The sequence below is a fragment of the Pseudomonas sp. genome (assembly GCF_035277045.1).
Lineage (GTDB): Bacteria > Pseudomonadota > Gammaproteobacteria > Pseudomonadales > Pseudomonadaceae > Aquipseudomonas.
Map to the genome: position 1 here is coordinate 1 of NZ_DATELE010000222.1, position 88,020 is coordinate 88,020.

Annotated in this window: 78 protein-coding genes, 2 tRNA genes, 1 rRNA gene, 1 pseudogene and 1 riboswitch; of the genes and pseudogenes, 44 read left to right on the forward strand and 38 right to left on the reverse strand. The window is 63.5% G+C overall.

From position 1 onward, the window contains the following. The 3 genes from VJS90_RS12765 to VJS90_RS12775 form a co-directional block, all read right to left on the reverse strand. A partial coding sequence (locus tag VJS90_RS12765) for a DUF1329 domain-containing protein (RefSeq protein ID WP_324122015.1) occupies positions 1-1,296 on the reverse strand: 1,296 nt, incomplete at its 3' end. Between the two features lie 26 nt (positions 1,297-1,322). Then, on the reverse strand, positions 1,323-3,209 hold the full coding sequence (locus tag VJS90_RS12770; RefSeq protein ID WP_324122016.1) for a DUF1302 domain-containing protein: 1,887 nt from the start codon (positions 3,207-3,209) through the stop codon (positions 1,323-1,325). 315 nt (positions 3,210-3,524) lie between these two features. After that, positions 3,525-5,207: a fatty acid--CoA ligase gene (locus tag VJS90_RS12775; RefSeq protein ID WP_324122017.1), complete on the reverse strand. Its 1,683-nt coding sequence runs from the start codon at positions 5,205-5,207 to the stop codon at positions 3,525-3,527. 254 nt (positions 5,208-5,461) lie between these two features. Here VJS90_RS12775 and VJS90_RS12780 point away from each other — a divergent pair, with 254 nt between their 5' ends. From VJS90_RS12780 to VJS90_RS12790, 3 genes are all read left to right on the forward strand, one after another. Beyond that, a complete protein-coding gene (locus tag VJS90_RS12780; RefSeq protein ID WP_324122018.1) occupies positions 5,462-6,427 on the forward strand; it encodes a 2-hydroxyacid dehydrogenase in 966 nt (321 codons plus the stop codon). 48 nt (positions 6,428-6,475) lie between these two features. Then, positions 6,476-7,474 carry a class I SAM-dependent methyltransferase gene (locus VJS90_RS12785; RefSeq protein ID WP_324122019.1) on the forward strand — a complete coding sequence of 333 codons (999 nt, stop codon included), beginning with the start codon at positions 6,476-6,478 and terminating at the stop codon, positions 7,472-7,474. 38 nt (positions 7,475-7,512) lie between these two features. Then, positions 7,513-7,634: riboswitch (yybP-ykoY riboswitch) on the forward strand. An 87-nt stretch (positions 7,635-7,721) separates the two neighbouring features. Next, entirely contained in the window at positions 7,722-8,309 is a 588-nt protein-coding gene (locus VJS90_RS12790) for a TMEM165/GDT1 family protein (protein ID WP_324122020.1), read from the forward strand. A 50-nt stretch (positions 8,310-8,359) separates the two neighbouring features. Here the strand turns inward: VJS90_RS12790 and VJS90_RS12795 are convergent, their stop codons facing one another. The 4 genes from VJS90_RS12795 to VJS90_RS12810 all read right to left on the reverse strand — a co-directional run bounded on the left by VJS90_RS12795 (position 8,360) and on the right by VJS90_RS12810 (position 10,360). Next, positions 8,360-9,175, reverse strand: coding sequence for a M48 family metallopeptidase (locus tag VJS90_RS12795; protein ID WP_324122021.1), 816 nt, complete (start codon positions 9,173-9,175; stop codon positions 8,360-8,362). Positions 9,176-9,268: 93 nt separating this feature from the next. Next, entirely contained in the window at positions 9,269-9,889 is a 621-nt protein-coding gene (locus VJS90_RS12800) for an SOS response-associated peptidase (protein ID WP_324122022.1), read from the reverse strand. A 28-nt stretch (positions 9,890-9,917) separates the two neighbouring features. Continuing rightward, complete coding sequence (locus VJS90_RS12805; RefSeq protein WP_324122023.1) at positions 9,918-10,178, reverse strand: putative signal transducing protein; 261 nt, start codon at positions 10,176-10,178, stop codon at positions 9,918-9,920. Next, the gene (locus VJS90_RS12810; RefSeq protein ID WP_324122024.1) at positions 10,178-10,360 is read right to left on the reverse strand and encodes a CPXCG motif-containing cysteine-rich protein; all 183 of its coding nucleotides are present in this window, start codon (positions 10,358-10,360) and stop codon (positions 10,178-10,180) included. The genes VJS90_RS12805 and VJS90_RS12810 overlap by 1 nt, the downstream gene beginning before the upstream one ends. Before the next feature lie 125 nt (positions 10,361-10,485). Here VJS90_RS12810 and VJS90_RS12815 point away from each other — a divergent pair, with 125 nt between their 5' ends. Next, positions 10,486-11,640 carry a 1-acyl-sn-glycerol-3-phosphate acyltransferase gene (locus VJS90_RS12815; protein WP_324122025.1) on the forward strand — a complete coding sequence of 385 codons (1,155 nt, stop codon included), beginning with the start codon at positions 10,486-10,488 and terminating at the stop codon, positions 11,638-11,640. A 4-nt stretch (positions 11,641-11,644) separates the two neighbouring features. On the opposite strand, the gene VJS90_RS12820 is transcribed toward VJS90_RS12815, so the two are convergent. Together VJS90_RS12820 and VJS90_RS12825 are read right to left on the reverse strand one after the other, a co-directional pair. Next, positions 11,645-11,896, reverse strand: a complete 252-nt coding sequence (locus tag VJS90_RS12820) for a hypothetical protein (protein WP_324122026.1) — start codon at positions 11,894-11,896, stop codon at positions 11,645-11,647. A 149-nt stretch (positions 11,897-12,045) separates the two neighbouring features. Beyond that, positions 12,046-12,630: a YajG family lipoprotein gene (locus VJS90_RS12825; protein ID WP_324122027.1), complete on the reverse strand. Its 585-nt coding sequence runs from the start codon at positions 12,628-12,630 to the stop codon at positions 12,046-12,048. A 979-nt stretch (positions 12,631-13,609) separates the two neighbouring features. Here VJS90_RS12825 and mqo point away from each other — a divergent pair. Continuing rightward, positions 13,610-15,115 (forward strand): malate dehydrogenase (quinone), encoded by a 1,506-nt coding sequence (mqo, locus tag VJS90_RS12835; RefSeq protein ID WP_324122029.1) that lies wholly within the window; start codon positions 13,610-13,612, stop codon positions 15,113-15,115. A 56-nt stretch (positions 15,116-15,171) separates the two neighbouring features. On the opposite strand, the gene VJS90_RS12840 is transcribed toward mqo, so the two are convergent. From VJS90_RS12840 to VJS90_RS12855, 4 genes are all read right to left on the reverse strand, one after another. Further along, positions 15,172-15,462 carry a PA4642 family protein gene (locus VJS90_RS12840; protein ID WP_324122030.1) on the reverse strand — a complete coding sequence of 97 codons (291 nt, stop codon included), beginning with the start codon at positions 15,460-15,462 and terminating at the stop codon, positions 15,172-15,174. A gap of 70 nt (positions 15,463-15,532) precedes the next feature. After that, the gene (locus VJS90_RS12845; protein WP_324122031.1) at positions 15,533-16,003 is read right to left on the reverse strand and encodes a hypothetical protein; all 471 of its coding nucleotides are present in this window, start codon (positions 16,001-16,003) and stop codon (positions 15,533-15,535) included. A 41-nt stretch (positions 16,004-16,044) separates the two neighbouring features. Next, complete coding sequence (locus VJS90_RS12850; protein ID WP_324122032.1) at positions 16,045-16,518, reverse strand: WbuC family cupin fold metalloprotein; 474 nt, start codon at positions 16,516-16,518, stop codon at positions 16,045-16,047. Between the two features lie 3 nt (positions 16,519-16,521). After that, positions 16,522-17,079, reverse strand: a complete 558-nt coding sequence (locus VJS90_RS12855) for a hypoxanthine-guanine phosphoribosyltransferase (RefSeq protein WP_324122033.1) — start codon at positions 17,077-17,079, stop codon at positions 16,522-16,524. A gap of 166 nt (positions 17,080-17,245) precedes the next feature. Between VJS90_RS12855 and upp the strand changes: the two genes are divergently transcribed. Next, positions 17,246-17,884 (forward strand): uracil phosphoribosyltransferase, encoded by a 639-nt coding sequence (upp, locus tag VJS90_RS12860; protein WP_324122034.1) that lies wholly within the window; start codon positions 17,246-17,248, stop codon positions 17,882-17,884. Between the two features lie 2 nt (positions 17,885-17,886). Beyond that, positions 17,887-19,161, forward strand: a complete 1,275-nt coding sequence (locus tag VJS90_RS12865; protein WP_324122035.1) for a uracil-xanthine permease family protein — start codon at positions 17,887-17,889, stop codon at positions 19,159-19,161. Positions 19,162-19,232: 71 nt separating this feature from the next. Here the strand turns inward: VJS90_RS12865 and hemH are convergent, their stop codons facing one another. Both hemH and VJS90_RS12875 read right to left on the reverse strand, forming a co-directional pair. Further along, the gene (gene hemH, locus VJS90_RS12870; protein WP_324122036.1) at positions 19,233-20,246 is read right to left on the reverse strand and encodes a ferrochelatase; all 1,014 of its coding nucleotides are present in this window, start codon (positions 20,244-20,246) and stop codon (positions 19,233-19,235) included. Positions 20,247-20,259: 13 nt separating this feature from the next. Continuing rightward, positions 20,260-21,165, reverse strand: coding sequence for a TIGR01777 family oxidoreductase (locus tag VJS90_RS12875; RefSeq protein WP_324122037.1), 906 nt, complete (start codon positions 21,163-21,165; stop codon positions 20,260-20,262). 188 nt (positions 21,166-21,353) lie between these two features. Between VJS90_RS12875 and VJS90_RS12880 the strand changes: the two genes are divergently transcribed. The 4 genes from VJS90_RS12880 (at position 21,354) to phrB (ending at position 25,717) form a co-directional block, all read left to right on the forward strand. Continuing rightward, entirely contained in the window at positions 21,354-22,340 is a 987-nt protein-coding gene (locus VJS90_RS12880) for an NAD(P)/FAD-dependent oxidoreductase (protein WP_324122038.1), read from the forward strand. Between the two features lie 98 nt (positions 22,341-22,438). Then, positions 22,439-23,407, forward strand: coding sequence for a YbgA family protein (locus VJS90_RS12885; protein WP_324122039.1), 969 nt, complete (start codon positions 22,439-22,441; stop codon positions 23,405-23,407). Next, a complete protein-coding gene (locus tag VJS90_RS12890) occupies positions 23,397-24,308 on the forward strand; it encodes a MerR family transcriptional regulator (protein WP_324122040.1) in 912 nt (303 codons plus the stop codon). Before VJS90_RS12885 ends, VJS90_RS12890 begins: the two co-directional genes overlap by 11 nt. Next, the gene (gene phrB / locus VJS90_RS12895) at positions 24,299-25,717 is read left to right on the forward strand and encodes a deoxyribodipyrimidine photo-lyase (protein WP_324122041.1); all 1,419 of its coding nucleotides are present in this window, start codon (positions 24,299-24,301) and stop codon (positions 25,715-25,717) included. Before VJS90_RS12890 ends, phrB begins: the two co-directional genes overlap by 10 nt. Before the next feature lie 121 nt (positions 25,718-25,838). Here phrB and VJS90_RS12900 read toward each other — a convergent pair whose 3' ends face one another. From VJS90_RS12900 to hemA, 6 genes are all read right to left on the reverse strand, one after another. Further along, on the reverse strand, positions 25,839-26,357 hold the full coding sequence (locus VJS90_RS12900) for an acyloxyacyl hydrolase (protein WP_324122042.1): 519 nt from the start codon (positions 26,355-26,357) through the stop codon (positions 25,839-25,841). 116 nt (positions 26,358-26,473) lie between these two features. Then, entirely contained in the window at positions 26,474-27,271 is a 798-nt protein-coding gene (gene murI / locus VJS90_RS12905) for a glutamate racemase (protein ID WP_324122043.1), read from the reverse strand. Continuing rightward, positions 27,264-28,019 (reverse strand): molybdopterin-synthase adenylyltransferase MoeB, encoded by a 756-nt coding sequence (locus VJS90_RS12910; protein WP_324122044.1) that lies wholly within the window; start codon positions 28,017-28,019, stop codon positions 27,264-27,266. Before VJS90_RS12910 ends, murI begins: the two co-directional genes overlap by 8 nt. After that, complete coding sequence (gene prmC, locus VJS90_RS12915) at positions 28,013-28,843, reverse strand: peptide chain release factor N(5)-glutamine methyltransferase (RefSeq protein ID WP_324122045.1); 831 nt, start codon at positions 28,841-28,843, stop codon at positions 28,013-28,015. The genes VJS90_RS12910 and prmC overlap by 7 nt, the downstream gene beginning before the upstream one ends. After that, positions 28,843-29,925 carry a peptide chain release factor 1 gene (prfA, locus tag VJS90_RS12920; RefSeq protein WP_324122046.1) on the reverse strand — a complete coding sequence of 361 codons (1,083 nt, stop codon included), beginning with the start codon at positions 29,923-29,925 and terminating at the stop codon, positions 28,843-28,845. Before prfA ends, prmC begins: the two co-directional genes overlap by 1 nt. Beyond that, positions 29,922-31,199 carry a glutamyl-tRNA reductase gene (gene hemA, locus VJS90_RS12925; RefSeq protein WP_324122047.1) on the reverse strand — a complete coding sequence of 426 codons (1,278 nt, stop codon included), beginning with the start codon at positions 31,197-31,199 and terminating at the stop codon, positions 29,922-29,924. Before hemA ends, prfA begins: the two co-directional genes overlap by 4 nt. A gap of 170 nt (positions 31,200-31,369) precedes the next feature. On the opposite strand from hemA, the gene VJS90_RS12930 reads away from it, so the two are divergent. The 10 genes from VJS90_RS12930 (at position 31,370) to VJS90_RS12975 (ending at position 43,220) form a co-directional block, all read left to right on the forward strand. Next, positions 31,370-33,097, forward strand: coding sequence for a tetratricopeptide repeat protein (locus VJS90_RS12930; RefSeq protein ID WP_324122048.1), 1,728 nt, complete (start codon positions 31,370-31,372; stop codon positions 33,095-33,097). Positions 33,098-33,100: 3 nt separating this feature from the next. Then, positions 33,101-33,718, forward strand: a complete 618-nt coding sequence (gene lolB, locus VJS90_RS12935; protein WP_324122049.1) for a lipoprotein insertase outer membrane protein LolB — start codon at positions 33,101-33,103, stop codon at positions 33,716-33,718. A 2-nt stretch (positions 33,719-33,720) separates the two neighbouring features. Continuing rightward, positions 33,721-34,572: a 4-(cytidine 5'-diphospho)-2-C-methyl-D-erythritol kinase gene (gene ispE / locus VJS90_RS12940; RefSeq protein WP_324122050.1), complete on the forward strand. Its 852-nt coding sequence runs from the start codon at positions 33,721-33,723 to the stop codon at positions 34,570-34,572. A 35-nt stretch (positions 34,573-34,607) separates the two neighbouring features. Next, a tRNA-Gln gene (locus tag VJS90_RS12945) sits at positions 34,608-34,682 on the forward strand. A 48-nt stretch (positions 34,683-34,730) separates the two neighbouring features. Continuing rightward, positions 34,731-35,672, forward strand: coding sequence for a ribose-phosphate pyrophosphokinase (locus VJS90_RS12950; protein WP_099773531.1), 942 nt, complete (start codon positions 34,731-34,733; stop codon positions 35,670-35,672). A gap of 139 nt (positions 35,673-35,811) precedes the next feature. Continuing rightward, on the forward strand, positions 35,812-36,408 hold the full coding sequence (locus VJS90_RS12955) for a 50S ribosomal protein L25/general stress protein Ctc (RefSeq protein ID WP_324122051.1): 597 nt from the start codon (positions 35,812-35,814) through the stop codon (positions 36,406-36,408). 76 nt (positions 36,409-36,484) lie between these two features. Then, positions 36,485-37,069, forward strand: a complete 585-nt coding sequence (pth, locus tag VJS90_RS12960; protein WP_324122052.1) for an aminoacyl-tRNA hydrolase — start codon at positions 36,485-36,487, stop codon at positions 37,067-37,069. Positions 37,070-37,090: 21 nt separating this feature from the next. After that, the gene (gene ychF, locus VJS90_RS12965) at positions 37,091-38,191 is read left to right on the forward strand and encodes a redox-regulated ATPase YchF (RefSeq protein WP_324122053.1); all 1,101 of its coding nucleotides are present in this window, start codon (positions 37,091-37,093) and stop codon (positions 38,189-38,191) included. 193 nt (positions 38,192-38,384) lie between these two features. After that, the gene (locus VJS90_RS12970) at positions 38,385-39,659 is read left to right on the forward strand and encodes a tyrosine-type recombinase/integrase (protein WP_324122089.1); all 1,275 of its coding nucleotides are present in this window, start codon (positions 38,385-38,387) and stop codon (positions 39,657-39,659) included. 1,188 nt (positions 39,660-40,847) lie between these two features. Then, the gene (locus tag VJS90_RS12975) at positions 40,848-43,220 is read left to right on the forward strand and encodes a TOTE conflict system archaeo-eukaryotic primase domain-containing protein (protein WP_324122054.1); all 2,373 of its coding nucleotides are present in this window, start codon (positions 40,848-40,850) and stop codon (positions 43,218-43,220) included. A gap of 266 nt (positions 43,221-43,486) precedes the next feature. On the opposite strand, the gene VJS90_RS12980 is transcribed toward VJS90_RS12975, so the two are convergent. Further along, on the reverse strand, positions 43,487-44,404 hold the full coding sequence (locus tag VJS90_RS12980; RefSeq protein WP_324122055.1) for a LysR substrate-binding domain-containing protein: 918 nt from the start codon (positions 44,402-44,404) through the stop codon (positions 43,487-43,489). A gap of 194 nt (positions 44,405-44,598) precedes the next feature. Here VJS90_RS12980 and VJS90_RS12985 point away from each other — a divergent pair, with 194 nt between their 5' ends. The 5 genes from VJS90_RS12985 to VJS90_RS13005 all read left to right on the forward strand — a co-directional run bounded on the left by VJS90_RS12985 (position 44,599) and on the right by VJS90_RS13005 (position 49,610). Continuing rightward, the gene (locus VJS90_RS12985; RefSeq protein ID WP_324122056.1) at positions 44,599-45,345 is read left to right on the forward strand and encodes an SDR family NAD(P)-dependent oxidoreductase; all 747 of its coding nucleotides are present in this window, start codon (positions 44,599-44,601) and stop codon (positions 45,343-45,345) included. Between the two features lie 89 nt (positions 45,346-45,434). Then, positions 45,435-46,733: an MFS transporter gene (locus VJS90_RS12990; RefSeq protein ID WP_324122057.1), complete on the forward strand. Its 1,299-nt coding sequence runs from the start codon at positions 45,435-45,437 to the stop codon at positions 46,731-46,733. Positions 46,734-46,744: 11 nt separating this feature from the next. After that, positions 46,745-47,590, forward strand: coding sequence for a transketolase (locus VJS90_RS12995; protein WP_324122058.1), 846 nt, complete (start codon positions 46,745-46,747; stop codon positions 47,588-47,590). Further along, entirely contained in the window at positions 47,587-48,600 is a 1,014-nt protein-coding gene (locus tag VJS90_RS13000; protein WP_324122059.1) for a transketolase family protein, read from the forward strand. Before VJS90_RS12995 ends, VJS90_RS13000 begins: the two co-directional genes overlap by 4 nt. 62 nt (positions 48,601-48,662) lie before the next feature. Continuing rightward, positions 48,663-49,610 (forward strand): alpha/beta hydrolase, encoded by a 948-nt coding sequence (locus VJS90_RS13005; RefSeq protein ID WP_324122060.1) that lies wholly within the window; start codon positions 48,663-48,665, stop codon positions 49,608-49,610. 473 nt (positions 49,611-50,083) lie between these two features. On the opposite strand, the pseudogene VJS90_RS13010 reads toward VJS90_RS13005, so the two are convergent. Next, positions 50,084-50,921: pseudogene (locus VJS90_RS13010) on the reverse strand (MFS transporter); the annotation flags it as partial. Between the two features lie 122 nt (positions 50,922-51,043). Between VJS90_RS13010 and VJS90_RS13015 the strand changes: the two are divergent. The 3 genes from VJS90_RS13015 (at position 51,044) to VJS90_RS13025 (ending at position 53,179) form a co-directional block, all read left to right on the forward strand. Then, positions 51,044-52,384, forward strand: a complete 1,341-nt coding sequence (locus VJS90_RS13015; RefSeq protein ID WP_324122062.1) for a PLP-dependent aminotransferase family protein — start codon at positions 51,044-51,046, stop codon at positions 52,382-52,384. Between the two features lie 128 nt (positions 52,385-52,512). Next, positions 52,513-52,866 carry a type II toxin-antitoxin system RelE/ParE family toxin gene (locus VJS90_RS13020; protein WP_324122063.1) on the forward strand — a complete coding sequence of 118 codons (354 nt, stop codon included), beginning with the start codon at positions 52,513-52,515 and terminating at the stop codon, positions 52,864-52,866. Beyond that, positions 52,859-53,179, forward strand: a complete 321-nt coding sequence (locus VJS90_RS13025) for a DNA-binding transcriptional regulator (RefSeq protein WP_324122064.1) — start codon at positions 52,859-52,861, stop codon at positions 53,177-53,179. Before VJS90_RS13020 ends, VJS90_RS13025 begins: the two co-directional genes overlap by 8 nt. Positions 53,180-53,315: 136 nt before the next feature. On the opposite strand, the gene VJS90_RS13030 is transcribed toward VJS90_RS13025, so the two are convergent. Both VJS90_RS13030 and VJS90_RS13035 read right to left on the reverse strand, forming a co-directional pair. Continuing rightward, on the reverse strand, positions 53,316-54,623 hold the full coding sequence (locus VJS90_RS13030) for an NtaA/DmoA family FMN-dependent monooxygenase (protein WP_324122065.1): 1,308 nt from the start codon (positions 54,621-54,623) through the stop codon (positions 53,316-53,318). Positions 54,624-54,649: 26 nt separating this feature from the next. Beyond that, positions 54,650-56,734 (reverse strand): TonB-dependent receptor, encoded by a 2,085-nt coding sequence (locus VJS90_RS13035; protein WP_324122066.1) that lies wholly within the window; start codon positions 56,732-56,734, stop codon positions 54,650-54,652. 183 nt (positions 56,735-56,917) lie between these two features. Here VJS90_RS13035 and VJS90_RS13040 point away from each other — a divergent pair, with 183 nt between their 5' ends. Continuing rightward, positions 56,918-57,742: an IclR family transcriptional regulator gene (locus VJS90_RS13040; protein ID WP_324122067.1), complete on the forward strand. Its 825-nt coding sequence runs from the start codon at positions 56,918-56,920 to the stop codon at positions 57,740-57,742. Here the strand turns inward: VJS90_RS13040 and VJS90_RS13045 are convergent. Further along, on the reverse strand, positions 57,717-58,541 hold the full coding sequence (locus VJS90_RS13045) for an ABC transporter ATP-binding protein (RefSeq protein ID WP_324122068.1): 825 nt from the start codon (positions 58,539-58,541) through the stop codon (positions 57,717-57,719). The genes VJS90_RS13040 and VJS90_RS13045 overlap by 26 nt on opposite strands. Before the next feature lie 135 nt (positions 58,542-58,676). Here VJS90_RS13045 and fepB point away from each other — a divergent pair, with 135 nt between their 5' ends. The 6 genes from fepB to VJS90_RS13075 all read left to right on the forward strand — a co-directional run bounded on the left by fepB (position 58,677) and on the right by VJS90_RS13075 (position 65,296). Next, on the forward strand, positions 58,677-59,555 hold the full coding sequence (fepB, locus tag VJS90_RS13050; RefSeq protein WP_414704939.1) for a Fe2+-enterobactin ABC transporter substrate-binding protein: 879 nt from the start codon (positions 58,677-58,679) through the stop codon (positions 59,553-59,555). 12 nt (positions 59,556-59,567) lie between these two features. After that, a complete protein-coding gene (locus VJS90_RS13055) occupies positions 59,568-60,608 on the forward strand; it encodes an iron ABC transporter permease (RefSeq protein WP_324122070.1) in 1,041 nt (346 codons plus the stop codon). Positions 60,609-60,613: 5 nt separating this feature from the next. After that, on the forward strand, positions 60,614-61,645 hold the full coding sequence (locus VJS90_RS13060) for a FecCD family ABC transporter permease (protein ID WP_324122071.1): 1,032 nt from the start codon (positions 60,614-60,616) through the stop codon (positions 61,643-61,645). A 207-nt stretch (positions 61,646-61,852) separates the two neighbouring features. Then, complete coding sequence (locus VJS90_RS13065; RefSeq protein ID WP_324122072.1) at positions 61,853-62,248, forward strand: YybH family protein; 396 nt, start codon at positions 61,853-61,855, stop codon at positions 62,246-62,248. Positions 62,249-62,338: 90 nt separating this feature from the next. Further along, positions 62,339-63,838: a purine-cytosine permease family protein gene (locus tag VJS90_RS13070; protein WP_324122073.1), complete on the forward strand. Its 1,500-nt coding sequence runs from the start codon at positions 62,339-62,341 to the stop codon at positions 63,836-63,838. Between the two features lie 30 nt (positions 63,839-63,868). After that, a complete protein-coding gene (locus VJS90_RS13075; RefSeq protein ID WP_324122074.1) occupies positions 63,869-65,296 on the forward strand; it encodes an aldehyde dehydrogenase family protein in 1,428 nt (475 codons plus the stop codon). Positions 65,297-65,498: 202 nt separating this feature from the next. Here the strand turns inward: VJS90_RS13075 and VJS90_RS13080 are convergent, their stop codons facing one another. The 3 genes from VJS90_RS13080 to VJS90_RS13090 are packed head-to-tail and all read right to left on the reverse strand — an operon-like array spanning position 65,499 to position 69,643. Then, positions 65,499-67,904 carry a DUF3772 domain-containing protein gene (locus tag VJS90_RS13080; protein ID WP_324122075.1) on the reverse strand — a complete coding sequence of 802 codons (2,406 nt, stop codon included), beginning with the start codon at positions 67,902-67,904 and terminating at the stop codon, positions 65,499-65,501. Positions 67,905-67,956: 52 nt separating this feature from the next. Continuing rightward, a complete protein-coding gene (gene ada, locus VJS90_RS13085) occupies positions 67,957-69,000 on the reverse strand; it encodes a bifunctional DNA-binding transcriptional regulator/O6-methylguanine-DNA methyltransferase Ada (protein ID WP_324122076.1) in 1,044 nt (347 codons plus the stop codon). 28 nt (positions 69,001-69,028) lie between these two features. Beyond that, entirely contained in the window at positions 69,029-69,643 is a 615-nt protein-coding gene (locus VJS90_RS13090; RefSeq protein ID WP_324122077.1) for a DNA-3-methyladenine glycosylase, read from the reverse strand. 199 nt (positions 69,644-69,842) lie between these two features. On the opposite strand from VJS90_RS13090, the gene VJS90_RS13095 reads away from it, so the two are divergent. The 3 genes from VJS90_RS13095 (at position 69,843) to VJS90_RS13105 (ending at position 73,870) form a co-directional block, all read left to right on the forward strand. Then, complete coding sequence (locus VJS90_RS13095) at positions 69,843-70,358, forward strand: sigma-70 family RNA polymerase sigma factor (RefSeq protein WP_324122078.1); 516 nt, start codon at positions 69,843-69,845, stop codon at positions 70,356-70,358. Beyond that, positions 70,345-71,301, forward strand: a complete 957-nt coding sequence (locus VJS90_RS13100; RefSeq protein ID WP_324122079.1) for a FecR domain-containing protein — start codon at positions 70,345-70,347, stop codon at positions 71,299-71,301. The genes VJS90_RS13095 and VJS90_RS13100 overlap by 14 nt, the downstream gene beginning before the upstream one ends. Before the next feature lie 94 nt (positions 71,302-71,395). After that, the gene (locus VJS90_RS13105; RefSeq protein WP_324122080.1) at positions 71,396-73,870 is read left to right on the forward strand and encodes a TonB-dependent siderophore receptor; all 2,475 of its coding nucleotides are present in this window, start codon (positions 71,396-71,398) and stop codon (positions 73,868-73,870) included. Positions 73,871-73,955: 85 nt separating this feature from the next. Here the strand turns inward: VJS90_RS13105 and VJS90_RS13110 are convergent, their stop codons facing one another. Beyond that, on the reverse strand, positions 73,956-75,173 hold the full coding sequence (locus VJS90_RS13110; protein ID WP_324122081.1) for an MFS transporter: 1,218 nt from the start codon (positions 75,171-75,173) through the stop codon (positions 73,956-73,958). Positions 75,174-75,358: 185 nt separating this feature from the next. Here VJS90_RS13110 and VJS90_RS13115 point away from each other — a divergent pair, with 185 nt between their 5' ends. Next, positions 75,359-76,297 (forward strand): FecR family protein, encoded by a 939-nt coding sequence (locus VJS90_RS13115; RefSeq protein ID WP_324122082.1) that lies wholly within the window; start codon positions 75,359-75,361, stop codon positions 76,295-76,297. 95 nt (positions 76,298-76,392) lie between these two features. Then, positions 76,393-76,469, forward strand: a tRNA-Met gene (locus VJS90_RS13120). A 37-nt stretch (positions 76,470-76,506) separates the two neighbouring features. Here the strand turns inward: VJS90_RS13120 and VJS90_RS13125 are convergent. From VJS90_RS13125 to VJS90_RS13140, 4 genes are all read right to left on the reverse strand, one after another. Continuing rightward, entirely contained in the window at positions 76,507-77,103 is a 597-nt protein-coding gene (locus VJS90_RS13125) for a YcbK family protein (RefSeq protein WP_324122090.1), read from the reverse strand. A gap of 84 nt (positions 77,104-77,187) precedes the next feature. Further along, the gene (gene can, locus VJS90_RS13130) at positions 77,188-77,823 is read right to left on the reverse strand and encodes a carbonate dehydratase (RefSeq protein WP_324122083.1); all 636 of its coding nucleotides are present in this window, start codon (positions 77,821-77,823) and stop codon (positions 77,188-77,190) included. Between the two features lie 51 nt (positions 77,824-77,874). Continuing rightward, positions 77,875-78,327 carry a ribosomal protein S18-alanine N-acetyltransferase gene (gene rimI, locus VJS90_RS13135; protein ID WP_324122084.1) on the reverse strand — a complete coding sequence of 151 codons (453 nt, stop codon included), beginning with the start codon at positions 78,325-78,327 and terminating at the stop codon, positions 77,875-77,877. Then, positions 78,324-79,106, reverse strand: a complete 783-nt coding sequence (locus VJS90_RS13140) for an energy transducer TonB (RefSeq protein ID WP_324122085.1) — start codon at positions 79,104-79,106, stop codon at positions 78,324-78,326. The genes rimI and VJS90_RS13140 overlap by 4 nt, the downstream gene beginning before the upstream one ends. 166 nt (positions 79,107-79,272) lie before the next feature. Here VJS90_RS13140 and mksB point away from each other — a divergent pair, with 166 nt between their 5' ends. From mksB to mksF, 3 genes are read left to right on the forward strand one after another with little or no spacing between them, the layout of a single operon-like run. Further along, positions 79,273-80,550 (forward strand): Mks condensin complex protein MksB, encoded by a 1,278-nt coding sequence (mksB, locus tag VJS90_RS13145; RefSeq protein ID WP_324122086.1) that lies wholly within the window; start codon positions 79,273-79,275, stop codon positions 80,548-80,550. After that, the gene (mksE, locus tag VJS90_RS13150; RefSeq protein WP_324122087.1) at positions 80,540-81,217 is read left to right on the forward strand and encodes an Mks condensin complex protein MksE; all 678 of its coding nucleotides are present in this window, start codon (positions 80,540-80,542) and stop codon (positions 81,215-81,217) included. The genes mksB and mksE overlap by 11 nt, the downstream gene beginning before the upstream one ends. Continuing rightward, a complete protein-coding gene (gene mksF / locus VJS90_RS13155; protein ID WP_324122088.1) occupies positions 81,214-84,054 on the forward strand; it encodes an Mks condensin complex protein MksF in 2,841 nt (946 codons plus the stop codon). The genes mksE and mksF overlap by 4 nt, the downstream gene beginning before the upstream one ends. A 163-nt stretch (positions 84,055-84,217) precedes the next feature. Here the strand turns inward: mksF and VJS90_RS13160 are convergent, their stop codons facing one another. The 4 genes from VJS90_RS13160 to rrf all read right to left on the reverse strand — a co-directional run. After that, positions 84,218-86,521 carry an intermembrane transport protein PqiB gene (locus VJS90_RS13160; protein WP_085715996.1) on the reverse strand — a complete coding sequence of 768 codons (2,304 nt, stop codon included), beginning with the start codon at positions 86,519-86,521 and terminating at the stop codon, positions 84,218-84,220. Further along, the gene (locus tag VJS90_RS13165; RefSeq protein ID WP_085715997.1) at positions 86,514-87,137 is read right to left on the reverse strand and encodes a paraquat-inducible protein A; all 624 of its coding nucleotides are present in this window, start codon (positions 87,135-87,137) and stop codon (positions 86,514-86,516) included. The genes VJS90_RS13160 and VJS90_RS13165 overlap by 8 nt, the downstream gene beginning before the upstream one ends. Beyond that, positions 87,124-87,783 carry a paraquat-inducible protein A gene (locus VJS90_RS13170; protein WP_085715998.1) on the reverse strand — a complete coding sequence of 220 codons (660 nt, stop codon included), beginning with the start codon at positions 87,781-87,783 and terminating at the stop codon, positions 87,124-87,126. Before VJS90_RS13170 ends, VJS90_RS13165 begins: the two co-directional genes overlap by 14 nt. 147 nt (positions 87,784-87,930) lie before the next feature. Further along, positions 87,931-88,020: ribosomal RNA gene (gene rrf, locus VJS90_RS13175) — 5S ribosomal RNA — on the reverse strand; the annotation flags it as partial.

Genomic DNA, 88,020 nt, shown 5'->3' on the forward strand with positions numbered 1-88,020 from the left:
GAATGCACGCTTCTCTTCGTTCTTCATGCCCAACGCCAGGTAGCGGCCCGATTGCAGGTCGTAGATGGCCTCGAGCGTGTACCAGGGAACCTGGGAGTTGTAATAGTCCTGGGCATGGGCCTCGGACACCCGCCACAGCTGACCGCGACCGTCGTACTGGTCGATCACGGCGGCTTGCCAGGTGTCCTCGTCGATGTAGAAGTCCCGCTTGGCATAGATATGCCGCTGGCCGGGCTTGAGCGTTGCAACCACGTGCCACACGCGGCGCAGCTCATAGCGCGCGAGGTCCTGGTTGATGTGCCCTGGCTTGAGGATTTCCGCGTACTTCAGGCTCGGCGAGTCCAGCTTGTAGCTGTTGGTGGCGATGAACAGCTCCTTCTTGCCCTCGAGCTTCCAGTCGTAGCGGTCTGGCGCGCCGTTGAACATGTCCAGGTTATCGGAGGTACGCAGGCCGTCGGCCGCGGTCCCCGGACCGTCGTAGGACACCTGTGGCGCCTGGCGCACACGGCGCTGGCCGGCGTTGTAGATCCACGCCTTGCGCGGCTCCTTGACCTGGTCGAGGGTTTCATGGACCAGCAGCACGGTGCCCGCCAGACGTGCCGGCGCGGTGACCTTCTGCTTGAAGTAGAAGAGCACGTTGCCGGGGTTGTTGGGATCGTAGTCCTTGACCTTGTCACGGAACACGAACTGGTCCTGGAAATACACCAGGCTGTAGGAGCCGTTGGGCTGCGGCGTGGCCTGGGTCACCAGGCGGGTCACGCTGCCTCCGCGATAGCGGGTGATGTGGTTCCAGATCACCTCGAGGCCAGACTTGGGAATCGGGAACGGCACCGCGGTCTTGAAGTTGTTCAGGCCGTTGCCGCCTTCGACCAGGGTGGTTTTGGTGGCGTTTTCCTTGATGGCGGCAAACACGTCGTCCGGCGCGGTCGAGCCGCGGTGAGTCGGATAGACCGGGATCTTGAAGCTGTCGGGGTAGCGCTTGAACATCGCCAGCTGACCCGGCGAGAGCTTGTCCTTGTACTGCTCGACATTCTGCGCGGTGATGGTGAATTTGGGCTTCTCGTTGCCGTACGGGTCGGACAGGAAGCCCTTGGCGTCGACGCTGCCGGCGGTTTTGGCCAGCGGCTGCCACGCGGTGATCGAACCATCGGCGTTGCCGGCCTTCTCGGCGCCCATTGGCGTCAGGGTGGACCCGAGCTTGGCCGCCTCGTCGGCGGAAACCGCCGCCATGACGCTGCTCGCCAGCAGGGACAGGCCCAGTACACCGGCCTTCAGCAGACTCTTGGTTGTATTCATTCTGGTGTCGTCCTGGATCAATGTTCTTAGAAGTTCACGCCAAAGCTGAGGGCGAGAAAATCGCGGTCATCCACGGTGGTGTACTTGCCGTCGAAGAAGTTGGTGTACGACAGGCTCGCGGTGTAGGTGTTCTGGTACTCGGCATCGACCCCCAGGCTCACCGCCTTGCGGCCTTCCTCGAAGTTGCCGCCAGGGCCCGGCGAGTAGCCGGAAACGTCGTGGGACCAGGCCACGTTGGGCCTCAGGTTGACCCCGGCGAAGACGTCGTTGTAGTCCCAGATCACCCGTGCGCGATAGCCCCAGGACGTGCTGGTGGTGTAGCCATCGTTTTCGCACTTGCGGCGCAGGTTGGCCGTCGAGGTACCGGCACCGGCACCGGCGATGGTGCTGGTGTTGAGCGCCTGGCAGGTGTTGGCGCCGCCGGTGGCCGGCAACGGGCCGGGGCCGTAGACCGGATCACGGCCGTAGCGCGTCTCGCGGGCGTCTTCCAGGCCGCCGACATGGGTAATGCCCAGCTCGCCCACCACAGTCATGCGGCTGGCGCCCATCACCTGGTCGAAGAAGTGCGTGAGTGTGGTCTGGAACTGGGTGATCTCCTTGCGGCGGTAACCGTGCAGGTCTTCGCCGGGCACACCGGTCAGCAGCGAGGCGTTGCTCAATGCGCCACCGATCGGGCGCACACCGGCGAACAGGATATCGGTGGTGTTCAACTGCACAGGCGCGTTGGGCCGGTAGCTGAGCTCACCGCTCCATGCCGTGCCGGTGGGCAAGGTGGTGGAGAAGCTCAGGCCGTAGAGGCGGATGTCCTCGGGGTACTCGACGAAGTACTGCGAGTTGCCCGCCACGATCAACGGCGCCAGGGCACGCAGTGCCGGGGGCAGCGTGGCAAGGCTGCCGAACACCGCAGGCGCGGCGCCGGTGGCGCTGAAGATCGGCGCACGGCTGTGGTAGTTCATGAAGTAGGCGCCGAACTCGGTGTCCAGCGGCTCGAACATGTAGCGCAGCGCCACGCCGAACTGCCCGCTGTCGCGCGCGTCACGGTCGGCGCCGCGGCCCACCTTCACGCCCTCGGCGTTGACATCGACGCCGCGGGTGGCCAGGAAGCCCTGGGCCGCCGCCGGCAGGGTGCGGCTGCTGTTGAGCACGCGCAGGTTGTCGGTGCAGCCGTCGGCGATGATGTCAGGCTGGGAGAAGAAGGTGCCGCAGTTGTCGACGACCGTCTGGTCCCATTCGAGCTGGTAGAAGGCCTCGGCCGACAGGTTGTCGGTCAGGCTCTGGGAGATATAGAACATGTTGACCGGGATCAGGCCTTCCTTCACCTCGGCGCCGGGGCGGCGGAACGCGGACACGTCGATCGGGTTGATCGAGTTGATGCCACCGCCGATGAAGGTGCTCTCGCCCCAGCTCACCACCTGCTTGCCGAGGCGCACGGAGCCTGGCTGATCGGCGATGGAATAGTTGTGGTACACGAAAGCATCGAGCAGCTCGGCGCCGGAGGACTGCGCGCCTTCCTTGCGGTTGGAGTCGCTGATGTCCTTGAAGTCGCGGTGTTCGTCCTTCAGCTCGAAGTCGTACCAGTACTTGCCGCGAACAAATACGCCCGTATCGCCGTACTTGAGCTCCAGGTCATGAATGCCCTTGAAGATCTTCGAGAAGGTTTCACCGCGCTTGAAATTCAGGTGGCCGTCGTCAGAGGTCTGCGACAGGCCCTTGCCGCCGTTGTTGACCCCGATCAGGTTCTCGTTGCGCTTGGCCGTCGACCAGCTGGCACCCACGGAGAGCGACGAGTCGAACTGGCCTTCGATTTCACCGATGTTGAAACTGACGCCGAACGCGGGACCGGCGAGCGTGGAAGCGAGGCTGACGGCCAGGGGCAGCTTGGCCCGGCGCCAGAACAGGTTTGCTGATGTCATCGACGCTACTCCATGTACTTTTTTGTTATGGCAGTGAGTCCTTTCAGAGACGGCCTGATGCCCGGTGTGCTCGCACCTGGAGGCCGCGCCTGCGTCGACGCCTACCCCCGTTCCTGAAAATCCCCTGGCCCGACTATAGCCAGCACGCACAGGTGCCAGATCCCTCTAAAGTGTGATTTGCGCCCTGCTACCGGCCGCCCCAGCGGCCAGCCTGTGTGATGGCAGTGGCAAGCATGGCTCATATTCCTGCTTTCACAAGCCACCGGGCTCTCTGGAACGGGGGTCGCCACTGGGACGCGCGACCCACACGCCAAGTTACAAAGTAGATAGGAATGCGCTGTTGCTGGCCTGCCACTGGCTGATATCCACGCGGATGCGTTTCTTGTCGAGCTTGCCGACGCTGGTCTTGGGAATTTCAGTAACAACGGCGATCTGGCTGGGGATGGCCCACTTGTTGATGTGCCCCAGCTCGACGAACGGCTTGAGGTGATCCTTGAGCGCGCGGGCGTCGATGCTCTGCTGCTCGTGCAACACCAGCAAGGCAAACGGACGCTCGCCCCACTGCGGATCGGCGATACCGACCACCGCCACTTCGCGGACCGCCGGATGGCGGCTGATCAGGTCTTCGAGGTCGAGCGAGGAGATCCACTCCCCGCCGGTCTTGATCACATCCTTGATGCGGTCGCGGATGTCGATGAAGCCCATGCTGTCGAGGGTGGCCACATCGCCGGTGTGCAGCCAGCCCCCTTCCCAGAGCTCCTTGCTCTTCTCAGGCTCCTGGAAATAGCCCATGGTCAGCCAAGGGGCCCGCAGCACCAGTTCGCCCAGGCTTTCGCCATCGGCCGGGAGGAACTTGCCGTCGCAGTCGACGATCGCCGCCTCCACCAGCGGCACGGGCACGCCCGCCTTGATGCGGTAGCTGACACGCTCGTCCTCGCTGCCGGCCAGCAGCTCTTCGTTGAGGTGCGCGCAGGAGATCAGCGGGCAGGTCTCCGACATGCCGTAGGCCGCGGTCAGCTGGATGCCACGGGCCTTGGCCGCCTCGTACAAGGCGCGGTTGAGCGCGCTGCCGCCGATGATGATCTTCCAGCCACCGAAGTCTTCCTGCTGGGCGCCCTTGGCGTTGAGCAGCATCTGCAGGATGGTCGGCACGCAGTGCGAGAAGGTGACCTTCTCCTTGCGCCACAGCTCGCAGAGCATCTCGGGCTCGTAGCGTCCCGGGTACACCTGCTTGAGACCGAGCATGGTCGCGGCATAGGGGATGCCCCAGGCGTGCACATGGAACATCGGCGTGATGGGCATGTAGACGTCGTTGGTGCCCAGCAGGCGCACGCTGTCCAGGCTGCCGGTGACCGAGGTCTCGGCCAGCGTGTGCAGGACCAGCTGGCGATGGGTGAAGTACACGCCCTTGGGGTTGCCGGTGGTGCCGGTGGTGTAGAAGGTGGTGGCCACGGAGTTCTCGTCGAAGTCCGGGAAATCGTACCGCGCGCTGGCCGCCTCGAGCAGCTGCTCGTATTCACCGACCAGGTTGGGCAGTTCGGCGGTGCGTGACTCACCGTCGGTGAGCAGCACGGTTCTCTCGACCGTGGTCAGTTGCCCGGCGATGGCCTGGTAGAGGCCGACGAAGTCACTGTTGACCAGCACGAAGCGATCTTCGGCATGGTTCATGGTGTAGAGGATCTGCTCGGGCGACAGGCGCACGTTGATGGTGTGCACCACCGCGCCGATCATCGGGATGGCGAACATGCATTCAAGGTAGCGGTGACTGTCCCAGTCCATGACCGCCACGGTATCGCCAGCCTTGACGCCCGCCTCGGTCAGCACGTTGGCCAGGCGCGCGATGCGTTCGTTGAGCTGCAGGTAGGTGAAACGCTGCAGGTCACGGTAGACGATTTCGCGGGTTTTTTCGTAGCGGCTGCCTGACATCAGCAGGCGCTTGATCAGCAGCGGATAGGCGTAGGCCCCTTCGGCCGGAGGAATGACACGTGTCTGCAACATGGGAATCCCTTATCTGGAGTACACAGGCTGGGCAAGTCAGGCCTTTACTCTAGTAACGACGACCGGTCGGTCAAATCAGCCAAAGGAATGATTTGACCGGTGCGAGTATGACTGGCGAGGTGCCGCCAGCTTCAGTTCACCTTGTTCAGAGCGCTTTTGGCTGACCTGTGGCCAATGGCATCTCCCGGCAAAAGACGCTAACGTCTGGAGCTACCCGTCCTGAGGCCCCACGCCTCGTTGCCACCGGAGTGCCCATGCCAAGCCCGCGTCGCGCCGTGTTTCTCGATCACCAGTCACTGGACCTGGGTGACCTCGACCTGAGTCCCCTGGAGCAGCAGTTCGACAGTTTGCAGCTGTACCCGGGGACCACGCCCGCGCAGGTCGCCGAGCGCTTGCAAGGTGCGACCGCGGTCGTCAGCAACAAGGTCATGCTCGATGCCGCAAGCCTTGCCGCCAACCCGCAGCTCAAGCTGATCCTGGTGGCTGCCACCGGCACCAACAACGTCGACCTGGCGGCCGCTCGCGCCCAAGGCATCACGGTCTGCAATTGCCAGGGCTACGGCACGCCCTCGGTGGCCCAGCACACCCTTGCCCTGCTGCTGGCGCTGGCCACCCGGTTATGCGACTACCGCCAGGCAGTGGCCGACGGCCAATGGGCCAAGGCCAGCCAGTTCTGCCTGCTGGACTTTCCCATTGTCGAGCTCGAAGGCAAGACCCTGGGCCTGCTCGGCCACGGCGAGCTGGGCGGTGCCGTGGCGCGGCTGGCAGAAGCCTTCGGCATGCGCGTGCTGCTCGGCCAGATTCCCGGCCGCCCCGCCCGCGAAGGCCGCCTGGCGCTGGATGAGCTGCTGCCACAAGTCGATGCACTGACCTTGCACTGCCCGCTCAACGAGCAGACCCGCCACATGATTGCCGCCCGTGAACTGGCCCTGCTCAAGCCAGGCGCGCTGGTGGTGAATACCGCCCGTGGCGGTCTGATCGACGAGCAGGCGCTGGCCGATGCCTTGCGCGCGGGCCACCTGGGCGGCGCGGCGACCGATGTGCTGAGCGTGGAGCCTCCCGTCAATGGCAACCCGCTGCTGGCGCCCGACATCCCCCGTCTGATCGTGACGCCGCACAGCGCTTGGGGCGCGGTCGAGGCACGCCAACGCATCGTCGGTCAGCTTGCCGACAACGCCGAGGGCTTTTTCGCCGGCCAGCCGCGGCGCGTCGTCAGCTAAGCCCGGCAAGGCTCTGGTAGACTGCGCCCCTTTTTTCAGGAGGCGTCCATGGACCCGCGCAGTGAAGTGTTGCTCCGTCAGGCCGAACTTTTCCAAGGGCCGGTGATGCTGGCCGGCCTGCCAGCGGACGACCTGTTTGGCCAGTTGCCGCAGGCCAGCGGCTGGACCTGGCACGCCGGTGACCAGGCGCTGCTCGACAGCCGTTTTGGCGGACGTAGCCACTACGGCGTCAGCGCCCCCGAGGTGGACTTCGACGCGGCCGTGCTGTTCATGCCCAAGTCACGCGACCTCGCCGCCTACCTGCTCGACACACTGGCCGCGCGGTTGGCCGGGCGCGAGCTGTACCTGGTGGGCGAGAAGCGTGGCGGCATCGAAGGTGGTGCCAAGCTGCTGCAGGCATACGGCAAGCCGCGCAAGCTGGACAGCGCGCGGCACTGCCAGCTGTGGCAGGTGACGGTCGAGAACGTGCCGCAGGCCCGCCCGCTGGAGAGCCTGGCGGAGCGCTTCGAACTGCCACTGGCCGATGGGCCGCTGCAGGTGGTGACCCTGCCTGGCGTGTTCAGCCATGGCCGCCTGGACAAGGGAACCGCCCTGCTGCTGGAGCACCTGGACAACCTCCCGGTGGGCGACGTGCTGGACTTCGGCTGCGGCGCCGGGGTACTGGGAGCGACGGTGAAGCGCCGGTACCCCGAGAGCCGGGTGACGCTACTGGACGTGGATGCTTTCGCGGTGGCCAGCAGCCGGCTGACCCTGGCGGCTAACGGGCTTGAAGGCGAAGTCATCAGTGGCGACGGGATCGATGCGGCGCCGATGGACCTGGCATTGATCCTGAGCAATCCGCCATTCCATACCGGCGTTCACACGCACTATGCGACATCGGAAACACTGCTGAGCAAATCGCGCGATCATCTGCGAAAAGGTGGCGAAATGCGGCTGGTTGCCAACAGTTTCCTGCGCTACAAACCGTTGATCGAAGCGGCACTGGGGAATTGCCAGACGCGCATCGAGGCGCAGGGGTTCAAGATCTACCAGGCAACACGCGGTTAAAATCAACACTTGCCGAAACCGTCCGTCCTAGGCAGAATCCGCTCCGTCCTAGGGGAGTAGTCTCCCGCGAGCACCCAGCTCGCCCGGCACGCGTCAACATACTTGGCCCTCAGGCCATGGCGCGTGCGACCCACGGTTCGCGCAGACGAACCCAGGGTTTGACAAGACCTATGACACGCACACCTTACCCGGGGCGGGGAGGTCGTACGTGTCATAGCCGTGTCGACCCGCCCCCGTAGGAAACCTGATGCTGGAATCACTGCTCATCCCCACCGCGGTCGTCGCGCTCGCCGAAATCGGCGACAAGACGCAACTGCTTGCGCTCATCCTTGCCGCCCGCTTTCGCAAGCCTTGGCCAATCATCGCCGGCATCGTCGCCGCCACCCTGGCCAACCATGCAGCTGCGGGTGCGGTCGGCGCCTGGGTAGGCGGCTTCTTCAGCGCGACTGTCCTGCACTGGATTCTCGCTGCCAGCTTCGCCGCCACTGCCCTCTGGACATTGATACCGGACAAGATGGACGACGACGAAGCCAGCGCCGCGCGGCGCTTCGGCCCGTTCGTCACGACACTGATCGCCTTCTTCCTCGCCGAGATCGGCGACAAGACCCAGGTGGCCACGGTGATGCTCGCCGCGCAGTATCCACACCTGATCATGGTCATCATCGGAACCACCCTTGGCATGCTGATCGCCAACGTGCCGGTGGTGCTGGCGGGCAACTTCGCCGCCGACAAACTGCCGCTTACGCTGATCCGCCGCCTGGCGTCAGCCGCCTTCTTCGTGCTCGCCGCGGTCGCGGTCTATACGGCCATGAAGGCCAGCGGCTGGGTAGGCTGACCTTGCCGGACATGCAAGGGGCCGCGCCGCGGCCCCACGCGCCGGCCTCTTTACTTCCTGGCGGCCTGATACAGCGGCATCACCTTGGGAATGGCCGCCTGAAGGGATGCAATGCGGCTGCTCGACGCCGGGTGCGTGCTCATGAACTCCGGTTGCGAGCCGCCCGAGGCCTGGGTCATCTTGTTCCACAGGGTGATCGCGGCGTTCGGATCGAAGCCCGCGCGTGCCGCCAGCTCCAGGCCGATCAGGTCGGCTTCGTTCTCGTTGGAGCGGCTATTGGGCAGGGTCATGGCGTACTGCACCACGGTGTCGGCGACCGCCAGGCTGTCCTGGCCCAGGCCGAGCAAGGCACCCGCGCCCTGGCGCGCCATCTGCACGCCATAGGCCTTGGACATGGCTTCACGGCCATGCTCACGCAGGGCGTGGGCGATCTCGTGGCCCATGACCGCGGCGATCTCGTCGTCGGTGAGCTTGAGCTTGTCGATCAGACCGCTGTAGAAAATGATCTTGCCGCCTGGGCCACAGTTGGCGTTGAGCTCATCGCTCTGGATCAGGTTGACCTCCCACTGCCACTGGGCGGAATCGGGCCTGAACTGGGGCGCCTGGGCGATCAGGCGGTCAGCGATCGCCTTGACGCGCCTGGCGTTGGCGCTGGTCTTGTCCAGCACGCCTTGAGTCGAGGCCTCGCCCAGCGTCTCCTGGTATGACTGGGCATACATCTGGTTGACCTCATCGGTCGAGAGCATGCTGAACATGTACTGCTTGCGCTCGACGCCCACCGCGCCCCCGCTGGTGGTGTTCACCGCCTGACAACCCGCCAGCAGGATGCTGGCGCCCAGGACGCCGACTACAAATGATTTACGCATGAAGACACTCCCTTTTCACATGCCGGCTATCCTAGGCCGAGTCGCATGCCCCCGCCATAGCCAGCAGGCAGTTTTTCCAGGACGCGGGCGCCTTCAGCCCGGCGTCAGGCACTCGGGCGCATCAAGCTTGGGATCATTGATGAAATGGGCCAGCACCCGCTCGCGCAGGCTGATCGGCTGGCTGACAAGCAGCTCGTGCAGGCGGGGCAACGGGGTGTCCAGGTCCAGCCAGGCCGCCTGGCCCTCGGCATCGAGGATCAGCGGCCGCCGCTGGTTCATCGCCGCCTGGGTGACCACCGCGCAGCTCAGCCAGACCTGGTCCTGCACCGGGTAGGCCTCCCAGATCGCCGCGAAATAAAGGGATGACCCCTCCCCTGGCGTCAGCCAATAGGGACGCTTGCGCGCCGTGCCGCGCCACTCATAGAAACCGTTGGCAGGCATCAGGCAGCGCCGCTGGCGAAACGCCTCGCGAAACATCGGCTGCTCCACCAGGGTTTCGGCACGGGCATGGGCCGGGGTGCGTGACAGATCGGTGAGCCAGGCCGGGGTCAGGCCCCAGCGGGCTCGCGCCAGCTGGGGCTGGCCGTCGAGCTGGCGCTGGATCAGCACCGAGCCACCAGGCGAGATGTTCCACTGCGGCTGCTGGCCGGCGGGAAAACCGGGCAAGGCAGCAAAGGCGGGGGTCCAGCGAAACAGGGCGTAGCGTCCACACATTGGCGATAAAAACCTGGGGTCTTGAACCCTAGCAGATCAGGGTTCCGGGAAAAGTCTGCGGTTCGTCGCCGACAAGGGGCTGGGCGCCATTGTACGCGGCGATGAGCGCGCGTGCGTGATCGGCCTGCTCATCGGCGACCGCCAGGCCCAGCAGCCCCTGGGGCGGCAGCTCGCCCACCGCCCCCACCAGGTCTCGTCCGACCAGGTGCACCCGGACCCCCTCGCTGGCGAGCACGCCAATCAGCAACTCGGCCTCGAGCAGGCTTTCCGGATCATAGATTCGCCGCATCATTCATCCTCGCGCCGGATATCGAGCATCCATTCTTCACCATGCACCTGCAGGACGAAGACAATCGGACGGCAGCAGACCTGGCAATCCTCGGTGTACGTCTGATCACCGCCAGAAAGGTCGACGGTGGTCTCGACCCGCTCGCCACAGTAGGGACAATCGTAGAGTGCAGTTTCCAGCATCGCGGCCTCCGCGGTGACTTGTGCGTATAATCGCGGGTCTGTCTACAGGCCCTGCGCGCGTTCGAGCCGTTTTCCCGGACCCCGGCCCTATCTATTACCCTAGCCGTTTCCAACAAGAGAGCATGATGGGCGAATTCGATGCCATCCGACCATACGACGACGCTGAGGTCCCTGCTGTTCTGGCACGCCTGCTCAGCGACCCGGCATTCCTCGATATCCTCACCCACTTCCGCTTCCCGCGGGCGGCCGGTGCCTTCGGCTGGCTGCTCAAGCCGCTGATCGCCAAGCGCCTGCGCAAGGAATTCGCGGGCGTCAGCTGTGTCTCGACCTTGCAGGACAAGGTCGAGTACTACGTCGACCAGACCATCGAACGGGCCACCGACGGTGTCACCTACACCGGCGTCGAGCAGCTCAAGTCCGGCAGCGCCTACCTGTTCCTGGCCAACCACCGCGACATCGTCATGGACCCCGCCTTCGTCAACTACGCGGTCTACCACGCCGGCCTGCCGACGCCGCGCATCGCCATCGGCGACAACCTGCTGCAAAAGCCCTTTGTCAGCGACATGATGCGCCTGAACAAAAGCTTCATCGTGCACCGCTCGATCAGTGGGCGCCGCGAGAAGCTCGCCGCCTACCAGCTGCTGTCGGCGTACATCAATCACTCCATCCGCAACGATGGCGCCTCGATCTGGATCGCCCAGGCCGAGGGCCGGGCCAAGGACGGCGACGACCGTACCGACTCGGCGATCCTCAAGATGTTCCACATGAGCCGCAAGGACGAGCCGTTCGGCGCGGTGATCCAGGGCCTGAACCTGATCCCGGTGTCGATCAGCTACGAATACGACCCGTGCGACCAGGCCAAGGCTCGCGAGCTGTACATCCGCGCCACCACCGGCACCTACAAGAAGGCGCCCGGCGAGGATGACATCAGCATCGCCCAGGGCATTACCGGCTACAAAGGCCGGGTGCACATCAACTTCGCCCCGCCGGTGACCGAGTACTTCGAAGACACCAAGCAGCTGGCGGTGGAGATCGACCGGTTGATCCTCAGTGGCTATCGGTTGTTCCCGGCGCATTACCTGGCGTACGCCATGTGGGACCAGGCCGACCCGGCGCTGCAGGTGCCGAGCGCGAAGTCGCTGTTCCCGGCCGCGGAGCTCGCCACCGCCCAGGCCGAGTGGCAACGCCGCCTGGACGCCTGCCCGGCGGAGCAGCGGCCGTACCTGATCCAGCAATACGCGACACCCGTGCGCAACCAGTATCAGGTAAAGGCAGGCTGATCCATCAGATCCAGGTGCTGAACCAGGACAGCACCAGCGCCATCGCCAGGCTGGCAAAGCCCAGGATGTAGTAGAAGCGGTGCACCGGCAGTTCGCGGGCGAGCGTGTCATCGCCAGCGAGCTGGCGGGCCTTGGCCTCCCAACGGCGGGCGCTCTGCAGCAGCAGGCCGCCCGGGCAGGTGATGAGCAGGGCCAGCAGGTTGATCAACTTGGCCGGATGGGCGGCCAGCAGCCCCCAGAGCATGTGCAGCGACATTGCGGAACCTCGATTGAGCACAGCGAAGGCCGGCATTCTATACAAGCCACCAGCCCTCGCCTGCGCTTTGCGACAGAATGAAGACACGAAAAAGCCCGATGCCTGCTGACAGGCACCGGGCTTTTTTCATGCAGTTCGCGTAGGCAACCTTACTCGGCCAGCACCTGGCCGATGGTCGGGTCCTTGAACAGGCGGGTCAGCGCGTCGCTGAGCACGTCGCCTACCAGCTTGGTGTTGGTTTCCTGGTTGGGCGCCATGCCGAAGCGCTGGTCCAGCGACGCACCGTAGCGGCCGCTGTAGCGGCGGCCGGCGTTGGATACATCGGCCCGGAAGGTCGCGCCAATGGTCGCCTCGGTGACGTACATGCCTTCCTTGGGCGACTGGTACTTGAGCTCGGCCAGGGTCACGGTCAGCTGCGGCGCGTTGTAGGCATTGGCCGTCGGAGTGAAGCCGAGCAGGCGCACGGCCGCCTCGGCCTGGGCCTGCAGCTTGGGCACGACATCGTTACCGGACACGCTGATGGTGCTGGTTTCGGGGTACAGGCCGCCACGGGTGCCGAGCGCCTGCGAAGACCGGCCATCAACCACTTTCACCACCACCGGCTGGCCACGGCCAACCGCTGCCAGCTGCGCGTTGAGCTTGGGTTGGGGGCTGAGTTGTTGCGGACTGTGGGCACAACCGACCAGGCTCAGGCTGGCCACCGCGATCAAACCGAACAACAGACGTTGCAACATGCGCATTTCTCCAGAAATAAGCGGCAAAGGCGTCAGTATACCCAGCCAGCATCAGGCCAGCCATCGGGCGGGCACGCTGTCACAAGGCTTTCACAGACGAACCCGTATCCTTGCGCCAGCCCCATACGATAAGGACACATCCATGGCCTCGCTCCGAGCTTTCCTCTTCCGGCGCCCTCGCAATACGTGCTATGCCCGCCTCGACAGTGCTGGAAACTGCCTGGCCTTCAAGCAATGCGATCAGCCGCCCGGCGGCAGCGGCTGGGTGCAGGTATCGGAAGTCCACCTGGGCTGGCTAGGCTGCCCGCTACCTGCGAGCGCTCGGGTTTGCGCGAGCGCAAACAGCCGGTGGCGGCCACGCACCCTGCTTACCTGACAAAAACCGTAATAAATCTTCCTGAAAACGACCTTTTCCGGCCGCTACCCCGTTATAATTTCTCCCCGATTATAAGGACGTCTCCTGATCGGGCCCCGCAATCGCCGGCTCCACCACCGGCACCTCCCCGCTTCGCCCACAGAGAGCCTTCCACTTCAGGTCCTGCATCCGCTGATGTGCCTGCATTTCCCGGCCGTCTGCCTGCTTGAACCTGCGGGTTGCCATCGCGCAGTCCTTTTGAGGTTCACGACTCCAAAAGAGCGTGAAAAAAAACGGGTTTTCACAACTTCACAAGAGTGTGGCGAGCAAATGAACAGTCTGGCATGTGCAAAAGCGACAGATGCGTCCCGAACAGCCCCGAGCAGCCGGCAACCGTGCTCATCCATCATGGGTGACTAAACCGGTCCATAACGCAAATCGGACACCTTGACCATAAGTCGAATTGCCGCACCCGCGTTACAATGCGTTCAATAGAGCGACGCAAAGACCGGTTGGCGGTGTCCGCGAAGCTGCAAGAACTGCGAAGAATCGGACATGGCGATCCTGGGCAACCGGGGGTCCTATGCTGTCAATTTGGTGCTGTAGATTTTGGAGACGCGGTAAATGGCGCAGAACGAATCAGTTGATGTGGTACTGGTAGGCGCGGGCATCATGAGTGCCACCCTGGCCGTACTGCTCAAGGAACTCGACCCGACGCTCAAGCTGGAAGTCGTCGAGGCGATGGACTCGGGTGCCGCGGAGAGTTCCAACCCGTGGAACAACGCCGGTACCGGCCACGCCGGATTGTGCGAGCTGAACTACACGCCCCAGGCTGCCGACGGCAGCATCGACATCAAGAAAGCGGTCCACATCAATACCCAGTTCGAGGTATCCCGCCAGTTCTGGGCCTACCTGAGCAGGAAGAGCGGCTTCGGTTCGCCGCGCGCGTTCATCAACCCGGTCCCGCACCTGAGCTATGTCGAGGGTGACAAGGGTGTCGACTTCCTCAGGAAGCGCTTCGAGATGCTCAAGCAGCATCATGCCTTCGCCGAGATGGAGTACACCGAAGACAAGGCCGTGATGAAGGAGTGGATGCCGCTGATGATGCCCGGCCGCCCCGCCGACCAGCATATTGCCGCTACCCGCGTGATGAAGGGCACCGACGTCAACTTCGGCGCGCTGACCAACAAGCTGCTCAAGCACCTGGGCACCAGCGACAACGCTCAGGTCAAGTACAGCAAGAAGGTCACCGGCCTGCGCCGCACGGCCAATGGCTGGAGCGTCACCATCAAGGACGTCAACAGCGGCAGCAGCCGTGAGGTCGATGCCCGCTTCGTGTTCCTGGGCGCTGGCGGCGCGGCGCTGCCGCTGCTGCAATTGTCCGGTATCGAGGAAAGCAAAGGGTTCGGCGGTTTCCCGGTGAGCGGCCAGTGGCTCCGGTGCGACAACCCCGAGATCGTCCGCCAGCACCAGGCCAAGGTCTACAGCCAGGCCGCCGTCGGCGCGCCACCGATGTCGGTGCCGCACCTGGACACCCGCGTTGTCGATGGCAACAAGTCGCTGCTGTTCGGGCCTTACGCCGGTTTCACCACCAAGTTCCTCAAGCATGGCTCGCTTCTCGACCTGCCGTTGTCGGTGCGCCTGGGCAACATCGGCCCGATGCTCGCCGTCGCCCGCGACAACATGGACCTCACCAAGTACCTGGTCAGCGAAGTGATGCAGTCGATGGAACAACGCCTCGAGGCGCTGCGCCGCTTCTACCCCGAGGCCAAGGCCGAGGACTGGCGCCTGGAAGTGGCCGGCCAGCGCGTGCAGATCATCAAGAAGGACCCGAAGAAAGGCGGTGTGCTGCAGTTCGGTACCGAACTGGTCGCGGCCAAGGACGGCAGCCTCGCCGCCCTGCTCGGCGCCTCGCCAGGCGCCTCGGTGACCGTGTCGATCATGCTCGAACTGATCGAGCGCTGCTTCCCCGAGCAGGCCAAGGGTGCCTGGGCTGCCAAGCTCAAGGAAATCTTCCCGGCCCGCGAGAAGACCCTGGCCACCGACGCTGCCCTGTACCACAAGATCAGCGCCAGTAACGACCAGGCGCTGGAACTGGTGGAAGCCAGCCCGGCCCAGCACTACGCCTGATCAGTGCATCGCCCATAAAAAAACGCCCCTCGGGGCGTTTTTTTATGGGCGATGCTTCAGCCCCCGGCGTTCTGGATGATCTCGATGTACTCCGGCGCGTTGCGCTGGTCGGCGATCACCTCGACGAAGGTCTTGCCATGCTCGTCCTTGCCGTCCAGGTCCAGGCCGGCCTCGACGAAGAAACCGACAAAGCGCTCGAAGTCATCGACGCGCAGGCCACGGTAGGCCTTGATCAGCTTGTGGTGGGCCGGCGAGGTCACGCCATCGGCCGGCTCGAACTGAAGGTACGACTTGATGTAGTCGTCGCTGATCTCGTCACCAATTACCTGTTTCTTGTCTTTACGCATTGCCGGCTCCAACTGGACCATCACGGGATATTTCAAAGGACGGCAGTGTACCCCCCGCCAGCGCCAGGCCTCAACGCGTACGTACGGTGCCGGTGTGCAGGTCGGCCCAGACGTGGCCGTTGGCGTAGGTGAGGAACTGCACGTAAAGCGTCTCGTTGCGCAGCAGGTCCATGACCACCCGGTAGCTGGCCAATGGGTAGTTGAGCGTCAAGGTGCGAGTGTTGTCGTCGAATACGGGCTTTTTGAGGCTCTTGCCGCCCTCGCCATCGAAGTTGACCAGCACCTGGGCGATTGTCGCCCCCTTGCTCAACGGCTTGCCCTTGAGCCGTAGCACCAGCGAGGACGTGATGGGAATGGGTTGCTGGTCGGACTGGCGCTGGGCGGCCACCACCACCGAGTAGTCGGTGACTTGCAGCAACTGCTGGGCGGTGGGGGCTTCCTGACGCAGCGAGAGATCGTCAGGCGGCAGGAACTGGCTGTGCAGGGGCGCCGCCGCGACGGGCAGGCTCAGGGCCAGCAGCAGGGGTAGGATGGCACGCATGTAGGGCTCCTTGGCAACGAAGGAGCACTCTAGCATGGGGGTCATGCAAACTGCGCGAGCATCCAGGCCTGGTACTCGGCGACGCCGTCTTCACCCTCGCGCGGCGCCCAGTGGGCATGCTCGCCTTCGCCGACCGGCCGATACGGGCCGGCCTTGCACTCGAACAGAATGCTGTCGGCCTCCAGCACCACCAACCCATGGTAGGTGCCGGGCGCAAGGTCCACGCCCAGGCAGTCGCCGCCGGCCTGCAGCACGCGCTTGTCGGTCACCTGCCCCTGGTCATCGAAGATTAGCAGGCCCAGCCGGCCCTTGAGCACGATCAGGCATTCGGCCTTGTCATCGCTCAGGTGGCGATGTGGCGGAATATAGGTGCTTGGCTGCAGCCCCACCGCCATGCGATGGCACGGGTCGGCCATCTCATGGAAGTTGTGGTGCTGGCGCCCACGGGGATTGCCGGCGGCCTTTTCAGCCAGCCCGGCAAACAACGATTGATCGATGAACGCAGGCTGGCGCATGGCTTACATCCCTTTGACGGCGAAAATGCCATTGGCGTTGCGCCAGTAGCCTTTGTAGTCCATGCCGTAGCCGAAGATGTAACGGTCGACGCACGGCAGGCCGACGAAGTTGGCCTTGAGGTCCGGGCTGGCCTTGCGGTCATGGTCCTTGTCGATCAGCACCGCGGTGTACACGTTGCGGGCGCCGGCATGCTTGCAGAAGTCGATGATCGCGCTGAGGGTGTGGCCTTCATCCAGGATGTCGTCGACGATCAGCACGTCGCGGTCGATGAACGAGACTTCCGGCTTGGCTTTCCAGAACAGCTCGCCACCGCTGGTCTGGTTACGGTAGCGAGTGGCGTGCAGGTACGAGGCTTCCAGTGGAAACTGCAGGTGCGTCAACAGCTTGCCGGCGAAAATCAGGCCGCCGTTCATCACGCAGAACACCACGGGATTGGTGTCGGCCAGTTGTTGGCAGATCTGCTCGCCGACCTGGGCGATGGCGGCTTCCACCTGGGCTTCGTTGTACAGGCAGTCAGCCTCGCGCATGACTTGACGGATGTGCTCGAGATCGGCGGACATGACGCTCTCCGGGGGGTGGCGGTTGAGAAAAGCGGGCAAAGGTACGCACCCGCACGCATCAGATCAAGTAGTAATGGACTACCGTGCTAAAGGACTACAGGACACCCGTGGCTGAATAGATTAATCTAGCGCGGTTTTTTTGCCCGCATTCCGGAGCCTTCCCCCTATGCCTACCCGTGAGATCCGCCATCCGCTGATCCGTCACAAGCTCGGCCTCATGCGCCGTGCCGATATCAGCACCAAGAACTTCCGCGAACTTGCCCAGGAAGTCGGCGCCCTCCTGACCTACGAAGCCACCCAGGACCTGCCCCTGGAAACCTACGAAATCGAAGGCTGGTGTGGCACGGTACAAGTCGAGAAGATCGCTGGCAAGAAGATCACTGTCGTGCCGATCCTGCGTGCCGGCATCGGCATGCTCGACGGCGTGCTCAGCCTGATCCCGGGCGCCAAGGTCAGCGCCGTGGGCGTTGCGCGCAACGAGGAAACCCTCGAGGCGCACACCTACCTGGAAAAGCTCGCCCCCGAAATCAACCAGCGCCTGGCGCTGATCATCGACCCGATGCTGGCCACCGGCGCGTCGATGGTCGCCACCATCGACCTGCTGAAAAAGGCCGGTTGCCGCGACATCCGCGCGATGGTCCTGGTCGCTGCCCCCGAGGGCATCGCCACGGTCGAGACGGCTCACCCGGACGTGAAGATCTACACCGCCTCGATTGACGAGCGCCTGAACGCAGACGGCTACATCATCCCAGGCCTTGGCGATGCCGGAGACAAGATCTTCGGCACCAAGCAGAAGGACGCTTGAGCATGCAGGACGGCTTCAACGACCCGCTCTGGCGCCAGGTCGTCTCGGGCGCGCAGATGCTCTTCGTGGCATTTGGCGCGCTGGTGCTAATGCCGCTGATCACCGGCCTGGACCCTAACGTCGCGCTGTTCACGGCGGGCCTTGGGACCTTGCTGTTCCAGCTGGTCACGGGTCGCCAGGTACCGGTGTTCCTGGCATCGAGCTTTGCCTTCATCACCCCGATCATTCTCGCCAAGGGCCAGTTCGGCCTGGCCGAGACCATGGGCGGGATCATGGCGGCCGGCTTCGTCTACACCTTCATGGGCCTTGCCGTGAAGATCAAGGGCACCGGCTTCATCGACCGCACGCTGCCGCCGGTGGTAATCGGCCCGGTGATCATTTCCATCGGCCTGGCAATGGCGCCGATCGCCGCCAACATGGCCATGGGCAAGGGCGGTGACGGCAGCGTGCTGGTGCCTTACGGCACGGCCATGCTGATCTCCATGCCGGCCTTGCTGACCACGCTGATCGTCGCGGTCTTCGGCAAGGGCATTTTCCGCCTGGTGCCGATCATCGCGGGCGTGCTGGTGGGCTTTGGCCTGTCGTTCGCCTTTGGCGTGGTCGATACCGCCAAGATCGCCGCGGCGCCTTGGCTTGAGCTGCCCAACTTCACCGCACCCGCGTTCAACTGGCAGGCGATCCTGTTCATCGTGCCAGTTGCACTGGCGCCGGCCATCGAGCATATCGGTGGGGTGATCGCGGTGGGCAGCGTGACCGGGCGGGACTACCTGAGAACCCCCGGCCTGCACCGCACCCTGCTCGGCGATGGCCTGGCCACCACCGCGGCTGGCCTGCTGGGCGGTCCGCCCAACACTACCTACGCCGAAGTGACGGGCGCGGTGATGCTGACCAAGAACTACAACCCGAAGATCATGACCTGGGCGGCGGTGTTCGCCATCGTGCTGGCGTTCATCGGCAAGTTCGGCGCATTGCTGCAGAGCATTCCGGTTCCGGTGATGGGCGGCATTCTCTGCCTGCTGTTCGGCTCGATCGCGGCGGTGGGCCTGAACACCATGATCCGCCACAAGATCGACCTGTCCGAGGCGCGCAACCTGGTGATCGTCTCGGTGACCCTGGTGTTCGGTATTGGCGGTGTGCTGGTGGGCAGTGGCGATGGTCCGGATGACTGGGGCCTGAAGGGTATTGCCCTGTGCGCCGTGGTGGCGATCGCGCTGAACCTGTTGCTGCCGGGCAATGACAGCTGGAAGAAAAAGCCGCTGGATGAACAGATGCCCTGATTCGGGTTCATCCAGTTGATTTCAGGTTGCCAGCGCGGGCCGCGTAGAGGCCCGCACTGGCAACCTGAACATCACGCCCGCTCGCACATCCCTGCCAACGTCCGCGCCCACTGCGGATCGTCATTCAGGCACGGCACCAGCACCAGCTCCTCTCCCCCCGCCTCGATGAACTGCTCGCGCCCGCGATCACCGATCTCTTCGAGGGTCTCGATGCAATCGGCGACAAACGCTGGGCACATCACCAGCAGCTTTTTCACACCCGCCTTGCCAAGCTCATCAAGCCGCGTCTCGGTATAGGGTTCGATCCACTTCGCCCGGCCCAGCCGCGACTGGAACGACACCGACCACTTGCCGTCAGGAATGCCCATCTGCCGGGCGAACGCCTTGGCAGTGGCCAGGCATTGCCCGCGATAGCACACGGCGCGCATCTCTGGACTGGCGTCCTTGCAGCAGTCCGGGTCCTGGAAACGGTGCGTGCCGGTAGGGTCGAGCTTCTTCAGGTGACGCTCGGGCAGGCCGTGGAAACTCAGCAGCAAGTGGTCGTAATCCTGCTGCAGGTGCTCCCTGGCACTGGCCACCAGGGCCTCGATGTACTCGGGCCTGTCATAGAACGGCTTCAGCACGCTCATCTGCAGGGGCAGCCGCTGCTGCTCGAGGGTCTGCCGGGCCTGCTCGATCACCGTGGTCACGGTGCTGTCAGCGAATTGTGGATAAAGCGGCGCCAGGGTCACCTTGCGCACGCCCTGGGCGGCCAGGCGCTCGAGTACCTCGGGTATCGACGGCTGGCCATAGCGCATGGCGATTTCGACCGGGCCGTGGGGCCAGTGTTCTAGCATCGCCGCGCGCAGGCGCCGGGTAAGCACCACCAACGGCGAGCCTTCATCCCACCAGATCGAGGCATAGGCATGGGCCGACTGCGCCGGGCGCTTGACCAGGATCAGCGACACCAGCAACCGCCGCATCGGCCACGGCAGGTCAATCACGTAGGGGTCCATCAGGAACTGGTTGAGGTAGCGGCGCACATCGGTCACCGAGGTTGAGGCCGGCGAGCCCAGGTTGACCAGCAGCAGAGCGTGATCGGTCATGCAGCGTCCTATTTCAGAGGCGACTGGAAAGATTGTCCAGCGCCGATTGCAGATCGTTGAAGCGGAAAGTGAACCCGGCCGCCTGCAGGCGCACCGGTCGCGCGCGCTGCCCACCGAGCAGCAGTACAGACAACTCACCCAGGCCGGCGCGCAGCAGCAGTGCGGGCAGCGGCAGCACCGCCGGGCGATGCAAGGCCTTGCCCAGGCGCCTGGCAAACTCGCGGTTGCGCACCGGTTCAGGCGCGCAGGCATTATAGGGACCGCTGGCATCGGCGTGCTGCACCAGAAAATCTATCAGGGCGATCTGATCGTCGATGTGCACCCAGGGCATCCACTGCCGCCCATCACCCAGCGGCCCGCCCAGGCCCAGCTTGAACGGCAGGCGCAAGCGTGACAGGAAGCCGCCATCGCTGGCCAGCACCAGCCCGGTACGCACCAGCACCACGCGAATACCCAGCGCCTGGGCGCGCTGCGCGGTCTCTTCCCAGGCGATGCACAACTGGCTGGCGAAGTCCTCCTTCACCGGTGGCGAGGCCTCGTTGAGTTCCCGCTCGCCGCCATCCCCATACCACCCCACGGCCGAGCCGGACACCAGCACCGCGGGCTTCTGCTCGCGGCTTCGCAACCAGGCCAGCAATTGCTCGGTGAGCGTGATGCGGCTGGCCCACAACAGTGTGCGCCGCGAGGCCGTCCAGGGCCGATCGGCAATCGGCGCACCGGCCAGGTTGATCACGGCGTCGACCGGATCATCGGCGGCCAGCTCTTCGAGCCGCGCGATGCCGCGCACCCCAGGGCCACACCGCCTGGGCACCTCGCTCGGGCTGCGACTCCAGACCGTCAGGCGATGCCCCTGTCCGCGCCAGAAGTGGCAGAGGTGTCGGCCGATCAGGCCCGTACCGCCGGTCAGCAATATATGCATGGCTGTGTCCTCTTGAGGCGTGGCCTTGGTCTATTTTTAAAAGCAAGGCACTTTTTTAACCCAAGGCTCTCGGATAAAACATAGGCCAACCTGTCCTATCGAGCGGAATAACCTTATACAAGTTTTGGGCATTGTACAGGTTTGCCAAGCAGCGTAGCCTGCCCTCAGCAAGGTTCGAAGAGGCCAACATGACAGTACCTATCGCAATCATCGGGGCCGGCATCGCCGGCCTGTCCGCCGCCCAAGCCCTGCAGAAGGGCGGGCAGACCGTTCACCTGTTCGACAAGGGCCACGGCAGCGGTGGCCGCATGGCCAGCAAACGCAGCGAGGCCGGCGCGCTCGATCTCGGCGCCCAGTACTTCACCGCCCGCGACCGCCGCTTCACCGACCAGATCCAGCAATGGGTGAGCGCCGGCTGGGCCGAGCAGTGGAAGCCGCAGCTGTACAACTACCGTAACGGCGAACTCACCCCCTCGCCCGATGAACAGGTACGCTGGGTGGGTGTGCCGCGCATGAGCGCGATCACCCGAGGGATGCTCAAGGACGTCACGGTCAATTTTGGCTGCCGCATCGCCGAGGTCTTCCGCGGCAAGCAGTACTGGCACCTGCAGGATACCGAGGGCTGCAGCCATGGCCCGTTCAGCAGCGTGGTGATCGCCGTGCCGGCGCCACAGGCCACGCCATTGCTGGCCGCCACCCCGAAGCTGGCCGCCGTCGCCGCGGGCGTGCAGATGGAGCCCACCTGGGCCATCGCCCTAGGCTTCCAGACGCCCCTGGATACCCCCATGCAAGGCTGCTTCGTGCAGGACAACCCACTCGACTGGCTGGCCCGCAACCGCAGCAAGCCGGGGCGCGACGAGCAGCTCGATACCTGGGTGCTGCATGCCTCGTCGAACTGGAGCAAGCAGCACATCGACCTGTCCCGCGAAGCGGTCATCGAACACCTCTGGGGCGAATTCGCCGAACTGGTCGGCTGCGTGGTCCCGGAGCCCACCTTCGCCCTCGCCCACCGCTGGCTCTACGCCCGGCCGGCAGCAGCCCACGAATGGGGCGCGCTGGCCGATGCCGATCACGGGCTGTATGTGTGTGGTGACTGGTGCCTGTCCGGCCGGGTCGAAGGCGCATGGCTCAGCGGCCAGGAGGCAGCCCGCAGGCTCCTCGAGCACAACGAATAATCGCCAGACAGCAGAAACCTGTTTTCATGCGCTGCCCACTGTGATGGAATTTACTTGTACAGGAAAAGTCATCTGTACAAGTATTCCTGGAGGCAGTGATGAACAACCCAGCGCCCCACGACAAACCCCGTATCGGTATCAGCGCCTGCCTCACCGGCGACAACGTGCGTTTCAACGGCGGACACAAATCCTCGGCCCTGTGCCGCGACCTGTTCGACGAGCACTTCGACTGGGTAGCACTGTGCCCCGAGGTTGCCATCGGCCTGGGCATCCCGCGTGAAGCCATTCGCCTGGTCGGCGACCCGGACCACCCTGCGGTCACCGGCAGCCGCAATCCCTCCCTCGACCTGGCTGGCCCGCTGCGCGCCTACGGTGAGCAGATGGCGGCCGAACTCACCGATATCTGTGGCTACGTATTCATGCAGAAATCGCCGTCGTGCGGCCTCGAACGCGTCAAGGTCTATCAGGAAAATGGCCATCCGGCGGTCAAGCGGGGACGCGGTGCCTATGCCGAAGCGTTCTGCGCCCGCCGCCCTGACCTGCCGGTCGAAGAGGAAGGGCGCTTGCATGATCCGGTGCTGCGTGAAAACTTCATAACCCGCGTGTACGCCTATGCCGACTGGCAGCAGCTGCTGGCCGAAGGACTCAGCCGCGGCGCGCTGATCCGCTACCACTCGCGCTACAAGTACCTGCTGATGGCCCACAACCCCCAGGCCTATCGCGCGCTGGGCCGGCTGCTGGGCACCATGAGCCGCGAGGACGATCCACAGGCGATCGGCGCGCGCTATTTTGGCCAGCTGATGCAGGCCCTGCGCCGCTGCGCCAGCCGTGGCACACATTGCAATGTGCTGCAGCACCTGGTCGGTTATCTGCGCGATGACCTGAGCACCGACGACAGATCGGAACTGCAGCGCCTGATCAGCGAGTACCAGAAGGGCATCGTGCCGTTGGTGGTGCCCATGACCCTGCTCAAGCATCATCTGCATAACCACCCGGACCCGTACCTGCTGCAGCAGGCTTACCTCAACCCGCATCCCGCGAGCATGGGCCTGCGCAATGTCATCTGAAACGCCGGTGCCCATCCGTGAAGTCGCGCGCCTGACCGGGGTCAATCCGGTGACCCTGCGCGCCTGGGAGCGCCGCTATGGTCTGCTCGCGCCCGAGCGCACCAGCAAGGGCCACCGGCTCTACTCGCCCGAGCAGGTGCAGCGGGTGCAGGCCATTCTGCGCTGGCTAGAACGCGGCGCCTCGGTGGGCCAGGTACGCGCGCTGCTCGACAGCGAGCAACAGGCCGTGGCGCCCTCTCCCCAAGGCGACTGGCCGGTGCGCTGCCAGCAACTGGTCGAAGCCATCGGCAAGCTCGCCCAACGTCCGCTTGACCAGCAGCTCAATCAGGCCATGGCGCTCTACCCGGCCGTGACCCTCTGCGAACGCCTGCTGCTGCCGGTACTCGATACCTTGGCCCGGCGCTGGCTGAGCCCTTTCAATGCTCAGCTCGAGCAGGTGTTTTTCCACTCCTGGCTGCGCAGCAAGCTGGGCACGCGGGTCTATCACAACAACCATTCGCTCGAGGGCCCGCCGGTGCTGATCGTCAGCACCAGCGACCAGGCGTTCGACGCGCACCTGTGGCTGTGCGCCTGGCTGCTCAGCAGCAGCGGTTACCCGGTCGAGGTGCTTGAGTGGCCGGTGACCGGCAGCCAGTTGCGCGAGGCCGTCCGGCAATTGCAACCGCGCGCCCTGGTCATGAGCCTGGGTCGGCGCATCGACTTGCCAGATTTGCAGCGCAGCCTGCCCTTGATCGCGCTGCCCAAGCTGCTGAGCGGCCCTGCCCTGCCCATCCATCAGGCCGACCTGCATGCACTGCAAGCGCCCGGCCTTTATTTGCTCGACACCCCTCAGGCCACGCTGCACAGGCTGCAACAACTGAGCGACGCCCCATCCACCGGAGACACCCCTCAATGCAACTGATCTGGCTGCGCAGCGACTTGCGTATCGACGACAACACCGCCCTGAGCGCTGCCTGCGAACGCGGGCCCACCGTGGCGGTGTGGATCGTCAGCCCCGGGCAATGGCGCGCGCACGACGATGCGCCGTGCAAGGTCGATTTCTGGCTGCGCAACCTGCGCGAGTTGCAGCAGTCACTCGGAAAACTGAATATTCCCTTGCTCATCCGCAAGGTCGATACCTGGGACAAGGTGCCCAAGGCCCTGCTCAAGCTCTGCCGCGAGCTCAAGATCGAGGCGGTGCACTGGAACGACGAGTACGGCGTCAACGAAACCGTCCGCGATGAAACCACCCGCGACCTGCTCAAGGCGTCCGGTATCGGTGCCCACAGCTACCTCGACCAGCTGCTGTTCGCGCCAGGCACCCTCCTGACCCGCAACGGCCATTACTACCAGGTGTTCGGCCAGTTCCGCAGAGCCTGTCACGAACACCTGCACCGTAGCCTGCCCGCCATGGCGCCACAGGTGCATCGCCAGGCACCCGTGCCGGTCGACAGCGACGCGGTGCCCGAGCACATCCAGGGGTTCGCGTCACCGGCGCAAAGCCTGCGCGACCTCTGGCCCGCCGGGGAGCAAGAAGCCCAGCGCCGGTTGCAGACCTTCATCGATGAAGATGTCGATGATTACCTGCACCAGCGCGATTTCCCGGCCGAGCCTGGCACCAGCCAGCTCTCCGCGTACCTGGCCGCTGGCGTGATCTCCCCACGCCAGTGCCTGCATGCGGCGATGTCGAACAACCGCGGCGAGTTCGACGGTGGCAGCAGCGGCGTGCAGACCTGGGTCAACGAACTGTTATGGCGCGAGTTCTACAAACACATTCTGGTCGGTTATCCACAGGTGTCGCGTCATCGCGCCTTCCGCTCGCACACCGAAGCCTTGCCCTGGCGCGATGCCCCCGAAGAACTCAAGGCCTGGGAAGAGGGCCGCACCGGCTTTCCGCTGATCGACGCGGCCATGCGCCAGCTGCTCGCCACCGGCTGGATGCACAACCGCCTGCGCATGGTGGTGGCCATGTTCCTGACCAAGAACCTGCTGATCGACTGGCGCCTGGGAGAGCGGCACTTCATGCGTCACCTGATCGATGGCGACCTGGCGGCCAACAATGGGGGCTGGCAATGGAGCGCTTCGACAGGCACGGATTCGGTCCCGTACTTCCGGATATTCAACCCGGTCACCCAATCCCAGCGTTTCGACGCCAAAGGTGTGTTCATCCGGCAGTGGATACCGGAACTGGCGGCGGTGGACAAGAAAGTCATCCATTCACCCGCCTCAAAGGCAGCGGGCTCGTCAGGTTGTCCCTATCATCAGCAGATCGTGGACCTGGGCGAAAGCCGTCAACGGGCACTTGAGGCATTCAAGTCCCTGTCCGCTTGATACCCGAGAGCTGAGCCATCCAGCGCCCTGCCTCTGTTGACGGGGAGCGTCGAGCCGCGGGTGGTGCGCCATCGTCCCGGTGATCAACCGGCTGCCCTGCAGGCCAGGGCAGCCGCGCAGGTCAGAGCGGCATGCGGTAATGCAGGCTGTAGCTCTCGACACCATCATTGTCCGATGTGATGCCGGCGTTGGAGTAGTGGATAGCCCGCACACCGACCTCATGGCCGCCGGCGAAGCGCAGGCCGAAGCCGATGCGGTCTTCGAACTGGAAGGAAGAACCCAGCTGATTGCTTTCAAGCTCGGTGCTGGAAAATGCCGCGACGCCGATGCCCGCCTCGATGTAAGGTTTGACCGAGTCGCCGGCGAACTCATAGACGAACACCGGTGCGAACGACAGGCTGTGGTTGCTGGCCGTCTCGTCGCCATCCCAGAAGGTGTAGGCCCCATCCCAGTAACCGGTCAGGCGCCCGACACTGGTCTGCCACCAGCTCTTGTCCCAGTTGGATTGCAGGCCCAGCCGGTAGACCATGGTTGAATCGCCGGTCTGCCCTACCGACAGTGATACGTCTGCCGCCTGCGCGGTGAATGCTTGCCCCAGGGTCACAGCGGCAATCGCCGCCACACAAAACAGTTTCTTCATGAGAAACATCCTTTTTCCTAGTGCTGTTGTTAATTATTCTGCCTCTTCAGACAGATCTGTAGAAATCGCCGGTAGTACGATAGTTCAGCTTTTGCATCGCTTTTTTCACGTTTTTTTTACAACGTGAAGCGTTGCACACCGGCGGATTTCTTCCACAGCATTGGCAGGATGGTTGTCAGGTCTTCGGCGCGGGCACTGGTCCAGAATTGCGGCTCGCGCGCTGGCCCGGCCGCCAGCAATTCGCGCTCGCGCAGCAGGCGCTGCAGCTGCCGCGCCACCGCGGCGCCAGTGTCGATGATCGCCACGTCGGCCGGGACCAGGTCGGCCAGCAGCGGACGCAGGAACGGGTAATGGGTGCAGCCCAGGATAAGGGTGTCGCAACCGGCGGCCAGCAAGGGCTGCACGTAGCCCTGCAGCAACTGCCGCAGCACCGGGCTGTTCAAGTCACCCTTCTCGATGCATTCCACCAGCCCTGGGCAGGGCTGGGTCACCACCTGCACATCGTTGGCGAAGCGGTCGAGCAAGGCGGCGAATTTCGCGCTCTGCAAGGTCCCGGTGGTCGCCAGCACCCCGACGACACCCGAGCGGGTGGCCGCCGCGGCGGGCTTGACCGCAGGCTCCATGCCTACCAGCGGCCAGCCGGGATAGCGCTCACGCAGGTCGGCGACCGCGGCGACCGTGGCGGTGTTGCACGCCAGCACCATGGCCTTGGCGCCCTGGGCGTGGAAAAAGTCGGCGATCAGCCTGCAGCGCTGGCGAATGTAGTCCGGGGACTTTTCGCCATAGGGCACATGGCCGCAGTCGGCCACATAGAGCAACGACTCATCCGGCAACAGGTTCTGGATCTCGCGCAGCACCGACAGGCCACCGACGCCGGAGTCCATCACGCCGACCGGCGCCAGGTGCTCAGCCATGCCGCGCGCCGCACACCGTGCAGGCCGGGTCGCGCTTGACCCGCAGTTCACGCATGCGCGTGCCCAGGGCATCGATCAACAGCAGCCGCCCTACCAGGGACTCGCCGAACCCGGCCAGCAGCTTCAGCGCTTCGAGTGCTTGCAGGCTGCCGACCAGGCCGACCAGAGGCCCGATCACCCCCGCTTCGCTGCAGGTCAGCTCGGCCTCGCTGCCATGCCCGTAGAGGCAGTGGTAGCACGGGCTGGTGGCCTGGCGCGGGTCGAATACCGAGAGCTGGCCCTCGAGACGGATCGCGGCGCCACTGACCAATGGGCGGCCAGCCGCGACGCAGGCTGCGTTGACCGCTTCACGGGTACCGAAGTTATCGGAGCAGTCGAGCACCAGGTCGACCGCCGAAACGGCAGCCGCCAGCGAGTCCTCGTCCAGCGCCTGGCGGTGCGCGACGAGGGTGATCTCGGGGTTGATCGCGCCCAGGCGCTGCAAGGCCGAGTCGACCTTGCTCAGGCCGACGGTAGCACTGTCATGGAGGATCTGGCGCTGCAGGTTGGTCACATCGACCGTGTCGAAGTCCGCCAGGTGCAGCTCGCCAACACCCGCCGCGGCCAGGTAAAGCGCCGCCGGCGAACCCAGGCCACCGAGACCGACGATCAGTACCCGGCTTTGCTTGAGTTTCAACTGGCCATCGATGTCTACCTGCGCCAGCAGGATCTGCCGGCTGTAGCGCAGCAGTTCCTGGTCGCTCAGCATGGCAGGCGTCCCAGGCTGATGCGTTCGTGCCCGCCCAGGTCGCGGCGGCTGTCCACGTCGGCAAAGCCGCGCTCGGCAAGCAGCGCGCGAACCGCGGCGGCCTGGTCGAAACCGTGTTCGAGCAACAGCCAGCCACCTGGCAGCAGGTAATCCGGAGCCTGGGCGATGATCGTGCGCAGGTCGTCCAGGCCATCGGCGCCCGCGACCAGCGCGCTGCTCGGCTCGAAACGCACGTCGCCGGCCACCAGGTGCGGGTCTTCGGCGGCAATGTACGGCGGGTTGCTGAGAATCAGGTCGAAATGCTCGCCGGCGAGGCTGTCGAACCAGTGGCTGGTCCGCACCTGCACATTCTCGAGGCGCAACCGCTGGCGATTGCGTTCGGCCAGCGCCACGGCTTCGTCGATGCGATCGACCGCGGTCACCTGCCAGGCCGGGCATTCGCTCGCCAGGGCCAGGGCGATGGCGCCGGTGCCGGTGCCCAGGTCAAGCACCCGCGCGGGGCTTGCCGGCACCCGTTCAAGCGCGGTTTCGACCAGCAATTCGGTGTCAGGGCGCGGGATCAGGGTATGCGGCGCGACCTCGAGGTCGAGCTTCCAGAACCCCTGCTGCCCGAGAATGTAGGCCACCGGTTCGCCGCCGCGGCGGCGCGCAAGGTAGCTGGCGAAGGTCTGCGCCGCCTCGCTGCTGACGATCCGCTCCGGCCAGGTGTGCAGGTAGCTGCGCGACTTGCCGATGGCGGCGGCGAGCAGCAGTTCGGCGTCCAGGCGCTCGGTGGGCGAATCCGGCAGCTGCGCGGCGCGCAGCAGGCTGGCGATGATGGTCATCAATCCCCCAGGGCGGCGAGTTGGTCGGCCTGGTATTCGGCCAGCAGCGGCTCGATCACGGCGTCGACACCGCCGGCCAGGACTTCGTCGAGCGAGTACAGGGTCAGGTTGATGCGGTGATCGGTCACCCGCCCCTGTGGATAGTTGTACGTGCGAATGCGCTCGGAGCGGTCTCCGGAACCCACCAACAGCTTGCGCTCGGTGGCGATGGCGTTCTGCGCCGCGCTGGTCTGGATGTCGTTGAGCTTGGCCGACAGCCACTGCATGGCACGGGCGCGGTTCTTGTGCTGCGACCGCTCCTCCTGGCACTCGGCGACAATCCCGGTCGGCAAGTGGGTGATGCGCACGGCCGAGTCGGTCTTGTTGATGTGCTGACCGCCCGCGCCCGAGGCGCGGTAGGTGTCCACGCGCAGGTCGGCCGGATTGATCTCGATCGCTACCTGCTCGTCCGGCTCTGGCAGCACCGCCACGGTGCATGCCGAGGTATGGATACGCCCTTGGGATTCGGTCTCGGGCACCCGCTGCACGCGGTGCGCGCCCGACTCGAACTTGAGCTTGCCGTACACGCTGTCGCCTTCGACCCGGGCGATGATCTCCTTGTAGCCGCCGTGCTCGCCTTCGTTTTCCGAGAGGATCTCGAGGCGCCAGCCACGCCGCTCGGCATAGCGCGAATACATGCGGAACAGGTCACCCGAGAAGATCGCCGCCTCGTCGCCACCGGTGCCGGCACGGATCTCCAGGAACACGTTGCGCCCGTCATTCGGGTCCTTGGGCAGCAGCATGCGCTGCAGCTGCGACTCGAGCACGACCAGCTGGTCCTTGGCGTCGCGGACTTCCTCGACGGCCATCTCGCGCAGGTCGGGGTCGGCGTCCTTGAGCAGCGCCTGGGCGCCCTCGAGGTCATCCTGGACCTTGCGCCATGCCTGGTAGGCGATGTGCACCGGCTCGACTTCGGCGTACTCGCGCGAATAGGCGCGAAAACGCGTCTGGTCGCTGATGACCTCGGCATCGCCCAGCAGGGCGGTCAGTTCCTCGAAGCGGTCCTGGAGCGTGTCCAGTTTATTGAGCAGCGACGCTTTCATTGCGGGGTTTTATCCGTCGAACCCTCATTGAGGGCAAAGAGTTCCTGAGCCATGGCCAGCGCATCGAGGCGGCCTTCGGCTGAGAGCTTTTTCAGCTGCACGCTGGGGGCGTGCAGCAGCTTGTTGGTCAGGCCGCGCGCCAGTTGCGCCAACACCTCGTCGGGGTTGGCGCCGTTGGCCAGCAGGCGCTGGGCCTTGTTCAGTTCTTCGTCGCGCAGGCGTTCGCTCTGCTGGCGGTAGGCCTTGAGCACATCCACCGCCGCCAGCTCGCGCAGGCGCACCATGAAATCCTCGGCGCCGGCCGTTACCAGTTCTTCCGCGGCCTGGGCCGCGCCCTGGCGGCTCTTGAGGTTTTCGGCGACCACGTCATGCAGATCATCGACGGTATAAAGGTAGACATCGTCCAGCTCGCCGACCTGTGCCTCGATATCCCGCGGCACGGCAATGTCGACCATGAAGATCGGCTTGTGCCTGCGCTGCTTGAGCGCGCTTTCGACGGCGCCCTTGCCCAGGATCGGCAACTGGCTGGCGGTGGAGCTGATGACGATGTCGCTGTTGGCCAGCTCCTGGGGAATATCGGCCAGCAGCACCGCGTGCGCGCCGAACTGCTCGGCCAGGATACTCGCACGCTCCAGCGTGCGGTTGGCGACGACGATGCGGCGCACCCCCTGCTCGTGCAAGTGGCGGGCGACCAAGGTGATGGTTTCGCCCGCACCGATCAGCAGCGCCTGGCTGCGACCCAGGTCGCTGAAGATCTGCTTGGCCAGGCTGACGGCGGCAAACGCCACCGATACCGGGTTCTCGCCGATGGCGGTGTCGGTGCGCACCTGCTTGGCGGCGCTGAACGTGGCCTGGAACAGGCGCCCGAGCAACGGCCCGACGGTGCCGGCCTCGCGCGCCACGGCGTAGGCCGACTTCATCTGGCCCAGAATCTGCGGCTCGCCCAGCACCAGCGAGTCGAGCCCGGAGGCGACCCGCATCATGTGCCGGACGGCGTCGTGCTCTTCGTGGACGTAGGCGCAGGCGCGCAGTTCGTCGAGGCTCAGCTGGTGATACTCGGCCAGCCAGCGCAGCACGCTGTCGGCTGCCAGGTGGTCCTGCTCTATATAAAGCTCGCTACGGTTGCAGGTCGACAGGATCGCCGCCTCGCGGCTGGCGGTCAGCCGACACAGCTGCTGCAAGGCATCGACCAGCTGCTCTGGAGTAAACGCCACGCGCTCGCGTACGTCTACCGAGGCAGTCTTATGGTTGATACCGAGGGCAAGAAAGGCCATGCAAGGTCGCTGGTTGTGACGGGAAGCCGATAATTGTCCTACTTCGCAGGATTCAGAACAACCACCGTTCGCTATTGTCCTAATAAACCGAGTCCATCGCAGGTGGGTTTTGCCCCTGTGCTTGTGTCATGATGTTCTGACCGCCGGTTAGCCGTACAAAGCCCTCATTTATGAATAGATCCTACGCATTGCTGCTTGCCCTCGCCCTGCTCCAGGGCTGCCAGAGCCTGGCCCCGCAAAGCCGGGAGGCCGCAGCCCCGGCCGCCGACGTCACCCCGGCAGAACCGGCGGCGCCCGTGGTGTACGGCTCGTTCAGCCAGGAAACGCTGTACAGCCTGCTGACCGCGGAGCTGGCAGGCCAGCGCAATCGCTTCGACATCGCTCTGCAGAACTATGTCGACCAGGCCATCAAGACCCAGGATCCGGCCGTGTCCGAACGGGCCTACCGCATCGCCGAGTACCTGGGCGCCGACGAGCCCGCCCTCGACACGGCCCTCATCTGGGCGCGCAACGACGCGAAGAACCTCGATGCCCAGCGCGCGGCCGCCATCCAGCTGGCCCGCGCGGGTCGCTACGACGACTCCATGACCTACATGGAAAAGGTGCTCCAGGGCCAGGGCGATACCCACTTCGACTTCCTCGCCCTGTCGGCCGCCGAGACCGACCAGTCGACCCGCGATGGCCTGCAACAGAGCTTCGACCGCCTGCTGGTCAAGTACCCCGACAACGGCCAGCTGGTGTTTGGCAAGGCCTTGCTGCTGCAGCAGGACGGCAACGCCCAGGCCGCGCTCGACCTGCTTGAAGAGCACCCGCCGCAGGAAGGCGAGATCGCCCCGATCCTGCTGCGGGCACGCCTGCTGCAAGCCGTTGACCGTGGTCCTGACGCACTGCCGCTGCTGCGCAAGGCCATCAGCGAGAACCCTGATGACAAGCGCCTGCGCCTGACCTATGCGCGCATGCTGGTCGAGCAGGACCGCCTGGCCGACGCCAAGGCCGAGTTCGTCAGCCTGGTCCAGCAGTACCCCGAGGATGACGAGCTGCGTTACTCCCTGGCGCTGGTGAGCCTTGAAAACAAGGAATGGGACGAGGCCGAGGGCTATCTGCAGGAGCTGGTCGAACGCGACAGCAATGTCGACGCCGCGCACCTCAACCTTGGCCGTATCCGCGAAGAACGCAACGACCCTGAAGGCGCGCTGCGCGAATACGCGCTCGTAGGCCCAGGCACCGACTACCTGCCAGCGCTGCTGCGCCAGTCCGATATCCTCATCGCCAACGGCCGCAGCGCCGAGGCCTCCCGGCTGCTGGCCGAGGCACGCGAGGCCCAGCCCGACTACGCCATCCAGCTCTACCTGATCGAAGCCGAAAGCCTGGGCAACAACGGCAAGCAGGCTCAGGCCGACCAGGTGCTGCAGCAGGCCATCCAGCGCTACCCCGACGACCTCAACCTGCTCTACACGCGCGCCATGCTGGCCGAAAAGCGTGACGACCTGCCGCAGATGGAGAAAGACCTGCGCGCGATCATCTCCCGCGAGCCCGAAAACGCCATGGCGCTGAACGCCCTTGGCTACACCCTGGCCGATCGCACCAGCCGCCTGGCCGAAGCCAAGGCGCTGATCGACAAGGCGCACCAGATCAACCCGGATGATCCGGCCGTGCTCGACAGCCTGGGCTGGATCAACTACCGCCTGGGCAACCTCGACGAGGCCGAACGCCTGTTGCGCCTGGCCCTGGAGCGTTACCCCGACCATGAAGTCGCCGCTCACCTGGGTGAAGTGCTCTGGGCCAATGGCAAGCGCCGCGAGGCGCGCCAGGTCTGGGCCGATGCCTTCGAAACCCAGCCCGACAGCCCTATCCTGCGCAAGACTGTCCTGCGCCTGACCGGATCCGAGACTCTCTAGACCATGTTCATGCGCCATTGCATCACCCTCACCCTGATCGCCCTGCTGGCGGGCTGCGCCGGCTTTGGTTCGCGCGAGGCCTTGCAGGGCCAGGGCAACCCTCAGCAGTGGCGCGAGCACAAGCAGCAGCTGACCGCCCTCGACGGCTGGCAGATCAACGGCAAGGTCGGCATCCGTGCCCCGCGCGACTCGGGCAGTGGCACGTTGTTCTGGCTGCAGCGCCAGGACTACTACGACATCCGCCTGGCCGGCCCGCTCGGCCGCGGCGCCGCGCGCCTGACCGGGCGCCCCGGCGGCGTGGTGCTGGAGGTGGCCAACCAGGGCCGCTATGAAGCTGAAAGCCCGGAGACCCTGCTCGAAGAACAACTCGGCTGGCGCCTGCCGGTTTCGCACCTGGTCTGGTGGGTGCGCGGCCTGCCCGCGCCCGACAGCAAGAGCCAGCTTACCCTTGATGGCGACAGCCGCCTGGCGAGCCTCGCCCAGGATGGCTGGAAGGTCGAATACCTGAGCTACGCCGAGCAGAACGGCTACTGGCTGCCAGAACGCCTGAAGTTGCACGGCGAGAACCTCGACGTGACCCTGGTGGTCAAGGACTGGCAGCCGCGCCAGCTGGGCCTTTGAGCATGCGGCACGCAACACTGGTACTGCCCGCTCCCGCCAAGCTCAACCTGTGGTTGCACATCCTGGGCCGCCGTCCGGACGGCTATCACCTGCTCGAAACCGTCTTCCAGTTCATCGACCATGCCGACGAGCTGGGTTTCGCGGTGCGCCAGGACGGTGACATCCGCTTGCACGACGCCATCGACTCGGTGCCCCATGACAGCAACCTGATCGTGCGCGCCGCGCGCCAGCTGCAACAATTGTCCGGCTGTCCGCTGGGCGCCGATATCTGGTTGCGCAAGGTCCTGCCCATGGGCGGCGGCATTGGCGGCGGCAGTTCGGATGCGGCCACCACCTTGCTGGGCCTGGCTCATCTGTGGAAGCTGGACTGCACCCTCGACCAGCTCGCCGAGCTGGGCCTGACCCTTGGCGCGGACGTGCCGGTGTTCGTGCGCGGGCATGCCGCCTTCGCCGAAGGTGTCGGCGAACAGCTTACCCCGGTCGATCCCGAAGAGCCTTGGTACGTCGTGCTCGTCCCGCAAGTCGCTGTTAGTACAGCAGAAATTTTTTCACATCCGCTGTTGACACGTGATTCCTTGCCCCTTAAGATGCGCCCCGTTCCCAAGGGAAACAGTCGTAATGACTGCCAACCGGTCGTTGAGCAGAGTTACCCAGAAGTACGTAACTCGTTGAATTTGCTTGGCAAGTTCACTGATGCAAGACTGACCGGAACTGGAAGTTGTGTGTTTGGGGCCTTCCCAAGCAAAGCTGAAGCTGATAAAGTTCTGGCCCTTCTTTCAGAGACCCAAACAGGGTTTGTGGCAAAAGGAAGCAACATTTCGATGTTGCATCGCACGCTGCAAAGTCTGCTCTAGGAATCGAGTATCAGGTACTCGAAAGCAACAGATACAGGGGCGTCGCCAAGCGGTAAGGCAGCAGGTTTTGATCCTGCCATGCGTTGGTTCGAATCCAGCCGCCCCTGCCATTTTCCTTATACTCATCCAGGTATACCCTCAGCCTTCAGGTACTGCGCGTGTCCAAGATGATGGTCTTTACGGGGAACGCTAACCCCGATCTGGCTCGGCGTGTCGTACGTCAGCTGCATATCCCACTGGGTGATGTTTCTGTCGGCAAATTCTCCGACGGCGAAATCAGCACTGAGATTAATGAAAACGTCCGCGGTAAAGACGTCTTCATCATTCAGCCGACTTGCGCGCCAACCAACGATAACCTGATGGAACTGGTAGTGATGGCCGATGCCTTCCGCCGCTCCTCAGCCTCCCGAATCACCGCCGTGATTCCGTACTTCGGATACGCCCGCCAGGACCGCCGTCCGCGTTCGGCACGTGTAGCCATCAGCGCCAAAGTTGTCGCTGACATGCTCACTGTCGTGGGTATCGACCGTGTTCTCACCGTCGACCTGCACGCTGACCAGATCCAGGGTTTCTTCGATATTCCCGTCGACAACATCTACGGCTCGCCCGTTCTGGTCGACGATATCGAAGACCAGCGTTTCGAGAACCTGATGATTGTCTCCCCGGACATCGGTGGCGTCGTGCGTGCACGTGCCGTTGCCAAGTCCCTGGGCGTCGACCTGGGTATCATCGATAAACGCCGTGAAAAGGCCAATCACTCCGAAGTGATGCATATCATCGGCGACGTCGAAGGGCGCACCTGCATCCTGGTAGACGACATGGTCGACACCGCCGGCACCCTGTGCCACGCGGCCAAGGCCCTGAAAGAACACGGCGCTGCGAAGGTCTATGCCTACTGCACGCACCCTGTCCTCTCGGGTCGGGCGATCGAGAACATCGAGAAATCCGTGCTGGACGAGCTGGTGGTGACCAACACCATCCCGCTGTCCGCTGCAGCACAAGCCTGTGACCGTATCCGCCAGCTGGATATCGCACCGGTCGTCGCCGAGGCGGTCCGCCGCATCAGCAACGAAGAATCGATCAGCGCGATGTTCCGCTAAGGGCCCTGCCCCACGCGAAACACCCGTTGATGAAAAGCGCCCCGCCCCAACACTTCCGTTGGGGCGGGGCTTTTTTGCCCACCCCGCGTTGGCGCTGGTCGCAAGCGCCACTCGGGGCTGGCTATTTTGGAGAAGCAAAATGACCGATTTCATCCTGAACGCACAAGCGCGTACTGACCTGGGGAAAGGTGCGAGCCGCCGCCTGCGTCACGCTCTGAGCATCCCTGCCGTTGTATACGGTGGCGATAAAGAAGCCCAGTCCCTGACCATCGTGGCCAAGGAAATCGCCAAGCTGTTCGAAAACGAGGCTGCCTTCAGCCACGTGATCGAGCTGAACGTTGACGGCGTAAAGCAGAACGTCATCGTCAAGGCCATGCAGCGTCACCCAGCCAAGCAGTTCATCATGCACGCCGACTTCGTTCGCGTCGTTGCTGGCCAGAAGCTGACCGCTGTTGTTCCTGTGCACTTCATCAACGAAGAAGCGCCGGTCAAGAAAGGCGGCGAGATCTCGCACGTTGAATCGCAGATCGAAGTGTCCTGCGAAGCCAAGGACCTGCCTGAGTTCATCGAAGTCGACCTGGGCAATGCCGAAATCGGCACCATCATCCACCTGTCGGACCTCAAAGCTCCGAAAGGCGTCGAGTTCGTAGCCCTGGCCCACGGTGATGACAAGGCTGTTGCCAACGTCCACGCACCGCGCGTTGCTCCAGAAGCTGAAGAAGGCGCTGCCGAGTAATCCACTCGCGCGCCGGTGTTGATCGGGTTACAGTGCCGCGCACCGTAACCCACCAACTCCAAGGAAGAGCCCCTACGTGACCGCCATCCAGTTGATCGTCGGCCTGGGAAATCCCGGCCCCGAATACGAACAGACCCGGCATAACGCAGGGGCTCTTTTCGTTGAACGTATTGCCAGCGCCCAGCGTGTGTCATTGAACGCTGACCGTAAGTATTTCGGCCTGACGGCTAAATTCAGCCATCAAGGCAACGATGTTCGTTTGCTGATTCCCACCACCTACATGAACCGCAGCGGCCAGTCCGTGGCGGCATTGGCCAATTTCTTCCGGATCAGACCGGAGGCCATCCTGGTGGCGCACGACGAACTCGACCTGCCCCCCGGCGTTGCCAAGCTCAAGCGCGGCGGCGGCCATGGTGGGCACAACGGCCTGCGCGACATCATCGCGCAGCTCGGCAACCAGAACGACTTTCATCGCCTGCGGCTCGGCATCGGCCACCCGGGGGATGCCAAGCTGGTCTCCAACTTCGTCCTGGGTCGCGCGCCGCGCACCGAGCAGGACAAGCTCGACGCCAGCATCGACTTTGCCCTCGGCGTGCTGCCCGATGTGCTCGCTGGCGACTTCGCCAAGGCGATGCGCGAACTGCACAGCCAGAAGGCCTGATCTCTCAAGAGGGGAATTCCCATGGGTTTCAATTGCGGCATCGTCGGCCTGCCCAACGTCGGCAAGTCCACCCTGTTCAACGCGCTGACCAAGTCCGGTATCGCAGCTGAGAACTTCCCCTTCTGCACCATCGAGCCGAACAGCGGTATCGTGCCGATGCCCGACGCGCGCCTCGATGCCCTCGCGGCCATCGTCAAGCCGAACCGCGTGCTGCCGACCACCATGGAGTTCGTCGACATTGCCGGCCTGGTTGCCGGTGCCTCCAAGGGTGAAGGCCTGGGCAACAAGTTCCTCGCCAACATCCGCGAGACCGACGCCATCGCCCACGTGGTGCGCTGCTTCGAAGACGAAAACGTGATCCACGTTTCCAACAGCGTCGACCCCAAGCGCGACATCGAGATCATCGACCTCGAGCTGATCTTCGCCGACCTCGACAGCTGCGAGAAGCAGCTGCAGAAGGTTGCCCGCAACGCCAAGGGCGGTGACAAGGACGCCCTGGCGCAAAAGGCCATCCTCGAGAAGCTCATCCCTCACTTCACCGAAGGCAAGCCTGCGCGCAGCCTGATGAAAGACATGGGCGCCGATGAGAAGGCCGTGATCCGCGGCTTCCATCTGCTGACCAGCAAGCCGGTCATGTACATCGCCAACGTCGCCGAAGACGGCTTCGAGAACAACCCGCACCTGGATGTGGTCAAGGCCATCGCCGAGGAAGAAGGCGCGGTCGTGGTGCCGGTGTGCAACAAGATCGAAGCCGAGATCGCCGAGCTCGATGAAGGCGAAGAGAAAGACATGTTCCTCGAGGCCCTCGGCCTCGAAGAGCCCGGCCTGAACCGTGTCATCCGCGCCGGTTACGGCCTGCTCAACCTGCAGACCTACTTCACCGCAGGCGTCCAGGAAGTCCGTGCCTGGACCGTGCGCATCGGCGCCACCGCGCCACAGGCCGCCGGCGTGATCCACACCGACTTCGAAAAAGGCTTCATCCGTGCCGAAGTGGTCGCCTACGACGACTTCATCCAGTACAACGGTGAAGGCGGCGCGAAGGAAGCGGGCAAGTGGCGGTTGGAAGGCAAGGAGTACATCGTCAAGGATGGTGACGTGATGCACTTCCGTTTTAACGTCTGATGGATGCCGTGGAATTCCACGGTACTTGAAAGCCTTCAAAACCCCCGTGATCGTCAGGCGATACGGGGGTTTTGTGTTTTTGGGCCACCATTTTCATCCATTGAGATCCGAGCGTTCGTTGACTACTCTTCCGGGTACGACGCCCATAACCCGATTTCAAAAACCGGGTATGGCGAAAACCGGAGATCAGACGATGCTTACTGATACCCAATGCCGCACCGCGAAGTCCAAGGACAAACCTTACAAACTCACGGATGGAAAAGGCCTGTATCTCGAGGTCAAACCCAACGGCACCAAAGCGTGGCGCTACCGATTCAGTATCCGTATCACAGACACCACCAAGGAAAGCACCTTCGCGGTGGGTGACTATGCCATTGCGCCCCGTGGCGAGAGTGATGAAGACGCCCTGGCACGTCGTAAAGGTCGACGCTTTACCCTGGCAGAAGCACGCGAAGAACGTATCAAGGCCCGAGACCTGGTGAAACAAGGCATCAATCCCGCCAGACATCGACAACTGCTACGCATCAAGCAGCAGCAAGACAACGCCACTACATTCGAGGCGGTCGCGCGGGAGTGGCTGGCACTCAAAGACTGGGAAGACATCACCAAGGTCAAGCGTCTGGAAATGCTCGAACGCGTAGTGTTCCCGAAGATTGGTCCGTGGCCGATCAAGAGCATTACCCCCGCCCACATCCTTGATGTGCTCACTACTTCCGCCAAGAAAAACGGCCTGACGGTCGCTGCGGCGGCTAAACGGAGCATGTCCGGTATTTTCGAACTCGCCGTCTCGACGCTGCGAGCAGATACAGACCCGGTCTATCCAGTCCGCCGCGCCCTACCCGCTAACAAAACTCAGCACAAACGTCCGCTAACAACCGATGAAATTGGCCAGCTTTTACGCGACGTGGAAGGCCACTGCGGGCGTCATGAAACAGAAATCGCCTTTCGCCTGATGTGGCTGACGCTATGCAGACCCAATGAAGCAGTCGAAGCCCGCTGGGCAGAGTTCGACCTGGATGCAGCTCGCTGGCGTATCCCGGCCGAGCGAATGAAGAAGCGTAAAGAGCACAACGTGCCCCTGCCAACTCAGGCTGTCGCAATGTTACGAGGCTTGCAAACCGTCACTGGCAAATACGAGCACCTCTTCCCCCATCGAGATGAACGCTCGAAACCCATGGTCGCGGCGTCGTTTCGCCAGATGCTGAAATCCTTGGGCTGGAGTGGGAAGTACAGCCCTCATGCCACCAGGACCACGGGGAGCACCCGCCTCAATGAATTGGGCTATCCGGGAGACTGGATTGAGCGTCAACTTGCCCATGCTGAACCGAACGCGGTGCGACGCACCTACAATCAGGCGGAATACTTGGCAGATCGCACAGTCATGATGCAGCAGTGGGCAGATATGCTCGACGCATGGATGCGCGGGGAAACGAATATTACGCCGATCACCAAGAGCATGGCCCGATAAAGACGCGTCCACGGTGTGGCGACAGCGGCGACACTGGCGACATCCCACGTGCGACTTGGCCGGCAGCAGGCGACATCGGTGGCGACTGTCGCCGTGGTACGACGTGAACGACGGCTTTTCAGTCAAAGTCCCTGCGCATAGGAAGGCTCCGCATTCCCATGCACAGGGGGCTCGCATCAAGAAGGCGACAAACGGCCCATCGTCCACTCACCACCACTCACGGCTACCTCTTTCCGCTATCGAATTTTGGCGCAATGAGCAGTGCCTAACTTGATTGACCCAGCCATCCCACCGGCGCTAGAAAGAAGCCTCGAAGCGCTGCCGCTGGCAGCACCCAGGTGACCCGAACCTTCAAGGTCACGCCGCTTTATGCGGTGGTTCTCCCAAGGGCGATTAGCATCCGGCAGCTCGCCCGGTCACCTTCCCGGTGATGGGTGCTCTTTAACCTCATGGCCCTCGTGCGCCAGCTACACCGTACTGCGCTGTCCTGCAGCAACCTAATCGCTTGGCCGATTCTTGCGCCAACTTGCGCCCGTCTCTTTTTCCAGAAAAGAGACGGGCGCTCCTGACACTGCTGCAGCCCTGATCGCACATGGCTTTGCGGCAATCCCCCTCGTGACAATCGGCGTGACAAACGCCGATGTCACCAGCAACAGCGCTGTAGATGATGGTGCCGCAGCCCAGGGAATGGACTGCACCTGACTGACAGTCAGGCATGCCCCGGTCATCGCATTGCTGCTTGCTTGTGGCTCAGGATCTCGCGGCGCTGGTCTCGTCAGCCAGTGCAGCCTCCACCCGCCCACCGCTATCGGTGCTCAGGAGGCCAGATCATGAGATGCCCTTGCTCTTGGTCGTAAGGAGCCGCCAGTCCCGCGTCAGTGGACACCCTCACAGGTCGCAGGGGCCTTGATCCCTGATAACACTCAGCATTCTTGGCGGGATGACGTGAGGATGGACTTCAGGCTAGCTAAGAGAGGACACAGATCATGGCTGTAGTTGAAACGCGAGGTGGGTGGAAGGTCAGTCCCAAGACTAGCGAAGCCGGCCCCATTCAAGCTTCACGAAAACCTGAAGTTGGACACCTCGTCATCGCAAGGGCTATTGTTTGGTAACCTCTACGCTTACTGGTTCACTGAGGATTGTAGCGAGAGGCTACAAGCTTCACCTGGGACGTAGAGGCTGAAGACGGTGATAGATACTAGCCTGGTGGCGAAGCTAAAGGCTGAAAATGCAAGATTGGTCGCCTTGCTGGATGCTCATGGCATCGATTGGCGTCTGCCGGCCGAGCCAGTCAAGATCGAGGTTGTTCAAGCAGAACACACACAACAATTCGGCACAGAAGCAAAGCTTGCCCTATTCCGGAGCTTGTTTCGTGGTAGGACAGACGTTTATCCAATTCGCTGGGAAAGCAAGTCAGGCAAATCAGGATACACACCCGCCTGCGCAAATGAATGGAAACCTGGCGTTTGTGAAAAGCCCCGAATTAAATGCGGGGACTGCGGTAATCGTCAGCTACTTCCTCTCACCGATGAGGTCGTTTATCGCCATCTAGCTGGTGAAGTGGTTATTGGCATCTACCCCCTGCTCCCGGATGACACCTGCTATCTTCTGGCGGTCGACTTTGATGAAGCCGAATGGCGTGATGATGCACGAGCCTTCGCTCAGTCGTGTCATGAACTGAACGTACCAATGGCACTGGAAATATCCCGTTCAGGTAAAGGCGCTCATTGCTGGATTTTCTTCAAGCAAAGTGTTCCCGCTCATGATGCCCGACGTCTTGGTGCGGCAATCATCAGCCATGCATGTGAACGTACACGCCAATTGGCACTCACTTCTTATGATCGGTTGTTCCCAAATCAGGACTACATGCCTAAAGGCGGCTTCGGAAATCTCATCGCGCTTCCATTGCAAAAGCGAGCCAGAGCTCACAACAACAGCGTTTTTGTCGACAGCGAGCTTGAACCTTATCTCGATCAGTGGGCCTTCTTAGCATCGGTTCAGAAAATGCCTCCGGAGGATATTCCGTTCGTTGTCACCCAAGCGATGGGGAAGCAGGACCCTACAGGAGTCATGTATGTTGACGACGACGGCGATGCAGAACCTTGGAAGGCCCGTGAGTCAAAGTCACCAAAATTGACGTGCCCATTGCCAGCCTCTATCAACGTCACGCTGGCTAACATGATTTACTTTGAAAAGTCGGCGTTGCCGCAACCATTAGCAAACCAGCTTGTCCGGCTAGCCGCGTTTCAAAATCCCGAATTCTACAAAGCTCAAGCCATGCGCATGTCGGTGTGGAACAAGCCGAGAATAATCGGTTGCGCCCAGAACTTCCCCAAACATATTGCGCTGCCACGTGGCTGCCTGGATGCTGCACTGGAGCTGCTAGGGGTAAATGGCATCTCTCCTGAGTTTCAAGATGAACGCTTCGCCGGTGACCCGATTGACGTGAGTTTCCTCGGGACCTTGCGTCCAGACCAGGAAGATGCCATCGGCAAAATGCTGAATCATGATACCGGAATTCTTTGCGCACCTACGGCGTTCGGCAAAACGGTCAGCGCAGCTGCATTGATTGCTAGACGTGGCGTTAACACATTAATACTTGTGCATCGGACCGAATTATTAAGACAGTGGCAAGAACGCGTGCAAGCGTTCTTGGGTGTTGGCAAGGGTGTGGTTGGAACGATTGGGGGCGGAAAAGCAAAACCTACAGGCATCATCGATATTGCCGTAATGCAATCGTTATCGCGAAAAGGTGAGATCAGCGATCACGTAAAAAACTACGGGCAAATTATCGTCGATGAGTGTCATCACCTGTCAGCAGTGTCATTCGAGGCACTACTGAGAACCGCGACTGCACGATACGTGTTGGGCCTTACGGCAACCCCAGTGCGACGAGATGGGCAACAGCCAATCATTTTCATGCAATGCGGACCGATCCGACACTCTGCCGCTCGACCGGCGAGCGCACCTCATGATCTATCTGTCGTACCTCGACTGCTGCCAAAGCCTGTGGTGGTCCCCGACGGTTCTGGAATCCAAGACGTTTTTCGGAAGTTAGCAGACGACTCTGAGCGCACAGCCAAAATCGTCTCGGAGATCGAGCTGGCGTACAGCCAAGGTAGAAAAATTCTGGTGCTAACAGAGCGGACGGAGCATGTGGATACCTTGGAGTTGGAGTTGAAGCACCGCGTGAACAACCTTTTCACACTTCATGGGCGAGTGCCTAAAAAACAACGAATTGCCCGTATGCATGAGCTTGAGTGCCTCCCCCCTGATGCACCACGAGTACTCTTGGCAACGGGAAAACTAGTGGGTGAAGGCTTCGATCATCCGCCATTGGACACGCTGGTGCTGGCAATGCCTATCTCATGGAAGGGAATCCTCCAGCAGTATGCAGGACGGTTGCATCGATCACATGCCGACAAAGCTGACGTGCGAGTGATCGACTTCGTTGACGAGGGGAATGCCGCGCTGGTGAGAATGTGGGATAAGCGCCAAGCAGGTTACAAAGCGATGGGCTACCGTATGGCCGACGCCCTGGTTACCATGGATCTACTTTAAACGTGATTCGACGGCTCATAGGGCACCACTCCGGTGAGATAACGAAACCATAAGCATCTTCAAAAGCGGGTTTAAAAGCGGGTACACATCCCGCTTGATAGCACCCAAATCCAGGCTTCATAAGGCCTGAACCCAATGACTTCCGGTTCAACGTCTATGCTGATGTAAAAACAGCTTCAACAAAAAGACCGCGGCTTGCCGCGGTCTTTTGCTTTGCGCTGCCGGACAGGTTCCTGCTGACTCCGCCGTAGCGGTGCCCTGCCGCGTCAGTACGTAAATTCATGCCCCAGCTCACCCTCCATCCATGCCAGGAACCGGCGCACCCGGGGAAAGCTGGAGTGAGTTCTGGGGAATACCAGGTGATGCGCCGCCACCGGCGCGCTGAGGATGCTGGGAGCCACCTCCACGAGGTCGCCAGCGGCGAGGTATTTTCGCGCCAGTATCGAGCTTTCCAATGCGAAGCCCAGCCCATGGCTGGCGGCTTCGAGCGACATGTACGAGCGGTCGAAGCTCAAGGCATATGGCTGTTCAGGCCTGGCCAGGCCATGCTGGGCGAACCACTGCGGCCATTTCAGCAAGGTCGCCTCGGACAGGATCAGCTCGCGCCCAAGCAGGTCGACGGCCGCATTCACCGGACACCTTGCCAGCAACTTGGGAGACGCCAGAACGGTGAATCGCTCGTTGCGCACGGTGCGCACTTCGTAGCTGGGCCAGTTGGGCACGCCGTGGCGGATGTCCACGTCGATCTTGTCACGGCTGAAATGCAGCGACTCGTAAGAACACGACAGGTTGATCTGGATATCGGGATGCGCCGAGCGAAAGGCTTCCAGCCGCGGCATCAGCCACAGCAGCCCGAAGCTTGGGGATGAGTGCAGCCTCAGGCAATCGAGGCTGACATCGCTGGTCGCCCGCTCGGTCGCCACGGCCAGGCTGTGCAGCACGCCACTGACCTCTGCCAGGTACTGCTCTCCGACCGGCGTCAGCGAGACCCCTCGCGCGGCGCGCACGAACAATGGCCTGCCGATCATGCTCTCAAGCTTGGCCAATTGATGGCTGACGGCTGAAGGCACCAGTCCCAATACCTCGGCCGCCCTGGCAATGTTGCCGAACCGGGCAGTCTGTTCGAAGGCCTGAATCGCTTTGAGCGGCGGGATGACAGGCGCCCCCGTATCAGCAGTGTCCATGAACGTATCAGCTCCAGAATTATCAGGGTCAGCGGATCGAATCATTGAAGCACCAGGCGCCGGCTGTGACGAGTGCTGAATTTTTTTCAGCATCGGATTATTTTTGCGTTATTGCTGGCCGATGCCATGCGGAACAAGCTGAGCCATCGATCACAGCTGGTCGACCTCCATAAAAATAATCAGAGGACATTCGCATGCTTCTTCAAGGCAAAGTCGCCATCATCACCGGCGCCGCTTCTGCTCGCGGGATCGGCCGCGCCACCGCAGTGACCTTCGCCCAGCAAGGCGCGCAGGTGGTGGTACTCGACCTGGACCCTGCCGCTGCCCGCGACGCCGCCTCCCTGGGCGACGGGCACCTGGGCCTGGGCGCCAACGTCGCCGACGAGGCGCAGGTCAATGCCGCCGTCGCGCAGGTGCTCGCACACTTTGGCCGCATCGATGTGCTGGTGAACAATGCCGGTATCACCCAGCCTCTCAAAACCCTGGACATTCGCGGCAGCGATTACGACAAGGTGCTGGACGTCAGCCTGCGCGGCACCTTGCTGATGTCGCAGGCGGTGATCCCGCAGATGCGCGAGCAACGCAGCGGCAGCATCGTCTGCATGTCGTCGGTCTCGGCGCAGCGCGGCGGTGGTATTTTCGGCGGTCCCCACTACAGCGCCGCGAAGGCAGGCGTGCTGGGCCTGGGCAAGGCAATGGCACGTGAACTGGGGCCCGACAACGTGCGGGTCAACTCCATCGCCCCTGGCCTCATTCATACGGACATCACTGGCGGCCTGATGCAGGACGAGCGGCGTCACGCGATCATCGAGGGCATTCCGCTGGGCCGCCTGGGTGCCGCGCAGGATGTCGCCAACGCCGCGCTGTTCCTGGCCAGCGACCTCTCCTCCTATCTGACCGGTATCACGCTGGATGTGAATGGGGGCATGCTCATTCACTGATGGACCTTGCGCTGGCCAACCTGGCCAGCGCCGTTCTGAATCGACGTCGCAGCCGTTAGCTGTCGATAACAACAAGAGATCAGACCATCATGACTACCCTGTCCCTGGACGCCGACGTCTCTGTCCGCTCCAATGCCTACCGTAAAACCGCCTGGCGGCTGATGCCATTCCTGATGCTGTGCTACCTGTGCGCATACCTGGACCGCGTCAACGTGGGCTTTGCCAAGCTGCAGATGATGAACGACCTGGCGCTGAGCGAGGCCGTCTACGGTCTCGGCGCCGGCATGTTCTTCATCGGCTACTTTCTCTGCGAAGTGCCCAGCAACATCATTCTTCACCGGGTCGGTGCGCGCCGCTGGATCGCTCGCATCATGATTTCCTGGGGCATCATCTCGGCCCTGTTCGCCTTCGTCGAGACCGCATGGCAGTTCTATGCGCTGCGCTTTCTGCTCGGCATCGCCGAGGCAGGCCTGGCACCGGGGCTGCTGCTCTATCTCACCTACTGGTTTCCATCCTACCGCCGTGCGCGCATGACCGTGCTGTGGTTCATCGCCATTCCATTGTCGGGCATGATCGGCGGGCCGCTGTCTGGCTGGATCATGAATGCATTCGCCGGCGTGCAGGGCTGGCACGGGTGGCAATGGATGTTCGTGATCGAAGCCATTCCTACCGTCGTGGTCGGCCTGATGGTACTTGGCTACCTGAAGGATGGCGTTGACCAGGCCACCTGGCTCACGGATGACGAAAAGGCCTTGGTCAAGAAGGAGCTGGCCGAGGACGACAGCCGCAAGGTCACGCATGCCTCGGTCGGTGCGTTCATTCGTGACCGCCGCCTGTGGCTGTTGGCGGGCATCTACTTCTGCGTGGTCATGGGCCAGTACGCCATTACGTTCTGGCTGCCGACCCTGGTGCGCAATGCCGGGGTGTCCGACCCGCTGCACATTGGCCTGTTCACCAGCGTGCCCTACCTGTGCGCCATCGTCGCGATGCTGCTGATGGGCCGAAGCGGTGACAAGCATCAGGAGCGCCGCTGGCACCTGATCATCCCGATGGCCGCTGGCGCGACCGGGCTCTCACTCGCTGCCCTGATGGGTGGGAACCTCACGCTTTCCATGCTCAGCCTGTGCCTTGCGGCCGCGGGTGTGCTGTCGGCTTCCTCGCTGTTCTGGATGCTGCCCACCACCCTGCTGGGCGGGGTCTCGGCCGCCGCGGGTATCGCCGGCATCAACAGCTTCGCCAACCTGGCGGGATTCTGCTCGCCCTACCTGATCGGCTGGATCACCACCACCACCGGCTCAAGCGCCATTGGCATGTACCTGATCACCGCCGTGCTGTTTGCCGGTGCCCTGCTGGTTCTGCGGATTCCCGCCGCCCTGGTCAATCGTTAATGGAGTCCACCATGACTGCTGCAACACACACCGAATCGCCATCGCTGGCTGAACGTGCCTACAACATCCGTCGCCATGCGCTGCGCATGGGCCAAGTGCAGGGCCAGGGTTACATCGGCCAGGCCCTGGGCGCTGCCGACCTGCTGGCGGTGTCCTATTTCCATGCGCTGCGTTACCGCCCGCATGACCCCGAGTGGGAGCAACGCGACCGTTTCTACCTGTCGATCGGGCACTACGCGATCGCCTTGTACGCAGCGTTGATCGAGGCCGGTGTCATCCCGCTGGACGAGCTTGAGACCTATGGAGCCGATGACAGCCGCCTGCCCATGTCTGGCATGGCCGCCTACACGCCAGGCATGGAAATCACCGGAGGCTCGTTGGGCCATGGCCTGGGCATCGCCGTCGGCGCCTGCCTGGGACTGAAGCGCAAACAGTCCGCCTCGTTCGTCTACAACCTGTTGTCCGACGGGGAGCTTAACGAAGGCTCGACCTGGGAGGCGGCCATGTCGGCCTCGCACTGGAAGCTGGACAACCTCATCGCGGTCATCGATGTGAACAATCAGCAAGCCGACGGGCACTCCAGCGAAGTGCTGGCGTTCGAACCCATCGTCGACCGCTGGCAGGCCTTTGGCTGGTTCACCCAGCGGGTCGATGGCAACGACCTGCCGGCGCTGGTGGCGGCCTTCGATGCGGCGCGCGCTCACCAGGGGGCCCAGCCCCGGGTGATCATCTGCGACACCCGCATGGGCAAGGGCGTGGACTTCCTCGAAACCCGAGACAAAACCCACTTCATCCGTGTCGACGAGCACGAATGGAACCAGGCGCTGGACACTCTTCAGGTAGGGAAAAACGTATGAGCACCGTCAACAATACCGCCTCCGAAACCGGCAAGAAGCGCCTGACCACTTCGGCGATGATCGCCTCGATCGCCGCCGAAGGGCAGGCCACGCGCTCCGCGCCATTCGGCCATGCGCTGGCCGCGCTGGCCGAGCAGCGCCAGGACATCGTCGGATTGTCGGCGGACCTGTCGAAATACACCGACCTGCACATCTTCGCCAAGGCAAACCCGGACCGCTTCTACCAGATGGGCATGGCCGAGCAGCTGCTGATGAGCGCGGCCGCCGGTATGGCGCGCGAAGGCTTCGTGCCCTTCGCGACCACCTACGCCGTGTTCGCCTCGCGCCGCGCCTATGACTTCATCTGCATGGCCATCGCCGAGGAAAACCTCAACGTCAAGATCGTCTGCGGCCTGCCGGGACTGACCACAGGCTACGGGCCGAGCCATCAGGCCACCGACGACCTGGCGATCTTCCGGGCCATGCCCAACCTGATGATCGTCGACCCCTGCGACGCGCTCGAGATCGAGCAGGCCGTGCCCGCCATTGCCGCCCACAATGGCCCGGTGTACATGCGCCTATTGCGCGGCAACGTGCCCGTCGTGCTCGAGGAATATGGCTACACATTCGAGATCGGCAAGGCCAAGACCCTGAGGACCGGCAACGACGTGCTGATCATTGCCAGCGGGCTGATGACCATGCGGGCGCTTGAAGCCGCCGAGAAGCTGCGGGGCGATGGAGTGGATGTGGCCGTGCTGCATGTGCCGACCATCAAGCCGCTGGACGAACAGACGATCCTGGCCGAATGCCGCAAGCCGGGGCGTCTTGTGGTCACCGCGGAAAACCATTCGATCATCGGCGGCCTCGGCGAAGCGGTTGCCGGTGTGTTGCTGCGCAATGGCGTGACCCCGACGTTCAGGCAGATCGCCCTGCCCGATGCGTTTCTCGATGCGGGGGCTCTGCCGACGCTGCACGACCGCTACGGTATCTCGACGGAGGCGGTCAGCGCCCAGATCAAGGCCTGGCTCTAGTCGACCATGCTTGAAGTCCAACCGCCCAGGCCTTGGGCGGTTACCCATCGAGGACCTGGGCCTTGAGCCACGATCACTTGTTGCATCCCGCCTACCGGGCATTTCGTGACCAGCCTGCATCGCACTGGTCCCTGCAGTCCCTGGACGCTATTCGCAGCCGAGTGGACGCCACCTTCCCCTCCACGCCCAATGCCCGCTGCGAAGAACGCTGGCTGCAGCTGGGCAGCAAGCAGCGTCTGCGCCTGTGTCTCTACTGGCCAACGCCGCAAGGCGCGGCCACCCCCGCCCTGCTCTACCTGCATGGCGGCGGTTTTGTCCTGGGCCGCCCTGAGATGGCGGACGACTATCTCGCTGACCTGGCCGTGGAACTGGGCGCATTGATCGTTGCGGTCGATTACCGACTTGCACCTGAACATCCCTTCCCCGCGCCGCTGGAGGATTGCTACGCGGCCCTGGCCTGGATCTTCGAGCAGGCCCAGGTCCTGCACGTGGACACCCAGCGCGTCATCCTGCACGGCCACAGTGCCGGCGGCGGGCTTGCCGCCGCGCTCGCACTGCTGGTCCGGGAGCGGGCACAGTATCGAGTAACGGGTCTGGTGATGGTGTACCCGATGCTCGACCACCGCACCGGATCGCCGGCCTGTGCCGATTCCAATCCCACCACCGGCTCCGTTGGCTGGTCGCCGGTGGCCAACCAGTTCTGCTGGAGCTGCCTGCAGGGTGCCTACCCGGTGGACGATGACCGCCGGATGCTGTTCTCGCCGGCGCTTGCCGAAGACCTGCACGGGCTGCCGCCCAGCTTCATGGCGGTAGGCGCGCTTGATCTGTTCGTCGACGAAAACCTCGCCTTCGCCCGTGGCTTGTCCCATGCGGGCGTGCCCGTCGAGTTTCATCTCTACCCGGGAGTGCCGCACATGTTCGACCAGTTACCTGGGCCGCAGACCGAGCAATGCCTGCACGATGTACGCCGCGCGTTGACCGTACTGTGTGGATCTGCGCTGGATACGTGAAGAGCGGACTTGTGGACCCAGGGGAGCGCCAACCGATATTCATGGCTGCCTCCAGAAGTTTCTATTTCAAGCTTGGTCCGGATCCCGCTGCTGCTGACGAGCCTGTTCCGCTCCACCCATGGAATATTCCGCCTTCGAGCGGCTGGGCAGTAGTCCGAGCGTTGCGACCAGTAGCGAGATAGCCAGCACCATGCACAGCCCATTGGTGCCGACCCAGCCCAAGGAGCTGAGCAGGAACGCCGGCGTGAAGGCCCCGATCGTCGCGCAGACGGCAATCGCCAGGTCGTTCTTTCCCTGCACCTGGAAAGCATCCGGGCTCCCTTGCAGGGCCTGTGAGAGCAACGCGCCCCCGCCCACGTAGGTCAGGTTCCAGCCAAGCCCCAGAATGATCAGGGAAAGCGTCATCAGGGTATGGCCCTGCGAGCCGACGTTGAGCAACGCACACACAGCGAGCATCCCCAGCCCCGAGACGAGGGTGGTTCTCACCCCGAGCTTGCCGATGATCGCGCCGGTAAAGAAGGAAGGCGCGAACATGGCGATCACATGCCACTGTATCGCCAGGCGGATAGCCGAGAAGTCCTCGTGCATATGCCCCATGTGCATCGATGCCTGGATCATCAGGAGATTCATGATGCCGTAGCCGACCGCCGCGACGGCCATTGCGATGGTGATGGCGGGGGACCAGCGCAATGTCCGGGAGGCCTTGGCAAGGGTGCGCGCGCTATCGGCGCCTGGCGAGACGCCAGCCTCGGGCAGACACCAGGCAATCAGCAACGACAACGCCGCCAACCCGATGAAGGCTGCGTAGCACAGCGAGAACATCGCATATCCGTCCAGATCCCTGAGCAGTTCGGTCAGGCTCGGTCCAGCCACCGCGGCGATGACGCCACCGGCGACGACCAGCGAGATGGCCTTGGGCTTGAGTCTCTGGTCCAGGTTGTCGGTGGCCGCGAATCGATTGAAGTTGGCGAATGCGATGTACACGCCCAACGCCGCATGACTGAGCACCAGGAGGACGAATTGCTCATGCCGGACCGCCCAGTAACCGGTGACGCCTGCGACCAGCAAGGGAATCGACCCCATCATGAATGCCTTCCTGCGCCCGATCCGGCTCATCAGACGTGACACGGGATAGGTGGCCAGCATCACGAACAGAAACTGGAACCCGTAGGGCACTGTCGCGAGGCCGGCCGCAGGCGCCAGCGCCGCGCCGGTGATCGCGGCCATGGTCACCGACATCACAGCGGTGGTGAGGTTGATGGATTGCGCCGCGAAGTACAGGTAGGTTCGTGGGGGAAGCGTGCTGTTCATGGGTCTGCTCGTGTTGTGGACAAGGCGCATGTTTGCACCTGCCCGGTTCCTGCGGGCGCACAGTCGACAGTGTTTACAGCGAACTGTTAGGCTGTTTTTTCTATCGGTCTGGTGATGTCCCAATGAGCGCGGATGCCTTCTACCTCGCATTGAAGCAGCGCCTCAAGGACGGTGAGTGGCCAGCCGGGCAACGCTTGCCCTCGATCAGGAAATTCGTCTCGACCGCCGATGCCAGCTATCACGCGGTCGTGTCGGCTTGCGCGCGGCTGGTGAGCGAGGGGGTGCTGGAGGCCTCCCCTGGTCGCGGCTATTTCGTGACGGGCAGGCCCGAACGGCTGACGAGCAGACTCGAACCCGACAGCATGGCGGGCGAGCCGCTGTTCAGGCTCCTGCAGGCCGGCTCCGACTACACCAAGCTTGGCTGCGGCTGGCTGCCACCCGCCTGGCGTGACACCGACCTGCTGGCCAAGGCAATCCGCCGCACCGCGCGTCTGGAGCAAAGCTCACTGGCCGAATACGGCGAAATCTCCGGCTACCTGCCCTTGCGCAAGCAACTCTCGCTGCACCTGCAGCGGCGCACGCGCATCGACGTCGCGCCCAGCCAGATCATCACCACCCTGGGCGCGACCCAGGGCATGGACCTGGTTGCCCGGCTGCTGATCCAACCCGGCGATCATGTGTTTGTCGACGAGCCGGGCAACGGCAACCTGATCAAGCTGATCCAGCTGGCGGGCGGGCATGTGGTAGGAATTCGCCGTACCGAAAGCGGGCCGGACATTGTCGAGATGCAGGCCCACCTTGCCCGGCACAAGGTCCGGGCATTCTTCTGCAACAGCACCTTCCACAACCCGACCGGGGGCAACATCACCCCGCACAATGCCTTTCAGGTGTTGCGCCTGGCGGTCGAGCACGACTTCCATGTGGTGGAGGATGACGTCTATGGCGACTTCAGCCCTGAGCTGCGCCAGACCTTCGCCGAGCTCGACGACCTGCAGCGGGTGATCTACATCGGCAGCTTTTCGAAATGCCTGTCCGCCTCGCTGCGCGTGGGCTACATCGCCTGCGCGCAGGCGCTGGTCGAGCCGCTGACCCGCCTGAAACTGTTCACGTCTGTGGCGGTGCCGGCGTTCTGCGAGCGCTTCGTCAATACCATCCTGGTGGACGGCACCTATGCCGGACACATGAAACAGATCCAGCACAAGCTGATCACCCAGCAGGCACTGACCCAGCACGCCCTGCGCAACCGGGGCTGGCAGTTCGAGATTGTCCCCGAGGGCGGGATGTTTCTCTGGGCGGATCATCCGGACCTTGCCGATCTTACGGAGCTGATCGGTACCCTTGCCCGGCAGAAAGTCCTGCTCATGCCGGGCTCGGCGTTCTCGGTCACGCGCGACTACCATCGCCACGCCCGCATCAACTGCTCCCACTTCACGCCCGCCCTCGAAGCGCACTTCGCGGTCTGAGCCAGTTCCCGTGCCAGCACGATGTCCACCGTGTGTTGACCGTGATAGGTGGAGCCATATGAATTGCGACCAGTGACGAAGACAACTCTATCACCTAGTGGTACCCTTTCAGATAAAGGAAGGGAACCATGCAAAGAGTTTTCAAAACCAGGAGCTTCAGCAGCAGGGCGGAAAAATGCGGAATCTCGGATATTGAGCTTTGCCAGGCCTTGCAGGAAATCAGGCAAGGAAAAGCGGATGATCTGGGTGGCGGGGTATGGAAGAAGCGTCTGAACGAAAACAGGCATCGCTCCATCATTCTCGCCAAGGGACGGCATTACTGGGTGTATCAGTTTCTCTTCGCCAAGCAGAACCAGGACAATATTACTCAGAAAGAACTAATGGCCTTCAGAAAGCTGGCGAAGATTTATGAAGGCCTGACGCCAGAGCAGGTGCAGCATCTGCTCGATGGAAGAGAGTTTACGGAGATCTGTCATGAGTAAAAAATTCAAAAGCGAGGCTTTCGAGTCAATTCACAGCTCGGTAACGGCACTGCTGAGCGTCGGCGCTGTTGATAAGGCGACCATGCGTGACTTCGATGAATCCTGCCTGGCAGAGATTCCGGCGCAAATTCCACCCGAGCAGATCAAGGCTATTCGCCAACGAAGCCACGTTAGCCAACCTGTATTTGCGCGCTATTTGAATACCAGCGTGTCTACGGTGAAGCAGTGGGAAATTGGTGATAAACGCCCCAGCGGCATGGCCCTCAAACTGCTATCCATCGTGGATAAATATGGAATTGAAATACTTGCCTGAATGTTCGCTCCTGGTGGATGGCAGCTACGCCGGATACATGAAGTAGACCCAGCACAAGCTGCTATGCCCCCATCAACTGCTCGCACTTCACACCCGCCCTCGAAGCGCACTTCGCGGTCTGAGCCAGTTCCCGTGGTCACGCCTCCTGGAGGTGTTCCATGAATGTCGTCCCTTGATAGCGATCGCGGAACAGCCCCAGCTCGACCAGCCGTGGCACCACCTGCTCGAGAAACCGGTGCACCGAGTCCACCGAACCGCCCGGCGCCGCGATGAAGCCATCGATGGCGCCCGAGGCGGCCCAGTCGGCGATCTGCTCCACGGCATCGTCGACCGTGCCGATCACCTGCCAGTGCGCGGCGGAGATGACTTCCGGGCGCAGCAGCAACTCATCCACCCGCAAGGACTCACGCTCGAGCAGGCGCCGCAACAGGTTGCGGTGTGTGCTGTTGCCCGCGTCCTGCACGGCTGCGGGCAGATCGGCGCGGGTGATCGGGCGGTCGGCCGGCCACTCGCTCAGGTCCAGGCCGATCATCTGCCTGATCGAGGCGAACCGGCGGTTCCGGTCGACCCGCGCATGGGTCTGCATGAACAGCTCACGCGCCTGTTCGCGGGTATCGGCCAGGTAAAGGCTCAGCCCGGGCAGCAGGCGCACGTCGGCGGGCGAGCGGCCATGGTGCTCGGCGCGCCGGGACAGGTCGCGGCGCAGTTCCAGCGCGGCGTCCTTGTCGGGGGTTGGCGCGAATACCAGGTCGGCCACGGACGCGGCGAAATCGCGGCCGCTGTCCGAAGCGCCCGCCTGGATCAGCGGTATGCGTGGGCCCGGGAAAGACGGCAGGTTCAGCGGCCCCTTGACCCGCAGGTATTGCCCGTCATGGTCGACCGGGCGCACCCTTGACGCATCCGCGTAGCGGCCTTGCTCACGGTCGATCAGCAACGCCTCATGCGGAAAACTGGCCCACAGTTCATGCACCAGGCGGGTGAATTCGGCGGCGCGCGCGTAGCGTTCCGCAGCACTGGGCATGGCGTCCAGCCCGAAGTTCTCGTGGCCTTGCAGGGCCGTGACGATGTTCCAGCCGACCCGGCCTTTGCTCACCCAGTTGAGCGACTGCAACTGCCGGGCAACCACATAGGGTGGATAAAAGGTGGTGGACACGGTCGACACCAGGCCGATGCGCGTCGTCTCGCGTGCCACGGCCGCCAGCAGGATCGACGGGTCGAGGCTGGCCACGCCGGAGCTGGCCTCGATGCCTGGCGCCATAAGGCAACTGACGTCGGGGCGAAAGACGAAGTCAAGGTGCACCGCCTCGGAACGCCTGGCGATGTCGATGGCGAACTCAGCCGTGAAGATGCCCTCGATGTTGCTGTCAGGCCGGCGCCAGGCGTCGTTGCTCAGCCAGGTCGGGGCCAGGGACATGCCGATGTGCAGGCGTTTGGGATGGGTCATGAGTCAGTTGTCTCCAGTTGCTGAGGTCAGAACGCGCCCTTGATGCCGATGCCCACGGTGCGTGGCTGGGTCATGCTGGCTTCGGTGCCGCCAATGCCGCGGTTCTCCTGGATGTAGGTCGGCGAACGGTCATCGAACACGTTTTTCATATAGCCATACACCTGCACCTGCTGGTTGAAGCGGTAGCTCATGCGTGCATCGGTCAGGGTGTACGCCTTGACCGAATAGGACGAGGTGTTGGCCGTGTCGGAGTAGTAGCCATCCAGGTAACGCACCTGGGCATTGAGGTTTAGGCGATCGGTGATGTCCCAGCTCGGCCCGAAGGTGATGCTGTAGCCCGGTGATCGAGCGAACTCGTTGTGCTCGTAGCTGGCGTTGCTGCTGATCTCGTCGATTCGGGTGCGCAGCACGCCGGCGCTGGCCTTGAGGCGCAGGTTGTCGAGCAGCTGGTAGTCGGCGTCGAGCTCCAGGCCGTAGGCGTGGGCTTTCTCGGCGTTGATGGTGTAGGACTGGGACACGCCGGGGGAGATGATCACCGGGATGTTGTACTGGGCGTCCCTCATGTCCATGTAGAACAGGTTGGTGTTCAGGTGCAGGCGATCATCGAGCAGGCTCGCGCGGCTGAACAGCTCATAGTTCCAGACCGACTCGTCATCGAACTGCGACCACTGCCGGGTGGTGAGGTTGAGCGCGACGCCGCCCGGGTTGTAGCCACGGCTGAGCATGCCGCCGACGGTCCACTGATCGGTCGCGGCAAAGGCCAGGGACACTTTGGGCAGGAAGGCGCGGAACGTGTGTTCATAGTCCAGTTCGGCAGGCGCCAGCACCGAGTTGCCGAGGCGCTCGATGCGGTCCTCCTGGTAGCGCAGGCCGGTGGTCAGGGTCCAGCGGTCGGTGAGGCGGTAGTTCAGTTCGCCAAACACACCCAGGTTTTTCTTGGTGTCATCGAAGGCCGAAAGGCCACGCAGGTTCAGCGCTTCATCGCTGGTGGTGCGGGCGTAGAACACGCCCGCCAGGCCGCTGAGCTGATCCTGATGCTCGCCAAAGGTGATGCGCGATTCGTTGGAGGCATTCTTCTGGCGAATGTCGGCATCGCCTTCCCCTGCCCCGCCCACGCGCCGGTGCACCGATGACAGCGAGTACTGCGCCTGGTTGAACAACCGCATGCCATTGCCCAGGTCGTAGGACACATCGAGGATGCTGGTGCTGGTGTCCTGTTTCCAGTTGGGCATTGTCGTGGTGAGGTGGTCGAGCTTGTCGAACGGGCGTGAGGCGGCTTCCTGGCTAGGTCGGTTGCTGTTGCCGTGCGAGAAGGTGAATTTGGTTTCAAGGCCTTCGATGGCGCTGGGCAGCCAGAGCAGCTTGGCGCGGGCGCTGAGGGCGCTGAAGTCCTGGTCGGTGCCGCGGCTGGCGAAGCTCGGGCTCTTGTAGTCGATGAAGGTATCGCGGCCTGAATAGTCCACCGCCAGGCGCCCGGCGAAGTCCTGCGAGAGCGGTCCGGACACCGCCAGCGAGGTGCGCCGCGAATGGTAGCTGCCGATCTCCGCCTGGTAGGCGGCCTCGGGGATGAAGGTCGGGTCCTTGGTGTTGACGATGATCGCGCCGGCGATGGCGTTGGCGCCTTGGGAGGTGGTCTGCGGGCCGCGGAATACCTCGATGCTGTCCACATCCCAGACCGAAGTGCCGCCGTAGTAGAACTCGTTGTAGTTCAGGTAATGGCCATCGAGGTTGATGGTGGCGCGCGGCACCGTGCCGCCCCAGAACACGTTCTGTCCGTTGTTCGGGCCTTGGGTGTCCTGGCCACGGATGATCGGGGCGCCAACCGTGTCGGTGTAGGTCACGTTGGGTATGTCGTTGATCACTTCGGCGACCGAGGCATTGCCGGTCTCGCGCTGGTCGATGTCGCGGGCAGTGATCACCGAGACCGAAGACGCGGTGTCCTTGAGCTGGCGCTCCAGTTTTTCACCAGTGACCACCAAGGCGTCCAGCGTGAGCCCCGGTTTTTCGGTGACGCCGGTTTCCTGGGCAAGCGCCGGGAACGCCGAAAGCAACGATGAAAGGCTGGCGATACCGATGCCATGACCGATTGAGCGATGGGTGTAGACCTTCACAACTGCTCTCTCCAAATGAGAATGATCCCGTTTAGCAATAAGGCTATCACGGCGCCATCATATTCCTCAATAAAGAATCTATTCCTCGAAGTGAAATGGCCAGGTGAGTGGCCGATGCACACCTCCATGCCGCAAGACGCAAGGAATCGGTATCATTGCCCCTTCACTGAGGAGAAAACGCCGTTGAACAGTTCGCAGCAGCCGTCGGATGACGCGGCGGATCCATCCAGCGAGAAGCGCTCGGGCACCATCCAGTCGGTGGCGATTGCCACGCGCTTTCTCAATACCCTGGCCAACGCCGAATCCGAGCTGGCCCTGGGCGAAGTGGCCCGGCGCACGGGTACGGGCGGCTCGACGGCGCACCGCTACCTGCAGAGCCTGGTGAAGGAGGGACTGGCCAAGCAGGACCCGCTGACCGGCCTGTACGACCTGGGCCCGGCCGCGCTGAACATCGGCATCGCCGCGCTCAAGCGCGTCGACGCGGTGGAGGTCGCCGCCCAGCACATGAAATCCCTGACCCTGCAGCATGCGGCGAGCGGTGGCGTGGCCATCTGGACGGCGCGCGGGCCGACCCTGGTGCGCTGGCATCGCAGTGCGTATTTCTCGATCAACCCGCTGGCGCTCGGGGACATCCTGCCCATCGACAACACGGCATGCGGACTGGTGTTCCAGGCATTCCTGCCCAAGGCTGTGATCGATGACGCGCGCAAGCAGCAGCCCGCGCACTTTCGTGGCGCCCGACCGAGCGAGGCGCTGCTGGACGAAGTCCGCGAACGCTGCTGGGCGGAGATGACCAGCCATCTGCTCTCGCACGTCACCGGGCAGGCAGCGCCAGTGTTCGATGCGCAGCAGGAGATCGTGTGCGTGATGACGACGGTCAGTGACCTGGGCCAGATGCGCACCGCCGATGACCGCTATGCGTTGTTCCATGCGTGCGGCCGGGTGAACCAGGCCACAGGGGGCGTGGTTGCGAGCGCCACCCCTACTCCCGACGCCGATCCCGTGTAGCCGCGGCGGTGGACTTTTGTTTCACCCCCCGCGGTACCACCATCGGCGTGCCGCTGACCGGATCGGGGATGATCAGCGATGACAACCCGAAAACCTCCTCCACCAGCGTTTCGGTGAAGATCGCCGCAGGTGTCCCTTCGGCAACGATGGCCCCGTCCTTCATCGCCACCAGGTGTGTGGCATAACGGCACGCCTGGTTCAGGTCGTGCAGCACCGCGACCACCGTGCGGCCCTGGCGGTTGAGATCGGCCAGCAGTTCCAGCAACTCGATCTGGTGGGCGATGTCCAGGTAGGTGGTTGGCTCGTCGAGCAGCAACAGCGGGGTTTGCTGCGCCAGCACCATGGCTATCCACACTCGTTGCCGCTGGCCGCCAGACAGTTCGTCGATCATCCGCTCGGCGAGGGCGGTCACCTGGGTGGCCGCCATCGCCTGCCTCACGGCCTGCTCATCGGCCTTCGACCACTGCTGCAGAAAAGACTGGTGCGGATAACGCCCGCGTGCCACCAGCTCGGCCACGCTGATGCCGTCCGGGGCCTGGGCGCTCTGTGGCAGCAGGCCCAGGCGCCGGGCGACTTGCCGCGCCGGCAACTGGTGGATGTCCCTGCCATCGAGCACCACCTGGCCATGCACCGGCGCCAGCAAGCGGGACAGGGCCGCCAGCAGGGTCGACTTGCCGCAGGCGTTGGGCCCGACGATGACAGTGAACGCGCCATCGGGGATGGCGATGGAAAGCCCCTGGGAAATGGTGCGGGTGTCGCGGCGCAAGGTCACGTTCTGCGCGTGCAGGCAGTGAGTCATCTAGGTGGAGTCCTGTGAAGTCGATGTCATCTGAAAGGAAATGTGGAATCTATTCTACATTATGGAATAGCATATACGAGAAGCATTATCATTGAGAGCACCCTCGTGACCGTATTGCGCCGCCTTGCCTTGCCGATGTTCGCCGCCGCCCTCTCCCTGCTGGGACACGCCGCGCCTGCTGCCGCCGATCCCCAGCCCAGGCGCATCGTCTCGACCACGCCCAGTGTCACCGGGATTCTCCTGGCCATGCAGGCGCCCCTGGTTGCCAGCGCCGCGACCACGCCCAGCAAGCTCACCGACGCCAAGGGTTTTTTCACCCAGTGGGCCCAGGTCGCGGACGAACGCGGAGTCGAGGTGCTCTACCGCAACCTGCGGTTTGATATCGAAGCGGTGGTGGCCAGCGATGCCGACCTGCTGATCGCCTCGGCCACCGGTGCCGACAGCGTCGCGCCTTACCGCAGCGAGATCGAGGCCCAGGGCGTGCCGGTGATGGTCGTCAACTACTCCAACCAGAGCTGGCAGGAAATCGCCACCGAGCTCGGCAAGCGCACCGGCCTCGAGCAGCAGGCGCAGGCCGCCATCGAGCGCTTCGATGCCTACGCTGCAAAGGCGGCCGCGAGCTTCACGCCCCCGCCGGGTACCGTGAACGTGATCGGCTACAACATCGCCGGCAGTTTTTCCATCGGCCGTGGCAGCAGCCCCCACGCACGCCTGCTCAGCGCGCTGGGCTTCAAGGTGGCGGAGCTGCCTGCGGCGCTGGCGGCCAAGGTCACCCGCGCGTCGGACTTCCAGTTCATCTCGCGTGAGAACCTGCCTGCCGCCATCAACGGCGACAGCGTGTTCCTGCTGGGCGGCAGCGATGCCGACGTGCAAGCCTTTCTCGCCGACCCGGTCCTGGCCAACTTGCCCGCGGTGCAGCACAAGAGGGTGTATCCGCTGGGCCCCAGTTCGTTTCGTATCGACTACTACTCTGGCCAGCAGATGATCGACACGGTCGCCGGGCAGTTCCGCTGAGCCATGGGCCTGATGTCCACAGACCTGGCGCGGCCCCGCTCGCCTGTGCGCCGTCGTGCGGGGCGTAGCCGAGGACTGCTGATCGGGTTGTCGTTGCTGGTGCTGCTCGCCCTGCTGAGCCTGGCCATTGGTTCTAGCAACATTCCCCTGACGACCACCCTTGATGCCCTGCGCGCAGCCGATCCGCACAATGATCAGCACCTGGTGATCCGCGAACTGCGGCTGCCGCGCACCCTGATTGCCTTGCTCGCGGGCCTGGCTCTGGGGGTCTCCGGCAGCGTGATGCAGGCTGTCACGCGTAATCCGCTGGCCGAGCCGGGGTTGCTGGGGATCAATGCAGGTGCCGGGTTGGCGGTGATCACCAGCGTGGTGCTGCTCGACCTGACCAGCATGTCCCACTACCTGTGGTGTGCGTTTCTCGGCGCAGGTCTGGCGGGAATGGTGGTATTCCTGCTCGGCCAGGCCCATGAAACCGGCACCAACCCGGTACGGCTGGTGCTCGCGGGCGCGGGCCTGTCGGTGATGCTGGCATCACTGACCGGCATCATCGTGCTCAATGTCCCGCCAGAGGTGTTCGACCGTTTTCGCAACTGGGCGGCAGGTTCGCTCTCCGGCAGCGGCTTTCACCTGCTCGAACTGCCTGCCGTGGCAATCGCCTCGGGCCTGATGCTAGCCCTGTCCATCGCTGGCAATCTCAATGCCCTGGCCCTGGGCAAGGAGCTTGGCCAGGCGCTGGGCATGAACCTGCGCCTGACGTGGCTGCTGGCCTGCCTGTCGGTCATGCTGCTGGCCGGCGCGGCAACGGCGATCGCCGGGCCGATCGGCTTCGTCGGCCTGGTGGCCCCGCACCTGGCGCGCATGCTGGTCGGGCCCGACTACCGCTGGATCATGCTGTACGCCGCGCCCATCGCGGCGGCCCTGTTGCTGGGTGCCGATGTGCTCGGCCGGGTCATCGCGATCCCGGCGGAGATCGCTGCCGGGGTCATCGCCCTGCTGCTGGGCGGACCCTGTTTCATCCTCCTGGTCAGGCGTTTTCGCCTGAGCCGGCTGTGAGCGGCATGAGTCCGGTCCATGCGTTACGCTGGGGTGGACGGTCGGTCCGCTATCGGCCCAGGGCTGTCCTGGTATGCCTGCTGCTGGTGATAGTCGGGCTGGTGCTCGCCGCCATATTGCTGGGCACCGGCACACTGGCACTGGGCCCTGGCGAAGTACTTGCCCATCTGCTGGGCTGCGGGCCGGAAGATACCGCCCAGCGCGTCATCCATCGGGTGCGCCTGCCGCGGCTGCTCACCGCCTGCCTGGTCGGATCGGCATTGGGGATGGCCGGGGCGATCTTCCAGTCGATCTCGCGCAATGCCCTCGGCTCGCCGGACGTGATCGGCTTCACCACCGGAGCCGCCAGCGGTGCGATCGTGCAGATCATGCTGTTCGACGCCGGTCCCCTGGCCACCGCTGTCGCCGCAGTGGCCGCCGGCCTTGCTACCGCGCTGCTGGTATTGTTGCTGGCGCGCAAGGGCGGCTCCAGCGGCGGCTACCGCCTGGTGCTGGTGGGTATCGGCATTGGCGCCAGCTTGTCAGGGCTGAACAACCTGCTGCTGGTAAGCGGCAACCTCGACCAGGCGATGTTCGCGCAGCTCTGGCTGGCCGGCTCGCTCAACACGCGCACCTGGTCGCATGTGCTGCCCGCCGGTTGCGCACTGCTTCTGGTCGTGCCCTTGGCGCTCTACCACGCCCGCCGCGTCAACCTGCTGGAGATGGGCGACGAGATGGCCAGCCAGCTTGGCGTTCCGACCGAGCGCACCCGCAGGGTAATGGTGCTGACCGCAGTGGCACTGACGGCGGTCGCGACCGCGTCGGCCGGTCCCATCGCCTTCATCGCCCTCGCCGGTCCACAGATCGCCCGTCGGCTCACACGCTCGCCAGAGGTGCCGCTGGTTTCAGGCGCGTTGCTGGGGGCCGTGTTGCTGATGGCCGCGGACTTGATGAGCCAACGGCTGGCGACGAGCGTGAACCTGCCGATCGGGTTGATGACGGGGCTGCTTGGAGGGGTGTATCTGTTGTGGTTGTTGGGGCATGGCAAGCGGCTTTGAGGGTTGATCGTATCCATCTACTTGGTCGGTTACTTGGTCGGTTACTTGGTCGGTTACCAGATCGCCCCTGATTACCTTCACCTGCCTTTTCCCGATTGCTCACATTGGTTCACAAATTCCTGAACTGATTATTTGCCGCTGGGGATTTGTCCCGGGGGCGCTGCTCACCAGAATCGGTCCACGACAATCACAATAATCGTGAGCCCCATGGACCAGATCCTCCAAGCCCAGGTTCGGCAAGCCGCCGCCGACCTCGTGGACGCCTTCGCCAGCAATGACACCGCGCGCTATTTCGACTGTTTCAGCGAAGACGCCAGCTTCTTCTTCCACACCTTGCCGCAACCGCTGCACTCGCGCCGCGCCTACCAGGATCTCTGGCAGCAGTGGCAGGCCGAGGGCTTTGCCGTGCTCGGCTGTCAGTCGAGCAATGCCAGCGTAAGCGTGCAAGGCGAGGTGGCGATCTTCATGCACGATGTGGCCACGCATATTCGCCAAGGCGGCGTAGAGCATCGACTGCAGGAACGCGAGACCATTGTCTTTCGCCTGCACGGCGAACGCTGGCTGGCGTGCCACGAGCACCTTTCGGTCGTCTCCCCGGCCTGACTTTTTCGCGGCGTTGCCGCACTGCCATCGCACCCATAAAAAGGCCCGCGCTACTGCGCCGGGCCACTACAACAGCGCTGGAGCCTTACGATGAGCCAATCGACTGGTATCGAAACCAATGGGGTCGAGCAGATCCCCGACCACCAACGCGACGCCTCGCCCACCGACCTGTTCCGCCTGATCTTCGGCGGCGCCAATACCTTCGCCACCGCGGTGCTGGGCAGCTTTCCGGTGCTGTTCGGGCTGTCCTTCGAGGCGGGAATGTGGGCGATCATCCTTGGGGTTGCCGTCGGCGCGCTGATCCTTGCGCCGATGGGGCTGTTCGGTGCGCTCAATGGCACCAACAACGCGGTGTCGTCCGGGGCGCACTTCGGGGTGCACGGGCGGATCGTCGGCTCGTTCCTGTCGCTGCTGACGGCGGTGGCGTTTTTCTCGCTGTCGGTGTGGAGCTCGGGTGATGCGCTGATCGGGGGTGCCAAGCGCCTGGCGGGCCTGCCGGAAACCGACCTGACGCTGGGATTGGCCTACGGCCTGTTCGCGGTGCTGGTGCTGGTGGTCTGCATCTTCGGTTTTCGCTTCATGCTGTGGGTCAACAAGATCGCGGTGTGGGCGTCGAGCCTGCTGTTCCTGCTGGGTATCGCCGCCTTCGCGGGGCCGTTTGACGCGGGCTATGCCGGCAGCGTGAACCTCGGCCAACCGGGCTTCTGGGCGGCCTTCGTCGGCTCGGCGATCCTGGCCATGAGCAACCCGGTGTCGTTCGGGGCGTTCCTGGGCGACTGGTCGCGCTACATTCCTCGGCACACCGCGAAATCCCGGATCATGCTGGCGGTGATCGCGTCCCAGGCAGGCACCCTGATTCCCTTCTTCTTCGGACTGTGCACGGCCACGCTGGTGGCTTCCCAGGCACCGCAGTACATCGAGGCCAACAACTACGTGGGCGGCCTGCTGGCCATTTCGCCAGCCTGGTTCTTCCTGCCGGTGTGCCTGATCGCGGTGATCGGCGGCATGTCCACCGGCACCACGGCGCTGTATGGCACCGGGCTGGACATGTCCAGCGTGTTTCCGCGCGTGCTGAGCCGCGCCGCAGCAACCGTGTTGATCGGCGTGGCGGCGATTGCCTTCATCTTCATCGGCCGCTTCAGCTTCAACCTGGTGCAAAGCGTGTCGACCTTTGCCGTGCTGATCATCACCTGCACCAGCCCTTGGATGATGATCATGATCCTGGGCCTGATCACCCGACGCGGTTTCTATCACGCTGATGACCTGCAGGTGTTCACGCGCGGGGAGCGCGGTGGCCGCTACTGGTTCCAGCATGGCTGGAACTGGCGCGGCATGGGCGCCTGGATTCCCAGCGCGGCGCTTGGCCTGTGCCTGGTCAACCTGCCGGGGCAGTTCGTCGGGCCGCTGGGCGAGATCGCGGGCGGTATCGACATCAGTCTGCCGGTCACCTTGGGCATGGCCTGCGTGCTGTACCTGGCGCTGCTCAACCTGTTCCCCGAACCCGCCGCGGTGTATGGCCCCGAGGGACCGCGCTGGGTGCGCTCGAAAAGCACCGCCTGCGTCTCGCTGGGCACCGCCAACATGGCCTGAATGACCTGAATCGCTGACTGGAAACCGATCATGACTTCACCGCACTACATCGATGGCCACTGGGTCGAAGGCAATGGCGCCGACTGCATCACTGTCCATGACCCGTCGCTGGGCGAGCCCTTCGCCGAGCTGCGCGCCGCCAGCGTCGAGCAGGTCGACCAGGCCGTCGTTGCGGCACGCCGGGCGCTGCCGGGCTGGAAAAATCACAGCGCCAGCGCGCGCGCGGCCTACCTGAGAGGATTCGCCGAGCATCTGGGCCAGCGCCGCGAGGCGTTGATCACCTTGCAGATGCGCAACAACGGCAAGCCCCGCCACGAGGCGGAGGTGGACCTGGACGATGCCGTGGCCACCTTCAACTACTACGCCGGGCTGGCCGAACAGCTGCCGGGCAGGAACGCCGACGTGCCACTGGCGGCGCCCGGTTTCAGTGCCCGTACCCGGCTGGAGCCGGTCGGCGTGGTCGGGCTGATCGTGCCGTGGAATTTCCCGCTGGTGACCAGCGCCTGGAAAATCGCACCCGCCTTGGCAGCCGGGTGCACCGTGGTGCTCAAACCGTCCGAAGTCACTCCGCTGGTCGAGCAGGCCTACGGCCAGATCGCCGACGCGCTGGGCGTGCCGCCCGGCGTCTTGAACATCGTCAACGGCAAGGCCGAGACCGGCGCGGCGCTGAGCAGCCATGACGGCCTGGACAAGCTCTCGTTCACCGGCAGCAACACCGTCGGCAGCCTGGTGATGCGCAGCGCCGCGAGCCAGTGCCGGCCGGTGACACTGGAGCTGGGCGGCAAGTCGGCGATCATCGTGTTCGATGACTGCGACGTGGATCAGGCGGTGGAGTGGATTGTCGCGGGCATCAGCTGGAACGCCGGGCAGATGTGCTCGGCGACCTCGCGCCTGCTGATCCAGGACGGCATCGCCGACGCCTTGCTGCCCCGTTTGCAGGCGGCCCTCGAAAACCTGCGCGTGGGCAATCCGCTGACCGAGGAAGTGGACATGGGCCCGCTGACCAGCCAGGGCCAGTGGCTCAAGGTCGCGGCCTATTTTGCCACCGCGCGTGAAGAAGGCCTCGAGTGCCTTGCGGGCGGGAAAAACCTGGATCGGCCTGGCTGGTTCGTCAGCCCGACGCTGTATGCCGACGTGCCTGCGCACAGCCGCCTGTGGGCCGAGGAGATCTTCGGGCCGGTGCTGTGCTCACGGCGTTTTGCCACGGAAGCCGAAGCGATTGTCCTGGCCAACGACAGCCACTTCGGGCTGGTTGCCACCGTGTGCTCGGCCGACATCGAACGCGCCGAGCGCGTGGCCGATGCGCTGGAGGTCGGGCATGTGTGGATCAACTCGATCCAGGCGGTGTTCGTTGAAACCTCGTGGGGCGGCACCAAGGGCAGCGGCATCGGCCGGGAGCTGGGGCCGTGGGGGTTGGCGGGGTATCAGTCGGTGAAGCATGTGACGCGGTGTCTCTAGCGCCGCCCTTGGTATCAACGCCGTAATCTGTGTGTCAGGACGGCCCTTCGCTGGCAAGCCAGCTCCCACAGGTACAGCGCTGTCCGTAGTAACGGCGCTGTGTCTGTGGGAGCTGGCTTGCCAGCGAAGAGGCCCGCTCAGGCACAGCGCACCCCCGAACGGTGGCGCTGGACCTATGGGGCCCCGCCCCGCAGTTGCAGCATCACGACGCCGCGTCAGGCCCTCGCGTCGCGGTGTCCTGCAGCAACACCATGCTCTGCGGCGACGACAGGGCGATCCCCTGCTCGCGCAGCCGTCCGAGAATGGTGAACAGCAGGTCGCTACGCGCCCCGGACACCGCGCGCGGGCCGGCGACATAGCCGCTGACGCTGAGCACCAGGCCGGTGCTGGTCAGGTCCTTGAAGCTCACCGACGGCGAGGGCGCATCGAGAATCGCCTCGTGCTCGCGATAGGCCTCAAGCAACAACTCGCGCACATGCGAGGCGTCGGTTTCCAACGGCAAAGTCAGGGTAATGCCGACCACGCCAAGGGCGTTGCCCATGGTCACGTTGCGCACGTTCTGCGAGATGAACTGCGAGTTGGGCACGATCACCGTTGAACGGTCGGACATCTGGATCTCGGTGGCGCGCACGTTGATCCGGCGAATGTCACCTTCGACACCGGCCAGGCTTACCCAGTCCCCCACCTTCACCGGACGCTCGGTCAGCAGGATCAGGCCGGAGATGAAGTTCTGCACGATCGCCTGCAGGCCGAAACCGATACCGACCGACAACGCACTGACCACCCAGGTAAGGCTGGTGAGGTTGATGCGCAGGATCGACATGACCAGCATCGCCAGGAACAGGAAGCCGAGGTAGCCGACCAGTGTGACCAGCGAGGCACGCATGCCCGCGTCCATTTCGGTTTCTGGCAGCAGGCGCTCGCTCAGCCACTGTTTGAGCACACGCAGCCCGAACAGGCCACCGACCAGCAGCACCAGCGCCACCAGGATGTCCTGCGGGACGATGTTGAGGTTGCCCAGGGTCTTGGAGCCGCTGACGTTCCAGTCGCCAAGGCTCAGCAACAGCTCACCGGGGCTGGTACCGGTCGGCAGGATAGCCAGCAAGGCGGCGGTGAACAGCAGCACCGTGCGACCCACGCCCGCCAGAACGGTGCTGGCCTGGGCCTGATGACGCGGCGCCAGGCCCAGTGCGGAGGCCAGCGCCAGGCCGCCCGGCTGACGGGGTGAGAGCAATGTCTCGCACAGGTCACCGAACGCTGCCACTAGCAGATAGGTGCAGGTCGCGATCACGCTGATCCACAGCAGCTTGCCAGTGAGGAAATAGGCCAGGGTCAGGTAGCCGGTCAGCAGCGTCAGCAGGATCGCCGCGACCCAGGCGGTGATGACGAAGGGAATCAGCCCTGCCAGACCCGGCGGGCGCTCCAGCTGATGCTGCCGGCGGATCCGGCGGTACTGCACCAGCGCCACCGCGTAGATCACCGCGACAACCAGCGCGGTGAGCCCGTTGGTGGCAACGGTCAGCGCCAGGCTGCTGGCGATCACGCTGTTGATGCGTTCCTGGGTCAGCAGCAGCATCAGCGCCCCGCCCAGCACCGGGGCGAACCAGTGCAAGGCCGAGGCCACTTCGTCGGGAATGGTCGGCAGGCGCCAGGACGGGCGCGCCAGCATCAGCATCGCCCGCCCTAGCCCGGCGATGAAGGAGCAGAACACCACCAGGGTCAGGATCTGGTTGGTCAGGCTGGCGATATCGGGCCCCAGCTCGGCACTGTTTTCCAGCCCCCAGCGCACCAGCGAGACGGCGCCGCCGATGGTGGTCAGCGTGGCCAGGCCGACCCCGAGCGCCAGCGCGCTGCGCCGCAGCCGGCCTTCGGGCAGCCAGCGGAGCACCGCCCAGGCAAGGAATCGTTCAAGCAGACGACGCCCTAGTGTCCAGACCAGAATGGCAGCGATCAGGCTGCCGATGAAAAAGCCGCGGATTCCGGCGCTGACCGCGCTGTCCACGGCCGCGACGGCTTCGTCGCGCAGGTCGCGCAGGCGGCCCAGGTCGTCGGCGGTCGGGCGGATCAGGGTTGACCAGAACGCCGGGCTGAGCGGGCTGGCCGCGCGCGACGTGACCTGTGAGTTGAACAGGCCGCGGCGCAGGTTGATGATCTGCGCCGCCAGGTCACGGCCCGACTGGGCAAGCTGGGTCGCCTGCTGGACCTGGGCGGTGACGGCCTTTTTCTCGGCCGTGAGCTGCTGGCGCTGGCGCTTGATGCTGTCGGCCTCGTCAGGCAGGACCGGCCCCAGCACGTTGAGCTGGTCATCGACCCGCTGAAGATTCGCCGTCCGCTCGGTGCCCAGTGCGTCGGCCTGGCGCTGCACCTGCAAGGCGCCTTGGCGCAACTGGGCGAGCAGGTCGTCGTTGGCGTTGCTGGTCACGCCCTGGCGAATCAGGTCGAGCCGGTCGCTCAACTGGTCCAGCGTGGCATCTTCGGCCAGCGCCGGCATTTCGGCGATCGCCGTGCGCGGCGCCGCCGTATCAGTGGCCGACCAGGCCGGCAGGGCCACCCAAAGCATCAGGGCGAGAATACCCGTGCACAAACTGTTCAGGCTTACGCGCCTCATCGAACTTTCCTCTTTCATGTCGCGACGGGGCGGATTCTACGCCGGATGGGGCTCAGACAGGAGGCGTTTCACGTTCCAGCAACTGACGCTTGCGCTCGACGCCCCACCGATACCCGCTCAGGCCTCCATCGCGGCGCACCACGCGGTGACAGGGGATGGCGACCGCCAGACGGTTTGCCCCACAAGCCTGCGCCACCGCCCGTACCGCACCCGGGGCGCCGATCCGCTCGGCCACCTCGGTGTAGCTGGCCCGGGCGCCCACCGGTATCTCGCGCAGGGCCTGCCACACCCGCTCCTGGAAGGCGGTGCCCTGCACGTCCAGGGGCAGGTCCAGGCCCAGTACCGGCGCCTCGACAAAGCCCACCACCTGGGCGACCAGCTGCTCGAACCCGGCATCACCGCCGATCAGCCGGGCGCTGCGGAACTGCTCCTGCAGCTCGGCCAACAGGTGCTCGGGATCGTCGCCGAGCAGGATGGCGCACAGGCCGCGCTCGCTCTGCGCCACCAGGATCGCGCCCAGCGAGCACTGGCCGACCGCGAAGTGGATGGTCACGCCCGCTCCGCCTGCACGAAACTCGCGCGGGCGCATGCCCAGGCGCTGCCCGGCGCTCTCGTAGAACCGACTGTTGGAGTTGAAGCCGGCGCCGTAGAGGGCGTCAGTGACCGAAGCCGAGGCGTCACCCAGCCGCTCCCGCACCCGCCGCGCGCGGAAAGCAGAGGCGTAGGCCTTGGGGGTAACGCCCGTCTCGGCCTTGAACTGGCGCTGCAGATGGAAGGGGCTCATGCCCAAATGCTGCGCCAGCTGCGCGAGGCTTACGGGTTCCGGACTGGCCTCGATCAGACGGCAGGCGCGGGTCACCCACTCGCTGCGCTGGCCGGGACCGCCGATGCAACGTTGGCAGGGACGAAAGCCAGCGGCCTGGGCGGCCATTGGCGTGGCGAAGAATTCGACGTTCTCGCGTTTCGGGGTTCGCGCGCTGCAGCCGGGATGGCAGTAGATCCCGGTCGTGCGCACGGCATAGACAAACTGGCCGGTGGCGCTGGCATCGCGGTCCAGCACGGCCTGCCAGCGTTGGGGGTCGGTGGTGAAGGTCATGTCGATTTCCTCCCGTTCGCTTGCCGCATCAGGCCCGCCACAGGTACCACGAGGCCACGGTCCGATGCGGGCTCCAGACTGCCGCCAGCGCGCGCATCTGCGCCGGTGTCGGCGCTTTGTCCAGCCCTTTCAGGCGACGATAGCCCGCGCGTACGCCGAAGTCGTCAATCGGCAGCACGTCACCCCGCTCCAGGCTGTAGATCAGCAGCATTTCCACCGTCCAGCGGCCAACGCCGCGCAGGCTGACCAGCCGCTCGATCAACGCCCCGTCGCTGAGGTCCAGCGCCTCTTCCCGGCTGGGTACCACGCCGTCGAGGCGCGCCTGGGCGATGCCTAGAATCGTCGCCAGCTTGTTCGCCGAGAATCCGCAGGTGCGCAGCCTCTCCAGATCGCTGGCCAGCAACTGGGCTGGTGTTGGAAAGGCCTCCGCGGGGAACAACGCCAGCAACCGCCCAAGGATCGCATCGCCTGCCCGCGGATGAAGCTGCTGATAGGCAATGGCGCGCACCAGCGCTTCGAAGGGCTCGCGGGCCGGAGTTGGCTGATGCAGGCAGGGCCCGATGGTTGCGATGTGACGCGCCCAGTCGGGGTCGAGGCCGGACAGGAACCGCGTTGCATCGGCGAATGACTGAGAGGGGTCCATGTCGCCTGCCTTGCAGAGAGATGAACGTTGATCGTAGCGCAACCCGGGGGCCGTGAGGCTCCGATTCTTGCGCGGGAATGTTGGGGAAGTATTGAGCGCGGCTTTGCGCGCCTGCCCTCACCCATTGCCCTTTCCCCACGACCCCGCCTAAAATTGAGAACGATTCACAATCACACCAAGGCGTAGGGCTGTCGATACGATGCGGATGAATGACATGCTGAAACCGGCCGAGGTCGATCTGCTCTATCGAACCCATCATGCCTGGCTGCGCGGCTGGCTGCGGACACGGGTGGGCTGCCACGAGAACGCGGCCGACCTGGCCCAGGACACGTTCGTCCGACTGCTGCGGGCTCGCCAGTATTCCCCTCTCAAGGAACCGAAGGCCTACCTGAGCAGCATCGCCCGTGGCCTGATGATCGACCAGTTCCGCCGCCGCGCGCTTGAGCGGGCCTATCAGGAAAGCCTCGCCCATCTGCCCGAGGCCCAGGCTCCCAGCGAAGAGCAGCGGCTGATCATCCTCGACACCCTTGAACGTCTCGACCAGATGCTCCATCAACTCACGCAGCGGGCGCGCCAAGCGTTTCTGCTCGCTCAGCTCGATGGCCTGAGCATCCCGCAGGTCGCCGCGCAACTGAACGTGTCACGCGCAACCATAGAGCGCGACCTGACCAAGGCCCTGGCCGCCTGTTACCGGCTGCGCTATGCCGACGCCTGATCAGGTACCAGGGCAACCCCAGGTCGACCAGGCCATCGAATGGCTGGTCAGGTTGCGCTTCGAGCAGCCCAGCCCGCACACCGAGCTGCAGTTCCAGCAATGGCTGGCCAGCCATCCGAACAACGCCCAGGCCTGGCAACGGGTCAGCCGCATGAGCGATGAGCTCGCCAGCCTTCCCTCCGAGCTCAGCCGGCGCACGCTGGACAGCACGCGGCGCCAGCGCATCAATCGCCGTGACAGCCTCAAGCTGCTGGCCGTGCTCGCTGTCGGCGGCAGCCTGGGCTGGATGGGGCGCGAGCCACTGGGCTTGCCAGCGATGCTCGCCGATACCCGTACCAGGATCGGCGAGCGCCGCAGCCTGCAAGGCCGCGATGGCAGTCTTGTCCAGCTCAACAGCGCCAGCGCCGTCGACGTGCGCTACACCGCCGACCAGCGCCTGCTGACCCTGGTGCGCGGTGAGGTCAGCCTTGACAGCAACCCAGGCGACAATCGTCCGTTCCGCATCACTACCCGGCTGGGCGAGCTGCAAACCGCCGACGGCCAGCTGCTGCTGCGCGAAAACAGCCAAGGCCTGCTGCTGGCCGTCAAGCGCGGCGAGGTGGCGCTGTATCCGTCTTCGGCCACGCCGCACCTGGTCCATCCAGGCGAGACCTTGCAACTCGACCCGTTCGGCGGCTTCAAGGCGGTCAGCCTGCACGGCGATCCCTGGGGCTGGACCGAGGGCGTGCTGAGCGTGCAGCAGATGCCGCTGGGCGAGTTCGTAGACGAGCTGGCGCGCTACCGTCCCGGCCTGTTGCGCTGCGCGCCCGAGGTCGCCGGGCTCAAGGTTTCCGGTACATATCAATTGGCCGACACCGACCAGATCCTGCTGCTGATCGCCCGCTCGCTGCCGGTGCGCATCGACTACCGCACGCGTTACTGGGTGAGCATCAGCGCTGCATGAAAATTCTGAAAAATAATGAGGTGGAATCTCATTCTCGTCCGTCCTGAAGGAACAAAGCCCGAAAAGTGGTCTTGATATCTTCCAGGAGCGGTCGATGATTCACCCCAGTTCTCTTCGTAATGACAGGTTGCACAGCGCAGTTCGTGCCGCGCTGTTCGGCCTTGTGCTGGCCGGCACGTGCACCTTCCCCGCCATGGGCCACGCGGCCCCCGCCAGCCAGAGCCAGCAACGCGACTGGAAAGTACCGGCCGGCCCTTTGGCCCCGGCGCTCGACCAGTTGGCCCGGCAAGGCGGCCTCAACCTGTCCTTCGATGCGAACAGCCTTCACGGCAAGACCACCCAGGGTGTGCAGGGCCGCCATGACAGCGGCCAGGCGCTGGCCATCGTGCTGACAGGCAGCGATGTACAGGCGCAGCAGCAGGGCGACAACAGCTTTCTGCTGATCCCGGCGATGGATGCCAACGGCGCCATGGAGCTGGGCGCCACCGCCATTTCCAGCAACTACCTGGGCGAGACCACCGAGCACAGCGGCTCGTACACCACCGGCGCCGTGACCATCGGCAAGACCCCCCAGACCCTGCGTCACACCCCGCAGTCGGTCACCGTGGTGACCCGCCAGCGCCTGGACGACCAGAACATCACCAACCTCACCACCCTGCTGGAGCAGACCCCTGGCGTGGTGGTGAACCTTTTCGACAGCGAACGGGTGCAATACTACTCGCGCGGCTATTCGATCGACGCCATCCAGTACGACGGCGCCACCGTGGCGCAGGGCAGCGGCGGCGGCTCGTTCGTCCAGAGCGATTCGGCGATTCTCGATCGCGCCGAGATTCTGCGGGGCGCCACCGGCATGCTGCGTGGCGCGGGCAACCCGTCAGGCACGGTCAACCTGGTGCGCAAGCGCCCGACCCGCGAATTTCAGGGCGAAGGCAGCGTGACCCTGGGTTCATGGGATGCCCAGCGCTACGTTGCCGACCTGTCGGGCCCCTTGACCGAGACCGGCAACGTGCGCGGGCGGGTAATCGCCGTGCATGACGACAAGGATCTTTTCCAGGACTCGCGCATGGAGCGCAAGGAAGTCTTCTACGGCGTGCTGGCCTTCGACCTCAGTGACAGCACCACCCTTACCACCGGCCTGGAATGGACGAAGCTGGACGCCACCGGCGCCTGGGGCAACCTGCCGGCCAACTACGACGGCTCGCCCCTGCCCTTCGGGCGCAGCACCTACCTGGGCGCCGACTGGAACCGCTGGGACCGCAGCAACCTGCAGACCTTCGCCGAGCTCGAGCACAGTTTCGACAACGACTGGAAGCTCAAGCTGATGGCCCTGCGCACGCACTTCGAGCTGGATGACCATGGGTTCAAGCAGACCTATTTCAGCCGCGCCACCGGGGATGCCAACCCCACCCGCAACCCCTATCTGATGAATTATCAGGTCACCGAGGGTGATGGCGGGGAGAGTGTCCAGAACAACCTGAGCGCCACGCTCAATGGCCCGTTCGAGCTGTTCGGCAGAACCCATGACCTGATGCTCGGCGTGGAACGCATCCGCAACGACTCCTACGCATCGGCGACGCAGAATTCCATCTCCGGCATGTTCGACCTGCGCGAGTGGGACCCCAAGGCCAGTCTGGCCGAACCAAGCATCAACATCACCGCGCATCCCGTGCGCACCCGCACCACTCAGGAAGCTGCCTATGCCACCTGGCGCATTTCGCTGGCCGAGCCGCTGACCGCGATCATCGGCGCACGCGCGAACTGGTACGACTACGAGCAGGAAAACAACGTCCGCTCGAACGGCAAGTTCAGCGTCGACAACGAGATCGTGCCGTATGCCGCACTGATCTACGACCTCAACGAGCACTTCAGCACCTATGCCAGCTACACAGAGATCTTCAACCCGCAGACCGCCACCGACACCAGCGGTTCGGTGCTCGAGCCTATCAAGGGCGAGGCGTACGAGACGGGGATCAAAGGTGAGTTCTACGAGGGTCGCCTGAACACCTCGCTGGCGTTCTTTCGCATCTATCAGGTTGGCAACCCGCTTGACGATGTGAGCGGCCCCAACCCCTGCCTGCCCAACTATGCCAGTGGCTACTGCAAGGTCGCGGCGGGCAAGAACCGCAGCCAGGGCTTCGAACTGGAGGTGTCGGGCGAAGTGCTGCCGGGCTGGCAGGTCACGGGTGGCTACACCTACAACACCACCGAGTACCTGAAGGACACTGCCACCAACGCTGGCAACGCCATCCGCACCACCGACCCCAAGCGCATGCTACGCCTGTTCACCAGCTACCGGCTGCCAGGCGAGCTCGAGGCATGGACCGTTGGCGGCGGCGTGCAGGCCCAGAGCGATATCTACAACCGCAGCGGCACCGCCGAAGCGTCGCAGTCGGGCTACGCGGTGTACAACGCCATGGTGAACTACCGCTTCAACGATCACTACTCGCTACAGTTGAACGCCAACAACATCTTTGACAGAAAGTACTATCGCCAGGTCGCACCAACCCCGACGGGGTACTACTGGGGTGATCCGCGCAATGTGTCGGTGACGCTGCGCGGGAGTTTTTAGGCCGTACCGCCTGCAGTGATCCATTCATGACCGACGCTGTGGCTGTGGTCATGAATGGATGTGTCAACAACAAGCCTCGGGATACTCAGCGCTTGCCGGTGGAAGGCAGCAACACCGCCAGCAGGCCGAACAACGGCAGGAACGAGCAAAGGGTATAGACGTACTCGATGCCCCGCAGGTCGGCGAGATAACCCAGCAGCGCCGCGCCGATGCCGCCAAAGCCGAACATCAGGCCGAAGAAGATCCCGGCGATCATGCCCACGCTGCCCGGCACCAGCTCTTGGGCATAGACCACGATGGCCGAGAATGCCGAAGCCAGGATGAAGCCGATCACCACGCTCAGCACGCTGGTCCAGAACAGGTCGGCGTAGGGCAGCGCCAGGGTGAACGGCGCGACGCCCAGGATGGAGAACCAGATCACCGCCTTGCGCCCGATGCGGTCACCGATCGGCCCGCCAAAGAAGGTGCCCGCCGCCACCGCGCCCAGGAACAGGAACAGGTGCAGCTGCGAGCTCGCCACCGACAGGTCGAATTTCTCGATCAGGTAGAAGGTGAAGTAGCTGGTGAAGCTGGCCATGTAGAAGTACTTGGAGAATACCAGCAAGCCCAGCACCACCAGCGCCGCCATCACCCGCCGGCGCGACAGGCCGTGGGCGGCCTGGGCCGCGGCACGGGCCTTGAACTGGTTGAGGTGGTCCTTGTACCAGCGGCGCAGCAACAGCGTCACGCCAAAGAAGAACAGCCCGGCCAGGCCGAACCAGGCGACATTGCCCTGGCCAAACGGGATCACGATTGCCGCCGCCAGCAGCGGACCGAACGCGGACCCTGCATTGCCCCCCACCTGGAACGTCGACTGCGCCAGGCCAAAGCGTCCGCCGGAGGCCAGGCGCGCGATGCGCGAGGTTTCCGGGTGGAAAGTCGACGAGCCGATACCGACCAGCGCGGAGGCCAGCAGGATCATCGGGAAGCTGCCGACAAACGCCAGCATGACGATACCGACCAGGGTGCAGAGCGTGCCCAAAGGCAGCAGGTTTGGGGTCGGCTTGCGATCGGTGTAGAACCCCACCCATGGCTGCAGGAGGGAGGCAGTGATCTGGAAGGTCAGGGTGATCAGGCCGATCTGCGCGAAGCTCAGGTCATAGTTGGCCTTGAGTAACGGATAGATGGCTGGCAGCACCGACTGGATCAGGTCATTGATCAGGTGGGCCAGGGCGCAGAAGCCGATGATGCGCATCACCAAGGGATTGGCTTGGCTCGCGCTGGCGCTCGCCGAGGTACTGGTCTGGGTACTGCTGATAGCCATGAAATATACATCCGTCCGCGGTATCGGGATCCAATTATCAAGAAACAACTCGACACAATGCCACTGTTTTTACCGGCTATCTGCCGCGTGCTTGTAAATGGTTCTCAATATATTTAGCATCCGATCTTCGGTAGCCCCGTAAATCCTGGCGGATCCCCCGCCCTATCGCGAGCCGATTCAAGCCCATGTGCCCAATGCCCGCCCTGCAAGACTCGACTCTTGGCGATCCAGAGCAAGAGGCGATCGAGTGGTTTTCCCGCTTGCGCGAGCCTGCGTGTCCAGCAAGCCAGCGCAAGGCTTTCGAGGCCTGGCGCAAGATCCCGGACAACGCCTTGGCCTTCGCTGCCGTCGAGGCCTACTGGCATCAGCTCCAGCCAGCGTCGCCCCGCCCACGGCCACGACCGCTCCCGACGCTGCGCAGTCATGGCGGCAAGGGCGTTGCCGCCTTGTTCCTGTTGCTGGTCGCAGGCTTGCTCGCCTTCTATTGGCCGGTGCTGCAGCGCATGACCTGCGAACTGCCCACCAGCGCGGGTGAACGCCGATCCGTGCGGCTGCCCGACGGCTCGACCCTGCACCTGGACAGCGCCAGCGCGGTCAACCTCGACCTGCGCGGGCGCACCCGCATGCTGCAGCTGGTGCAGGGGCAGGCATACCTGGAAGTCGAGCTGGACGGGCGCCCGTTCGAGGTGCAGGTCGGCGATACCCGCGTCCAGATCTACGGTACTCGTATCATGCTGGCGCGCGGTGCCGGACAGAACGAAGTAGTGGTCCTCAAAGGCAAGGCCGGCGTCGGCGACCAAGGTAACGAACGCCTGCTCTCGGCCGGAGAGCGCCTCACCTTCGACGACCTGCGCACTGGCCCGGTCGAGCGGATCGACGGCCAGACGCGCACTGCCTGGCGCACCGGGCATCTGCAAGCCAGGGACATGCCCCTGGGGGACGTCATCGAACGGCTGGCGGGCTACCAAGGCAAGCGTGTCTGGCTGCTGGATGACCAGAAGGCTCGCCTGCGCATCAGCGGCGACTTCAATCTCGACCGCGCCGCCGCCAGCCTCGACGCCCTCGCCCATGACCAGAACCTGCAGGTTCACAGCCTGCTCGGCCAGGCGCTGGTCGTGCGTTGATCGAGGGCTTGGGGCTAAGCGTTTGATCGTAGGTTAATTTTTTTGAATCGGGGTGTTGACAGGGAGGCGTTTCGAGCTAATAATGCGCGCCACTTGGCTACATAGCTCAGTTGGTTAGAGCATAGCATTCATAATGCTGGGGTCCGGGGTTCAAGTCCCTGTGTAGCCACCAAACGTGAAAAAGGGCCTACCGAAAGGTAGGCCCTTTTTTATTGCCCGCGTTTTGCTTCAACGCGTTGATGGGTCGCCAGGCGCGGACAGAATGACGACCCGGCGCTGCCATCCCCGCCCCAGGTGCGGTAGCCCGCCGTGTCGATATGGATCCGCCCAGACGGATATCTCCCAAGGCCCATGTTCCACTGCTGCCCATGCTGCTGCCAGAAGCGGCACAGCGGATTGGGGTCGGCCCAGTCCGGCAGCAGCACGTCGACCGCGAAGGCCCGGGTGTGAGCGCTGTCCTTCGCGCCACCCGCGCATGCATTGAGCCGGGGATCGCGGTAGGCCGAGACGACCTCGAACTGGCGGAGCTGGCCTTGCTCGGTCAGGGCCTTGATCAGCTGCAAGGTGGAGCGTACGGCTGGCCATTGACGGGTCGGTGGAATCGCGAACGGCGAGGCGTTGCACAACCGCCAGTCGGAAGCCGAGCGCAGCAACTGGTGGATGGGGACAATCCCGTAGAGGCGTGCATCGACCAGCATGTCACGAAAGCGGCGGTTCTCGTGATCGCCGGCCCACTGGGCGAACATCCAGATGTCGCGGTCGTCGGCGTGGGTGGGGAGCGTGAACGATAGCGCGGCCGCCAGCATGCATCCTTGGGTCCATCTGGTGATCATGTCTGTATCACTCCCCACAGGTATTACTTTTCAACAGGTATCACTTTTCCACAGCCATCACTCCAGCTTGCGCAACCGATACTGCGGCGGCAACTGCTCGGGTCCGCTGATGGTGGTGTCCAGGCTCTTCCAACGACCATCCTTGATGCCGTAGATGCAGCCATGGATCGACAGGCCCTGCCCGCGGTGCCAGGCGTTCTGCACAATGCTGGTGTGCCCGACATTGGCCACCTGCTGGATCACGTTGAGCTCGCACATGCGATCAACCTTGGCCTCGCCTTCCAGCGGGGCCAGCTCGTCACGCTTCTCGTAATAGAGGTCGCGGATCGAGCGCAGCCAGCCGTCGATCAATCCCAGCTGACGGTCCTGCATGGCAGCGCGCACGCCGCCGCAACCATAATGGCCGGTCACCAGGATGTGCTTCACCTTGAGCACATCCACCGCGTATTGAATCACCGACAGGCAGTTCAGGTCGGTGTGCAGCACCACGTTGGCAACGTTGCGATGGACGAACAGATCACCGGGCAGCATGCCGACGATCTCGTTGGCGGGCACGCGTGCGTCCGAACAGCCGATCCAGAGAAACTCGGGCGTTTGCTGGCGCGCGAGCTTGGCGAAGAAGTCGGGGTCGCGCTGGGTGATGGCGTCGGCCCAGCGTGCGTTGTTGTCGATCAGTTCCTGCAGGTCGTGCATGTCAGTGCCTCATCAGGGGGTACCCATGTATGACGGGCCTGAGTCACACCCTCACTCGAACAGGGTGCAGGCCATCACCAGGGCATCTTCACGCCCGCCAGCCACCGGATAGTAATCCCGGCGCCGGCCGACTTCATTGAAACCATAGCGCTCGTACAGGCGGTACGCCGACTGGTTGCTCGCGCGCACCTCCAGGAAGCACTCGCGGCCATTGAGCGCGTAGGCGCGGCCCATCAGGTGCTCGAGCAGGCGCAGGCCCAGGCCTTTGCCCTGGCTCTCGGGCTTGACGGTGATGTTGAGCAGGTGCGCTTCGTCGATGATCACGTTGACCACGCCGTGGCCGACCTGCTGGCTGCCTTCGAACATCAGCCAGATTTCATACGACTTGAGCCCATCGAGAAAGATCCCGCGGGTCCAGGGATGACTGAACGCGGCGTATTCGATCTTCAGCACGGCATCCAGATCCGCCTCGGTCATGCGGCGGAAACTGATCGGGTCACTCATTCAGCAGACTTCCAGCGCGCCATCAGCCGGCGCATCGCTTGCCAGACGTGCGCCTTGCGCGGCGGCTCGTCCATCAACAGTTCAAGGCCGGGCAAGGCCCATGCGGTACCCAGGCCCGGCACGGTCAGTTCTTGGTAGTACGCATCATCCTGCACGCCGCCGGCAAAGCGCATGGCGGGCAGGCCGACCAGCCACAGGCAGCCACAGGGCGCGGTTTCCATCTGCACCTGGACAAAGCCCTGGACGAAGTCACGCGCCGCGTCCGGCCCCTGGTCGAGGCTGCCGCGGACCAGCAGCGGCCAGCGTACCGGCTCGCCAATGATCTGCGGGCTGTCGGGCAGGCCCGCGGCGCGCAGCATGTCCTTGAGCAGCAGGTAGGAAGGGTCGCGGCTCTGGAACGGCTGGCCAGTGACCAGTTCGACCAGCAGCAGGCAGTTGCCCGCACGCAGCAGCTGCAGCGCGAAACGCGGGGGCGGCACGGGGGTGGGACGCGCCACGGGGGCCGGTGCTTCGACCGGCGCCTCGGCCGGTTTGCTGGCGGCCTTGGCGATGCTCGCGGGGCGCGGGATCTCGATCTTCACGCGCTCGCTCGGGCGCACCACCGGGGCGGCAGGCACCTCGGCCCGGGGTAGCGCCTCGAGCGCGGGTGCGGCCACCGGCGCCACCGGCAACAGCAGCTCGGGGCGCGAGCTGGCGGCGAACGGCAGTTCGGCACGCGGCAGCCAGTGCACCACTTGCATGGCGTTGAGGTAGGCGCGGCGGCGGGACTCGGTCAACAAGGCGCGGGCATCCGGGGGAAAAAGACAGTCGGCTATTCTACCGCCCTTGCGCGCCGCGCGCCGCAGTTGATGGGCAGAAAACCCCTGTTGCCGATCGGGGGTGAAACCCTGCCCTGTCGATGCAGTACAATCCCCCACCTTTTTTTGGCAACGAGTCGACCCGCCAATGATCGAACCCAAGCGCGTCCTGCGCGCCCTAGCCGAACACTGGGCCTTGCTCGAGCCGTTGTGCGAACGTTTCGACCAAGGCACGCTGAGCCTGGTCGAACTGCGCCAGCAGTTGTCCCAGCAGCAACTGGACAGCACACCGCAGGACATCACCCAGCTGCTCGACGTGTGGATTCGCCTGGACATCCTGGTCCCGGTCGCCAAGAGCCCGAACCGCTTCGAGCTCAATGCGCAGATCCACGACTTCCTCGCCTACCTGCGCCGCGAGCACCGCCTGGGCCTGTGCCTGGAGATCGAGGCCTACCTGCGCCACCTCGAGCGACTGGCCGGCCACATCCAGGACGCCTTCGACAATCGGGACAGCGACGACCTGGCCCGTCAGCTGCGCCTGCTCGACATGCGTGTGCGCGACGTGCTGAAGAAGCTCGACAACGACGAGCAGGCCCTGGTCGCCGTGGCCGAGCGCGCCAAGACCAGTGACCGGCAGATTCCGCTGCGCCAGCGCTACGCCGAAGTGCTCGCCACCTGGGACGAATACGTCGAGCCGATGATCTCGCTGGTCAACGCCGATGGCGCCTTCGAGCAAGGCGTGCGCAAGGTCGAGACCGTGCTGCTGCGCCTGCTGGGCGAGCAGGCGCGCCTGGGCCATCTGGTCGACGACGACATGCTGCTGCGTACCCATGCGCGCATCCTCGAGATGCAGACCAGCGCCCAGTTGACCCTGCGACACGCCCGCGAGCTGTTGCTGCCGCTGCGCGAGGAAGCCCGCCGCCACAATGCCGTCACCCGCGGCGCCGCCCTGGCCCTGTCCGTGATCCGCCGCAAGGGCCTGGACGCCGTGCCGCATGCCGCCCTGCCGCTGTTCACCCGGCCGCAGAGCACCTTCCTCGGCAGCGCCAGTCAGGTAGAGGCGTATGTCTATGCCCTGGCGCGCTTCGAGCCCAAGCCTGCGCAGTTCCCGAAGGCGCACAAGACCGAAAAGGCCGCGCCGGCCAACGCCCCGCGCACGGTCAAGGAAATGCTCCAGCGCTGCGAGAACGCCCTGCCCCTGCCCGACCTGATGGTCTGGTTGCTGGAGCAGGAGCCTGAAGGCGCCACCGACGAGCTGCTGTACTGGTTCTCGCGCCTCTCGCGTGAAAAGCGCTTCAGCCGTCAACGCCTGGCACGCCGCGAGTACACCACCCACGAACACCAGGTCAGCCTGCGCTCCTTCGCCCTGACCTCCAGCCGCACGCCATCGCCTGAAACCAACGCGAGCCCTGCCAATGCATCTTGATCTTTCCGAACTGTCGCAGCTCGCGCCGATCTTCCGCGAGCTGTTCAAGGGTTTTCACATCAGCCGCCGCGACCCCGAGCTGTATGCCCACCTGTCGAATTTCCAGGACCAGTACCGTGGCCTGTTCAAGTCCCTGGGCTTCGAGCTGGTCTGTGACACCCGCGGCTTCTACTACTTTGTCCCGGAGCTTGCCGCCGCGTCCGCGCAGGTCAACAAGACCGCCCAGCGCCTGTCGCTGTTCACCTTCATCCTGGTCGAGCACCTCGCCGATCAGGGCCGTGACCCGATGGCGGTGCTCGACGGTGGCAGCCTCGGCCGCGACGAGCTGCCTTCGCTGCTCGAGAAATACCGCGACCTGTTCATCCAGGCCGAAGTGCAGACGCCGGACGAGCTGGAGGAAAAGATCATGCGCCGCATGACCCAGCTGGGCTTCGCCCATGAAGAGAACGGCATCTACCGCTTCCTGCCACCGATGCACCGTTTCCTCGACGTGTGCCTGTCGGTGCAGCAGGACCGGGACCTGGCCGCCAGCCTGCATGGCGATCTGCCCCTGCCGATCCCGGTGCTGGCCGAAGACCCGCTCGACATCATCAGCCCACGTGAGGAAAGCGAAGAGCAGGCCTTGGCCCGGGCTATCGCCGAAGAACAACAGGAGATCGACGCATGAGCCAGGAACGCTACGGCATCCGCCGCTTCGCGCTGCTCAACACCGCCGGCTATAGCCTCGGGCTGTTCCCGCTGGAGCATCCGCTGTCGGTCTACGGGGCGAACAACCTGGGCAAGAGCGCCTCGATCAACGCCCTGCAGTTCCCGATCCTGGCGCGCATGTCGGACATGAGCTTCGGCAAATACAGCCTGGAACAATCCCGACGCTTCTACTTCGCCTCGGACACCAGTTACATCCTGGTCGAAGTGAACCTGCCCCACGGTCCCCATGTGATCGGTGTGGTCGGCCGTGGCCCGGGCGGCGGTTTCGGTCACCAGTTCTTTGCCTATACCGGCAAACTGGACCTGGCCCACTACCAGAAAAACGATACCTGCCTGCGCCAGAAAGAGCTGTTCACCAACCTTGAGCGCGAAGGCCTTAAGGCCTACGAACTCAAGCCGGATGAGCTGCGCCGTTTGCTGGTCGGTGGCCACACCTCGATCCCGCTGGACCTGACGCTGATCCCGCTGCGCTCCACCAGCGAGCAAAGCCTGAAGACCTTCCGCGCGCTGTTCATCAACCTGCTGCACATGCGCGAAATCACTGCGGCCAAGCTCAAGCAACTGTTCCTCGATGCTTTCGAACACAGCCTGCGTTCCGGCAGCGTCGATTACATTGCCGCGTGCGAAGAAGCGTTCCGCGATGTACGACGCATGGAGCAAGACTACAACTCGCTGGTCGCCGCCGGCCCCTTGGTCGAAGCCTTGGCCAACGGCGTGAAACAACGTGACCTCCTGCGCGGCAAACTGCACCGGATCTCGCCCCTGCTCGACTCCTTGCTCGGCACCTGGTCGGACTACGCCAGTGCGCGCAAAGAGGAGCTGACCATTCAGGCCGAACATTACCGCAACGAGCAGGATGCCCTGCAAAACGACCAGCGCGGTGGCACTCAGGAGCTGATGCGCCTGGAGCGGGAAATCACCGGCATCCAGCGCTGGCTCGGCGAATTGTCAGTGCTCAAGCATCGCTTTGCCCTGGTCGATGACGTCAAGGTGCTGGAACAGCAACTGCTGGCCGCAAAGGACGCCCACGACGAACTGGCCGGTGCGCTGGCACAATCGCGCCAATTCAGCGCCGAAGACCTGGACGAACGCCTGCGCGACCTGGAAAAACGCCTAAAGTCTGTCAAGCAGCAACTCGATCACGCCGATAACAACAGCTACGCCCGCCTGCGCGAAGAGTTCTCGCAGCAAGACGTCGAACGCCTGATGCGCCTGTTCAACAGCGCACTGTTCAGCCTGCCGCTGGGTGAACACGGCATCACCCTTGACGACGATGGCGAGTGGGTCAAATCCGTGGAACTGATCCTCGACGGTTTCAAAGGCGAACGCTTCGAAGTGCCTGGCCTGTCCATCGACATCTCGCACATCGAACCACCGGCGTTGCAGGCCCTGGCTGACCGCGCGGCCCTGCGCGACCAGAAAGAACGCCTGGAAAAAGAACTCAAGCAACTGAAAACCCAGCAGGCCGTGGCCGCCGACCGCGCCGCGAGCAAGACCCGGACCGAAGTCCTGTACCAGCAAGTGCTGGATGCGCAGAAAGCCCTGGAAGATTTCCGTCGCGCGCAAACCCTGAGCGCTGAAGAAGGCGACAAGCTGGAACAGATGGCGCAGATGGAAGCCGCACAGGACGAATTGAAGCGCTCCAGCGATGCCTTTACCGAGCGCGTCCAGCAACTGTCGGCCAAGCTGCAACTGGTCGGCCGTCAGATCGGCGACATGGAAGCCAAGCAACGCACCCTCGACGACGCCCTGCGCCGCCGTCAGTTGTTGCCGGCGGACCTGCCGTTCGGCACACCGTTCATGGATCCGATCGACGACTCCATGGACAACCTGCTGCCGCTGCTCAATGACTATCAGGACAGCTGGCAGGGCCTGCTGCGGGCCGATGGCCAGATCGAAGCGCTGTACGCTCAGGTGCGCCTCAAGGGCGTGGCCAAGTTCGACAGCGAAGACGATATGGAGCGTCGCCTGCAACTGTTGATCAACGCCTATGCGCACCGCACCGACGAAGCCCTGACCCTGGGCAAGGCTCGCCGTGCCGCCGTGACGGACATCGCCCGGACCCTGCGCAACATCCGCAGCGACTACGACAGCCTCGAACACCAGCTGGCACTGTTCAACCGCGAGATCAACAAACGCCAGGTCTCCAACCTGCAAAGCTTCCGCATCGTCCTCGCTCCGAACAAGGAAGCGCTCAAGCACATCGACCAGATCATCCACAGCGCCGGTCAGTACGAAGAAGGCGAAACCCTGTCGGTCTTCGATCTGAGCCAAAGTGCCGAGCAGGACAACAAGAACGAAGAGGCCAAGGAGTACCTGGCACGGCTGGTGGCGGCCAACCACAACCAGCTCGGCCTCAAGGACCTGTTCGAACTGGCTTTCGAAATCACCAAGGTCAATGGCCAGCCGGTGATCCACACCGACATCGACGGCGCGGCGTCCAACGGCACCACCATGACCATCAAAGCGCTGACCAACATGTACTTGTTGCTGCACTTGATGGACCGTGACCAGGCCGGTCGCGTGCGCCTGCCGTACTACCTCGACGAAGCGGCGGACATCGACGAGAAGAACCAGGCCGCATTGTTGGAAACCAGCCTGCAACTGGGCTTCGTGCCGATCCTGGCGAGCGTCAAGCCGCAGGTCTGCGCCAGTGTCGCCATCGATCTGGAAGGCGGCAGCGGCCCCTCCGGCATCTACATCGACGAGGCGGACTGGAAGTACATCCGTCGTCACGACCAGGTGAAGGCGACGATCAACGAGCAAGCAGATGAACCGGAGCTGGACGCGGTCTGACGCTTGAATCGAAGGCAATGAAAAAGGCCGCGATCCAATGGATTGCGGCCTTTTTCATAGGTGGGTCATTTAGCTTTGCAGTGAACTTCAGGGCCTCTTCGTCGGAGCGCCGCCCGGGGCAAGCCCGCGAAGGCGTCATCACTGACGCCACATAACCCTCAGACTATTTACCCAGCGAAATCTTCGGCGCCCAGGTCAGCCATTCCTCTTCGAACTTATCGAACAGCGCGAACGTCTGCTCCGGTCGCGCCGGGCTGCCCATGCGCTCGCCGTCCGGCGTGGCGAAGGCGACACCACCCTGAATCATCGTCTCCAGGGATTCAGTACGCACCGTTGCACCTCTGAACAGGCCGACATCGAAATCAAAACCGCTGGTGTTCCAGAACCGAGTGCCGCTGCGTACCAGTGGCGCGTACTTCGGCTCGATCAGGATATGGATCAATACACGATCAGCGGTCTGGCCCAGCTCATAACCCGTCACCTTGCCCACGGTGATTTCGCGATATGTCACCGGCACGCCGGCTTTCAGCGAACCGCGACGAGCGGCGCTCAGTACCAGACTCAATCCCGCTTCCTGCCTGGCCGTTTCCGGCGCAGCGGCCAAAGCCACAAAGTTGTTTTGCGGCCCCAGATTCTTCGGCGCCGGTTGCACCTCGATGTACTGCCCGGTCACCAGGGTCTCGAGGTTTGACGTCTTGATCAGGCCCAGCTCAGGCTTGACCACCCAGAACTGACTACCGACCCGGGCAATGCGCTCCGGCACTTCCGTTATCCGCGCGGTCAGCAGCACCGATTGCAGGTCGTCACTCAGGTCAACGTCCTCGATCTTGCCGACATCCAGGCCCTTGAAGCGAATCGGCGTGCCCGTACGCAAACCATCGGCGCGGTCTACCTTGATGGTGATCACCGAACCCTTTTGCGTGGCGTCGTCATGGCTGGCGAACAAGCGGAAACGTGGGATGCGCTTGCGTAGCGGCGCCTTGGCTTCCGGGGTTTCAAACGCAATACCGCCGGCCATCAAGCTTTGCAGCGATTCACTTTTGACTTGAATCCCACCGGTCAGCCCGCCCGTGAGCGTGATGCCGCTGGCATTCCAGAAACGTGTCGAAGCGTTGACCAGATCCTCATACTCCTTCTCGATGTGCACGCCAATGATCAACTGTTTCTTGGTGCGCGAGAACTGATAGCTCTGTACCGAACCGACCTTGACCTGCTTGTAGAGAACCGGGCTGCCGACTTCCAGCGAGCCGAGATTTTCCGTGAACAACACCAGGTGCAGACCAGGTGCACGCAGATCCAGCGGTGGTGCCTTGGCCCGTGCCACGAACTCCCGTTGTGGCGCCGCACCCTTGTCGCCAGGACGCACAGCGATGTAGTTACCTTTGACCAGCGCTTCCAGGCCGGTAATCCCCGCCAGGGAAATCGACGGTTTGACCACCCAGAATTGCGTACCGTCCACCAGGTAATCTTCGGCCAACGGATCCATCGTCAATTCGGCGGTGGCCCCGGACAGATCGGGATCAACCTTCAACGCTTTGAGATTGCCGACCTGAATACCTTTGTACATCACCGGCGTACGACCGGCCTGCAAGCCTTCGAAGTCGGTGAGCTTGACCTTGACCCGGATACCGGCCGCCGCTGCATCGAAGTCTTCGTAGAGTCTGAACGGCAGGCTTGGGTCGGTAGGCGGGCTGTCCTTGCGGTTTTCAGGTGTAGCGAACGCAATACCACCGGCGACAATGCTGGCCAACGACTCGCTACGCACTTTCACACCGGATAGATTGGCATCGATGCTGATGCCGCTGGCGTTCCAGAAGCGCGTGTGTTTGCGCACCAGTTTGGCGTAGGTCGGTTCGATGAAAACCTTGAGCTCTACGGTGCTCTGATCTTCAGAGAGCACGTAGCTCTTGATCTGCCCCACCTTGATCTGTTTGTAGAACACCGGGCTGCCGCGATTCAATGAGCCCAAGCGATCAGCCTTGATGGTCAGGTGCAGACCCGGCTGGGCATCGGAGAGCGGTGGCTCCTGAGCCAGGGCCTTGAACTTGCGAACCGGTTCACCCTCGCCCGGACTGATTGCAACGTAGTTACCCGAAACCAGCGTCTCAAGGCCCGTAATACCGGCCAGCGTCACGCTCGGCTTGACCAGCCAGAAGCGCGTGCTGGTTCGCAGGTATTGCTCTACGTCCTTGTTCATTTCGATGCTGGCAATCACACCTTTGGAACCGCCCTCGTCATCGAGCTTGAGGCTTTTGACCTTGCCGACCGACATGCCCTTGTAGACGACTTCCGTCTTGTTGGCCTGAATGCCTTCGCCACTTTCAAAGCGCACCTGAATCTCGATGCCATTCTCGTTGTAAGCACGCCAGCCAAGCCAGCCACCGATGATCAAGGCGATCAGGGGCAACACCCAAATGGCAGACCAGTTGGAGGCCGGTCTGGTTTTCGCTACAGGCAAATCAGTCATGGTCGTCGTCCGACTCCGTGTTATCCCAAATCAGTCGGGGATCGAAAGTTACGGCGGCAAGCATCGTCAGAATCACCACAGTGGCGAAAGCGATGGCGCCTAGATTGGCTTCAATACTGGCAAGCCGTCCAAAATTCACGACCGCCACCAGGATGGCGATCACAAAGATATCGAGCATCGACCAGCGGCCGATGAACTCGATGAAGCGGTACATCCAGATACGCTGGCGAGCCGAAAGGGGTTGACGACGCTGCACGGAAAACAGCAGCAAAGCGATGCCTACCAGCTTGAAGGTAGGCACCAGGATACTGGCGATGAACACTACGGCCGCAATGGGGAACATCCCGTAGTGCATCAACTCGATCACACCGGCCATGATCGTGCTCGGCGCACCTTTGCCCAAGGAGTTCACGGTCATGATCGGTAGCAAATTGGCCGGTATGTAGAGAATGGCGGCGGTAATCAGCAATGCCCAGGTCCGTACCAGGCTATTCGGGCTGCGAGCATGCACCAGCGCTCCGCAGCGCGTACAGACTTGCTCATCGGTATCAGCTTCCTGCCTGTTCAATTCATGACATTCCTTGCAAATCAGAATGCCTGCATCAATCGCCCGCATGAGCATCTTCTCCTGATAACGCTTGCCAGATCTGGTGAGGCGACATCACGACTTCCAGCCAGACTTGAATCAGCAACAAGCCAATGAAGCACGCCAGGCCGAGGCCTACGGTGATTGCTGCCATATCTGCCAGCTTGACGATCGCCACCAGTACGCCCATGAAGTAAACCTCGAGCATCCCCCATTCGCGTATATGGTGATAAATGCGATAGAGCAACAGGCCGTAGCTGCGTCCGACATCAAAACGGATGCTCAACAATACGGCCAATTGGCACAGTAGCTTGAGCAGCGGAATCCCCATGCTGCACAGGAACACGATTACCGAAACGCTTTGCATGCCTGTGTCAAAAAGCGCGACAACACCGCTCCACACTGTGTCTTGCGAAGATTGCCCGAGCAGATTGAGTTGCATGATGGGTAAAAAGTTCGCCGGAATAAACAACAACAGGGCAGCAATGACCAGGGCAAGACTGCGCTGTACGACGTTGTAACGATTGGCGTAAAGCTCGTAGCCACAGCGCGGACACAGGGCTTTTTCGCCATGGGCGAGTTCTGGCTTACGCATGAGCAGGTCGCACTCATGACAGGCAACCAGATTGTCTAGTGGTAATTCTGACAGCCCTTGGGCGTCAACCGGATCCGGCATACAGGCTCTGAGTCTGAAAAAGTTGGCCCTATTCTAGTGCCATGAACTGAAAATAACTGTGCAAAATGTGCAACAGCCAGCCCTGTTTTTTCACGCACAAAAACAAAACCCCTACCTGCGTATGCAGATAGGGGTTTCGGAATTTAATCTTGACGATGACCTACTCTCACATGGGGAAACCCCACACTACCATCGGCGATGCATCGTTTCACTTCTGAGTTCGGGATGGGATCAGGT

Bases quoted from the DNA above. Each gene is read 5' to 3' on its own strand.
- VJS90_RS13030 (WP_324122065.1), bottom strand. From the start codon at position 54,623: ATGACCCATCCCAAACGCCTGCACATCGGCATGTCCCTGGCCCCGACC.
- VJS90_RS12980 (WP_324122055.1), bottom strand. From the start codon at position 44,404: ATGGACACTGCTGATACGGGGGCGCCTGTCATCCCGCCGCTCAAAGCG.
- VJS90_RS12890 (WP_324122040.1), top strand. From the start codon at position 23,397: ATGTCATCTGAAACGCCGGTGCCCATCCGTGAAGTCGCGCGCCTGACC.
- VJS90_RS12825 (WP_324122027.1), bottom strand. From the start codon at position 12,630: ATGTTGCAACGTCTGTTGTTCGGTTTGATCGCGGTGGCCAGCCTGAGC.
- VJS90_RS12780 (WP_324122018.1), top strand. From the start codon at position 5,462: ATGCCAAGCCCGCGTCGCGCCGTGTTTCTCGATCACCAGTCACTGGAC.
- VJS90_RS12790 (WP_324122020.1), top strand. From the start codon at position 7,722: ATGCTGGAATCACTGCTCATCCCCACCGCGGTCGTCGCGCTCGCCGAA.
- ispE (WP_324122050.1), top strand. From the start codon at position 33,721: ATGCGGCACGCAACACTGGTACTGCCCGCTCCCGCCAAGCTCAACCTG.
- upp (WP_324122034.1), top strand. From the start codon at position 17,246: ATGCCTACCCGTGAGATCCGCCATCCGCTGATCCGTCACAAGCTCGGC.
- VJS90_RS12880 (WP_324122038.1), top strand. From the start codon at position 21,354: ATGACAGTACCTATCGCAATCATCGGGGCCGGCATCGCCGGCCTGTCC.
- VJS90_RS12865 (WP_324122035.1), top strand. From the start codon at position 17,887: ATGCAGGACGGCTTCAACGACCCGCTCTGGCGCCAGGTCGTCTCGGGC.
- VJS90_RS12775 (WP_324122017.1), bottom strand. From the start codon at position 5,207: ATGTTGCAGACACGTGTCATTCCTCCGGCCGAAGGGGCCTACGCCTAT.
- VJS90_RS12770 (WP_324122016.1), bottom strand. From the start codon at position 3,209: ATGACATCAGCAAACCTGTTCTGGCGCCGGGCCAAGCTGCCCCTGGCC.
- VJS90_RS12800 (WP_324122022.1), bottom strand. From the start codon at position 9,889: ATGTGTGGACGCTACGCCCTGTTTCGCTGGACCCCCGCCTTTGCTGCC.
- VJS90_RS12990 (WP_324122057.1), top strand. From the start codon at position 45,435: ATGACTACCCTGTCCCTGGACGCCGACGTCTCTGTCCGCTCCAATGCC.
- mksB (WP_324122086.1), top strand. From the start codon at position 79,273: ATGATCGAACCCAAGCGCGTCCTGCGCGCCCTAGCCGAACACTGGGCC.
- mqo (WP_324122029.1), top strand. From the start codon at position 13,610: ATGGCGCAGAACGAATCAGTTGATGTGGTACTGGTAGGCGCGGGCATC.
- VJS90_RS13170 (WP_085715998.1), bottom strand. From the start codon at position 87,783: ATGCCGGATCCGGTTGACGCCCAAGGGCTGTCAGAATTACCACTAGAC.
- VJS90_RS13105 (WP_324122080.1), top strand. From the start codon at position 71,396: ATGATTCACCCCAGTTCTCTTCGTAATGACAGGTTGCACAGCGCAGTT.
- VJS90_RS13090 (WP_324122077.1), bottom strand. From the start codon at position 69,643: ATGGACCCCTCTCAGTCATTCGCCGATGCAACGCGGTTCCTGTCCGGC.
- fepB (WP_414704939.1), top strand. From the start codon at position 58,677: ATGTTCGCCGCCGCCCTCTCCCTGCTGGGACACGCCGCGCCTGCTGCC.
- VJS90_RS13055 (WP_324122070.1), top strand. From the start codon at position 59,568: ATGTCCACAGACCTGGCGCGGCCCCGCTCGCCTGTGCGCCGTCGTGCG.
- VJS90_RS13020 (WP_324122063.1), top strand. From the start codon at position 52,513: ATGCAAAGAGTTTTCAAAACCAGGAGCTTCAGCAGCAGGGCGGAAAAA.
- lolB (WP_324122049.1), top strand. From the start codon at position 33,101: ATGTTCATGCGCCATTGCATCACCCTCACCCTGATCGCCCTGCTGGCG.
- phrB (WP_324122041.1), top strand. From the start codon at position 24,299: ATGCAACTGATCTGGCTGCGCAGCGACTTGCGTATCGACGACAACACC.
- VJS90_RS13060 (WP_324122071.1), top strand. From the start codon at position 60,614: ATGAGTCCGGTCCATGCGTTACGCTGGGGTGGACGGTCGGTCCGCTAT.
- prmC (WP_324122045.1), bottom strand. From the start codon at position 28,843: ATGACCATCATCGCCAGCCTGCTGCGCGCCGCGCAGCTGCCGGATTCG.
- can (WP_324122083.1), bottom strand. From the start codon at position 77,823: ATGCACGACCTGCAGGAACTGATCGACAACAACGCACGCTGGGCCGAC.
- VJS90_RS13115 (WP_324122082.1), top strand. From the start codon at position 75,359: ATGTGCCCAATGCCCGCCCTGCAAGACTCGACTCTTGGCGATCCAGAG.
- murI (WP_324122043.1), bottom strand. From the start codon at position 27,271: ATGGCTGAGCACCTGGCGCCGGTCGGCGTGATGGACTCCGGCGTCGGT.
- VJS90_RS12850 (WP_324122032.1), bottom strand. From the start codon at position 16,518: ATGCGCCAGCCTGCGTTCATCGATCAATCGTTGTTTGCCGGGCTGGCT.
- VJS90_RS13165 (WP_085715997.1), bottom strand. From the start codon at position 87,137: ATGCGGGCGATTGATGCAGGCATTCTGATTTGCAAGGAATGTCATGAA.
- VJS90_RS12885 (WP_324122039.1), top strand. From the start codon at position 22,439: ATGAACAACCCAGCGCCCCACGACAAACCCCGTATCGGTATCAGCGCC.
- rimI (WP_324122084.1), bottom strand. From the start codon at position 78,327: ATGAGTGACCCGATCAGTTTCCGCCGCATGACCGAGGCGGATCTGGAT.
- VJS90_RS12855 (WP_324122033.1), bottom strand. From the start codon at position 17,079: ATGTCCGCCGATCTCGAGCACATCCGTCAAGTCATGCGCGAGGCTGAC.
- VJS90_RS13070 (WP_324122073.1), top strand. From the start codon at position 62,339: ATGAGCCAATCGACTGGTATCGAAACCAATGGGGTCGAGCAGATCCCC.
- VJS90_RS12810 (WP_324122024.1), bottom strand. From the start codon at position 10,360: ATGCTGGAAACTGCACTCTACGATTGTCCCTACTGTGGCGAGCGGGTC.
- VJS90_RS13160 (WP_085715996.1), bottom strand. From the start codon at position 86,521: ATGACTGATTTGCCTGTAGCGAAAACCAGACCGGCCTCCAACTGGTCT.
- VJS90_RS12845 (WP_324122031.1), bottom strand. From the start codon at position 16,003: ATGCGTGCCATCCTACCCCTGCTGCTGGCCCTGAGCCTGCCCGTCGCG.
- VJS90_RS12795 (WP_324122021.1), bottom strand. From the start codon at position 9,175: ATGCGTAAATCATTTGTAGTCGGCGTCCTGGGCGCCAGCATCCTGCTG.
- mksE (WP_324122087.1), top strand. From the start codon at position 80,540: ATGCATCTTGATCTTTCCGAACTGTCGCAGCTCGCGCCGATCTTCCGC.
- VJS90_RS13075 (WP_324122074.1), top strand. From the start codon at position 63,869: ATGACTTCACCGCACTACATCGATGGCCACTGGGTCGAAGGCAATGGC.
- VJS90_RS12815 (WP_324122025.1), top strand. From the start codon at position 10,486: ATGGGCGAATTCGATGCCATCCGACCATACGACGACGCTGAGGTCCCT.
- VJS90_RS12985 (WP_324122056.1), top strand. From the start codon at position 44,599: ATGCTTCTTCAAGGCAAAGTCGCCATCATCACCGGCGCCGCTTCTGCT.
- prfA (WP_324122046.1), bottom strand. From the start codon at position 29,925: ATGAAAGCGTCGCTGCTCAATAAACTGGACACGCTCCAGGACCGCTTC.
- hemH (WP_324122036.1), bottom strand. From the start codon at position 20,246: ATGACCGATCACGCTCTGCTGCTGGTCAACCTGGGCTCGCCGGCCTCA.
- VJS90_RS12910 (WP_324122044.1), bottom strand. From the start codon at position 28,019: ATGCTGAGCGACCAGGAACTGCTGCGCTACAGCCGGCAGATCCTGCTG.
- VJS90_RS13080 (WP_324122075.1), bottom strand. From the start codon at position 67,904: ATGAGGCGCGTAAGCCTGAACAGTTTGTGCACGGGTATTCTCGCCCTG.
- VJS90_RS12820 (WP_324122026.1), bottom strand. From the start codon at position 11,896: ATGTCGCTGCACATGCTCTGGGGGCTGCTGGCCGCCCATCCGGCCAAG.
- ada (WP_324122076.1), bottom strand. From the start codon at position 69,000: ATGACCTTCACCACCGACCCCCAACGCTGGCAGGCCGTGCTGGACCGC.
- VJS90_RS13015 (WP_324122062.1), top strand. From the start codon at position 51,044: ATGAGCGCGGATGCCTTCTACCTCGCATTGAAGCAGCGCCTCAAGGAC.
- VJS90_RS12995 (WP_324122058.1), top strand. From the start codon at position 46,745: ATGACTGCTGCAACACACACCGAATCGCCATCGCTGGCTGAACGTGCC.
- VJS90_RS13095 (WP_324122078.1), top strand. From the start codon at position 69,843: ATGCGGATGAATGACATGCTGAAACCGGCCGAGGTCGATCTGCTCTAT.
- hemA (WP_324122047.1), bottom strand. From the start codon at position 31,199: ATGGCCTTTCTTGCCCTCGGTATCAACCATAAGACTGCCTCGGTAGAC.
- VJS90_RS12955 (WP_324122051.1), top strand. From the start codon at position 35,812: ATGACCGATTTCATCCTGAACGCACAAGCGCGTACTGACCTGGGGAAA.
- mksF (WP_324122088.1), top strand. From the start codon at position 81,214: ATGAGCCAGGAACGCTACGGCATCCGCCGCTTCGCGCTGCTCAACACC.
- VJS90_RS12900 (WP_324122042.1), bottom strand. From the start codon at position 26,357: ATGAAGAAACTGTTTTGTGTGGCGGCGATTGCCGCTGTGACCCTGGGG.
- VJS90_RS12970 (WP_324122089.1), top strand. From the start codon at position 38,385: ATGCTTACTGATACCCAATGCCGCACCGCGAAGTCCAAGGACAAACCT.
- VJS90_RS13065 (WP_324122072.1), top strand. From the start codon at position 61,853: ATGGACCAGATCCTCCAAGCCCAGGTTCGGCAAGCCGCCGCCGACCTC.
- VJS90_RS13100 (WP_324122079.1), top strand. From the start codon at position 70,345: ATGCCGACGCCTGATCAGGTACCAGGGCAACCCCAGGTCGACCAGGCC.
- VJS90_RS13045 (WP_324122068.1), bottom strand. From the start codon at position 58,541: ATGACTCACTGCCTGCACGCGCAGAACGTGACCTTGCGCCGCGACACC.
- VJS90_RS13110 (WP_324122081.1), bottom strand. From the start codon at position 75,173: ATGGCTATCAGCAGTACCCAGACCAGTACCTCGGCGAGCGCCAGCGCG.
- VJS90_RS13025 (WP_324122064.1), top strand. From the start codon at position 52,859: ATGAGTAAAAAATTCAAAAGCGAGGCTTTCGAGTCAATTCACAGCTCG.
- VJS90_RS12930 (WP_324122048.1), top strand. From the start codon at position 31,370: ATGAATAGATCCTACGCATTGCTGCTTGCCCTCGCCCTGCTCCAGGGC.
- VJS90_RS12805 (WP_324122023.1), bottom strand. From the start codon at position 10,178: ATGCGGCGAATCTATGATCCGGAAAGCCTGCTCGAGGCCGAGTTGCTG.
- VJS90_RS12840 (WP_324122030.1), bottom strand. From the start codon at position 15,462: ATGCGTAAAGACAAGAAACAGGTAATTGGTGACGAGATCAGCGACGAC.
- VJS90_RS13125 (WP_324122090.1), bottom strand. From the start codon at position 77,103: ATGCTGGCGGCCGCGCTATCGTTCACGCTCCCCACCCACGCCGACGAC.
- VJS90_RS12875 (WP_324122037.1), bottom strand. From the start codon at position 21,165: ATGCATATATTGCTGACCGGCGGTACGGGCCTGATCGGCCGACACCTC.
- ychF (WP_324122053.1), top strand. From the start codon at position 37,091: ATGGGTTTCAATTGCGGCATCGTCGGCCTGCCCAACGTCGGCAAGTCC.
- VJS90_RS12785 (WP_324122019.1), top strand. From the start codon at position 6,476: ATGGACCCGCGCAGTGAAGTGTTGCTCCGTCAGGCCGAACTTTTCCAA.
- VJS90_RS13000 (WP_324122059.1), top strand. From the start codon at position 47,587: ATGAGCACCGTCAACAATACCGCCTCCGAAACCGGCAAGAAGCGCCTG.